Raw genomic sequence first — 112,137 nt, 5'->3', positions numbered from 1 at the left:
AATGTGCTGATGTTGATTATCCCCGGCCAGCGCAAGATGGTGGAGGCCATGTCTGCCGGCCGCCTGCCGGACCCGGTACACGGCCAGAAGGCCAAGCAGCGCAGCGTCCATAATAACTACTTCACGCTGCCGGTGCTGTTCATCATGATCAGCAACCACTACGCGATGACCTACCGGAACGACCATGCGTGGCTGGTGCTGGCCTTCATCATGGCGGCCGGTGTCTTCATCCGCCACTTCTTCAATCTGCGCCACAAGGGCCGCGTGGAATGGCGCTATCCGGCCGTCGGCGTGGCGCTGCTGGTTGGTGTGGCGGTGGCGATCGCGCCGCCGCGTCCTGTGGCGGTGGCGGCGGCGGCCGATCCTGCGGCGCAATTCGCCAAGGTGAAGACTGTCATCGACCAGCGCTGCGTGGCCTGCCATTCGGCGCATCCGTCGCAGCCCGGCTTTGCGACGGCGCCCGCCGGCGTGATGCTCGACAGCGCGGATCAGGTGCACCAGAACGCGGAAAAAATCTACAAGCAGGCGGTCCAGCTGAAAGCCATGCCGCTTGCGAACCTGACCAACATGACCGATGCCGAACGGGCGCAGATCGCGACCTGGTTCGAATACGGCGCCAAGTGAGAGAACAGCGATGACGAACAAAGAACAACTGGCTCAATGGATCGACGCGCACTTCGATGAGGAAGTCGGCGTATTGCAGCAGCTGCTGCGCGTGCCGACCGATACCCCGCCCGGCAACAACGCGCCGCATGCGGACATGGTGGCCGAGCTGGTCAAGGCCTACGGCTGGACCGCCGAGAAGCACGCGGTGCCGGCGCAGGTGGTGCAGGATTACGGCATGGAGACCATCACCAACCTGATCGTGCGCCGCCCCTACCAGGCCGGCGGCCCGACCGTGGCGCTCAACGCCCACGGCGACGTGGTGCCGCCGGGCGATAACTGGACCTATCCGCCGTATGGCGGCGTGGTGGAAAACGGCTACATCTACGGCCGCGCGGCCGCCGTCTCCAAATGCGACTTCGCCACCTACATCTTCGCCACGCGCGCGCTGGAGGCGCTGGGCGTTCCGCTGAAGGGCGGGCTGGAACTGCACTTCACCTACGACGAGGAATTCGGCGGCCTGCTGGGACCCGGCTGGCTGCTGGAGCAGAAGCTGACCAAGCCGGACTTTGTCATCGCGGCGGGCTTCAGCTACAACATCGTCACCGCGCACAACGCCTGCCTGCAACTGGAGATCACGGTGCACGGCAAGTCCGGCCACGGCGCGATGCCGGAGACCGGCCACGACGCGCTGCAAGCGGCGACCCGCATCCTGAACGCGATCTACGACCAGCTGCCGGAACTGAAGAAGGTCAAATCGAAAATCCCCGGCATCGATTCGCCGACCATGCTGGTGGGCCGCGTCGATGGCGGCACCAACACCAACGTGGTGCCGGGCAAGGTCGTGCTGAAGATGGACCGCCGCATGATCCCGGAAGAGGATCCGGCGGTGGTGGAAGCCCAGGTTCGCGCGCTGATCGAGAAAGCGGTGGAAGGCCAGCCCGGCATCCGCATCGAGATCAAGCGCCTGCTGCTGTCGCACGCGCTGCACGAGCAGCCGGGCACCGAGAAGCTGGTGGCCAGCTTGCAGCAGAACGCGCAAACCTTCATCGGCGAGAAGATCCCCGCACAAGGCACGCCGCTGTATGCGGATGCCCGCCTGTACGGCGAGCAGGGTATCCCGGCGGTGCTGTACGGCGCCGGCCCGCGTTCCGTGCCGGAGTCAAATGCCAAGAAGGCCGACGAACGTCTGCTGCTGGAAGACCTGCGCAAGGCCACCAAGGTGGTAGCATGCACGTTATTGGATTTCCTTGGAGAGTAAGATGTTTGAAAAGAAGATGATGGCCGGCTGGGGCGATATGGATTTCAACAGCCATATGCGCAATACGGCTTTCCTGGACAAGGCGGGCGATGTGCGCATGCTGTTCCTGTCGGAGAATGGCTTCCCGATGAGTGAATTCATGCGCCTGAAAATCGGTCCGGTGGTGATGAAGGACGAAATCGCCTACTTCAAGGAGGTCATGCTGCTGGAGGAGATCACCGTTACGCTGGGTGTGGCCGGTCTGTCCGATGACGGCAGCCGCTGGTCGCTCAGCACCGACATCATCCGCGCCGACGGCAAGCTGGCCGCACGCGTGACCAGCACCGGCGGCTGGCTGGATCTGGCCGCGCGCAAGCTGATTGCGCCGCCGGCCAATCTCCTGGCCACCTGGCAGTCGCTGGGCAAGACGGCGGATTTCCAGCAACTCAGCACCAGCATCAAGTAAGGCTATTTGGCCTCGTAGAACTTGTGGTGCAGCTGCGCGGGAAGGCCGCGCGCAGCCATGCGCCTGGCGGCGTCGGACACCGTGCGCCCAGCGTTGCGACGATCAGGGTATTGAACTGGCTGCGAAATATGATGACCTTTTCGGACTACGGAATTTTCATCCATCATGGCCGAAGCATGCGGGCGATTGTCGTATCATATGGTCATTATTGAATAAGCGGCCAGCCAGTGCATCGATACGATTTGATCAGCTGTCACGATTGCGGCGTACTGCATCAGCGGCGCCCGGTGCAGCCGCGCGAGAAGGCGCGCTGCGTACGCTGCCGCTCCATCCTCTATCGCGGCATCCATTCGGACGTCAACCGCATGGCGGCCATCACGCTGGGCGCCATCTTCACCTTCCTGATCGCCCAGTTTTGCCCCATTGTTGAACTGGAGGTTGGCGGCTACGCGTCCAGCGCCACCTTGCTCGGTGCGATACGCGTGCTGTGGACGCAGCAGATGCAGGTGGTGGCGGTGACGGTGTTCCTGTTCACGGCGCTGCTGCCGGCGGTGGAGCTGGGCGCGCTGCTGTATGTAACGCTGGCGTTGCGTGCCGGCGTGCGGCCGCGCGGCTTCGACCACCTGCTGCGCGCCGTTGGTGCCGCGCGGCGCTGGGGCATGACGGAGGTGCTGATGATCGGCATCCTGATCACCATCGTCAAGATGACCAGCCTGGCGCAGGTGGTGGTGCAACCGGGCCTGTTCGCCTTCGGCGCGCTGACGCTGATGCTCGCCATCGTCACCTCCTTCGATCCGCGGATGCTGTGGAATATCGGCGAGCACCTGCCGGGGCCACGGCGTCCGGCGCAGGCGGAGTTCCGCTACTCGCCGCATACCCGGCTGGCCGCCTGCCACAGTTGCGGCCTGGTGGCGCAGGACCAGCCGGATGCGCACCAGCACTGCGCGCGCTGCGGCGCCGTGCTGCACCGGCGCCGTCCCGACAGCGTGGGCCGCACCTGGGCCTTCCTGCTGGCGGCGACCCTGCTTTACATTCCCGCCAACCTGCTGCCGGTGATGTACACCCATTCGCTGTTCGGCAAGGAGGACGACACCATTATCAGCGGCGTGGTCTACTTCTGGACCAGTGGTTCGCCGGCGCTGGCGGCGATCATCTTCATCGCCAGCATCGTGGTGCCGGTGCTGAAGCTGGCGGCATTGTCGCTGCTGGCGCTGACGGCGCAGCGCCGCTCGCGCTGGCGCCCCTTGCAGCGCACGATGCTGTACCGGATCGTGGAGTTTGTCGGCCGCTGGTCGATGCTCGATATTTTTGTGATCACCCTGACGGTGGCGCTGGTGCGCTTCCAGTCGCTGGCCGTGATCACCGCTGGTCCCGGCGCGCTGGCGTTTTGCGCGGTGGTGGTCCTGACAATGATCGCTTCGATGCAGTTCGATCCACGCCTGATCTGGGACCCGATAGATTCAAATGGAGAGAACCATGCCTGAGAACGAAAGCGGCGCGCCTCCGCTGCCCGAGCCGAAAGTGGAGAAGGCCAATCGCTGGCTGCCTTCGCTGGTATGGCTGATCCCCTTGCTGGCCGCGTTGATCGGCCTGGCGTTGGTGGCCAAGTCGGTGATGGACCAAGGTCCGACGGTGACGGTGAGCTTCCGCAGCGCGGATGGACTGGAGCCCGGCAAGACCAAGGTCAAATACAAGGACGTGGATATCGGTCTGGTGCGCTCGATTACGCTGTCGCCGGATTTGTCGAAGGTCCTTGTGCTGATCGACATGAGCAAGGAGGCCAAGCGCTTCACCGCCGCCGACACCCGGTTCTGGGTGGTGCGGCCGCGCGTGGGAGCGAGCGGCGTTTCCGGCCTGAGCACCTTGCTGTCGGGCGCTTACATCGGCGTCGACGCCGGCAAGTCGGAGGAGGTCAAGCAGGAGTTCACCGGCCTTGAAAAGCCGCCGCAGGTGGCCGGCGACGATAAGGGCAGCAAGTTCACGCTGCATGGCGAAAGCCTGGGGTCCATCGACGTCGGCTCGCCGATTTTCTACCATCGCATACAGGTCGGGCAGGTGATCGGCTTCGATTTGGACGAGAAGGGGCGCGGCGTGAAAATGACGGTGTTCGTCAGCGCGCCTTACGACCAGTACGTCGGCAAGAACACTCGCTGGTGGCATGCCAGTGGCGTCGATGTGCGGCTCGATTCGACCGGCTTCAAGGTCAACACGCAGTCGCTGGCGGCCTTGCTGGTGGGCGGCATCGCGTTCGAGAGCATGAGCGGCCAGAAGCCGGATCAGCCGGCGGCGCCCGGCACCGACTTCCCGCTGGCGTCCGACCAGGCCAACGCCTTGCGTGAGCCGGATGGCGTGCCGATCACCACGGTGCTGTACTTCGACCAGTCGCTGCGCGGCCTGTCGCCAGGCGCATCGGTGGACTTCCGCGGCATCGTGCTGGGCGAGGTACGCTCGGTCGGCGTGGAGTTCGATCCGGTGAAGAAGAGCTTCCGCATGCCGGTGACGGTGGACATGTACCCGGCGCGCCTGGGCCGCAGCTTCCAGCAGAGCGTCGCCAGCGACCAGGATCGCAACGCCGGTCCGGTGGTATTGGAGCGCCTGGTGGCGCGCGGCCTGCGCGGCCAGCTGCGTACCGGGAATCTGTTGACGGGCCAGTTGTACGTGGCGCTGGACTTCTTCCCGAACGCGCCGCCGGCCAAGCTGGATGTGGCGCAGTATCCGCTGGAGGTGCCGACGGTGCCCAACAGCCTGGACGAGCTGCAGACGCAGATCGCCAGCATCGCCCGCAAGCTGGATCAGGTACCGTTCGGCGAGATCGGCAACAACCTGCGCGATACGCTGAAGAGCGCCAACGTGCTGCTCAAGCAGCTCGACGCGCAGGTGGTGCCGGAGATGAAGGACACGCTGGGCGCCGCGCGCAAGACCTTCGGCGAAGCCAACCAGCTGCTGCAAAAGGATTCGCCGGTGCAGTCCGATCTGCGCGAGGCCTTGCAGCAGCTGACGCAAACGCTGCAATCGCTGAACGCGTTGTCGGATTATCTGGAGCGACATCCCGAGTCGCTGTTGCGCGGGAAGACGAACAAGCAGGACACCAAGGGAGAACCCAAATGATGCGCTACTCAACCACGTTGGCCGCGTTGGCCGCGGTGCTGCTGGCCGGCTGCGCCGCCGCGCCGCCCGAGCACTTCTACAGCCTGAGTAACGGCATGGGCGTGCCGGCGCCTGCCGTCAAACCGGCGGACTACTACATCGAGCTGCCGGCGGTGGCTGTGCCGCAGCAGGTGGCGCGCTATCAGCTGGTGGTCAGCACGGAGGCGGGACGTGTCGACCTGCTGGAGCATGAACGCTGGTCGGCGATGCCGGCGTCGGAGGTCGGCCAGGCGCTGTCGCTGGCGATCACCGGCGAGTTGGGAACGGTGGACGTGTTCCGCACGCCGACGACGGACGGTGCGCCGGTTTACCGCATCAGCACCAACGTGCAGCGCTTTGAGTCCGCGCCCGGACAGTATGCCTTGATCGATGCGGTGTGGAGCGTGCGCCTGGTCGGCAGCGCCAAGGTGCTGACCTGCCGCAGCGTCGCCAACGAGGCTGTCGGCGTGGGTTACGACGCACTGGTGGCGGGCCACCGCCGCGCCGTCACGCGCATCGCCGCCGATATCTCCAAGGCTATCCGAACGCTGGCCTCCGGCGCTAGCGCCGGCTGCTAGTCCGCAGCCTGCATGGCCAGCCTGACCTGCTCGCGCAGCCAGATGTTGGCTGGGTCGGTGTCGACGTTGGCGTGCCAGTACAGGTAGATGTCCAGCGACGGCATCTGCAAGGGGAAGGACAGGATCTGGTTGCCGAACTGCTGGTTGACCACACGCGCCAGGCGCTCCGGCATCGTCAGCGCCAGGTCGGTCTGGCTGACTGCGCGGCAGGCGGCGAAGTAGTGCTGGCAGCGCAGCCGCACGCGCCGCTGCAATCCCATCCGGCTCAATTCGAAATCCTCCAGCCCAGGCCCGCGCCGGCGTGAGCTGGTCTGGATATGCTCCAGCTTCAGATAGGTGTCCAGATCAAGCGCTCCGCGCACCAGCGGATGATCGCGCCGCACCAGCACCACCGTCTGGTCGGTCGCCAGCAGCGTGCGGTGGATGTCGTTCGACAGCGGCAGCAGGATGTCGATGGCGGCGTCCAGCGTGCCGGCGGCCAGTTCGCTTTCCAGTTCGCGCCGGCCCACCTGCAAAGTATTCAGTCCCACGGTGGGTGCATCGTCGGCCACGCGGGCCATCAGCGGCGGCAGCACGCTCGCTTCCAGCACATCGCGCAGCGCCAGCGAGAAGGTGCGCTCGCTGGTGGCGGCGTCGAAGCGCTCGGTACCATTCAGCGTCACCTCAAAGCCACGCAGCGATTGCCGCACCGGGTCGATGATGGAGCGCGCCAGCGGCGTCGGCACCATCACGTGGCCCTGGCGTTCGAACAGCGGATCGTCGAACAACTGGCGCAGCCGGTTCAGCGCGTGGCTGATGGCGGGCTGGGTCAGGTTCATCTTCAGGCTGGCGCGGGTGATGCTGCCTTCCGCGTAGATCGCCTCGAAGACGATGAACAGGTTGAGGTCGACCTTGGATATATGCATGGAATCTATTCGGTCCAATTAAAACTATTCATTTGATGAATTATAGGCCGGGCGTTAAGCTGGTGCCTGTTTTGATCTGGAGCTGGAAGAATATGGGACAAATTTATCTGGTGCGCCACGGGCAGGCTTCGTTCGGCAGCGCCAATTACGACCAGCTGTCGGAGCTGGGTTACGAGCAGGCGCGCTTGCTGGGGCAGTGGTACGCCAACAGCCGCCAGTCCTTCCAGCGCGTGGTGGTGGGCGGCATGGCGCGCCATCGCCAGACCGCCGACAGCTGCCTGGCAGAGCTGCCCAAGGCGCAGCTGGCCGACACCGACTGGATCACCGATCCCGGTTTCGCCGAATTCGATCACCACGCGGTGCTGCGGCGCCACTGCCCGGAGGTGGACGATGCCGCCGCCTTCCGGCAGCTGCTGGCGCGGCACGAAGAGCCGCAGCGCGCGCTGGAGCATCTGTTCCGCGCCGCGATGCAGCGCTGGATGAGCGGCTGGCACGACGACGACTACAGCGAAACCTGGCCGGAGTTCCGCCGCCGCTGCGTGGCTGCGCTGGAGCGGCTCGACACCGACAGCAGCAAGCAGGCCACCATCGTGTTCACCTCCGGCGGCGTGATCGCCACGCTGATGCAGCACCTGCTTGGCCTGCAGGACTATCAGGTGATGGAGCTCAGCTGGACATTGGCCAATTGCGCCGTCACCAAGCTGCTGCAACGTCCCGGCCAGTTCACGCTCAGTTACCTGAACAACTACTCTCACCTGGAATGGCTGGGACAACCCGGCGCCGTCACCTACCGATAAGGACAGCATCATGGATTTCGACTACAGCCCGAAAGTACAGCAGCTCCAGGCCAAGCTGACGGCCTTCATGGAGGCGCATATATATCCGAACGAGGCGCGCTTCCACGCCGAGATCGACGCCAACCGCGCCGCCGGCGACGCCTGGGTGCCGACCCAGGTGATGGAGGAGCTCAAGCTCAAGGCGCGCGCAGCGGGCCTGTGGAACCTGTTCCTGCCCGATTCGACGCATGGTGCCGGCCTGACCAACCTCGAATACGCGCCGCTGTGCGAGATCATGGGCCGTGCCGTGTGGGCGCCGGAAGTGTTCAACTGCTCGGCGCCGGACACCGGCAACATGGAAGTGCTGACCCGCTACGGCACCGAGGCGCAGCAGCGCGAGTGGCTGGAGCCGCTGCTCGATGGCCGCATCCGCTCCTGCTTCGGCATGACCGAACCGGACGTGGCCTCGTCCGACGCCACCAACATCGCCAGCTCCATCGTGCGCACCGGCGACGAGTATGTGATCAACGGCCGCAAATGGTGGTCCTCCGGCGGCAACGACCCGCGCTGCAAGATCTTCATTTTCATGGGCAAGAGCGATCCCGATAATCCCAACCGCCATATGCAGCAGTCGATGATACTGGTGCCGCGCGATACGCCGGGCGTGAACGTGCTGCGCCACCTGCCGGTGTTCGGCTTCGACGACGCGCCGCACGGCCACGCCGAAATCGTGTTCGACAACGTGCGCGTGCCGGCCTCCAACCTGCTGCTGGGCGAGGGCCGCGGTTTCGAAATCGCCCAGGGCCGCCTCGGGCCCGGGCGCATCCATCACTGCATGCGGCTGATCGGCCTGGCCGAGCGCGCACTGGAGCAGATGTGCAAGCGCAGCTTGAGCCGCGTCGCTTTCGGCAAGCCGGTGGCCGAGCAGGGCGTGACGCTGGAACGCATCGCCGAGTCGCGCATCATGATCGACCAGGCGCGCCTGCTGGTGCTCAACGCCGCCCACATGATGGACACGGTGGGCAACAAGGTCGCCGCCAAGGAGATCGCCATGATCAAGGTGGCGGCGCCGGCGATGGCCTGCAAGGTGATCGACTGGGCGATCCAGGTGCAGGGCGGCGGCGGCATGGCCGATCCTTTCCTGGCTTCGGCCTACGCCGGCGCGCGTTCGCTGCGCCTGGCCGACGGTCCGGACGAGGTGCACCGCAGCCAGATCGGCAAGATGGAACTGGCGCGCTACAAGGCGCCGCGCGCGGCCAAATAGGACAATCCGCGCTCGGCTAGCGGGCTGTATGTGCATACAGTATAATTCTGGCATGACGCATACCGCCCAACCAGGCTTTATCCTGACTCGCCACTGGCGAGACGCGGCCAATGGGACGGAGATCGAATTCTGGCTGGCGACCGACGACGGCCCGAAAAAGATCCGCCTGACCGCGCAGACTTCGGTGGCTTTCGCCAAGGCCAGGCAGCGCTCGGCCATCGAGGCGCTGATCGACGACAAGGCCGGCATCGAGCTGCGCGAGCTGGAGTTGAAAACCTTCCAGCAGGAGCCGGTCGTCGGCATCTACGCCTCGCGCTACAAGCAGCTGACCGCGTTGGAGCGCACCTTGCGCGAGCATGGTATCAAGATGCTTGAGGCCGACATCCGCCCGCCCGAGCGCTATCTCATGGAGCGCTTCATCACCGCCGCCGTGCAGTTCGAGGGCGGCCGCACGGAGGGCGCCTCCGTCATCCACAACTGCAAGCTCAAGCCCGCGCCCGAGTACCGGCCCAAGCTGAAGATGGTCTCGCTCGATATCGAAACCAGCGCCTTCGAGGATCTGTATTCGATCGCGCTGGAAGGCTGCGGCCAGCGCCAGGTCTACATGCTGGGCGCGCCGCAGGAATCGTCGCAGCAGATCGACTTCGACCTGGAATACTGCGCCACGCCGCGCCAGCTGATCGAGAAACTCAACGCCTGGCTGGTGCGCCACGATCCCGATGTGCTGATCGGCTGGAACGTGGTGCAGTTCGACCTGCGCGTGCTGCAAAAGAACGCCGACAAGCACAAGATCCCGCTGGCGCTGGGCCGCGAGGGCAAGACCATCGAGTGGCGCGAGCATCCGGGCAAGCAGGGTTATATGTTCGCGCCGGTGGTCGGCCGCATCGTCCTCGATGGCATTGATGCGTTGAAGGCGGCGTCGTGGAGCTTCCCGTCGTTCAGCCTGGAGAGCGTGTCGCAGGCCATGCTGGGCGAGGGCAAGGACATCGGCGACGTCTACGACAAGATGGCCGAGATCGAACGCCGCTTCCACGAGGACAAGCCGGCGCTGGCCCACTACAACCTGAAGGACTGCGAACTGGTCACGCGCATTTTCGACAAGGCCAACCTGCTTGCCTTCATGATCGAGCGCGCCACGGTGACGGGCCTGCAGGCCGACCACCTGGGCGGCTCGATCGCCGCTTTCAGCCATCACTACCTGCCGCGCATGCATCGCGAAGGTTATGTGGCGCCCAGTGTCGGCGACGTGTCCGGCGGCGCTTCGCCGGGTGGCTTCGTCATGGACTCCAAGCCCGGGCTGTATGACTCGGTCGTGGTGCTCGATTATAAAAGCCTGTACCCATCGATCATCCGCACCTTCCTGGTCGACCCGGTCGGCCTGATCGAAGGCGAAAACGCTGCCGACCAGTCGACCGTGGTGGAGGGCGTCAACGGTACCGTGTTCTCGCGCACGCGGCACTGCCTGCCCGAGATCACCACGCAAATCTGGAAGCAGCGCGATGCCGCCAAGCGCGCCAGGAACGAGCCGCTGTCGCAGGCGCTGAAGCTGCTGATGAATTCCTTCTGCGGCGTGCTGGGCGCGACCGAATGCCGTTTCTTCAATCCCCGCCTGGTCTCCTCGGTCACGCTGCGGGGCCACCAGATGATGAAGCAGACCCGCGAGCTGGTCGAGGCGGAAGGCTATGACGTCATCTACGGTGACACCGATTCCATCTTCATCTGGCTGAAAAAGGAATACGAAAACAGCGAGGCGCTGGCCATCGGCGAGGGCCTGGCCGACAAGATCAACGGCTGGTGGCGCACCATGCTGATGGAAAAACACGGCCTGGAATGCCACCTCGAAATCGAGTTCGACACCCACTATCAAAAGTTTTTCATGCCGACCATCCGTGGTACGGACATGGGCAGCAAGAAGCGCTACGCCGGCTTGACCATCAACGCCAAGGGCGAGGAGGAGGTCATCTATCGTGGCCTGGAAGTGGCGCGCAGCGATTGGACGCCGCTGGCGCAGCAGTTCCAGCAAGGCCTGTTCAAGCGCATCTTCAAGGACGAGCCCTATCAGGAGTTCGTGCGCGACTATGCGCGCAAGACCGTGTCCGGCGACTACGACGAACTGCTGGTGTACCGCAAGCGCCTGCGCCAGCGGCTGGATGAATACAAGGTCAACGTGCCGCCGCAAGTGCGCGCCGCGCGTTTGGCGGATGAGTACAATCAGGCGCAGCATCGCCCGCTGCGTTACCAGAACGGCGGCTGGATCAGTTACGTGATGACCACCAGCGGCCCCGAGCCGACCGAAGCGATGCGCTCGAATATCGACTACGAACATTATTTGACCAAGCAGCTGCAGCCGATCGCCGATTCGATCCTGCTGCCGATGCACGACAGTTTTACCAGCCTGACCACGGCGCAAGCCAGCCTTTTCTAAATTGGAGATAGCATGAGCGATTTCAAGAAACTGCACGACGGTAGCAAACTGCTGCACCTGCCTAACGCCTGGGACGCCGGCAGCGCACGATTATTCGAAAGCCTGGGCGCGCCGGCCATCGCCACCACCAGCGCCGGTGTGGCCTGGGCCGCCGGCTATGCCGATGGCGACAACATGCCGGTCGACGTGGCAGTCGGCGTCGCCGCCAGCATCGCGCGCGTGTTGACGGTGCCGCTGTCGGTGGATATAGAAAACGGTTATTCGGACGACGCCAACGCGGTCGCCCAAACGGTGCTGCGCCTGATCGACGTTGGCGTGGCCGGCATCAACCTGGAAGACGGCCACGACGCGCCGCAATTGCTGGCAGCGAAAATCACCGCGATCAAGAAGCTGGCGGCGCAGTCGGGCAAGGAGATCTTCATCAACACGCGTACCGACGTGTATCTGAAAGGCTTGGTGCCCGAAGGCGAGCGCGTGGCCGAAGTGCTGAAGCGCGCCGCGCTCTACAAGGAGGCAGGTGCCGACAGCCTGTTCGTGCCGGGCATTTGCAAGGTCGACGAGATCAAGGCGGTGGTGGCCGGCGCCGGCTTGCCGGTCAATGTGATGGATTGGCCGGGCCTGCCGTCCGCCGACGAGCTGCACCAGCTGGGCGTGCGTCGCCTGAGCGCCGGCTCCGGCATTTCGCAAGCCTTGTGGGCGGTCGCCGCCGACATGGCCAAGGGCTTCCTGGCCACCGGCAACGCCGGTCCGCTGGTCGGGAAAGCGATGCCGTACGGCGATCTGCAGAAGCTGTTCATCGGCGCGCGCTAGCGAACGGCAGTGTATCGCCGGAACCAGCCGAAGCTGGCCCAGGCGTCAGGCCTGGGTAACTGACTTTCTGCGTGCGGCGACACCAACCAAGACAAGTCCGGCCAACAACATGCCATAGGTTTCTGGTTCCGGTACAGCGTTGAGCACGGCTACTTCGAGATTGGCACGGCTTGCGTTGCCAAGCAGATTGCTCCACAAAAGCTGTCCTTGGCCGAGATAGGCGGTCGATGTACCTTTCCAGTGCAGGCTATCGCCGACAGCGGCTGGGACCCAGCCGGTGTAAGTGCCGTTGCTGTAGTCGAGGAAGGTTGGACCATTGTGTGCGCCGCTGCTGATGGTGTAGTAGGTGAATGGACCGATCGGCAAGGAACCCGGGTCGCCAACAAAGTTGGTCAGGGGCGAGCTCGCTTGGCTATCGCCAAAGATGAACAAGTTGAAGGTCTGGCCTGCGGTCCAGCTGGAATCATGGTTATCCAGCTTCAGGGTGAATTCGTAGGTGTAGCTGGTGTTACCGCTGATCGAGTAATTCAAGGTGATCGGCGACGCTTGAGCAGCCAATGGCAAGGCCAGCGTTGCAGCCAGCGAGAGCAGTATTTTGCGGAAGATCGAGTGCATGGAGGTGTCCTATTAGATGGCCATGAATGTTGTAATTTTTACACCCCTCGAGTGTATTTGAGAAATGATAAAAATGATATCTTTTTTGTGCCCCCGCCCAAGAAGAATCGTCAGCGGAACGTCGTGGCGCTGTTCAGGCCGACTTGCCACGTCGTCCACTGTAGCAAAAAACAAACATTTTTTTCGCCGCCGCTGCTAGCCGCCGGCGACGGTTTTGCTTCCTTTCCAGGCGGTCAAATTTGCTTGACGTTTAAATTATTTCCTCATAGGAGAGCGGCGGCCCTTCACTCTCCCGCCAACTGCCAGTTACAAGTTTCCACTGGGAATCGCGATTGATTATTGAGAAACTTGGTTACATTTTCCTTACAATTTAGTTGGGTGTTGTCTTTGACAGACGGGTTCGCCGATCACAGAATCGGCCTCACACCTGCTTGCAAAAACGCTAATTTTCAGGCGTTTTCAACCTTGGCAACGTGCTATCAAACGTGGTCTGAAGGGCGGTGTGGTGTTAGCGGTATCCCTCTAACCTGTGTGAAAGGAAAACCTATGACTTTGAATAAAGCAATGATGGCGCTGTTGCTGTCCCTGGCCGGTGGCGCGGCGATGGCCGCGCCGCATTCCGCAACGGTCGATTTCTCCAAGGGCGAAGAAGGCTGGTGGGGCATGCAGCCCATCGATGGTAACGGCGGGTCCGGCATCGATACCGGCATGGGGCATGGCGCACCGGCCCTGCGCACCGTGATCGAGAACTTCGGCGTGACCTGGGGCACCAGCAGCAACCAGGCCTTCCTCGGCGACTACACCAAGTCGCCGAGCGTGACGCTCGGCCTGGACATATCGGCGCAGCAGATCTATTTCTTCAACCGTGAAGTGTCGCGCAACGTGATTGTCGAGCTGCGCGACTACGACAACAAGCCTTCCGACTTGCCGTACACCAGCGTGTTCTACAACCTCGGCAGCATCGACTCGACCAAGGGCTGGCAGCATTTGTCGGTAACTATCGGTGATACGAAGTCGACACTGCTGCCTGCTGGTTGGGGCGGCTACGGCGGGCCCGATGCGCAAGGGCCGACGCTGCCGGCTGGCCGCACCTTCGCCAGCGTGTTGGCCGGCGTCGACGAGATCGTGTTCACGACTTTGCAGCCAGGTTTTGTCTACGGCTACACCAACTTCGACGTTGCGATCGACAACGTCTCGATCACCGCGGTGCCCGAGCCATCGACTTGCGGCATGCTGATCGGTGGACTGGGATTGGTGGGCTGGATGGCGCGCCGTAAAGCGCGTCCGGTGGCGTAAGCCTGCCGCGATGATGTCGGAGAGTGGGGCCCCGCCCTCCGATCGACCTGTGGCAGATTTACCTGGATGCCGGCGGCGGCAGTTCCGAATACTCCTTGAGCAAGACGGAATATTCCCTTACGCCGGCGGAGCCCAGCCAGGTCCACATTTTCTCGACCTGGGGGGCATGGGTTGCGTAGAAGCTGGCGCTGGCGGCCAGCCAGACGTGGTCGGAAAAAATTGGCTGCGGCAGTCTGACGATGGCGCCCTTGTATTTTTGAGCGATGTAGGCGTCCATATCGTTCGGCGAGTTGACGGAGACCGCAAAGCCGTCGATTCTGTTGAGCCTGAGTTTCTCGAGGTTGCGCGCGATATCGACCGCGCCGCTGTCGACTTTCAGGCCCAGGCCCTGCATACGCGTCTTGTAGCTCGCCCCCAGGGTGATGCCCAGCAAGCGGTTTTGAAAATACCTGGCCGGGTCGGTGGCCGGCGGTATCCGGTCGGCGCGCCGGACGAAGACGACAATGTTCAGCGCCAGCGCGCGCGCAATGTCCGGCCGATGGTTTTTGTCGAGCGGGAAGACGATACCGGCGGTGTCCGCGGCGCTGGAGTCCATCGGGGCGAATTCTATTTCGCCGGCGATCAGGGCCGGCTTGATGCGCATCACCGGGAGGCGTTTCAGGTCGGCCTGGCATCCTGCGCTGGCGGCAAAGCGCTGCACCAGCTCCGCCGACGCGCCGGGCTTGGCGGGCACTTCTATTCCAGTTCCCAGCCAATACGGCGGTCTTTCCTGGTCAAGATAGCCTATCCGTATCGGTTCGCATGCCATCGCGCCGTTGCCCGGATTGGCGCCAATGGCAAAAATAAGCGCGAAAAGGCCGAATTTCATGAATCGTTCTGATGCCAACAATAATTATTGGCAGCATTATGACAGCAGCTCTCCTGGTCCGCTGGTTCGCTTCAGCAAATGGATGGGAGCGGCTGGAATGTCAGTCCAGCGTCCACACGTAGCTCAAGCTGGCCCAGACCGGTTCGCCCTGGCCGTCGGCCGGTTTGAACTTGCATTGCGAGAGCGCTTTGCGCGCGGCCTTGTCGAGATCGACGTAGCCGCTGGACTTCTGGACTTTCGATTCGAGGACGCGGCCGTCATTTCCCACCAACAGCGCCAGCAGTACCGTGCCGCTTTCGCCGCTCAGGTAGGCGTTGGTCGGGTATTTGGGCGGGACGCAAGCCTGCGCGTCGACAATGACGGCGGTGCGCGGCGCGGTACGGCTGGCGCTGGCCGTATTGACGCTGGCGGCCGGCGGTGCGCTCGCATGGCTGGCGTCGGCCACGGACTTGGCGTCGCTGCGTGCAGGCTCGGCCGCGACCGGCCGCTCTTCTTCACGCGCACGGCCGGCTTCGGGAGCGGCGGCGGGCTTGGCTGCCGACACCGGCGGCGCGGAGCTCGTCTTCGGAGCCTCGGCTACCTTGGCCGGTTCGGCTGCCTTGGCCGGCGAAGGCTTGGCGCTGGAGGCCTGGGTAGGCAAGTCCAGCTTGTGCAGGCCCAAACCCATGCTCTTTAGCATGGCAGTCAGGCGCTCGAATTCGGACGCCTTGGTGGCGGCGGTGGGGGCCGGCTGCGCTTTGGGCGCCGGAGCAGGCTTCGGCGGCTCGGCGTTGTCTGCCACCAGGCCGGACGGGCCCGAGACCTGGATTACTTCAACACCCGACGACTTGGTTTTGGAGCCCTTGTTCGTGACCTGAGCCGATTGTTCAGGGGATGGGTCTGCAGCCGTATTGGGGGCGTAGACGGCAGCCTGTTCCAGGCGCATCATCGATTGGTTGTCTTTCCAGATTAACCATAAGACGAGCAGGATGGCCAGGAAAACGAAGGCGAACAGCAAGGTTGTAATGCGTACACCCCGGCCGCGCATATGCCTGTGGATAAAGTACAGCCAGGAGTCCAGGCTTTTCTTGGGGGCGCGCCCCGGGGTTTCCGGCGCCGGCCGGTTAGCCCGGCCCGGCTCAGCCATATCAAACGGCGTATAGACGGTGGTGGAGTCGCCCAGATCGACGGTGCTTTGAAAGCCGTAGTGCTGTGCGCGGGCACGTTCCTGCAAATCGTAGAGTTCTCTTTGATCCGAATCAGACAATACGCTGTACGCGGCGTTCAGGCGCGCCATCATTTGCTCGGCATCGCGGTTCCCGATATTTTTATCCGGGTGATGTTTTTGCGAAAGGGAACGATACGCCGCGCGGATGACCTCTGGGGGTGCGTCGCGGGTGACGTTGAGACTCTCGTAATGGCTGTAAATTTTTGTCATCGGATAGCTGCCGCGGTGGATTTCTGGCGCCTCGGAGGTCCAGGAACTTGTAATTTTATTCAGCAATGCGAGATACTATATTGAAATCAACACTTGAAACATGGATCTGTGCTGTTGTTTTGAAAAAATGACTTAAATACAACAGTTGTAGAATGGACACGTTGACTCGACCAGCCCATGCGGCGCTTGCGGCCAGGCGCTGGTGGCCGAAAGTCATTTCCCTCTCTGTTGAATCCATTGCCTGTATGTATTGGGGCTCACCCCCATGAAACGGGTGAAGGCGCGACGGAAGCTGCTTTCATCGGCATAACCACTCTGTTGCGCAATCCGTTTTACGCTACTGGCCTTTTTTTCCAACAGCACACGTGCTGTTTCCAGGCGCACGCGAGTAATAAACACCTTGGGGGATTCGCCCACCAGAGTCTTTAGTCGCCGGTGCAGCGTTCGTTCGCTGGTCGCCAGCAAGGTCGCCAGCGCGCTTGCCGTCAAGAGATCGGGAGTCTGGCGGACGATGTTCTCTGCTTCAAAAAGGAAGGGATCGCGGGTTCGAACATAGCCATCGGGCGCATAGATCGCGTGGTTCAAGGGGGCATTGTCGGTCACCGCGAAATCAGCGGCCGCGCGGGCGACCTCGGGCCCGGCCAACTGTCGAATGCAATGCAGGGCAAGATCCACCCATGAGAGCGGGCCTCCGACGCTGACGATGCCCCGGTCCGCCAACAGGGGCGAACCCCAAATGAAATCTGCCTTCGGATAGCGCTGCTTGAGTTCGTCCTGAAACCACCAGGTTGTGGTGCAACGTCTCTGGTCCAGCAGTCCCGCTTCGCCAAGCACGAACACTCCCGCGCAAGAGCCGCCTATTAGTGCGCCGTGAGCGTGCTGAGATCGTAACCACGCGCCGATCCGCCGCATTTCAGGCGATCGTTGCGGCAGCCCATCCAGGCCCGGAACCAGCCCCGGAATCAATATCGCGTCGCAGCTGGGTATCTCGGTCGCCGCCATGTCCACGGCCACTTCACGCCCTCGTCCGTCGCGCAGGGGATTGCCATTCACGCTCGCGGACAGCACTTCCCAGTGTGGCCTCAGGCCGGAACGGTCCGAGACATCTGATCGGCTTGCCGCGAGTTGGGCCAATTCGAACATGTCCAGCAGACCGGCCATTGCGGACGGCATGCATCCGTCAAAACCAAGTATGACCACCTTCATTTAAGTCCTCACAAGCCAAGTTGGCGAATACTGCACGAAATATGGCTGGTTTGCCGCCCCAGGTTCCGTAGACCAGGCTTCAGAATGAAGTCCTGCCTCCATGCGAGCAATGCATCCGCAGGGGCAATCGCCACGGTGGCGAACGTAGCCGACTCTTTAAAAAAGGAAATACCATGTCCCAAACCGCCGCAATTGTTACTTTCAAAGCCCAACCGGGCAAAGGCAATGAGGTTGCCCAACTTGTCGCCGCCGCCTTGCCGCATGCCAAAGCCGAGCAGCCGCTGCTGGTATGGCTGATACTGCAGTCCGAAAAGGATCCGGATATGGTTTATATCGTCGACGTCTTTACTGATGCGACTGGCCGCGATGCGCATTACAAGGATGCCGCCGCTGCGCAAATCATCGCGACGGTCCCGCCACATCTGGCGGTCCCGCTCGATATTTCCCCGATGAAGTTGGTGGTCGCCAAAGGCGTTAAATAATGACTTGTCCTGACCAGCCAGTCGTTGCTGCTGGCTGGTCAGGCCGGATTCGCTTCGTCCAGCAGCCAGCGACGGAAGGTCGCCAGCCTCGGCAAGTTGGCCGATTCGGGCCGGTAGACGATGTAGTAGGCGAGCGGCGAGTCGAAGCTGATATCGCCGCACAGGCGCACCAATCTTCCCGAGACGATGTCGTCATGCGCCATCACGCTGCGCGCGAGGGCTATGCCTTGTCCCTCGGCCGCTGCTTGCAGAACCGCCGCCGAGTTATTGATCTTCATGCCGCGCAAGGCGGCGATATTGTCGACACCTGCTTTGCGCAGCCATGCTTCCCAGGTGGGGAAATCGGCATGGCCGTCCATCGACAGGTCATGGATCAGCATATGCTGCGCAAGGTCTGCTGGTTTGCGCAACCGTGGCTTCGAGCGCAGGAACTCGGGCGAGCACACCGGGTACACCTCTTCATCCAGCAACTTATCGGCCGTCAGTCCCGGCCAGCTTCCGGTGCCATATCGCACGCCGATATCGATGCGCTGGGCGACGAAGTCGACCGCTTTGAGATTGGTATCGAGCCGCACGTCGGTGTCCGCGCAGAGGGACTGGAACCTTTCGATACGCGGCAACAGCCATTTGGCGGCAAAGGCGGGACTGACCGTCACCGTCAGCACGCCAGCGAGCCCGCCCTCCCTGAGGCGTTCGAGACCGGACACCAGTTTGTCAAAACCGGCGCGCAGATCGGGCAGCGCGCGTTCGGCGGTCTCGGTCGTCACCAGCCGCGCCTTGCCGCCGGAGCTCCGGTGAAACAGCGGGGCGCCGAGCCAGTCTTCCAGCGTGCGCACCAGTTGCCCGACAGCCGCCGGCGTGACGTTAAGTTCGGCGGCGGCGGCTGAAAAACTCTGGTGCCGGGCGCTGGCTTCAAATGCGCGCAAGGCGTTCAGGTGTATGGGTGTTTTCATTACTCCATTTTACGCGTTGGTCAGTTTTTGCGATAAACATTTTCTTTCAATGGCTAACAGTTAATCTGGTTTGTTCAGGCTGTCGAAGCGACGCACAATCGTATCTCGTCAATTTTTTTAAGAAGCACGCTTATGCTGATCAATGCTGATTTTTCCCGCCCCGTCGCGATGGCGCCCCAGCAGTACCAGTGGGTGGCGTCGCCCCAGGACGGTGTCGAACGCGTGATGCTCGATCGTGTCGGGGCCGAGCAAGCCCGCGCCACCAGCATCGTGCGCTACGCCCCGCATTCTTCCTTCCCGCGTCATCAACATCCCGGCGGCGAGGAGATCCTGGTACTTGATGGCACCTTCTCCGAAGGCGGGCTGGACTATCCGGCCGGCTGGTACCTGCGCAATCCACCGGGCTCCAGCCATCAGCCGTCCAGCGGCGAAGGCGCCGTCATCTTTGTCAAGCTGCAGCAGATGGCGGCGCCGGACCAGCCGTATATCCGTATCGATACGCGCGATCCGGCCTCCTGGCGGGTCGAGCAGGGACGTGAGATTTGCCCGCTGTTTTCCGATGCGTCCGAACAGGTCAGCCTGCAACGCCTTGCGCCGCACGATGCCCTGCTGGCCGACGCCGAGGACGGACTGGAACTGCTGGTGCTGGAAGGCGATGTCGTCGCGCAGCAGCAGGCCTATGCATCCCGCAGCTGGATGCGCTTGCCGGCTGGGGCCTTGCCCGTCATCGTCGCGGGCGAGCAGGGGGCGACCGTCTACCTGAAGGTCCATCATCTGGCCAACTGCATTTGAAAGGATGAGCATGAAACACGCACGCATCGTCATTGTTGGCGCTGGATTGAGCGGCCTGTACGCCGCGCACTTGCTGGAGCGCCGCGGCATCCGCGACATCGACCTGCTGGAGGCGCGCGAGACGATGGGCGGCCGCATCGCCTCCGTGCCTGCGCCTGCCACGTCCGGCGCGTCCAACGACCGCTTTGACCTCGGCCCGACCTGGTTCTGGCCCGACCATCAACAGGAGCTGCATGAGCTGATCGACGAGCTGGGCCTGCAGCGCTTCGCCCAGCACGACCAAGGCGACATGATGGTTGAGCGCGCACCCGGCGAGGCGCCGGTGCGCATGCGCGGCTACGTCAGCGCGCCGCGGTCGATGCGCCTGGTCGGCGGCATGAGCGCGCTGACCGACGTCTTGCACGCCACGCTCGACGGCGCCCGCATCGTCACCGGCCAGGCCGTGCGCCGCATGCGCAACACCGCCACCCACGTCGAGCTCGACAGCGAAGACGCCGGCGGCCAGGTCACGACCTGGCGCGCCGCGCACGTGCTGCTGGCCTTGCCGCCGCGCCTGGCCGCCGGCGCTATCGCGTTCGAGCCGGCCTTGCCTGCGCCGCTGGTGCGCGAGTGGCGCGCGACGGCGACCTGGATGGCGCCGCACGCGAAGTATCTCGCCATCTACGACACGCCGTTCTGGCGCGAGCAGGGCTTGTCCGGTTCGGCGCGCAGCGGCAGCGGACCGATGGGCGAGATCCATGACGCCTCGATGCCCGACGGCAGCGCGGCCTTGTTCGGTTTTCTGGGCGTGCCGGCGCGTACCCGCCAGCGCCTTTCCGACGATGCGCTGCTGACGCTTTGCCGCGCGCAGCTGACCCGGCTGTTCGGGCCGCAAGCGGCGGCGCCGCGCCTCGAGATCATCAAGGATTGGGCGCAGGACCGCTGGACCGCCACGGCCGCCGATCTCGACGCCGGCGGCGATCACGGCCACGCGCCCGCGGCGGCGGCCAACGCCGGTCCATGGCAGGGACGGCTGACCGGCATCGCCAGCGAATGGTCGCCGCGTTTCCCCGGCTATGTCGCGGGCGCCATCGAGGCGGCCGGGATCGGCGTGCGGGCATTGGCCGCATAAGCCTTTGAACCACTTTACATCCAAGGAGTAACGACCATGAAGCAAACATACCGCGCTATGCAGATCAGCCGCCCCGGCGTGCTGGAACTGGTGGAACGTCCGACCCCGGCGCCTGGCGTCGGCGAAGTCCTGATCGAGGTGGAGGCTTGCGGCATCTGCGGCGCCGACAGCGGCGACATCGAGGGCGCCGATCCCGCGTTGCAACCGCCGCGTGTGCCGGGCCATGAAGTGGTGGGCCGCATCGCCGCGCTGGGCCAGCACACGCCAGGCATCTGGAAAGTCGGCCAGCGCGTGGGCGTGGGGCGGCTGGGTGGGCACTGCAATGAATGCGCGCAATGCCGCCAGGGCCATTTTCAGTTGTGCCAGAACCAGCCGTTCGTCGGCGCCTCGCGCGACGGTGGCTATGCCGAGATGATGCTGGCCCGCGCCACCGGGCTGGTCGCCATCCCCGAACAGCTCGATGCCGAGGAGGCGGCGCCGATACTGTGCGCCGGGCTGGCCACGTTCAGCGCGCTCAAGAAAAGTGGCGCGCAAGCCGGCGATACCGTCGTTATCCTCGGCATCGGCGGACTGGGGCATATGGCCTTGCAATATGCGCGGCGCATGGGCTTCCGCGTCGTCGCCGTGGGACGCGGCAGCGATATCGCCCAGGACGCGCTGGAGCTGGGCGCGCACCTCTACATCGACAGCAATGAAACGGACGCGGCGGCCAGGCTGAATGCCATGGGCGGCGCGCAAGCCATCGTCACGACCGTGGCCCATGCGGCCACCGTGGCGGCATTGATGGGCGGCCTGGCGCCAGGCGGGCGGCTGGTGGTGCTGGGCGCAGGCAAGGACCCGCTGCCGGTCTCGACCGGACATCTGGTGGTCGGCGAACGCAGTGTGCAGGGTTCGATCACCGGCTCGCCGTACGACAATGAAAAAACGCTGGATTTCAGCGTGCTGGCCGGTGTGCGGCCGCGCATCGAGATCATGCCGCTTGAGCAGGCCGCCGAGGCTTACCGCCGGATGAAGTCGGGCGACGTCAAGTTCAGGATGGTGTTGACCATGACGCCGCGGAAGAGTTCGTCACTGTGCGCTGAAGTATGAATATTTTCCATCCCCATTTTCCTCCTGGCGATCACTATGCGCCGATACGTTCCCGACTCGGAAGCGTAGGACAGATTACGGTGCTCCATATCGGCGAGGAGGAGACCACGGTCGCTGCAGGCGATGGCCCGGCGGCGGACACGATGCGTACGCTGGCGATAGGATCGATGCGCACGTCGCGTGCTTATTTCAAGCAGTCGCCGCCTGGCCGGCAGGAATTCGAGATCGCCATCGAACCGGTCGAAGATGAAATCATCCGGGCGCACGGCATGCTGCCGCACGTATCGAAGCTTTATTCGGCGGACGCGAAATTGCGCCGCATCGCCTTGCTTGCCGGTGTGCCCGAGAGCGATGAAATGTTGCTGGACCTGGATGCCATGGAGCGCGTGTTCAGCCGCCTGGCGGCGGTTGTGCAAGGGAAGCCGGCGGCGCATGAAGGCATCCCTGACGATAACGCGTTTTCCGCCACGCTATTGATTTTGCGTGAGTTTATGCATCATCTGGGATTTTCGTGTATCGGTCTGCTGTCGACTAATTGATAAAGTTTTTCTTTCAGTGCCTGACAGATTAAGTGATTTGTCCGGCAAGCTCGCCAAGACCATAATGGGCACCTGTCAACGCAATGCTGTAGCAGCTCTGGCGGTGATGGTTGGGATTTTTTTTGCGTAGAAACCTACCTATTGGTTGGTAGGTAAGCGCCTTATCGAAAGGGTAGTAATCATGAAAGCAACTGGAAACAAACAAAAACGCGTACTGCTGGTGATGAGCTCGCTGGACGAAATGGGCATCAGCGGCAAGCACACCGGCACCTGGTTTACCGAAGTGGCGGCGCCTTACTACATCCTGACCGAAGCCGGTTACGAAGTGGTGCTGGCTTCGCCGCAGGGTGGCGAAGCGCCGATCGATCTGCTGAGCCACAAGGCGCCGTTCACCACCGAATACACCGAGCGCTTCCTGAAGGATCCGGTAGCGCTGTACGCGGCCAAGAACACGCGCAAGCTGCGCAACATCGACTACACCGGCTTCGACGCGCTGTTTGTGCCGGGCGGCTACGGCCTGCTGTGGGATCTGGCGTCGGACTCGTTCCTGCTCAAGCTGATCAAGGAATTCCACGCCGCCCAGCGTCCGATCGCGATGGTGTGCCACGCGCCGGCCATCCTGCGTGACGTCAAGAAGGACAACGGCGAATACCTGGTCAAGGGCGTCAGCCTGACCGGCTTCAAGAACGCCGAAGATGCCGAGATCGAGCTCGACAAGCACCTGCTGTTCTCGCTGGAAGACGAGCTGAAAAACCGTGGCGCCAACTACCTGAGCAAGGCCAACTGGGAGCCGAACGTGGTGGTGGACGGTCCGCTGATGACCGGCCAAAGCCCGGCCTCGGCAGCGCCACTGGCACAAGCACTGGCCGAACGCCTTAAAGCGTAAAGCGAACTCACCCGACCCGTGCCTGCAGCACGGGTCTAACAACCTCAAGGGAGTACACATCATGATGCAGGACTGGAACGCTTATCGCGACGCGCTGGTGGGAAAAGTGGGCGACTACGCCAAGATCACCCCGGACGTCATGCGCGGCCTGGCGACCATCGAAGGCGCCGCCGTCAAGACCGGCAAGCTGGGGCCGAAGATGCACGAATTGATCGCGCCGGCCGTGGCGGTGACCACGCGCTGCGATGGCTGCATCGCTGTCCACACCAAGAAGGCGGTGGAACACGGCGCTACGCTGGAGGAAATCTCCGAAGCGCTTGGCGTCGCGATCGCGCTCAACGCGGGCGCCGCGCTGACCTACACGGCACGCGTGCTGGAGGCCCACGCAGCGCTGTAGCTGCTGCGACCTGACGTTGACGCAAAAAAATCGGGTCTATACAATCCAGCCAACTAGTCAGGTCCTCCAGGAATTTAAGCGCCATGAAGCACTTCAGCGAAATCACACCGGCCGCGGAGCGCATCGTGGACGCAGCGGAAAGCCTGATCCAGAGCGTGGGTTATAACGGCTTTTCCTATGAGGACATATCGAGGATAGTCGGGATACGTAAACCCAGCATTCATCATCACTTCCCAACCAAGGTCGAGTTGGGCGTGGTCGTCGCGCAGCGCTATGTCAATCGCTTCATGGGGCGGCTGGAGGCGATCAGCCGGGAGCAGGCCAGCGCGACCGGCCGCATGCAGGCTTATTGCAGGCTGTTCACAGAGACATTCTCCACCGATCGGCGCTTGTGCATCTGCGGCATGCTTGGCGCTGAATCCAACGGCATTCCCGATGCACTGCACGTCGAGGTGCGGCAGTTTTTTGAACATAATCTGACGTGGCTGACCGGGGTGCTGCAGCAGGGAGAAGATGCCGGGGAATTCAAGCTCAGGAGCCCGCCGAAACTGCTGGCCGATTTTTTGCTGTCGGCACTTGAGGGCAGCATGTTGCTGGGGCGCGGCCGCCAATCCGATCAGGGACCGCAACACATCGCTGACGTTTTTCTGGCTTCGCTGCGCTAGCGCAGCGAGCACCGAAGGCATCAGCGCGTATCCGGTGTTCCCGTGATGCCGATCTCGGCGATGCCGCATGCGCCGCCGGCGCCCACGTCGAGGCCCAGCCGCAGGCGCCGTCCTGTCACGGGCTGGAAGGCAAGCTCCAGCTGCTCGGCCGTCGCCGGCGCGTCCGCCAATGACCGCCAGACGCCGCCGACGTCCTGCGCCTCCGCCTTGACGCCGCAGCGGGCGCCCGGCGCGAAGCGGATGGCCACCCGGCGGTAGTTCAAAATACGCTCCGGGTCGACGACGATCCACGGCCGGCTGTCATCGATGTCGCGCGGATCCGTGTCACCCCACGCTGCCAGCTGCGCAGCGCGGCTGGCTTGCCCGGCTGCGGCCATGCGGGCGGCGCGAGTCGGCGATGGTCGAGCCGTATTCGGCGACGAAGCTGGCGATGCCCGGATTGGGGAACAGGATGGCGCCATCGCCGTTGTAGCCTGCGATGTCGCCGATGCGGTCGATGTCGCCGCGCTGCGAGCCGTTGACGGCGGCCGGCCGGGTCGGGTCCAGGTGGTGCGACAGGGCCACTTCCTCGGCCAGCAACTTGCGCACACGCGGCATCGTGTCCTCGGTCGTGAAGAACACTTCGTTGTCCATGCCCCAGGCGATGATCGACGGGTGGTTGCGGTGTATGCGTATCATTTCCGCCAGCTGCAGCTTGACGCTGTCGTCGAAGCCCGCTGTGCCCCAGAACGGCGCCTCTGACAGATAGATACATCATGCCGATGCGGTCGGTCGCTTCCGTAAAATGAGGATCGTGCGGGTTGTGCGAGCCGCGGATGAAATCGAGGCCCGCATCCTTCATCAGCCGCACGTCGTGGTCGATGGCGGCATTGGTGACGGCGTCGCCCCAGCCTGCCTGATCCTGGTGGACGTTGGCGCCGCGAAAATAGCGGTGCTGGCCGTTGAGGAGACACCAGCCAGATGTCGCGATAAATCCCGCCGCTGAAGATATGCTCGCCCGCCCGTGGGGCCAGCGTCGGGTCCCAGATATTGTCGACGCGGACGGCGACGACGTTGCGGCCGGGGTGCAGCGCCGGCGTCACATCCACGGGGAAGCCGGTATAGCCGCCGCGGTGGCGTGCGATCTTGCGGCCGTTGACATACACCTCGGCCGTCTGGAACGCCCCCTCGAATTCCAGCATCCAGCGACGCCCTGCGGGGGCGGCCGCCAGCACGAGATCCTTGCGATACCAGCCATAGCCGACATACCAGGTATGGCAGAGCTGTTAGGCGTCGCTGTAAATCAGCACCTCAAGCGCTCGACGTTCACAAAATGCCCATCCATAGGCTCATTTAGGCTTTCTTTTAGTTAATAATGATATATTGACGAAGCTATCCACTTGACCAAACCGACAACATGACCCGTCCTTCGTCAACGTTCGCTTCCTGGAAATGGCTCCTGCTTTCCATCGCGCTGCTGGTTGGCGTCCAACATCTTTGGGGACTGGGCTATCAGGACCGCCACGCATCGCCGCATACGGCTGGCACACTAGGCGTGCAGTTCGGCGATCCCGATGCCGCTTACCGACTCCCGATCATGACGCTGTGGCCCACATCGCCGCTCGTACTCGCGGGAGCACATCCCGGCGACAGCGTCGTCTTCGAGCGCTACGGCGACGCGGTGCGTACACTCGGCACTGACGAAGAAGTCCATTTGACGCTCTATTCCGGTGCGCATGCTTTGCCGCTGACGATCCGCCCGATTGCCAACCCCACAGTAGTTGACCATCCGGTCCTGGCGCTGGTAGCAGCATCGATCAAGTGGTTGATCGGTGCCATGACGCTTTGCTTCGGGGTGATGATAGGCTTGCGCCGTGCTGACAACATCGGCATGCGCGTGTTGGCACTGGCGCTCATATCGGTCGCAGTCAACAACTATGTCTGGATATTGCCTTCCGGCGCCTTACAGGACTGGAACCTGCGCTTGCTGTGGCCGTTGGCCTATTACGCCGCCTTCATTGGTTTTCCTTACTTCACGTTGAGTCTGCCGGAGGAACGCCCGCTACTTTCCATCACGTGGGTGCGCTACTGTTTTTACCTGTTTGCCAGCGCGTGGGGTGTGGTACTGCTGTGGTACTGGCTCGACTTCTCTCACCTGTTGCCATGGAGTGTGCGTAACCTGACCTTGGCGCTGCCGTGGGAAGCGCTACTGGGTTTAGGAACATTCGTCATTTCTACGCTGGCGATCTGGCTTGCCTGGCGCCGCAGCGTCGGCGCAGCGCGTCAGCGGATGGCATGGATCGGGATTTGCCTCGGCGCGACCTACCTGGTATTTACCAGCGGCGATGTCGCCGAGCTATTTCATGTCAAGTTTGATGGTCCTATACCATCAGTCGTTCTTTCGTTAGTGCTTTTGCTCGCATATAGCGGCCTGGGCTACGCTATCCTGCGCCATCGCATCTTCAACTTCGGCTTCGCCGTCAACCGCGCCTTGGTCTTTTCCATCATCAGTACATTCTTGTTGCTGGCGTTCGCGATGACCGAATGGGTGGTAGATAAATTGCTGCATTTCCAAGGCAGGGAAACCAACGTCATCTTCGATGCGATGGTAGCGCTTGGCATTATTCTGTCCTTTCATCGCATCCAGCACTGGGTCAGCCACCGCATCGACCATACCTTCTTCCACCATTGGTACGAGGCGGCTGCACAGTTGCGCCAGTTCGTCGAGAGGGCCGCGCACATCATCCAGCCAGACGCACTGCAATTGAAGTTCGTGCAGGCAATCCAGGCGTTTGCGATGGTCGACGGCTGTGCACTCTATCTGAAAGCTAGGGATGGCAACTTTATACTCACCCATGGCACGCTGGCAAAGGCACCCACGACCTTCGACGCCGATGACGATACCCTCATCACACTGCGCCACACGCTGGCGATGGTCGAACTGGCGGCGGCTGCCCCCTTTTCCGTGGCGCTGTTAGCCTTTCCTATGATGGTACGCGGCCAATTGAACGGCATGTTACTGGTCGGTCCAAAACACTCCGGGTCAGGCTTCAGGCCTGATGAAATAGCGCTCATTACCAGCAGCGCGCTGAGCATCGGCCTAGACCTCGAAAGCCTGCGGGTAGAGGGGCTGGAGCGCCAGGCCGCCAGCCTAATTCAGGAGAACGCCACCTTGAAATCAGACCTTGATGTCATGCGAGCGTGCGCCGAGGTAGTCGAACTGAAGCGAGCGCTACAGACCTAGATCGTCGGCGACAGTGTCATGCTGATATCCTGATGAGTCCTCCACGCAGATGAAATGATCGTCCAGGCGGGTAAGTTTGGGCGTGAGTTTTTGCGCCCGCAGGGACAGGCAGTACGCTTCAGCCTTCTTCGGCTGATTGTGAGAGTAATCGAAGTCCCTTCAGATAGGCATAGTTTTTCCAATTGCAGGATCGTCAGATAGGCATCGCCACTGATTTGCCACTGATCGACTGACAAACAAAAACAGCGGATATGTAACCCGCTGTTTTTACTATGGAATTCTGGTCGGGGTGAGAGGATTCGAACCTCCGGCCTCTGCGTCCCGAACAAGGTGTCTTACCTGAAATGGGGTGCTAAACGTCATATTCGATTATACAGCTCTCTTTAAAATCAACAACTTAGATTTTCGTTCGTTGCTTTTCGCGAATTTTCGCGAACTGGAAAGAAAGGTGGTTTGGCACAGATTTGGCACAGATTGGCACAGAGCGTACTAGTGGGTTCTAGCGAAGAATGGTTCTTTGGAGCCGGAACACAGTGAAGGCGCTGCGTCCCCGCGACGCCCTCGTTGAAGGGAGGGGTATAGGACTGCCGGACAAATTTTTGAGAGGAGTGAGGTCTATGGGGATGTAGCCATGGGACTTTGTGGAGTCCACCATGTGTATCCGCCATATTTGCAGCGCGATGCAGAGGGAATTTCATTGCAAGATTTGGCTGCGCTGCAATTGCCACAGCATCATTCATCGAACTTAACCTCTATTCGGACAAGTTTGCATTCTAGGTGCGCATGGCGCACGTCCAGGGAAGTCGTTTGAATGATGCTGTAGCTAGTCGCCCGAGTGGGCATGGCGTGTAATTCTGTACTACGGGATTCTGCTATTTCGTTTGTGTCGCTGCCACACGTGGTATGGCCGCGCGCTTAGGCAAAATTCATACGGATGGCCTGGCGCGCTTGCATACGCTTCACCGGGTCGGAGCCCCGTGCTTTTGACTGTGGCACTTTGGCGGCGGTGACTCTCTGGGACTGTTCGATTTCGGATTCTGGTCCCCCAGCCTGAATCTCGTTGTCGTCGGCATTTCGAAGCACCTTGTCGAGCCATTTGTAAAACTCTTCTGGATGCCAGAGTATTAGTCCGCCCAGGCGTTTAGGCTTTGGCAGTACGCCGGAGTTGACGAGATTCTCAATGTTGCGGACGGAGCAGCCGATAGCCTCGGCGACGTCCTGTTTATGCATAGCTTTGAATGGTGTGGTCATAGCGCTCTTTGGTTCGATATTTGATATTGGTCGGGGTAGTTTTGATGGATTGCTTTTTCATGCTTGGGTCCTTTCGTGAATGGTGAGGTTTTACAACCTGTACTGTGAGCTGTCGTTTTTGGGACGGCGGGAAGCGCGGTTCGCGCGTGCGTCTCCGCGTAGTTCGCCCAGAGCAAACGAAGAAGCTGCAAATTCAGAGCTGAATTTGCAGCTTTACGGTGATTCAATCTGGTTCGATGTAGCCTGGTGGATTTAGCCCTCCATCCAGCGCCGCTCAATTATCTGAACTGCTTCTTCGAGCCAGCGGACGCAGATGGTCTCGTGCTCATCGTCATCAGGTAGCTTGGGTAAGTCTTCGATATCGATGTCCACTGAAGAAGTATGGACGTTGAGCGTTGCTGACACGCCATGTGCTTCTGCAATTGCATCGAACTCTGCGGCCACCAAGTGAGGTATGCGGTAGTCGCTATCGAAGCATTGCGCAATGTAGTCTGCTGAGGCAATGTAACCTAACGGAATGCTTGTAGTAATCATGTATTTCCCATTTTTTTGAGATTGTTGAAATTGAAAATTCTTATATGCAGTGCTGTCTTTCTTCGTGGAGCAATGCGCGCTCACTTTTCGTGTAGCGAGTGCTTTTAAACGGCTAGTTGAGCCTCCTTTCTAGACACGATGGGTAGGCGCTTCGTATCAGTGGAACAGGAGTGGTTAGTGCAAATTGCAGTTCGGGTAGGTGACAAACTGTTTGAAGTACGCATGCGCATCCTCCGAGTACTGCGAAGTCGTATCCCCTTTCGCTTTTGACAGTCTTTTCGGCAAGTGGCTTGCGACAAATCGGTATTCAGGCTCGTTGTTCATGTCCTGCTGAGACTGCATCTGCAAGAATCCCATCAATGTGTCATGCCAGAAAATTTGGTCTTTTATGGCACGACATTCGTGTTGGTCAAAGTTTTGACCGTCGCCATTTCTGCTTTCCGCCAAAATCTCGCTAAGTTCCACGTAGCTATCGATGCCGATTTCAGTAATGGCGCATGCCAACTGATGGCCCCGCTTAGTTGCGAAGACGAGCTCTTCGTTCACATGAACATGGACGACCAATTCGCCAACAGAGTTGCGGGTAGCGTTCAGTTTGATTTGATTCATAATTGTTTATACCGTTTTTGTGTTGTTTGGATGCCAGCGATAGGCGTAAAAAAGGCCGCTGTTTGCGGCCCTGGTTATGTGTGGAGTACTACTCAGACAAAAGGGTAGTAGATGAATTTTTTGAAGTACTGGACAGCGTCTTCTGGGCACTCTGGCGCTTCTGAAGTCGGACCGGCGACGAGCTGGTTAGGGAGAAGGCTGCGGATGAGGTGATACTCGGGGTCGTCCTTTCCTCCTGTGAGGGCCGCTAGCACCAGGCCGCCGACTAAATCGCCAAGGAATACTTGCTCATTCGCTTTCTGAGCGAACCGGTGGCCCAAGAAAGTTCCCAGCGTATCGATAGCCAGTGTGAAGTCAACTGCGGAGGTATCCAGTCCATCAACACCCATAGCATGCAGCGCATACCCCAGTTGGGTGCCCTTGGATGTTGCAAAGACTTCCTCATCGTTTACGAACAGATTCGCCACCAGGGCGCGCTTCGAGTTACGGGACATGCTCAGTTTGATTTGATTGGTGTTCATATTTGTATGCCTTTGTTTTGGTTTTAAGTTTTTAGGTAATAGGGTGCCTTAGGCATCGACCGGAAAGGCGGGCGCAAAGCGGGTGTAACGTTCGCCGATTTGGCGAGAGGGCGACGTTACGAGCGAATTGTTAAAGAGCTAACTTTTTGGTTTTGACTTGTAAACCTGGAGAGCGCGCAAGGGCTCTCGCATTTGGCTTTAATGACGCGAAGACTGGCTTCGGTATATGGAATGTGCTTCAGCGCTGAGGCTGACCCTCAGAAATGTTTCTGAGGAGTAAATAGTGCCACACGGGAATGGTGCTGTCAACTACTTTCTTTGGGGAAATCAAAGGGGTTAAGCGGGGTAGCCTGGGGTGTCGTTAAGACATTAAATTGACAATATCTTGGACGACACTAATACCAGAATGCTGAGCACTAAATCGGAAACGTTTGCTACTTTCTGGGCGGAACTATTTGGTTGAACAGCAATTACTCTCGGTAAATTGTGCCTCAGGCTCTGGCCCGTTCATCAGGCGTTGGGGCAGGAGAGTTCGAGCCAGATGATATTCAGCGGGGTTTCTTCTCGAAGGTATTGTCAGCATAAGCTCGGCCGCCAGGTTCCCGACGAATCGGAAATTCGGAGACAGTTCCCTCACGATACTACATTCACGACTGAAACTTGTGTTTTCAATTCGTGGATTCTCTGGCCTTTTGTACCTTCACGCGGTGGCGGGCGGGGCGTTGGGCACCGCTCTGTGCAAAATTCAAGTATTTGCACGCTCGTAAAGTGATAATTGGTGAGAGTTTTATGATTGCAATCGGTTACAATTGGTTGCAATATGGGAAATTTTTCATTTCCCTCGGTATGAAACTATATTGGGCTTGTTGCCCTTAAGGATATATCAGTGTCCAGTCGTAGATTTTTTTTGGTCAGCGGGCTTCTGCTTAGCCTAGTTCCTCAGTTTGCGCAAGCCAATACAGGCTTCGCATCCATCCTAGATGACCCAATCACGATTATTTTCATCGGCATCAACATCGGCTTAACGTACTACTTCACGAAGGTGAACTTTAACCGTTTTGCAGTTTCGCATGGCCCGGAAATCTTAACTACAGTCGGCATTTTAGGATGCTTCACAGGTATCGCCATCGCGCTGCTGAACTTTGACGCTTCCAAGGTCTCCACGAGCGTGCCGCACCTCTTGGGGGGCGTTAAAACCGCGTTCCTCGCGTCTGTGAGCGGTGTCGCTGGTTCGCTGCTGATTCGCTACAAGCACCACCGCCACGGCGGCCCAATTCCACAGTCGGTTGGGGCGGTGAAGGCTGCCAGCATCGATGACCTGGTCGAAGCCACTCGCGCGCTTCAGGCTAGCCTCGCAGGTAAGGAGGAGGGAAGTCTCCTCTCGCAAATGAAGTTGATGCGCCAGGAGCAGAGCGACCAGTTGCAAGGCCTTCGAGGTTCTTTCGATACATTCGCCGCTCGTATGGCAGAGGATAACTCCAAGGCTTTGATTGAAGCGCTTGAAGGTGTTATACGTGATTTCAATACGAAGCTAAGCGAACAGTTTGGTTCGAATTTTGCGAAGCTCAATTCGGCAGTGGAGCTGCTCGTCACCTGGCAACAGCAATATCGTGATGAACTGGATAAGCTCCAAACCGTGCAGCAAACAAGTGCCGGTGACTTGAGGGTGGCTGCGGCGAGTCTGAGTGCGATAACGAGCCAGGCCGAGGCCTATACGGATACTGCCACCCGGTTGCAGGAACTCCTGAGCGGGCTGGCACAGCAGCACGCCGCAATCCAGGACTCGCAACGGTCGCTGGTCACGGTACTGGTCGAGATGAAGGACGTGGCTCCACAGTTCGCCAAAAAACTGGAGGAGCTGACCGATAGCATGGGCGCAGGTGTCTTGAAAGTGCAGACCGAAGTGGCCGACGTTGTGAGAACGCTGGGCAATCAAGTTCAGGGTTCAACCGCTGAAATGAAGCAGCTACTGACCGAGACGTTGAAGAGGGCTCAGCGAGAGACGAATGAAGAGTTGGCGAAGTCGGTGGAGCTTGTGCACAACGGTGTGACGGTTCTCGACAAGGCTCTCCAAGAAGAACTGACTAAGAGCCTAGATACCCTTGGTCGCCAGCTGGCCGCGTTGTCGGAGAAGTTTGTTGCCGACTACCTGCCGTTGACCGAGCGTCTGCGTGAGGTGGTCCGAATGGCAGGGCAGCACTAGACAATATGGAACTTGAACACAGTAACCAGTCTCACTGGATTCCTCTTGCCGATTTGATGACCGGGTTGATGATGGTCTTCATGTTGCTCACCGCCGCATTTATGCTACGCGTTGAGCAGACAACTACGTTGGTTGTGAAAGAGTACGAGGAAACGAAGAGCGACATGCTTCAGGCTCTCCAGAAGGAGTTTTCGAAAGACTTGAAGCAATGGAATGCTGAGCTGCTTGGCGATATGACGATACGGTTTAACGACCCGACGGTCCTTTTTGCGACGGGGTCTGCCGAAATCAAGCCCAAGTTCAAGGAAATCCTTAAGGAGTTTTTCCCTCGCTATATCGCACTGCTGACATCCGACAAATATCACGATGCCGTAAAAGAGGTTCGCATCGAGGGACACACTAGCGTCGCATGGACGGGGCAGAACGACCCACGCGCAGCATACTTCCTGAATATGGGGCTATCTCAAGCACGCACGCGAAGCGCCTTGGAATATCTTTTGAGTGTGCCTGCGGTGAGCGGCCATCAAGCTTGGCTTATTCAACACGTTACTGCCAATGGCCTCTCGTCCTCAAAACCACTGAAGCCTGACGACAAGTCAGCCTCGGCGCAGCAGGCGAATCAGCGTGTTGAATTTCGGATTGTGACCAATGCAGGCGACAGGTTAGACCAGATTTCGCAGCAGCTAAAGGAAGAGGCGCAATGATTTTGCCAGACTTCCTAGGCTGGGTGCCGCTGAACAATCTAAGGTCGCAAATGGCAGCCCCGCTCGCGGAGAGTTTTAGCGCAATGTCCTTCAAGAGGATTGAGCTTCCGTTGATTGAACAGCTCGAAAGCGATGGCATTGATATCAACATCGAGGAAATATCCTCGCTTGCTGACGGCACGATTCAATATCGTGGTCATCGGGTTCTACTCTACATTCGAGATGTGAAAAATTACGGAGGCCGCAGTTTCACTCCGCGTTTCCACCTTACTTTCTGTAGCACGCTCAGGACCAAGCAGCGAGACCAGCAGATGTCAAAGTATGTTGTGGCCACGCGCAACGACGGGCAGTTCCTCGTGAACACCAATGAAGGTACTGGCGCATCGTCGTTAATGCAGCTAGTTGTGTGTCAAAACTGTTTAGCCGATATCGCGTGGAAGGGTTTCAATAAGTCGCAATCGCCCACTTCCCGCCTTCAACAGGCGGAAGAGTTTTCGCTAAAAGAATACTTTAAGAAGTACCAGCGAGATTTATTTGGACTGAAGCCCGAGCATGATGCTGACACGTCCCCTCGCAACGAATATCCGTCGGATTGGACATCCATTTCGGCTGCTGTAAAAGCGAATCGAGGGCACCGGTGCGAAAGCTGTAGTCGACAGCTCCTGGGTGCCGATAGTCGCTACCTTCACGCCCATCACATCAACGGCCGCAGGGATGAATCCCACGATGGGAATTTGCGTGTGCTGTGCGTAAAGTGCCATGCTGACCAGCCGGACCATGGTCACTTGAAGAGCAGCGTGGATTACGTGAATTTCATTGCGAAATTTGGATAGAGGTTTAACTTTGAATTTCTGGAAGTGCTATGTCTAGAAAAAGCCGATTTCAAGTCAATTCGCGCCTGGCAAGTCTACTCAGCCAAGAATACTCCTCCACAGAGCGGGCGTTGAAGGAACTGGTCGATAACGGATGGGACGCGGATGCGACAAAGATTGACGTGACGCTGCCAGCGCCTATGTCAACAGACCCCATCATTATCGAGGACAACGGCAGTGGCATGTCCGCAGATGAGGTTGAGAGTCACTACCTGGACATTGCCGCCGACCGACGTCAACTTCGAGGCCCGCGTACCGCTAAATTGAAACGTCAAGTAAAGGGGCGCAAAGGCGTTGGGAAATTTGCCGGTTTGATGGCCGCCGCGCATATGAAACTGGAAACCAGGAAGGATGGTTTTGAAACTTCATTCGAGTTCAATCTGACTCAACTGGCGGCTGCCCAAGACATCGAAAAACTCGACATAGAGCTAAAAATTTTGCCTTGTAAGCCCGAGCTGCAAGGCACGACGATTACGCTGACGGAACTGCACACCGGCTACGAATTCCCTAATCCAGTCACTTTCAAGCAGTTGTTGATTCAGGAGTATGGCCGCGAGCACGGTATCACCATCAATGTGGATAGCAAGCCTCTCGGCGTCGATGATGTCCAAGGACTATACAAGACCTTCACCGAAGACGTGGAAGGAGTTGGTCCTGTTGTTTTGCGATTCGCGATTCCAGACAAGAAATCGGCATCAAGAAAGCCAGGAATCCTGGTCCGTGTGCAGAATAAGCCGGTAGGCAGTCCTTACTTCTTCGGTTTGGAAGAACAAGAGGATATTCCGCAGAAGTTGATTCGTCGGCTCTACGGCGAGGTTGATGCTGATGGATTGAGTGAGTTTGTGACCGATGGTTGGAGTAGCTTGGTCGAGAACAGTGTATTGCTCGAACGAGTCAATCAATTCGTCCGACCAAGACTCGCGGAAGCAATCCAAGAAAAGTTTGGCCGCGAAATACAGCTCGCCCGTGCGAGGTTGCAGCGACAGATTAATCTGAGGTTGGCTAAACTGCCTGAGTACCGGCGGAAATACGCTGAGGAAGCTATTCAGAAAATTCTCACGCGTTCCTTTGATGAGCCGCCTGAGAAAATTGAGAACTATGTTTTCGTGCTGCTTGAGGCAATTGAACGCTCGGAATACGGTAGCGTCCTCGGACATCTTGCGGACGCCAAGCGCAGTGATGTCGCTAAAATCGCAGAAAGCCTGGACGAATTTGGCATGGTGGACATGGCGTATCTGGTGAATCAAGCAAAGGCGAGAATGGACTTTCTCGACATGCTCGACGAGCTCGTAGCAAATCCAATGACGCTGGAGGCTGAAATACACAAGGCCTTGGAGAAGAGTTTGTGGGTCTTGGGTACACCATACTCGTTATTCAGCTCAAACAAAACCCTTCAGCGCGTGGTTGAGGATGACCTCGCGAAGTCGTACACGGGAACTCGTGCAACTCTGCGCCCCGACCTGTTGGCTACAGAGGATTTGCATGGTGAATGCTTGCTTATCGAGTTCAAACGGCCTAGCCATGCATTGAACTACGAGGACTACACCCAAGTAATTCGCTATCGGCATGAGCTTCGTCCTTACATTAGTAAGCCAATAAAGGTCTTGGTCATTGGCGGTCAGGTGTCGCCTGATTTCCCCGTGAAAAGCATAGAGGATGGAGTTCGGCCGATGTCTTTTCGCGACGTTATTTCAACCGCGCGTCGAGAGTTAGAATGGAAGCTGCGCACCGAGGCGTAGATGCTGAGCGCAATGACGCATCCAGCATCTTTCGCTACTCGTTGAGTGGCAGCATCTAGACAATACTTGATAAATCGCAGTGTGACTGTATGCAAAGAAAACTTAGACTGCAAAAAGCTGATAGGTATGCCTTCTTAGTTTGCGCTCAGATAATGTCGCAGATGGTTGTTGCTTATCTGGAGGGGCGTCAAGCGGCGAAGTGGCTCGGGTGTGAGCAAGGCGCCGTACCTGACTGGGATGATATTGTGCAGGAGTTGAGTGACGGTACTCTGCGTCATACGCAAGTTAAACGCCAGGCTACTGATTTCAGTAACGATAAAGCCAAGCGCGAGTTCAAAGTTCCGAAAAAGAAGAAGGGGGACCCTGCGACATCGGCTCCCGCGTCGCCTGTACTTCGAGACCGGAGTGCCTTTGACGAGTCCATTGCAGCACTTGCTGACTGGTTTTTGCCGACAACGCTTACTGACGGCAAAGAAAGAATTTTTACAGTCCAGGTCCCCGATAGGCAGGTGAAGATTAAGCAAGAATTCGAAATGAGAAGTTTTGAAGAGTTCTGTACGCTGTGTAGTCTTAGTGCTACCACTCCTGCTGGTCTGAACGCGCACGCGCAAATGAATCCGGTTGCGGCACGCATCTTTGATTGGCTGACAACGTGGTGCGGTTTCAAAGACTGGGAGCACATCCACAAAGCGCTGCGGAATTTGAGAGTCGAAATCAAAGCTCTTGAGCCAGAGATTGAGCAAGCGGCTGAATCGATTTTAGATAGATATTTCTTTCCTGCATCGGAGGCATTCAAGGTGCTGGTGCATGACATCGAGTACGGCTCCACTGATGCAGGTGCCGCGACGCCCCGACAGATGCTGGCTTTGGTTAGTAAATTTCTCCGGCCGGAGGTTCCAATCTGGACGCAGTATGCTTTCGACGATACGTCGTTTTCTTGGGGTGTTTCAGGATGCGCAACCGGATATTTAAATGGCATTGAGGACCCAGGCCAGACTGTTCCGATTTATTGGAACGATGGCACTCAATCTGCGAAGCGACTGAAAATATGCGCTAAGTTTGACCACCAGATTTTTTCACGAAACCCGCTTGCGGTTCGGCTGATGCGATTGGCGTTGCATTTACGCGGCCCTGGCCATGCAAGCGTGGCCGAGCTTTCGCCGTGGAGTGTTGCGATTAAAGGTGCCCTTGCAAATACACTAGGCGTCACATCTGACGACTTTTTCAATCTTCAATGGGTAGAGGCTAAAGACATCTCCTACTGCGTGGACTCACGCCAACTACCTAGTGTCTTAGATACTAACCTCGAATGCGCCAACTTTGACACAGCAATGGGGAAGCTAGTTTGGGCGTTGACCAAGGCAGATGTCGGTGGGCTGATTGGAGGCATGACGGGCGGCGATTTGCAGATGCGTGTAGATGCCCTTTGGCGCAAGATTTTCCCGACTCTCGACGCAGACGCTCAAAAGGTAGATGCATTGCTTGGTGACATGTTGAATCCTTCTAGTGAAGGGCTCAAAGCTCTCGGGATTATGCGCTTGGGACCAAGGACGGTCCCGCTGCTCAGTCAGGGATTGGTGATGATGATGGTCACGGCGGTTGCATTGAGCCGCGACTCCGATATCACCGCGCTCTTGGCGGCCAAAGAAATTCGGGTAATCGCGCTGAGGTACTGGGGCGGCCCAGCATCCATGCATCGGATACCTCGTGAATTGGTGGATGATGACGATGACTCCGCGATTGAAGATTTTATGGGGAAAGAACTCTCCGACATTGTTTTGATGCCGCAAGTGCGGGCGCCACATAGCGTAGTAAATCGGGCGACCATCGCCACTGACCTGTCCTCCCAAGATAGCTTTGGTGCTCCACGCCGAGCGAGGTTAGCAGTTACCAATTCGAGGCAGTTTCGAGATGCTGTTAGAAGTGGAGAGGTCGCGAAGGTCAAGGCTCTCCTGACCTCTGAGCTCCAATTGCGCGACTCTGCGAGAGAAGAAAATATTATGAAAACTGAGCTGACGAAATGATAAAGAATCGAGAGATTGAAGCACAGGTTCGCACTCGCGCTCAACAAAGGTTCGAGGTTTCTGTGGAGGAATCGTTGGCTCTTCTTGCGGAGCCAGCGCTGACCGACGTTTCCGCGCTTAAGTTGCGTCGCGCAGCAAAGCCCGACAGTAGCGGCCGTACGGTGCTTCTGGCCGTAATTGATAAAGTCGAAGACTGGAAAATGGTCTCACGGTGGACTGCACAAGTTCGCGATATGTTGCCAGAGCCCGATACCTCGGACCTTTATCTCATTTTGCTTGCAGAAGAATTTAGTTCTCACAACTGTTCTCGGATTGAGGCAGACGAGCAGTTTTGCCGGAAGTATGTGGCCAGCTCGTTAGAGGAGATTCCATCGCTACTCGACAGAACATTCTTGGCACCACTGTCGGTGAGCGGGACCGGCGAGGGAATCGTTGACCCTGTTACGGTCGCATTCCAATCGACTCAAGCTAAGCATGCCTGGCTTACAAATACAGTACATGACCATTGGTTAAAAAGTTTCCTGAGCGAGAAGCAAGGGAAGGATTTGGTTCCCGACATTCTCGAAACCGTTTACCCAGAGATGGACTTCTAATGGATACTCAAGAACCAATTAAACTTAAGTCGATAGTCCTCAACAACATTCGTCGGTTTGGCTCCGATGTTGAAATAAAATTTGGAGCGGGTGCGACCATCTTGATTGCTCCCAACGGCTCAGGCAAGACAGCTGTGCTGGAAGCTATTGAACTGGCGCTCACATCCGGTGTTAAGCGGGTGGCCGGGCGGTGGGCGCCTCTAATCCGCGAAGGCATGGGTGGCGCGTCGGTCCAGGTCAATTTCGGTGATTGGCAGCGGGAGGTTTCGCTCACTAAGAAAAGCGTTAATGTAGTCAATGAGGGGCGGCTGGACCAAATCTTCAATGACATAAATCCAGAAGAGATTCCTTTCCTACTTCGGCTTACTCACTTACTTGACCAGCGGGACAGTGATTGGTTCTGCCAACAGCGTAGTGAGGCCGCCGGTGGGCAGCTTGCGATGTTGCCGTTGGGACGCCAAGCGTCTCAGGTGAACGCCGCTGTCGCGAAATTGAAGCCAGCGGTCTCCAAGCGACTTACCGAGTTGACAGTCAGCATCGCGGATAAGCAGAAGACGTTGGACGAATGGAATGAGCGAGTGCTTGCGCGTGATAGCGCTCAGACTGATTTGAGCAAGCCGCTGACGCCTCTACCAATGTTAGCGGAGAGTTTAGAGAAAATTACGAGCTTGTCTATTCCGCCGGGATTAAATAATGTTGCGGCGGTTCGCGAACAGTGGGCGATTGTCAGTACGGCTAACAGTCAGACATTGGCGTCAAAGGAGGCCTCGCTAAGCAACCTAGCAGGGTTGGTCCTAGTGCCTGCTACATGCGTTGAAATTGCGGACTCGCTATTGCGGCTTCGGCAGGAACTACAGACGGAAAAATCGAATCAGGCAGCGCACCAGGTTACTAGTGCCGCATTGAACGATAAGATAGTCGCGGCGGAAGCGAGTCATCGTGAGCTCGTAGCTACGGTGGCGCAAACTAGAATAGTGCTGGACCGCAAGCGCGCTCATGCAAAGTCGGCCGCCCTGCTGGCAACGCAACGACAGCGGAGAGAAGACCAGTTCCAATTACGTGAGCGAAAAAAGTTAGCGTTCGACGCGACCCAGCAGGTTCACAATGCTGCACTGAAAGCGAAGGACATCAATGCAGTGCTGGAGTCCTTGGCTGCGAACGTTGCACTTAGGCGTGGCGACCTCGCTGCGGCTAAGCAGTCTTATGCTGACTGGCAAGGCGCCGAAAGTCGGAAAAAAGTGGAAGAGCAGAACCTCACGGTTAAGGATGCTGAAATTGCATCGCTAAACGAGAGCCTTAGTAAAGTGACAGCCGAGCTAAAGCAGACTGAGCTGGAGCATCAGTCCGCTAAGTCAATTTTAACGGCGTATCAAGACGCAGCCGGAGCAATCCGAGCAGCTGTCTCGACGGTCGCCGAGAAATTACCTACTGGAACCGACAACTGCCCTGTATGCTTAGAGCCACACGGAGAGCAGAAGTTGCGTAGCAGGATTTCGGACGCGCTCAGTGCTATGGACCCACGCCTTAGTGAGGCGACTACAACTCTAAGTGTAGCTGCTGAGAAATTAAGGGCAGCACAAAAGTCGAGCGACGAAAAGAGTGCTGAACTCACAGCGGCGCAATCTTTGCGCGTTCGCTTGAGCGAAGTGATTTCTGGCATCGAATTGGAAATTAAAACTACCCGAGCTAACAGCCTTCTTCTTGGGTTTGAGCTAAGGGAAGTGCAAGAGCGGCTGGATTCGACGCAGAGAAAAATCGATAACGATAGTTCGGAGCTCGATGCTAAGCGTGCTGCGCAAGAGCCCCCGGTTAGTGTCGAGGCCATGACTCAGCTGACTGCACGTTTCAACTCCGAAAGAAGAGAAATAGAGGAATTTGACGAAGCTCTCGCTCGACTGGATGAGACGATTAGCGAAACCACGGCGGCGGTTTCTCAACTTGCCTCGTTGGTCACAGAGAATGTCACTATCGAAGAGGTTGAGCAAACATTGGCATCTCTTGAGAAGCAGGTGCTGGGGAGTTCTGCTGGCATTGAAGACGAACAAGCCAAGAAATCCGCTTTGGCTAGAACGTTGCTTGACACCGATGCTGCAATCTCTCGAATTACGCAGCAATTAGAACTGGACCAAGCGCGTTTGGAAACACAGCGCTCCATATGGGAATTGGCTGGGTTGGTGATGCCGCCTTCTGATGAGCAGCTTACGACAGTTAAAGAAAAACTGCTGGAAGAGAAGGCCGAAGCGGAAGCCGCAAAGTCGAAGCTCAGCGACATTGAGACGGAGCTCAGTTGTATCGCGGAAGCTAATGCTCTTGCGAATGCTCAGCAGGCGGTTGACGGCGCAAGGGGAGACAAGACCGAGAGCGAACATACTCAGACGTTGATGGCAGAGTTGAAGGGCGTTCAAGACGAGCACGCGCTCAGCACTGAACGCAAGAGCACGCTGGAAGAGTTTCACACGCATTTGACCAATGGTATTGAGAAAATTCGGGACAGAGTTGGGGACGTTGTTCCCTGTTGGCAGGCGATATTGCGACGCGTAGTTCAGGAGCCCCGATTCTCAGGTACTCACCTAGATTATTACAAGAGCCGCGCCAAGAACTACGCCGAGATTCAGGTTGGCTTAAGCGGAGAGCTGGTGGGGGTAGCGGATGTCGCTAGCCAAGCGCAAATGACAGATTTGCAGCTGTCATTCATGCTTGCAATGGCGACGGTGCATCAATGGTCGCCTTGGAAGGCTCTGCTGTTGGATGACCCGACTCAGCACCACGACCTTGTGCATGCATCTTCGGTGTTCGACGTGTTGCGTGATTTCATTGCAGAGCATGGTTTTCAGGTTGTAATAACCACTCACGACGCTCAGCAAGCGCGTTTCCTGATGCGTAAGCTGAGTAATGACGGAATCGACGCGAGGCTCTGGACACTTGAACCATCACTGAATGGAATGACCACAAAGCAGATAAGTGGGCATCAATAGGGAACGCTTCGTGCCCCTATTGCAATGAAGGTCGCCTATGGCTGGGGGACTCGAACACCTTCTGGTGGAAGGTCCGCAACGGCGCGTGCGTCGCCGTTCAACACTACAGTTTGGCTTTTTCGTCTTGAAATTCAGACCTTCGTCTTTTGTTCCTTGATTATATCTTGGGCATCTACTAGCGATTGCCCATACCACTTCGAATACTGCTGCCTCGATGAATGTCTGTAGTCAATATCTAAGAGGGCATCCCACCAAGGTGAGCTGGAGCGTGGCTGACCCAGGATTGAGCCTGGGAAGCTCTCGCCATTAAGTAACTTGTCGAACTCGGCAGGCTCAAGGGTCTGCCCCATGCATTGAAAACGCAGACCAGGCTTCGACAGCTCCTCGATGAGCCTAAACAGACTTAGCAGTTGTGCTCTGCCTGTGCCGCCGACGTGCGCGCTTACATGACAATATGTATTGAGATGCAGGTACTGACGTTCTCCGTACTGCAATACGATTAGAGACCCAGCCTCAGGTGAATTACTGCGTACGAAAAAGATTCGTTCAGGCTCAGAGTTTCGTATCATATCGAGTGCGTCTAACGCCTCAGGGAAAAATGGATTTGCATGGTAGAAGGGTTCTCCCTTCCCATGCAGCAGCCATTCGAGGTTCACAAAGAACAGACGGGCTATTTCCTTGAGCAATGCCATCGTCGGCTCGTCGTTGCCGCTAAGGTAATTTTCGAGGTGGGTTATTTTTTCCAGATTTAGCTGTTCTGCAATCTCAGAAATCGTGAGTTTTTCTCTCTCATTCCCCGCATTCATCAAAGTCAGAAATTTACGCAATCTTGCTGAGCGCTCGCTGCCACCTTTCGTTGGCTGCACACCTTCAGCCACCAGGGTAGGGGAGTCTTGAACAAAAAACTTTGGGAAGTGATGACGGGCCACATCGACATGCTTTGCCAGGAGAGCGGTAATGTCGTCCCATCCCATCACTGTGACTGAAAATCTACCGCTGCTCACACGGGCTTGTGTCAACGCGAGCACCTTTGCTTGCAGGCCCGCATCGCGACGAGCGGTGGTCGCGATGATTAGGTGATGCAGTGGAGTGGGCATCTGGTCAGCCTTCGCAACCTCAACTTGTATTTCTGAGTAGAGCAGCTTTCCTGGCACACCGACGCGAACTTTACACTGAACAGCATGTACCTCTGCGCCTCCATTGGGCCTACCGATAATATCGATTCCAAATTGGTTCTGGCCCGGAACGCCGTAGAGCTGAGCTGAGCTATCTTCCCAATATCGTCGAAATAGCTCCAAGCAGAGATATTCAAAGTCTACTGATTGGGTAGGGGCTGGAATCGGTAGCTGATGCACGCTCATTGTTTGACAAGGATTCTTTTGTTTGAAACAGTATAAACAGTTTGTTGTAGTAATCTTCGCTGTCATGCGAGAAATTGGAGCTTGGCATAGCTCATGCCCCTTCGAGGGCTAGTTGACCTATTTAGCACATCATTCTAGCAACTGCTTAGTTCTCAGTGTATCGTCATTGGACGCCAATGGACTCGTTATATCTTCCCACATCCTGAAGGCTCCCTGTGTATCGGATGCTCAAACCTACCGCGCATTAGTGTCATAGTTGCTAACGCTGAATTTATGCGCGACGCGGGCGGCTCTGATGGCAAGGAACTGGCTTCCAGAAAATAGTGAAAGCAAAGATGGCCATCGCGCTACACGCGACTGGATAGATTAGATAGCTCAACAGCTTAAGAATTTTATGAACAACCTAACTATAAGCAAGCCTTGGTGGGAGCACTTGGTGCCGAAGACAATGATTTCTCGCCGCCGAGAGGTCGAGGCGCTGCTGAACAGGTTCATCAACTCCTCGCCGAACGGCTTAGAGTGGGCAAAAATTGCGACAAGTCCGTTCGGGGTTTTTAGGCTAATGGTTGGACAAACCCTCCCGCTCGTACACCTGATTTTCATGGATGGCCGCCCGGGATTCGTAGCTCCTCTAAAAAAATTTAGACTAGGGCATCGGACTGTAGGCCCAGAGTCAGAGTATTTGTCCGGAAAAGCGCTTGCGGAGAACGAGCACGCGTTGCAACCAATTATAGCTATTGAGTTGGTTACTGACCCGGTCTATGTGGCAGCAGCGGCAATAGGTAAACTAAAAATTGATGAGACTAAAATTGTAAGACCGAGCCAGATATTTTCGATTCCAGCAAACCTTTTACTTTCACCCCAGCACTCGCCTGAACTTGCCTATGTAATTTATCAGCACATTTTTGGCAATGGCTCTTCTTACCCTAATGACGGATTTTTCTACGTTGGCGTCACCAAGAGGAGTTGGCAAAAGCGTTGGTCTGAGCACAAACGCGCAATTGATACGGGAAGTCCTTTGTTATTTCATCGTAGGTACAGAGAGGAAAAGGATAAGGGAAGGGTCACTTACATTAATCACAAGGTAATGGGCGTGACGGATAATCTTGAGTTGCTCTATGCGGCAGAGGAATTTCTTGTTGAAGGTCACTGGGACGATGAGCGTCGTCTCAATATGATTCCTGGCGGGAAATCAGGACTGAGGTACTTAAGAGAGAATGGACTACTTGAAAAATCTGTTGTTCCGTTACCTGATGAGCGCTACCAAATTGTCGATAAGTGGCTTAGAGAAAATCCACGTAAGGGCTTGCCTGCGCCATGGGTTGCAGAAAAATGGAAAGATAATGACTGGGCCATTGCGCAGATTTGCGGGCGTGATGGTCGGCTGTCGGTGGAACAAGTGCGAGCCATTCGCGAGCTAGCGAAAAGCCACACTGCGGAGGAAATTTACGAGCGCATTGGCGCGAAAGACGTAGCCCAGGTTACTCGTGTACTCGACGGGCGTACATACGCGCGCGTCGACTAGATATTGTGAGAAGGGATTGCTACGCGCTCCATCGCAGATTAAAACTCAGCTACACTTCTAGCTTTCCCCGTGGAGAATCCTCTACCATAATCCGGAGTCAAATGAATCAACAAGACTCTGTACAGCCACAACCGGAAAAATCCGCAGAACGAATGTTCGCAGAAGTTGCTGGCGGCAGCTGGTACGCGATTCCTCCCGCGATGATTGAGTCATTTCGCCAAACCGGTGCTGACGTAGTCCGCGCATCAGAATTGCCACAAAATTGCGAAAGTTCAGATTGCGTCGGCTGATTCCGTCAAGCTTCTTCTTCCGATAAGTTTGCGGTCTATACGCAAGATATTGAACCCCATCTTCTCCCAAAAGCTTGCTGACGTGTGTGGCGAGCATTCGACCATCAACTCGCTTGCTCCATTAGCCCGCGCTTCCTCGACAAGAAACGACACCAAATAAGCCCCAATCCCACGCCTGCGCATGTCGTGGCGTACCTCGAGCACGCTATCTCCGGTGACCAGGCTTCCCCAGAAATACGCCACCGCGTTGTCGCCCTTGTCTGCAACGACGAGCATCCCTTTTTCCTTGAAAACAAGAAGCGTCGTTGGCCAGTTCACCGCAAGTGAGTCGAGTTCACGCGTGGTAGCCAACCATCGCTCGATTATGGTGAGGTCAGCTTTTGTGGCTGGTCTAATGGTCCAGTTGGAGGAGCTCATTTCTACTGTCTAAGATATTGAAGGCGGGGCTGAATTTTATCTGGACACCGATTCCTGAGCAGCCGAGTACTTCAATCTTCTCATCGAATGCGTCATTACGTCAGTCGCTAATTCAGGCGCACCAGACCACGCTTGGCCGCGACGACCGTGGCTTCTCTGGTTGTCCGCGCATCGAGCTTACTCATGATGCTCTTAACATGAAATTTTACCGTGCCGATGCAAATTCCGACGGTGTGGGCGATAAGCTTATTGCTCATGCCCGTAGCGAGATATGCGAGGATTGCTTGGGGGCACGTTCTAACGTGTTTAGGACGGCGAGTAGGGGAAATTTCCGCCTTGTTGTATCGCCGGGCCGCAGAAAGACGGAAGGCGCCTGTATGCTAAAATCCGTCCTTAGGACGGATTTTAGCATACAGGCAGATGAATCGCCTGAATTTTTAAAAATTGTTTTTTTGCAATGTTATTGCGTGCCCTTGCTTTTCATGTATCGCCCTGCTACACTGCGTCCTAAGGACGCAGTGTAGCAGGGCGATAGGTGTATCCAGCTGCCGAGGGTGATGGGATGTGCGCTTCGAATATCGAATGAAGACTAGACTAGACTAACCTTACGTTAAAGTGATTAAACAACCGGACTCGAATTTTGAACCTACCTGAGAACTATGAGCGCATTGCTAGGGTAGCAGCAGCTCTTTCTACGATGCGCGCGCCTGCATTATCCTCGTATGAGCTCGGGAAACTTCTCTACCTTGATGGCTTCTTTGGCAACGAAAAAAGAGCGAAAGAAGAGTTTGAGAAAATTTTAGGCACCATTGTGAGCCTACATTTACTAACGCCGTCCGGTATCGCGAGCTCCTATACACTCTTCGGAAAAGGCACCGCTGAGCCTAGGGAAATCATATGTGCTTTGGACCCATTTTCCTACGTATCTCACTTAAGCGCCATGGAATATCATGGGCTAACTGACCGTTTCCCCAAGATTCTTTATATGACCAGGCCTGCGCTTGGGTTGTGGAAAAAGCAAGCTGAAGAGAAAATGTCTAAGGACCTTGGTGGGCAGCTAGAACACTATCGGTCCATCGGGCTACCTACGCTGGTCAGGCACAAATTTAAGGAAATTGGGAAAACCCTGGTCGATTTTCAAGAAAGGTCGCAGTTAGGGGCATTTCGAGTAGTACCAAATTCCTCATTACGAGTTGCAACTATCGGTAGAGTATTTTTAGACATGCTAAGAGAGCCGAATCGGTGCGGCGGGATTCAGCATGTCTTGGATGTTTATAAAGAGGAGGCTAGCCGGTACCTTAAGCTGATAACAGATGAAATTGAGCAACACGGACAGCCAATCGATAAGGTTCGAGCAGGATTTGTTCTTTCCGAAGTTTGCGGACTAGATAGTCCGGTCTTTAAGACTTGGGAGCAATTTGCTCAGCGAGGAGGCTCGCGAAAGCTTGACCATGAAAATGAGTTTGCAGCTAGGTACTCCGACCGATGGATGCTCTCAATCAACGTTCCATCTGTATCCATTAAAAAAGAGGAGTCTTAATGAGTGGTGCCTTAACAGAAGAGATTGACGTAGCTGCTTGGGTGGCGAAGGCGGAAGGAAAAGAGCGAACTTTCCGGGAGGCCGTGCATATCGTTATCACAGCGATAAGCAAATCGACAGCGTTGCAATCCACCATGGTGATGAAAGGGGGCATGCTAATGGCGATTCGCTATAACAGCTCAAGGTTCACGAAGGATGCGGACTTTTCGACCCGCGATAAATACCTGGAAGGTAACGAAAAAGCTCTCCTCCAAGCGCTAAATGAACAAATTGATGTTGCCAATGATACTTTGCCCTATGACACGATGTGTCGTTGCCAGCGCTATGAACTCAAACCCAAACGAGCAGACGCTACGTACCCCACGCTACAGGTAAATATAGGTTTTGCACGCCGAAGCAAACCGCTAGAACTCGCTAAATTGTTGGATGGGCAGGCGCCAAACATCGTATCAATCGACTACAGCTATAACGAAGCTGTTTTGGATGTGGAAGTGTTAAGCCTCGGAGACGGGGAGACGATTCGAGCATATAGTTATCTGAATCTATTGGCGGAAAAATATCGGTCGCTGCTTCAACAACCTATTCGGAAGCGAAACCGCGAACAAGACATTTACGACATCAATCTCTTGGTAACTGGGGAGAATAAGATTCAACCAGAGGAGGCGAAAAGTTTGCTCACCTTAATCATCAACTCTAGCCGGGAAAGAGGGGTAGATGCAAAACAGAATTCCATGGCCGACCCAGCGGTGCGTTCGATGGCTGAAAGTGGATATGCCGCACTGACTGACCAGGTCGAAGGGGACCTCCCTCCGTTCGAGAAGTCTTATGCTACGGCTCAAGATATTTACGAATCGCTACCTTGGAAGAGCGTTGAAAACTGACTGGCAAAATAACGCTAGTGCCACTATATTGGTCTGCGACAATTATTCTACATTTCGCAAATTCATCCTGTAAAGTCGAGAGCACAGGAAAGGGGCGATTCCCGCCGTCACCCGAAAATTTTCTCCTAGCGTATCTTGGAGCGTCTTAGTTGAAAGTATTCGTTAAAGTCAGCCCATTAGAACAGGCTGTTTTTTTCTGTTGTAGCGGCAGGTCTGAGGAGGCTCCATAATCTGGAGACTCGACTTACCCCTTAGAATTTCACCATTATTTGCATAATGGTGAAAACGCGAATGGCGAGGGGTTGTACGAGGTCGCGCCGAACATACCAAGTGGTCTTTGTTAAGTGAGCGTGTGATGCTTGATATGGTTACTAATAAATTGTACAAGAACGACGATGATTGGTTGGCGTTGAGTGTAGAGAAGATTGTTCATTTCTTCGATGAAGACTCAGATGGACGCCAACATGCGAGCAGTATCAAAGCTATCGTTGGCGAGGAATTGGCGTTCGCCTGCATGATGAAATACTTCGAGGACAAGGGAGAGTGCGCGAGCTTATTGGTCGACGAGCGTAACAATCGGATTTCGTGTACGACAGGGGGGCGAAAAGGGTTTCAACTAGATGGATGGCTGAAGGTCAGTTCGAAAAGGGAGACAGTTTTCTATCAGACGGAAGTCAAGTCTTGGTCTTTCCACGGGTATGGCGGAAAGGACCGCCAGTTGCCGTTGGTTGCTGCGGCCGGTTTCGATGACGTTGAAGTTAAGGTTGCCAATCTCGAGATGTACAGAGCTGCATTGAATGGTGAAGGAGACCGAGACTACGACTTGTTGAGAAAGGTGCTTTTCAAGATGCGCGTGCCAAACGGTTATGCGCATGAGGTTGCCATGTCATCCCCGAAGGCAATGCTGTGCATTTGGGAGGCAGTGTGCGAAAAAGACGACCGCGTTGGAATTCCACTCTTTCCAATGAAGGTCAAGCGCTTCGAGACTGCGAGGCGCTTTAGGGATGAAGTGGAGTTGGCCGGCGGAGATTTCGCCGAAATTTATATTTTCTCAGTTTCGAATTATTTACGTTCGAAGTTGGCAGAGAAAAATGCAGTTAAAACTATACGGCTGTATTTGCCAAAAATTGCGGAACGTCAGCGCATTCTTGCTGGTCTGTTTGGAGGCTGAAACAGTAACTTTGAGATTCGAGTGTGGTAACCCGACTGGCCAGACTGCGGGTGTCAGGCCGCCGACACATGTCGGCGTGCAATGGCCTTTCGCTGTGTCATTCGTCACCCAGCAGATAAACAAGCTATGGCCTCATCTTCTTACCAGGCTTTGCAGGTTGCAGCGGCGGCACCCCATTGGGCGAAGAACTAACCAGCAGATGATTCTGGGCGAACTCTACCATTGAGAGAGTGCTAGTCGAACCGTCTGCTGCAACTGCCATGACTGTGTCGTACATCCAGCTAGAAGTGTCCATTGAACCATCAACGCACTTTGCGGCTAGCAATGTCCGAACGTAGTCCTTGAACTTCGATAGTTGCCAGCCTAACGATTTCAAATCGTCGAGATTAACCGACGCTCCATCAGGGATATCGAGGGCTGTAGACTTATGATTACACCAGTCTCCCCAGTAAGATTGAGCCGCCACTTCGAGGGTGTGTTGGGCCCACGTCGGTTTCCACGCGTTGACCAATGCTGTCGCAGGAACGGAAGCGTTAGTAGACACATCTGGAACCATCTTCCCATAGACGAGAATGTGCGGGGGAAGCATATCCAGGCTCTTGATGAGCCGCCATACTTCGGTTAGCTCCGTAAAAGCTCTATTCGCCGTGTTCACTTTTTCCGGTGACACGTCTTCCCATTTTTTCAGCTTTCCGAAGATTGGATACTTATTTTGTTCAGCTTTAAAGTCAGCTTTAGTGCGCTTGAATTCAATGAGAAGCCATCGGTCTTGACCGCTAAAGCTTACCATCGCATCCCCCGCTGCCTCTGCCGTGGAACTCAAAGGCGCTAGGACCGAGTTCGGCTTGAAGTATTTTTTTGCAAAGACCCACTCTACCGTCTTTTCCCAGTAGTTGACCTCACTTCGCTGAGTGCCACTTGTCGTTGACTGCCTTTCACCTCCGATAATGCTAAGGCGAGCTTGTATGGCCCTTTGGATTTCAAATTTTTCTTGCTCAGTCAATCTTCGTCCTTAATCATTGATGTTCAGGCTTACGGTTTCACCTGAAGTGGTCGGGGGGAGCGATTGGCTTCCTGTCGTAGACTTTAACTCTATTAGGCCGAGGTTGGCGAAAATTTGCTTCAAAATAGGTCTCGTTGGACCGTCGAAGACAATGTGTTGGACGCCGGTTGGGCTGCATTTCCGTCCTTCGGTGTTTTGGGCGCCGGTGCGGCATGAAGAAGTTCGGCAGGGTAGAGTTGGACCAACGCTCGCGCAAACTCCGGATTTGTTGAGCTGAGCCAGTCGTCGTAATCTTCGGGCCGTAAGATGGCCACACCGCGTTTTTCATCATCGGAGTGAAAGCGTTTCAGCAGCGGATGTTCATTTGCGTTTAGGGTGAAATGCGTGAATGAGTTCGTGATTGAGCCGTCCTCCTCTTCCCAAGTACGCCACATTCCAGGTAGGCCGAACGGTTCTTTGCTCGCTAGTTCCAACGCCCAGCGTTCGTGTTTCCCAGTTTCCCAGTTTGGTTCGAACACTGCTAGGGCGGGCACGATGCAAAGCTGCTGTTGGAGCCAGAATCGTTTGTAGTTGACCTTGCTTCCGACCTCTTCGGAGCGAGCGTTCATGGTATCCATCGAAATGCGTTTGCGCTTAACTTGCTTCCCCTCCGCTATCGCCAGCTCTTCGTCCTTGGTCAGCTTCTTGAATGGGCGGTGGCGTTGCGGGACGAAGCCGTAACTTCCGAGCATCCCTCTGCGTTGGCCGTTGTCGTCATGGATGATGAACGGAGCTTTGTAGTCTCTATAGATTTCCTCGCGCCAGTCCTCGTTGATTTCGAGCGGCGTTCTAAACCAATCGAAGGCCATTTGACGGCTGACGGTGATGTAGTTGACGCACATGGGAGCTCCATTTTTGCGGATTCTTAATTAGGCATTTTTTTCGTGCGGATACTCGGTTACATCGAGCGTGGTGTCTACCCACTTGAAGCACCAGTCCGCGATTCCTTCGCAGCCCACAGACAAGTATGTTGCGGGAGTCTCAATCTCAAAGTGCATCAGATATGCTATGCGTTTCAAAATATGCTCCTGCTCGTCTTCTCTGAGGCCGTCCCACCAGGAGACTCTGAAGGCGTGGTTTTCGCAGCTTGAGGTTACGAAGCGTAGAAGTGCATCAGAAAACCGCCCTCCAGCTTGCGCGTAATTCAAGAGCGACTGAATGAACGGCACGCATGTTTTGCTACTTGAATTATGCCAAGCAAAGCAAAATCCCCAACCTAGTTGTGTTGGTGCCGTGAAGAAGGTGATTAGGTCTAGAGCTTCATCCAAATTTCCGATGTCTTGCAATCGCGTCCCTTGGAAATCGAAATCTGGATAGAGCAAACCCGATGCTTGCATAAAACACTCGTCAGGCGAGTCAAAGATAACGTATTCGAACTGTTCAAATTGCTTGGCCCGCAGAGCATAGTCGTACGTGGCCTTGTGTCGTTCAAGTCGAGCAAATCCGAGCGCATGCCCGAAACCGGAAGCTTTAATGACCCCTCGTTGCCAGTCGTCCAATCCAGGAATTTTTTCTGCCTCGTTTGCGACAAGAACTGCATTCTCCTTGACGAAATATTCTCTAGTAAGGCAGCGGTAAGCATACAGTGCAATTTGCTCTAAGTCGCGCTCTAATGGGCGGTTATCTATCGGCTCGAACAGTTCATTGTCGTGAAATTTGCAAAACCCATCAAACGTGGATGCGATGCCTATACCGACCTTTTTGAAGGCTGGAATCCCTCCTGATTTTTTTAGTTGACCGATGTCGGCGTTCAACCGATAGACATGTCCCTCTTCCGCTATTTTCGCCAATTGGCCTTGCTTCTGGATAGAGTGCGCACTTATGATTTGGTCGCAACCTATCCCACTGTCAAAGTGTAGACAGCGGCCACGGCTATCGTGCTGCTTCATTAAGCGCAGGTATTCGTTTAGGAATGTCATGCTCTAGTTTAACCCGACTCCGGTTCAATGGAAATTTCGTGACCGAGTTTCTAGTTCTCCAAGTAGATGAGAGCAGTCAACGAGGCGCTTGGCAATCAGGTTTCGAACCCCCTGTTTCGATTGCCATACCCCATAGACGCCGAGGAGCTGTGAGGTCATCAGTTCACGGCGTTGTTGCTCAACTAAGTTGGGCCATACGATGATATTAATGGTCCCGAACTCATCTTCGAGCGTCAAGAAAATCACGCCATTAGCGGTCTCCGGTCGCTGGCGAACAGTTACGATTCCGCAGCCACGTGCGAGCTGACCGTCCTGGAAGTCGTTCAACACCTCCGACGGTGTGAATCGCATCTTGTACAGGCGGTCTCGAAGTAGGGTGAGCGGGTGGCGCCCAAGTGTAAGTCCGACATGCCGGTAGTCGGATATGATGTCCTCACCTTCGGTGGGTGGTGCCAGCTCTAGCTTGGGCTCTGAAATTGACGCGCTTCGCAGCAGGCCTTTGTCAGGAACGCTCGCTGCGGCATCCCACATTGCTGTACGACGATTACCGGTTAGTGATGCAAGTGCGTTGGCTGAGGCCAACGCTTTCATTTGAGCCGCTGTAAGGTCAGCACGCGTGGCCAAGTCTCTTGTGTCTGCGAATTCTCTCGCGGCCCTCGCTTCTTCGATACGCCAAGCTGCGTCACGTTCCAAACCATTTATATTATTTAGGCCCAATCTGACGGCCGGTGAGGCGGTGCTTGAAGGTTCGAGGGTGGCCTCCCATCCACTCGCGCAAACATCGACAGGACGAACTTCCACCTTATGACGGCGCGCATCCTGGACCAACGAGGAACGGCTGTAGAACCCCATCGGTTGGCTATTCAGAAGCGCGGCCAGAAATTCGGCCGGATGATGGCATTTGAGCCAGCTACTGGCGTATGCGAGAAGCGCGAAGGAGTGTGCATGCGACTCGGGAAATCCATATTCGGCAAATCCCCTTATCTGACCGATGATTGAGGTCGCAAATTCAGACGAGTACCCGCGCGCCGCCATTCCGGTCATTAGTTGGTTTTCAAACTGTTCCAGGCCACCTTTCCTCTTCCATGCAGCCATCGCGCGACGTAGGCGGTCCGCCTCACCAGGCGTGAAGCCTGCGGCCGTCATAGCAATGGACATCACCTGTTCCTGGAAAATCGGAATGCCCAAGGTTCTTTTCAGAACAGCTTCTATTTCGGGGCTTGGGTAGGTTACTGGTTCCTCACCCCGTCGACGACGAAGATAGGGATGAATCATGCCACCTTGGATTGGACCGGGGCGGATAATCGCGACCTCAATGACTAAGTCGTAGAATTCGCGCGGCTGCATGCGGGGGAGCATCGACATTTGGGCGCGAGATTCGATTTGGAAAACCCCAACAGTATCGGCCTTGGAAATCATGGCGTAGGTAGCAGAGTCCTCATGAGGTATGTCTCCTAGCTCGAAAAGCTCACCACGCTGTTGGGAAATTAGCTCAAGTGTGCGTGAAAGGCAGGAGAGCATTCCGAGCGCAAGGATATCTATTTTCAGCAGGCCGATGGCATCGATATCGTCTTTATCCCACTGTATGACCGTGCGCTCCACCATCGCTGCGTTCTCAATTGGGACCAAGCGTGATAAGGGCCCGCGAGAAATCACGAAGCCACCGGGATGTTGCGAGAGGTGGCGTGGAAACCGCATCATCCGGTCTGCGATGTACCCCCACTTTTCTACAACCGGAGAGTTCGGGTCGAATCCACACGTAATTAGACGTTGATGAAGGTCGGATTGCCCACCCCAGCCATGGCTGGCCTTTGCCACTTTGTCGACGATGGATAGGTCTACGCCAAGTACTCGGCCGACATCGCGTATAACGCTGCGCGGTCGATATGAAATGACCACAGCGGTCAATGCGGCCCTGGTCCGCCCGTATTTTCGGTAGATGTACTGAATGACTTCCTCTCGACGCTGGTGCTCGAAATCCACGTCAATGTCAGGCGGCTCGTCGCGCTCGCGTGAGATAAATCTTTCGAATAAAAGTGTTCCGCGTGACGGGTCAACCTCAGTAATGCCAAGGCAGTAGCAGACAGCGCTATTCGCCGCAGAACCTCGCCCCTGGCACAAAATTTTCTGTGAGCGCGCGAATCGGACGATATCAAACACGGTAAGGAAATATGGCTCATATTCCATTTCGGCGATGAGCTCGAGTTCGTACTCAAGTTGTGCTTGAACGTTGGCGGGAATGGCGTGTGGGTAGCGCCAATGGGCTCCAATGTATGCCTGCTCTCTCAAATAGTCGGCCGCTGTTCGTCCCTCCGGCACAATCTCACCAGGGTATTCGTACTTGAGCTCGTCCAATGAGAACGTGCACAGTTGCGCTACCCGAATCGTTTCATCTAGAGCTTGGCGAGGATATAGATTACCTAGGCGAAGCCGTGACCGCAAATGCGCTTCCGCGTTCGACGCGAGCAAGTAGCCGCACTGTGCAATCGGAGTGTTGTGGCGGATAGCCGTCATCGTGTCCTGGATGACTTTCATTGACCGGAGATGCATCATTACGTCTCCCGTTGCGACGATTGGGAGACTAAACTCAGCGGAGATGGCCTCAGTCATAGTGCGATGTCGGTCATCCTCAGCGCGGTAGTGGAGAGTAAGTGCGACACGCGCCCGGCCTGGTGCGCAGCGAACTAGCCACTCGGCCTGACGTTCGACTTCTTCGTACGGGGCCTGATATTTGGGGCACAAAATGAGCTGGCAGTCAGGAAGTCCTTTGAGGTGAGCGAGCGCTGCTTCTGGACTGGCGACATCCTTTGGTCGAACGAGATACTTGCCTTTTTCCGCACGTGTCCTCGCTACTGTAATGAGTTCACTTAAATTTCCATATCCATTCCTATTCATGGCTAGGACCAAGACCATAAATGCGGGTGAGCCATCCTCGGGCGTCACCAGCATTTGGCTCCCGATAATCAGATGCAGCTTGCGCTCCTTCGCTTCCACATGCGCTTTCACTACGCCTGCCAATGAGCATTCGTCAGCAATGGCCAGGGCCTTATAGCCTAACTGAGCTGCGCGCTGAACCAGGTGCTCAGGAGGGGAGGCTCCCCTCAAAAACGAATAGTGAGTGACGCACTGTAGTTCCGCGTAGTCAGGCAATGTGGATGGTGGCTTTAGCGTCTCCATAGTCAACCAAACATTCCGTGCAGATGCCAACGCCCATCGGGGATTCGTTCAAGATAAATCCAGTAGCAGCTTGAGTCGGAGGCTTGCGCAATGTAGTAGTCGCGTGCTGCCAATTGGTCATTCCACCATCCGGCTTCGATTCGCTCTGGTCCCTTTAGCATTTTCAGCTGGGAATTATAAAAAGGCCGGTCGCCTCGAACCAGGAGCGGAATAGGCTTGTCCAGCAGCCAGAATGGTCGCTCGAATGACGCATCCTCTCCCACGGGTTTTGATAGCTTCTCGGTTGCTGGCACCCATATATTTGATGCCTCTGGGCGATGGTCGTGTGTTTCGGCGGGGACGAGAACATTGCTGCTACCGAGGCGTGCGCTCAGTAGTTCCAGAAGCCGCTTGAAATCGGCGGGACTTCCGCCTGGTTCGGGGAACAGGTCCTCAGTCGGTGGAACCATAGCAGCAAGTAGACGAACTTCAAGTCGTACTGCGATTACCGGAGCCAAGAGTTCCACACGGCCTAATCGTTCTTTTAGCAGCCGGGTCATGTGGTCGATTCGCCAGGCCGGCTCTCCCAGCCGAATCTCGACTTCCGTAGCCGGTATTGCGTCTCTCCCGCGTTCGTGTTCGAGCATAAATGCGAATGTACTCACCGCATGCTGACGGGCCACCAACCATCCTACGAATTGCTGTAGAAGGCCCGTGGCGCCATCGAGAAGAGCATCCGCATGCTCGACCCTGTCGAACGTCTCAATGCGCGCTGTGAACGCTTCTGGTACTGTTATCCACTGAAACATCTCGGATGCGAGACCATATGCGCGGTCGAGTTCATCGAGGACACGTTTGCTCATGCGGCGTTGGATACCTTGACGAGGCAGGCGACGTAGTGCTGCCAAGTCCGTGGCTCCGATTCCGGTCAGCCATTCCAGATGCTCGACCGCGCCTGGTAGGTACTCACAAGGTATGCGGTCCAGTTGTCGTTCCAAAGAATACATCTTTACTACGCGACGCAATGTGACCTCGCGTTTCACAAGGCGCAGGCGGGCGAGCAGCCACGCTCCCATCGCAGTTGGAGCGGTACCGAGACGAACCGTTACTCCAATTGCCTGCGCACTCGCGCGAATTTGACGGCCTATGGCCGCGTGACCACGGAAGAGGCGGAGGCTAGCGGTGACATCTAACAATAGACTGAAATCATCAGCGTAGGCCACCTCAGGCGTGAATTGGAGTAGCGCGAACGCCACGGCATTTAGAGTGATTTCCTCACGTTGTGGGTCTCGCTCCAGAATAACGGTAGATGGTGAGACAGCGGATACTCCCCCTGGGCGCATGCCGACCCGCACACCCGAAACGAAGGCTTCGCGCGACACAGAAATTATCTTCCCTTTCTCGACAACCGCATAAGGCGCGGGTTCACACCAGTGCGGCCTGAGGGACTCGAGAGGTAACAGTGGAAGGTGTACGCTGAACCAGTACCGCATTTTGGTCATCCAAGAATCGTTGACGGGCTGGCATGCTAGCTAGCGGAACATATAGAGGTTCGTCGTGATGAGGTCCACGGCGTTTGATAATTTCCACCGAAATTCCACCGGCAGCGGGTCGAAGAGCAAGCCTAAGCGGCGCCGGGGAAGCATCGGCAGAGGCGCTCATCGGACGCAGCAGCCAAAATGTGGTGTCCGTGGTCTGAGCCGCAAGGTTGAGTCGCCGGAGTGCCTCACTGCGAGTATTGGTTTGCCATAACAATACGGCACCGCAACTTCCGTTTCGCAAAATTTGCTCGGTCGACCATAGTGCGTCCGCTGTTGTGGGCGCTCGTACCCATAGAAGGTTCGGGCAGGTCAAGTCAAGGAACTTACAGGCGGATGAGTTTGGTAGATAAGGCGGTTGAATTAATGCGACCCGCCGCCTCTTAGACAGCGCCGCCAATGTTGGGCGCAGTAGGTGCATCTCGCCTATACCTGATTGCTGCAAAAGCAGTTCGACTAACGTTGACTGCGGCCAGCCGCCGTCTGGGAGTTCCGCATCTAACAACGCATGCCCTGTAGAAGCAGACAGAGCCCGACTACGACTCAATTCACTCGCACGCCACACGTGACGCAGCGCGACCTCAGCTGCTTGCTGTGCCTCACAATGAACAGGTTGCGGAAGAGAAATCATGGCCTATATTGCAACAATTTTCTGAGTTTGCTGTATGTATGTACAGTATATGCCTCGGTGTCACATCTGCACAAGTCCGATTTTATTGTTATTTGGAAATTACTCGGCACACGAGGCCCTTGGGCTGGTTAGCGTGCATTGAGTCTGAGAGCCTCTTGGCCTTGCTCGCACTTTCTGCGCAGAAAGTGGCAGCATCGTTGATGGTCGAAACGGCAAACGGACTGGGGCAGTCTAATGCGCGCGTGAGGCCCCTCACATGGCACGAAAAAAGTAGTTCTTGGGCGACCCGCATATCTCCATCACCTCCGAAGGTCAGAAAGGATTTCGGGCAATTTGACTTGGTGAGCGGGTCACTTTCTGCGCTGAAAGTGGCCGACCTGTGTAAAAGAATGAATAGACCCAAACGCCGAAGTAAAACTGACGTTCATTTCTCAGCACCCTGGAAAGGTGGGGATAAAAGCATCTTCGTGATGAGCACGTGGATGGTCAAGGTAGTGCGTCGTGCTAAGCACTGTAGTTCCTTTCTGAGTACTTTCTGCGCTGAAAGTGAGTGGCGACGAAATGTTGGATGCCCGAAGTCTTTTGGCATGGGAAATTACTATCAATGGAGTAGTCGAAATGAGCTTTTTATAGACAGTAATGCCGAAGCCCAGTCCCAGTTTTGGGGAGACTTACAAATATTGTTTGAGATTGAAATAATTATCTAAACTGTTTATGTTGTTTAATTAATGTCATACTATTGTGAACCTATTCCGATATGGAGGGCGTATGAGTTCACTCTCAAAGGTGATTGACCAGATGTTCGCACGCGGTGACGACAAGAACGGCTATGAGAAGTATCGACGTCTCATCGTTGCTGGAACTGCGGTGATATCAGCCATTCTTCTTGCTTGTATGCTGTTTCTTTGGTTGACGAATATGCCGAGGTAGAGGCAGCTCATGTTGGTACCCCAGTTTAAACAACATGCGACTCGATGGTGCTTCGCCTGAAGTCGCGAATGTCGAAGGTCGCAATCAAGAGATTATGGTGGCGGTAAAAAAGAAGCAGGCATGCGCCATGCGATGGTTGTGTCCTAGATAATCCCACTTGGTTGAAGTCAGAACAAAATTAAGGGTTCCAAAAAATCGCGCCGACGGCAATAACAACACCTGCTGCCAGCACAGCCAACGCCACGGCTATCAAAAAATCGGCGCTCGTGTTTCGTCACGTAAAATTCGCTGAATAGCCCGAAGCACGTCAAAATTCCTTCAAGCAGTGGCGCAAAATCTTTTGCGCGGTACGTAGTTTGGGATATGTAAATCCGGTCCATGCATCGCAGAGTACCGCACGCTCTTCAAGATGCGAATCAACCAGTGATTGCCCGCTGACCAGGTCGTCAATCACCAGAAACGCCACCGATGTCAACAGCGCATGAGCATCGAGCCATGCGTCGATTTCAGTCAGTCGATATGAGTCAGCACCACGCGGGGTCTGCCAGTGTTCGTGCAGGTTCTCAGCGACGAACTCAAGCCCTGTACGTCGAAACGTTTCAGCCAACTGTTCGCGGTTCAGATGCAGCACCCAGGACGAACTGATGACGTACTGGGGGCCGAATTCTTCGTTCAGCAGCCTCAGATTTTCACGCGCTGACGCATGAAATACTTGCTGCCAAACGTCGTCGGCGTTGACGGTTTCATTACCAGCTAGCGCAGCCAGGACTTGGCGAGTGTTGAGCGTGCGGTGAACACACAGCACGTCGTCAATGTCCAAAAAGACCACGGGCCTTTGTTGCGGAGCGGGCGGTTTCGGTGGACGAAGCGGAGGCTTTGCCATTGGATGAGGTCCCTATGTCACGAGCGAAATCGCCAGCTGGTTCATGGAGGTCGATTGCTTCAGCATGTCTGTCCCGGCCTGCATCAGCATTTGCTGGGATGTCGCAGCAGCTGTTTCCGCCGCATAGTCGGTATCCATAAGGCGACCTTCTGCGACTTGGGTGTTCGTCGAAACATTTGCCAGGTTGTTGTACACGTGCTCCAAGCGATTTGACACGGCGCCCATCTGGCTGCGTAAAGCTGCCCAGCTGTCTATCGCCGCCTCGGAATTTGCGATTGCAGTGCTCGCGTTCTGCGTCAGAATGACATCGAGGTCAGCGTTCGTGTAATTAAGCGAATCGAGTGTGCCAATAAGCGCAGGTTGTAAGTTGACCTCCATCACATTCGATGAACTGTCCCCGATTTGCATCTGAACAGGGTGCCACAACTTTGCAAAATTATTTGGAGGCGTGCTGATAAAGAGGTCTTCGCTGTTGTACTTTGTCTCGACACCGTGCCACACCTCCGCGAACAAACTAACGAATTCCGTTTGCAGGGCTTCCTTATCTGTAGCAGTTGTCGAACCATCGGCGGCTTGGATAGCGAGGTCTTTCATGCGGCCGAAGAGAGTGATTATCGTATCGACAGCGCCTTCGGCTACTTGCATCAGTGAGATGTCGTTCTGCGTGTTTCGCATCGCCACAGCCATGCCACTGGTCTGCGCTTTTAGTCGAGTCGCAATTTGCAGACCAGCGGCATCGTCCATCGCTGAATTGATGCGATAGCCTGTACTGAGGCGCGACATCGCAACCGAGGCGGCGCGACTAGAGCGGTCGATAGCGCGGGTCGCAGACAGCGAAGAGCTATTGGTGCGCAAACTCAGCATCTGTCATGCCCTCTGGGACGAAGTATTGTTGGCTACGGCGCTTTCAGGGACCACCCACTCCAAGACAGAGGCCGTCTGCCGGATGACCCATTTCATCTCCGCGTCGCTACCCCAGGTCGTGCTAAGCAGTTGGGCTAGCAGGCGTTCAAGTATCTGCGACTCCGTCAGATTGAGATATTTTGTGGCCCGGTTTTTCTGGCATTTTGCGACCAATTGGGTCACAAGGTCACCGCAGATTTCATACCGTTCTGCGACGTCAGAGTCGGATGGCGCTGCGACATAGTGACCGGTGCTCGCATCAAATCGAGCGGCCACCTTGGGCTGCAAACCCGCCAACGAGGCGAGGACAGCTTCGCGCGGAAAATCATCAGGTACAGACATCTTGCCTTCCTCTCGTCCTTTTAAGAGCGCCAGCGCACCAACGCTGAATGAAACGACTTATACTGACTGCCAAAATCACTTCTGCGCGAGCACGTCAGCGTATGCTGCTCCGCCACCAGCGACTGCAATCAGCACACCAGGGTGTGCGTCGCCGTTGGGGAGCACAGCAGTCCCATCAATGTCGATTTCTCCGGGCAGTGAACCGTATGGGCCGATAACACCGGTCATGTTCTGCGTCACTCCGTTTGTCGCCGTGAACGTAACTGAAACGTCGTGGACTTGGCTATCTGGGTGGAACGCCGTGATGGTGCCGCTGAAGCTGCCTTGCGCCAACTTTCCAGAGATGGAGCCCCCGCTGGTGATGGACATTGAAGTCCCTGTGGTTTTGCCGTTGTAAACACCAGCGAGCGTTGCGTACGAACCCGTAACGCTATTTCGGTATGCCACATTCACACCGCCCAATACCGACAGCGTCGTGTCTATACCAACGCTTGCCGCATTCTTCATCGAGAGACCTGACACCGCAGGGCCGTTGCCGAGAATAGCCCCTGTGATTGACCCCGTTTGTCCGGTCACTGAACCGCGCTGGTCATATAGCGTGAAATTGACGCTGCCATTTCCGGCACTGCTGCCGCCGTTTTGTATCATCGAGCCCGCGAATTTCCCCACCCACAGAGCCTGGCCGCAAATTCGGTAGCCGGTGTTGTCGCTACCAAAAATCAATTCGTCGTAGCCCCGATGATGCACTTGGCGGGGGAGTCCCAGTTTTGGGTCGTATTCCATGGTCACAATGTCGCACTGACTCGTGACGATGTTCATCTGAAACGCGCCGCGAAATTGCGCTGCCATCTCTGGTATATCACCCGAAGCGCCACCGCCGCCGCAGCCACTAATGGCCGCAGTAACGCCGCTTACTGCTAACAACTTGAAGATTTTTTTCAATTTTTTCGCAGCCCTAAAAGAGGAAAGAATATTGGATGAAGCCTGGCATTGTTCGCCTAAAAATTGTTCAGCTCACTACGGCATTGTTTTGCAAACTGCACTGCTTGCTGATAAATTCCATCTCGAATTTTTCGTGCTGCCTCTTGAGAGTTTTGGCTGGTTCGCCAGGTATGTAAGCCCATCTGGCACAGTAAAATTGGGCGTTCAAAGTTGCTCGCGCCTTGCCGTGGCGCCTTCAGCGATAGAGTTCCGGACACGATGCGGAGGGACTGGAATTCCGGCTCGAACGATTCAGTAACATCCGCCTCCACCATCGCATCGACATTGCTCGGATTGGGTATGGCGGAAATTCCACCTGCGCGAAGACCCTGTAGTACAGCACCGGAAATCGCGTCTGGGCTGAGCACCTGGTCATGCTGACCCGTGCCTTTAGTGAATTCGAACCAGTAGCCAACTGAAGGTGCCGCCTGTGCAGCTGGGGCCGCGAGTGCAAGGGCAACTACATGCGCGGCCATCGCTGCTGGGCTCAGGAGGTGCAAACTATTCCGCACGTAAGTCCCCATCATTTGAAGCTGAGCTTGTCGACAGCAGGCAATGGACCGAGGTCAGGTTGTCCCTCAACGTGTACAGCGCGTGCACCGGCAGCGCGCTCGACTGAGCGCATCATGTCCACGATGGTCTTGTTGACCCATTCTTCGGGCGTCCCAGTCAGTGCGTTGGCGCCCTCACGGATGACCTGGTAAAAACCGCCAGACTGCTTGGTAAATACGGCGTACATGTCGACGTTATAGCCAGCTTTGTACTTGTAGATGCACGTGTAGAGCGTCAGATTGTTTGAGCCGCTGATATTCCTGGTTGCCTTCGATGTCCATACAGCATCAGCGCAGTTTGCGACCTTGAGGCCCAGGCCACCGCTCTGTGCGGACAGAATCTTCAGCATGGCCGAGTTTTGACCGTTCAAGCCAGCGGCGATGTCATCGATGCTGAAGCGTCCCGGTACGCTCGGCACCGTTTTTCCAATTTGAAGTGGGGTAGCTGTCTGTACATTGTTCGTGTTGGCCGCCAAACCGTCCGATGCCGCCCTTGTAATCGTTGCGGTGTCTGCGCTCGTTTTGATGTCGTAGACGTGGTAAATCTCAACCGCCTCGCTGCGTTCGGCGAGTGTAGTGTTGACGGTCGAGCATGCCGAGAGGGCGATACCAGAAACAGCTATTGCGATAGATTTGTAGTGCTTCATTCAGAATGGTCCTTCTCTAAGTCGAACAGCGGACGGAAGTCGACTATCCCCTGGAAATGTTTGGGAAGTCGCTTCCTGCTTGGCTTGCCATGCAACAGACATGCCGCCAGACAAAATACTTCGACGCAAAAGGTGTCAAAGATTGCGTTATGGAAATATCATTGTAGATTCAAAAGCGGTGGATGTAAATACGGTCGAGAGATTATCTGTAGATAAATAAACTGTAATAAATGAAGCTCGGGCAATGAAGATGCTCGAAAAAGACCCCTCCAAGCTTTCGTTTCGCGTACGGTCCGCTCGCTTCCTACGAGCTGAGCGGGAGCGACAAAAAATCAGTCAGGAAGACCTGGCTGTGCGTGCCGGATTTCATCGGACGTACGTCAGTTACATCGAGCGTGCGGTGCAAAACATGTCGTTGGAGAATGTAGAAAAGCTGCTGATGGCCCTAGGGCTCGAAGTTGGACGCGAGGGGGTGTCTGCTCGTGGACGATTTGCGAAAAATCTACGGGCGGTGCGGACGGAAAAGGGCTTATCGCAGGAAAAGCTAGCGGAGTTGGCGGGGCTGCATCGTACCTACGTAAGTCAGGTAGAACGAGGGGTAGTCAGCATTTCGCTCGACAACATCGAAAAATTAGCGGCTGCCCTGGACGTGTCGGAGGAACAGCTCGTCGGTATGGATATGTCCGTTTAGACCCAGGCAGTGCTAGACTGGATTGTGCCTTCGGTTCAATCTCCATTAGAAAAGAGTGATGCTCATGGCTGTCTGGCAGTTCGACCTCTACTTTATCCAAACGGAGCAGCGTCCACCTGACACGACTGCTGAAGATTGGGATATGCCTCCGTTATCTCGCGAATTGGTACGCGCGGTGCAGGAAAAATTGGTTCATTACTTCGGCCCACCCTGGTTCATGCTTGAGGATTGGCTGGTGTTCGGCCCAGAAAATGGGAATCGCGTTGACGTTAGCTTTGACGAGTGCGCTGGCGCCTGTGTGTTTGTTCGGTGCGACAAGCGCATCGAAGCCCCCCAGTTTTTAGTACTCATTGCAGACCTCGCCCAGTCAAATGGATGTCGATTCTTTTGCCCTGAAACTAAAGAGCTCATCGAGCCGGACTTGCGACAGCTCTCAAATGCGATGCATAAGAGCCGTGCGTTTGTAGACCATGGCCGTCCGGGATTTCACTAGCGGGCTTTAATCGCAGTACTTCTCCTCTCGCCAAGTCAGGCTGGATTTCGTTTTCTTGGAATGATAGATTTCACACTCCACATGACAATTTAGGAAGCTAAGCATGAGCACATACGCAGAAATCAAGGCCCAAATCGCGGAACTGGAAAACAAGGCCAAGGAAGCACGTTCTTCTGAAATCGCTTCAGCTAAAGCACAAATTGCAGAAATCATGAAAACATTCGGACTGTCTCTGAGTGACCTGGGCACGACCTCCAAGTCGAAGGGGGATAACGTCCGCCAGCCTGTGCCAGCGAAATACCGTGACATTGCGACGGGTGAGACGTGGACTGGTCGGGGTCGTGCTCCGCTTTGGTTGTCCGGGAAGAATAAGGATGACTTCCTGATTAAGTAACACAACGGCCATCGACCTTCATTCACAATTATTGAGCGCTTCTCCGAGTATGCCAACCCTCTTTACGCTTATCCCGGATGCAGACGCAATTTTGGCACTTCAACCCGAGGAATTGGCCGGGCTCGGGCTAGAGCTAATCACGTCAGTTGTTCCTGAAGATGGGATTGGTTCGCCTTTGCATCCGACGTCATTTACACATCCGCAAACGCTTGGGACGTTTCCATCGGACAAACGTAAGGAAGTGGAATACGCGATGGCGGAAGGATGGAACTGGCTGCTTCGTGAAGGATTGATTGCTCCAGTCCCGGGGGAAACATCCGGTTGGCACTTCGTGACACGAAGGGGGAAACAGTTGCGTGACCGCGCTGGAGTCGTGGCATACGCTAACTCCGTTCTACTTCCACGAGGCATGCTGCATCCAGCTACCGTTCAGTGCTGTTGGTCTGCATTTATGCGAGGCGAATACGACACAGCGGTTTTTCAAGCTTTTCGGGAACTCGAAGTCGCAATCCGGGCAGCTGCTGCTTTTTCTGCTGATGATTTCGGTGTGCCGTTGGCACAAAAGGCCTTTGGCGAAAAAGGCCCTCTCACGGACAGAAATGCGCCTACAGGTGAACGTGTAGCTCTGCTGAACATGATGACTGGAGCGCTCGGCTCCTACAAGAACCCTCACAGTCACCGCAAGGTGCAGCTCAGCGCCATTGACGCGAGTGAGATGATAGTGATGGCTAGTCACCTGATGAAAATAGTAGACTCACGACGCCCCGCGTAGCTATGTTGGCTCTGGCGCGCAAACCGCCGGTCGTCCAGCATCATTGGCCTTAGTAGGTCTAGGTCTGCGAGCACTATAGTTTGCATGAAAATGGCGAGCAAACTGCTCGCCATTGGAATTACTTAAAGCGCTTATCCTTTTGTCGCGCGAGGTACAGCAAGTAGGCTCTCATACCTGCTTCAAAGTAGTCTGCTCCGAGGGCCTGCGCACCGTTGATGGTGCAGTAAACACTTTCGTGGTTCTCAGTTGTCTCAAATTGAGGGTTGTGGTCTTGTAAAAAATAAATTGCACTAACCATCTGCAAGGGAAAATTCCAAATGCGGATTTCGGGTGCTTCTTGGTCGCCGTCTAGGACAACTACGATTTCCCCGTTTTTTTCGATGGCTACAAGCGGCCCCGAATCCCCGCCAATTGCTCCAGGGTGAATCGCCTTCTGGAAGGTTCGCATTAATGTCTCACCTTCCAGTTTCAAAATCTCTGCTTCGTTCATTTTGACCTCATTAGAATCGTAGGACAGCCCTACGAAACGTATAGATACAATCGCTAATTCGGTGGGAGGTAGGGTGCAGGACAGTCGCTTCCGTTCGCCGTGTAGTTGCCCCATGTTAAAATTTTGCTCTGGCAACGCAGCCGAAATCAGTTAACGGAGGTGTTGCATTGAACCCGTTGGAATTCCAGGAGGATGTGTGAAACGACGTGAGCGGGATTTCATAGCACTGTTCAACGCACTCTGGTATCAGGACTTTCCGGTGATTCCTGGCCATGAGGACCTCGGCAAGCGCGCCGTGTGGACGACCCATATCGCAACCACTGTCAAGAAGTGCAGCGACCTGATGGGCCTCTTCACATGCTTCGAAAGCGGAGGTCGCACAGATGCGGTCGTTCAGAATGCCAATCGCGAAGCGTGGGCGAAGGTTGAATGGGAGTGGTACCAGCCGAAGAACGAGAAGGTTAATGAAATCCACAAGCTTGCGGATGCATACGAGCAGGCCGACGCGTTCATATTCATTGGATACAGTCGCCGCGAACACCATGCGGAAAATTTGGCGAAGATAAAGCAAACGTGGGGTAGTCTCGGTAAGCCATTAATCGTAGTCTTGGTAACCTTCTCCTTTCATGGCCAGCGGCGCCATTTCGACTTGCTTCAAACGCACTACATAAAGAATGGAGTCCACAGACAAGCTAGGAAGCAACCAGCATTGCCTTGGGATGTCGAGGGAACGAAGTGGGCCGCGTTGGCGCGCCCAACTACCGCCACTGACGCGAAATCCGATGAATGCGATATTTGATAAGTCCTATTTTGCATCCGCAATACGTGCGAATATAGCTGTTGCTCTTTCCAAATCTAAGGAAAATAATGACGAATAACGTTGTCCAGTTTTTAAAAAAAGTCGCGGCGGAACAAGGTTTCCAAATATTCGATGCAATGTTCGGAACCATCCGTCTAGGGCAGGAACTGCCAATCGTGCAGTCAAGCGGCGCAGTATACGGAATCTGGGTACAGGATGTTGCTCCACCAAAACCTCATGTAATTGAGATTCCCGGACATCCTGGATGGTACCCGGTGTATTGGGGTAAGGACGTCGCCCCGGTTAGCCGAATGAAAGCTCATGTGCAGGGGCATAAGGCTAACGGAAATGCAAAACTTCCAGCTGTGTCCGAAATCCAAGGGAAGCCTATTATCTTCGGGGCGATATTAGTCGAGAAATATGATGCGTTCGAGCACATGCTTCATAGTCAGTATCATCCGTTGAAAGGGACCTCTGCCAAAGGACGTTCCCATAGCGTCGTGTCAATCGAGCGTTAGAAAAATTTGATGTTAGCCCAGAGGTTTGGCGAAGCGAATGGTTTGAGAAAAAACGGAGAAAAATATGAGTGAAAACTTGACTGCTAATGAGCGTGCAGAGGCATTTATTAGGCAGCGTCCAATTAGTCTGCTAGCTGAAGCTTACGAGCTGCCGAAGAAAGTCGCGTCCATGAACGCGAAGCCTATGCTACGCATTCTTCCGATTCTCGATGTTGTCGGGCGCTTCTCGGAGGCTGCGAAGCCATATGTCGCCTGTGCTAAGGGTTGTAACCATTGCTGCCATAATCAAGTTGCCATCACTGGGCTAGAAGCACAGCTACTGGGAAATAGAATCGGCGTAAAGCCTGCAACGCTTAAGCCACCAAGGTTACGACCTCAAACAGACTTCGACTATAAGACGCCTTGTACTTTCTTAGAAGATGGCGGGTGCTCCATTTATGAGAACCGTCCCTTTGTGTGTCGAAATCATTCGAGCTTTGAAACTAGTCCCGATGCCTGCCGAATCACCGATGAGAATGGGCTTCGTCGCCAGGGCGTGCAATTACTGACCCCGGATTACCCAGGAGTGAAAGAGGCACTAAACGTAGTAGTCAACGCATACGGAAAAACCGAATATGCTGACATTCGCGACTATTTCCCTAGCGGTCGTGGAGGATGAGTAAGGTTAGGTTAAATACCTTTGTTCAATGATAATACGCATGCGTAGCATCTAAGATGCTTTGTCTGGAAACGAGGGAACCACCTCATGCGAGGTGATTCCCAATCATACAGTTGGGCGGATGTCGAATCTTAGGATTCTAAGACGGCCATTTGTTTTACTATCTTAGTCGCTTCAAATGCGATGACTAGCAGAGTTCCGGTCGGCTTTCCTTCCCGGGATAAATAGAAGTCAGCCTTCAACTTCCCTGTCACCTTAACGAAGTCGCCCTTCAGCAAACCGGGGTCCTCATCCTTCATGATGCGGACCGTGTACCAGGTGGGTGCATCGTCTTTTCCGCGTTGGCTTTCACATGCGCGAAACTCATAATACCCTTTACCACTCACCTTACCGACTTTGCGTTCTGGCGCAGTGGCCACGTTGCCAAATGCTTGCATAGTTATGTCCTTTTCTAGAAAAGGAGCGAGCAAAAAACTGCGCTCCTAACTCGTATAGCAACCTTTCAAGATGCCCCTTCGTTTGGTAGTTTGAGTGGAAACTGAGACGCGGGTTCACGCCATCGTTCGGTGGCGGCAATTCGGCGGTAGGGGAGGTAGTTCTCTTCGAACCAACCGGCTGGCCGCGACTTGTCGGCGTCACTGCCCTGATAGTTCGGAAGGCCAGTGGGAAGCATTTGCAGGATGACGTGGCCCACGCATGCATCCTCTTGACCTGTAGGCGAGTCCTGAGCGCGCCAAATCTCAAAGGTATCGTTCCCCACGTAGACAACACGACAGTTGTTATCGCTCTCGGTGAGGACGTAGTTGGCTGTTGCCCGGGCCTCGGCGAAAAGCTTATTTCTCAAAAGCTGAAAGTAGTTGGCATTGCTGGCCTGAAGCGATACGCGCTTGAGATGGGAGAGCTCTTTAGGGAGAGACATCGTTTTCGCCAGCTCTGACAAAGGCTTACCGACCATTCGGACCAGCGCGAGAAGACGGGCCATCCTGGCCGCGCCTCGTTTGCTGGCATCAATTTCGAACCAAGTGACGCCATCGTCTTCCAATGCGATGACGTCAGGTAGTAAGGTCACTCGCGCCTTCTTAGGCTTCTGGGGCGCGTCAGTCTTTGCTGCCTTCTCCGTCGTCACAGACAGTAGCCCTCGCTTGCTTACTTGGGAAATTTTTTCTGCGTGCTGATTCAAGGTTTGCATTAGTTCTGATTCGGTCAGTGCCTCGAGACCACGCGCTTCACAGCACATGGCTATGAAATTCAGCCAGAGGGTGTGATTTGGGTTGACCATGTTTGCTGCGCTTCTAATGGATGCTTTTGCATCGATGCCGTAGGCGCCCAGGAACCTCTTTCCGGCCTCGGTCATTGCGTAAATGGTCTGATGCCGCTCGGTCTTGTAGCTCAGCACACAGCGCCGTTTGATAAGCCCTCGTAGGGTTCGTCGTGCCGCCTGACGCGCTGCGGTATAGGGCCTCTCCGCAAAGCATGCTACGGCAATATCGACAGCGCGAACTATACGAAATCTCGCCAGGCATCTCAGCACCTCGAATGCAATTTGTTCTTGTAAGTCGACGGGGTGAACCTGTTTTGTAATGCCACGGTTTACTAGTCCGCTCCGGGCTTTTGATGCTGGTTTGACTAGCGATGCGTTGCGATTCGTCGCCGTGTGGACTGATGCAGCGTCGGGTGGGGTTGCTGGCGTGATTGATGCGGCACCATGGGGCGGAGCCAGGGAGCCTGCGTAGGCATCGGCATTGGCCTTTTCGCCGCTGTATCTTTTGTTTAGTTCATTACGTGTTAAAAAGTGCTCTTTTTCAGTGCTGCTCAATTTTAATGGTATGTGCTTCATCAGAGTTCCTTCATGAGGTATTGTTTTCGACTGGCGGAGTGCTATCGGTGTTCTTCCGCACGTCAATCTCCGCCTTGTCTCGTATAGCAACTTGTGAATCGCGGAGTGATACCGTGAACCGAAGTCGTGCGGCTTAGCGTTGGCTCGTTCAATGAATCGATGAACGGCTGGATGCGGGCAGGGGGCAAATGTGTTTTCCCCTTATCCTGCCTTGCGCGCTTGGGCGCGCATCATCTGCGTATTCGTCGCGACGTGAGCCAAAGCGGCTGTTCTTCCAGTCCGGCTTCGCCGGGGCGCAACCCCGCCGACGGCCCCTACCGCTCTCTCTATGCCACCCTGTATCGAGGGGCTCGTCGGCACGCAGCTGTGTCATCGCATGCCGTGCATCCTGGCTTCCCCAAATTGCGAATTCAATCGCCTCATCGTCGCAATCTGTGGGCCCCGCGCCAGCTAGTTCGCACGCGTGCTCATGCTCAAGCAATGACGGACATGCGCCATTGCGTCGGCGGGGTTGCGCCCCGCCTCAGCCGTCCCCGGTCGCGAGCAACTGACTCCCCATTGCCGTGATTCCTTGACCGCTGCGACCCATACACGCGATTAACGTACCGACTATGCACACTCCTGTACGTCGTGCCGCGCCGCCTGCTACAGCCATCAAGAGTGAATGTATGGTGCCCTCAGGCAGGGCGTGTAACTGCTGCGCTGGCGTGCTGGGCAATGGTGAGGGTGCCCTCAATTGCGTGAGCAAGCTCAAATGCGTCCGCTGTTTGCGGCGCACGCAGCGGTAGCCGACAAAGAGAAGTTGCTATACGTCTCTTTAACCACTACAGGAGATATAAATGCAGGTACGAGTTCGAGGAAATCAGGTGCACCTACTGGTGTCGAAATATCAGCGCTTCGATAGAAAAACGGGGATTGGAGGAAAGAGCAGCGCGGTACCCATCGCTAAGTTCCCAGCAAGCGCAACAGAAATACCTCAAGACTTACCGCTGGCACTGAGCGAGGCGGATATCGAAAAAATTATGCGCAAAGCTATTTTGCCTGCGCGTGAGCGCGAGAGGCAACGTATTGAAAATGAAGCGGTCGCACATGGTGCTGCGGCCGCGCACGCCATCGACCCAAACTGGCGCATTGAGAGCGCGTTGGCGCCGCTGGAAGATGCATATCGCGTTATCAGCGCGAATGGACTCCCACTGTGCGATGAGAAGCTATGGAGTGTAATGAAACGTTGCGTTGAAATTGGTTTGCTCACTTCTTCGAAGGGCGCAAACAAATCAGGGCAGGTCGCTAACCTACTGACCGCCTTGACTATGTCGATGTCGATGGTTTCGGCGGAAATTTCGACAGAGGCATTTCCCGATGCAGTACCGGGCAACTCAGGAGAGGCCGCTTTGAAAAAGTCTTGGAGCGAGATGGGGAGGGCGAAACTGGCTCTGCAAGGAGCTTTGCAGAAAAAGAGTTACGTGCAAAAACGAAATTCGGAAAACAATAAGGAGGAAGGTGTGTAGTTGGGGCGTTACGCTGCTGTGTTCGCCTCTCCAGCTTGACGGTGGTTGTGACGCCATTCATTCCAACGAGGGACAGGCCTGAATGCCCTTCTTACGAAGGGCATTTCGTTGTCTCGGCGAGGCGTTAGATTTGCCCGGTTTCTTCCGCCTGTTCCCGTACCCGTTCAGCAATCTCCCCGGCGCTAATGAAGCCTTCTTCATCGTAGTGTTCTGCCAAGTGCATCAAGGCAGCATACCAGCGGTCACGGGTACGGTAGCAATCCTCATACATATTTGCGTAGTCGTCCAGGAATTGTTCGAACAAATCGGCGTCGGCGAAAACTTGGGAAACCCACTTCTCAGAGTTGATTATTCCGCCCTCTACCGCAGCAGTCAGCGCGTCGAGCACTATGTGCACATCCACGCCAGCCGATTTTTTGAATGGGATGAAGGTTTTTGAAGTTGCATCATATCCACCGAGGTCGCTCATCGGGGTGATTTCTTGGAGTTTCGGTTCGTATGCAGTGATAAGTGCCATTGTTTAATCCGTGGAGAGGAGCTGCGTATTAGGTAAGGCGCAGTTCGTTGAAATTGCGCGGTGGCAATAATATCAAGAACTCAGGAAGATGGTGCGAGTTTTTCGGACGATGCCGCTGACGGAGGGCTTGACGAGACGTAAGCATGACGACGTTGACCGAGTGAGGGGCGGAACGGCAAAGGGGCAGCCAGCCTCAACTAGCTGCCCCACAACTGGATAAACTATCTCAGACTTCGTTGTCGTGGTCGTCTCGGAAAGTAGGATTGAACTTTCGGAATCCATCTTCCGCCTGGTGGGCAAGCGCAGCTGTAGTACCGAAATTTGCCCCGTAGTCTTCGAAGTCCATGTTCTCGATATCTAGTGCTTGGTTCTGCTTTTGGCGCTTAGCTAGGCTTCGTTTGGCCACGGCTTTGCGGCGTTCAGCGATGTCATTTTTCGACGTCAGTTTTTTGGACTTAGCGAGTGCGATTACAGCGTCATACAGTTTGTCTTTGAATTGGTCACTGAATGGAACAGAAAATTCAAACTTCTGCCCAACGCTATTCCAGGTTCCTAAACGCGCCAATCTCTTGAAGTGCGTTACAGGCATCAAGTGTAACGGGGCGAGGTGAAGTGAGTCATCAGGAACTCTAATATGGCGTAGTTTATTGCCCGAAGAGGACTCGAGTAGTGCTCCAAATTTGTCGAGAGATAGCGACAGAAATTTAGCGCGTTCTGATTGCTGCTGACGTCGTGCCACGGTCCGAGTCATCAGCTGTTCTATGCCTATACCCGCCAGGATGCCGAGAACTTTAATTGTTGTTTCATCGTCAATCCATTCGAACCGAAGCCCAGTTTCTGTTTGGGCGAATTTCTTTATTACTCCCCAGCTTTCAATCATGTCTGCCAGCGCCGGAGCTAATCCGGCGAGGTTCTGAGCCAGGTCGATTCTTAGCTCAAGGGCGGTTCTTTTTATTGTGTAGTGTTCGTCAATATCCATCGTGCTTCTCATTTGGTTTTAGTCAGCGACATTGCTGATATGACGTCTAGATACGCCAGTTGTCACTTTTTATCCAATCTCCCCCTTTTCATTGAATTTTTTCGATTGGCTGGGTTTGGCGGGGGCGCTCTCTCCGGTCGGACAGATGGCTCGATTGCCGGAAGAGTAAATCTAAAACACCTAGCTACACCGCTTGTCACCTTGTGACGTCGAGCGGTGCCTACTGTCGCCGCATACAGAAATTTTTATGGAAGAATGCAATGGATAAGCTTTTAGACGTATTTGAACTGGCAGAGGTCCTGGGCAGAAGCCCAGAGACCATCAAACGAGACATTCAACGAAATCCAATCGCGGTGCCTCCGCGAGTCAATCTCCCTGGGACGCGATTATTGCGGTGGCGACCCAAGGACGTTGAGACGTGGCTTGCAGAGAACGTGGTTGGTGGTCGGTTATGAGCCAAGGTTTTCAACCGCACCAATATGCGAAGTATCTGGAGAGCTCAGGTAGTTTCGCCACGGAGGGTGGGGTTCTTTATGAATGGAACGGTATCTACTGGGAAGCGTTAGTTGATGAATTGGCGTACAAGAGAGCCTACAGTTGGCTCGTTGAGCATCAACAAGAATATGCTAGTGCGACAAACGCAACCGCTGCTGTGAAAGCCGCTTTGCTGCATTGTAGGGAGGTGCCGAAGCCCGCTAGCGGTGTGCTAATTCCCTGTCAAAACGGTTATGTCGAAGCAGTGGATGGAGTACTGCGCCTGTTGCCGCCGGCAGAGGATAAGGGACTGCGGCACGCGTTGAAGTGCTCTTGGAGTGCTGAGTGTGCTACTCCTACTCGTTTCCTGGCATTTCTCAATACAGTCTTGCCGGACAAGGGCGTACAAAATAGAGTGCAGGAGTATTTGGGGTATACGCTAACTGGGGATGCCAGATACCAACGGGCGCAGCTGTGGATAGGGACGGGGGCCAACGGAAAGGGCGTGCTTGGGAATCTGATACAAGCACTACATGGGAATGCCCAGTCGTTTAATCTTAACTCGATTACACCTGGAGGGTTTGCGATGTCACAGCTGGTAGGCGCCAGCTTGATTTATTCAGATGAGGCGCCGAAAGGGCGAATCAGCGAAGACCTTCTCAAGTCGCTCATCGCCGGTGAAAGCGTTTCAGCCAACAGAAAGTATAAGGACCCAATCACAGTGCGTGTTCTTGGAAAGTTCCTTGTACTCGGCAATCAGGTTCCGAGCATAACAGACCACTCGGAGGGATTTTGGCGACGTTGGGACATTGTGCCTTTTGATGTAACTATCCCTGAGCACGAAAGGGACCCAGAATTGGCGGAATATATCATCGACAATGAGTTGCCCGGAGTCCTCGCCTGGGCGCTGGAAGGGCTGTTGAGGCTGCGCGCGAGAGGTAGGTTTGACCCGCAGATTCCGATTGCCATGGCCCGACGTTTAAACAGTGCGAAAGTGGAGACGAATCCGCTTCGTGCCTGGATTGATGACGTGTCAGTCGAGGTCGTTGCCCCTCCGGTAGTCAGCGAAAAACAACTGGTGTATGACCACTTCGCGGAATGGTGTAGACGCAATGGTATTTACCCACCGGCTTCTACGACTTTCTGGACGGAGCTTAGAACAATCTTCGACATTCAACAAAGTAGACCGCGAACGAAGGATGGAAAGCAGCCCTGGGTATGCAATTTGCGAATCCCCAATGTTGCGACGCGAATGGCATAAGGGGTCTGCTGGCCTTGTAATGCACGCTTCGGCGTGCATTCTTCGTTCTGCGTTGCCTATCGGCTCAGTGCTTCAACCGGCGGTCGACTTCCTTATTCTCATACGAATTTCCGCTGAGTTGGGTGAGTCGATGGGAATAGGAAAACCTTTTTGGGGGAGGACGGTCCGTAAAAAAAGTCTTTCAAAATGGTGAACTCACCCAACTCAGCGAAGAAAAAACATAGAAAAAATTGGCAAAACTGCGAGGCCATCACTCTGGCGAATTCAACTCGCCCGACTCAGTCTGGACGGACGATATCTGGCAAGTGTACGGCGCCGAGAAGGTCCGGCTCGTAGTGGCGATAGGTGATACGCAACCTATCGCTTCCTTTGGAGCATACTGGTTTTGGGCTGCCCGATTACGCTGCGTCTTTGCCAAAGAGGCGAACAACGTTCGAAGGTAAGTCGTTTGCCTCCTGCTTTGTTATACGTGACACGGTCGCGTGCTTCAGACGCATACGCCCTCGGTGTTGTTTCGCAGCGGCCTCGCCGCTGAAAGCCTCATCAAGTTTATGTGCCATGTGTGTCGTGCACAAGTGTGCATAGCGCAGCAGCATTCGGATATCCCGGTGGCCGCTGAATTTTTGCAAGTCTATGAGCGAGAATTTAGATGTCTCGGCGACCAAGCTGACACCTTCATGGCGAAGGTCATGGATGTGCAAATCCTCGATACCTGCGCGCTCCACAATACGAGCCCAGGCCTTTCTGAGGTTATCCGCAGAAATCGGGAACACGTTTGGCTCGTCTTGCGGAAGTGACTTGAGCATGTCTACGAGGTCGGCGCGAAGCGGGAGGGAGCGAGGCTGGCCATTCTTGGTCTCGGCCAAGTAGGCTGAACGCTTTTCGAAATCGATGTCATCCCACTCAAGCCTCAACGACTCACCTCGTCGCGCAGCTGTCATAATTTGAAAATTGATGTAGGTTTCAAACAGCGGAATATGTACGTAATCCTGCTCGGCTTGCAGGCGCGCGTTCTTCAGCGCCTCCTTTACGAGCTTTTTCTTTGAGTAGATAGTACTCAGGTCAGCAGCTGCTTCACGGTCCTGCTTTATCAGCTCTTCAACCCGCAGCGTAATACATCTTTCCTTGTCTTCTTCAACCGCAGAGTCGAGCAAGCGCTGATGTTCGTCGCCCTTGAGTCTGCGGTCGCGCTCGTTAAAGTACTTGGGGCGACGAACAGTATCCATGGGATTGTCAGTCAGGCGATATTTCCAAATTTTCGTCGCGATAGTAAATACAGAACGAAGCGAGTCGATTTCCCGGTCCACTGTTGACGGTTCGACTTCTTGCACACGTTCCGCGATGTAGCTTTCGATGTCTTCGGTCGTAACCGCACTGAACGTTTTGCGCATCCATTGAACTGCCGCAGTGGGAGCGCGTGCAGTAAGGCGAGGGGCGGATTTACCTGCCTTTGCGGCCTCGGATGCTGCGATTTCTCTACGTTTCGTGAGTCCACCGTCAAGGTCTTCGAGCCAAGCCTTGAATTTGTACTTTTCGCTCTTCTCCCAGCCTTTTTTCTTCGGCCCTTCTTCTTTAACGTACCGATGAAGCAAGTCCTCAAAGGTAATTTTGTGGGCCTTCGTATAGTCGATGAAGATGCCGTCGACGCGTTCGGCTTCGATGCGTGCTATCGCTGTTTCAGCCTCTCGCAGAGTGGCAAACGTCATCTGCACGGTTTTGTACCCTGTCTTGCGGATTCTGACAAAAAAAGAGTCCTCTTTTTGAGTCAGCGCGGGCTTGAGTTTTTGAGCTTCGATTGACTTAGCGTATAGCTTTGCGTCCGCCAAGCTTGTGAACGGAAACTCGCGATAGAGGTCTTCGCGATTCTTGACACTGACGGCGTAGCGTGAACGGTTTTCTATGGTTGCCATGGACTTGTCTTTTCTGAAGTTGAAAAAGACGTTTAGCAACCTCCGTGTCGATATTTTATCTTGCGGATTGCTGTATGGCAATCCGCAAGATTTGGCACAGATTTGGCACAGATTTGAATTTGGCACAGATTGCCGAAACTCTTGTCCTGTGTATACCCTTATAAAATAAGGCTTTCTTGGTCGGGGTGAGAGGATTCGAACCTCCGGCCTCTGCGTCCCGAACGCAGCGCTCTACCAGGCTGAGCCACACCCCGACTACGTCTTAATTACATCAGAATTTTGCGCTTTTTTCAACTGCCGCTCCCCAGCGGGAACTCCCCGATGTGTGACTAAATGCCAACGTCTGCCGCACGAATGGCAGGTTTCTTGCTTTGCAAAAAGATCAAGATGATTAATATGGTTAAATATATCAATACGCATTATTTTGGGGCGGCGCCCTCACTGACATGGGAAGGTTAGGCATGAAAACACGGCAAAAATTGATGTGCGGCGCGGTGGCGGCGGCGATGGCGGCGATGGCGGGCCCGGCTTGGGCGCAGACCAAGCCGTCCGACGAGATCGAAGTGGTCCGGGTGACCGCGCAGAAGCGCAAGGAAGATCCGGCCAAGGTGGCGATGAGCATTACCGCCGTCACCGGCGCCCAGCTCCAGGCCGAGCACGTCAACGACTTCACCGACCTGACCCGTGTCGTGCCCAACATCTCCTTCACGGCCGCCAGCGGCAACGGCGGCGCCGGTCCCGGCACCGAGAACATCGAGATCCGCGGCATCAGCTCGACGGCCGGCGCGGCCACCGTCGGCATCTATCTGGGCGATGTCTCCATCACCGTCGGCAACGTCTACACCATGGGCACGGTGGAGCCGAAGTTCTTCGACATCGACCGCGTCGAAGTGCTGCGCGGGCCGCAGGCCACGCTGTACGGCGCCAGCTCGATGGGCGGCACCATCAAGTTCGTGCCGAACGAGCCGGACCTGAAGGAGCGCGAGTTCACCACCTACGGCGAGCTGTCCAACACCAAGGGCGGCAGCGGCAACTACGCGGCCAATATGGTGGCCAACTTCCCGCTGATACAGGACGAGCTGGCGCTGCGCATCGGCGTGCAGGCCCAGCACACGGGCGGCTACATCAACCAGGTCGACGGCGACGGCAACGTCCTGGCCAACAACATCAACAAGCTCAGCGACCAGGAAATGCGCGTGGCGCTGAAGTGGAAGCCGATCCGCTCGGTGACGATCACGCCGTCGGTCTACTATCAGAAGGTCGATGCCAAAGACATCGCCGCCTTCAACCTGGACCGGCCCTACTATCAGGCGCAAAAGCAGATCCGCGAACCGTCCAAGGATACGCTGCTGACACCCAGCGTCACCGTCAACTGGGATATGGGCGCGATGGACCTGACCTCGGCCACCAGCTACTTCGAGCGCAAGTTCGACCGCACGCAGAACGGCTCGGCCTACAACAGCTATTCGCTATCGACCTTCCTGACCTCGACCGAGGACGGCGGCAAGGCGCCGCCGGAACTGATCGCGGCGATCGCCGGCCTGCCGTCGGCGGTCTACCTGAACAACCAGGTGCGCCAGGTGTCGCAGGAATTCCGTCTGGCTTCGCGGCCGTATGACGCCAGCGTGTCGCCGTGGACCTGGCTGGCGGGCACCTACTTCTCCAACCAGCACACCAACATCATCGAGAACGATCCGATCTTCGGCGTGACCGACACCTTCAAAAGCTTCGGCTTCGACATCGCCGATCCGGACCTGCTGCCGGACGCGCGGCCCGGCCAGTTCCCGGGCGATAACTCGTTTGCCGGCGCCTTCCACTTCCGCGAGAAGCAAAGCTCGATCTTCGGCGAGGTCAATTACTACTTCACGCCGACCGTGCACGCCACCGTCGGCGCGCGCTACCTGAAGGCCGATTCCACGCTGGACCAGCGCAATGGCAACTACCTGGCCGGCGCCGGCAACAACAGCAGCGCCGCCTCGTCGTCCAAGGCCTTCACGCCGAAGTACGCGCTGACGTGGGAAGTCAATCCGACCAACACCGTCTACACCAGCGTGGCCAAGGGCTTCCGCCTGGGTGGCAACAACATCTACGTGCCGCCGACCACCTGCTCGCAGGACCTGGAGGCGAACGGCCTGACCAAGGGCCCGGATTCGTATTCGTCCGACAGCCTGTGGAGCTACGAGGTGGGCAGCAAGTCGCGCTTCCTCAACAACCGCGTGTCGGTCAACGCCGACGTGTTCTACGTGAAGTGGAAGAACATCCAGCAGGGCGTCTACCTGCCGACCTGCGCCTACACCTACAACGCCAACGCCGGCGACGCCACCACCAAGGGCTTCGAGTTCGACATCAAGGCCAAGCCGCTGTCCGGCCTGACGCTGACCGCGTCGGCCGGCTACGTCAAGGCCGAGCTGTCCAACGACGAGGGGTCGCGCAATGGCGTGGTCGGCGCGGTGGCCGGCGCGCAGGTGCAGGGCGTGCCGAAATATAACGCCGCCATCAACGCCACCTACAACTTCGCGGCGTTCGGCGACAAGAGCGCCTACGTCATGGGCGGCATGCAGTGGGTGGGCGCCAGCAAGGGTTCGCTCAATCCCGAGCAGACCGACTACCAGCGGCCGGCCTACCACAGCACCGACTTCAGCGCCGGCATGTCCATCGACCGCTACAACGTGAGCGTGTTCATCAAGAACGCCTTCGATACCGACACGGTGATCCAGCATCCGCAGGTGGCGTCCATCGTGCAGGGCTACCGGCTGGCGCCGCGCAGCATAGGCGTGAGCGTGGCGGCGAAGTTTTAAGCGATAATGCTGCCTTTGAATTCCACGCAAAGGCAGCATCATGAGCATCACGATTTATCACAACAACGCCTGCGGCACCTCGCGCAAGACGCTGGAGGCGATACGCGCTTCCGGCGTCGAGCCGGAGATCGTCGACTACGTGAAGAACCCGCCGTCGCGCGAGGCGCTGAAGGCGATGATCGCCAAGGCCGGCCTGACCGTGCGCGCCGCGATGCGCGACAAGGGCGACCTGTATGAAGAACTGGGCCTGGCCGACACCACGCTGTCGGACGACGCGCTGCTGGACGCGATGATGGCCCATCCCATCCTGATCAACCGCCCGTTCGTGGTGACCGACAAAGGCGTGCGCCTGTGCCGCCCGTCCGAGCTGGTGCTGGAACTGCTGTAACGATGCGGCCGCTGCGATCGCTATGCCGGCTGATGCTGGCCGCCACGATCGCCGCGGCGCAGGTCGCGCATGCGGCGCCGGTGCCCGCAGGCTGGGACCTGACGTTCCAGGCGCAACGGGCGGAAGCGCCGCCGATTCGCAGCGGCTGGAACGACACCTACAACCTCTATCAGGAAATCGACAAGCGCGGCTGGCAGATGCGCTATCTGCTGCAGCAGGTGCCGCTGGAGCGCCCGGACGCGGCCGTGTTCGTGCAGGGCACCATGCGTCGCCACGGCCTGTTCGTGCAGGGCGAGCGCGCCTATCTGATGCTGGAGCGCGGTTATGCGTCGTTCGATGTGCGGCCGGTCAACGCCGACGACGCGCGCCGCCTGGTCCGCCGCTACGCCGAGCACGACGGTCCGACGACGACGGCCAACCTGGCCTCCATGGACGCCATCCATTGCACGACCAAGGTTGCCAGGTCCGTGGTCAGCCTGCTGGTCGATGGCAAGCCCCGGCAGTATTGGCTGTCGGGCGCGGACTACTGTGAAATACCGGTCGATCTGCTGGCGCCGGTCAAAGAGATGATGTGCGGCGGCCACTGCTACGCCAACAAGATGGCCGACCGTTGGGCGGCGACGCTGGAACGCGAGGCCCAGAACCTGCCCGCCACCGGCCCGGTGACCGGCGCGTCGCCGGGCGATGTCCGCACCGGCCTGACGTCGCGGGCGCCGGTGCTGCAGGACGCGGCCGCCGTGCTGCGCGACGGCGGCACGCCCGAAGCCATGTGCTATCAGCTCAATCAGTTGCTGGACCTGCCGTCGCCCACGCATAAGGGGCAGGGACGCGATTACAGGGATGGCGACGATGCCGAGATCACCGCTGCCATGCTGGCGCTGCTGGGGCGGCTCGACCCTGGCTGCACGTACAAGACCGGCCATCCGTTGCTGCACATATTGGTCCGGCGCAGCGCGCCGGCCGTGATCGAGCTGGCGCTGAAGCGCGGTTTCCCGGTGAACCAGGAGCAGGAGATCGATTTCCGCACGCCGCTCGACGAGGCGATTTCCGAGAAACGCGAAGACGTCCAGCAAATCCTCAGACAGGCCGGCGGCGTGCGGCACGCCACGGCCGGCAAGTAAGCGCGGCGACAAATAAAAACGGCGCCTGAGGCGCCGTTGTCGTTTAGTGCGTGCGGTGGACCGAGAAGTGGGCCAGCTGCAGCAGTGATTCCTTGTAGACGCTGTCGGGCAGGTCGGCGATCGCGGCGGCGGCGCGTTCGGCCGCCGTCACGGCCTGCTGGCGCGTGTAGTCCAGCGCGCCGCTGGTGGTGATCGCGGCCAGGATGGTGTCGAAGTGCTGCTCGTCGCCCTGCTCGATGCAGCTGCGCACCAGCTCGCGCTGTTCCGGCGTGCCGTTTTCCATCAGGTAGATCAGCGGCAAGGTCGGCTTGCCTTCGCGCAGGTCGTCGCCGACGTTCTTGCCGATTTCATTGGCGTCGCCGGCGTAGTCCAGCACGTCGTCGATCAGCTGGAAGGCCGTGCCCAGCGAGCGGCCGTATTCGCCGGCCGCGTCGATCTGCGCGTCGTTGCAGCCGGAGATCAGCGCGCCCAGCTCGGCCGCCGCCTCGAACAGCTTGGCGGTCTTGGAGCGGATCACCTGCAGATAGCGCTCCTGGCTGACGTCCGGGTCGTGCATGTTCAGCAGTTGCAGCACTTCGCCCTCGGCGATGACGTTGGTGGCGTCGGACAGGATCTGCATCACGCGCATATTGTTCAGGCCGACCATCATCTGGAAGGCGCGCGAGTACAGGAAGTCGCCCACCAGCACCGAGGCGGCGTTGCCGAACAGGGCGTTGGCGGTGGCGCGGCCGCGGCGCAGCGACGATTCGTCGACCACGTCGTCGTGCAGCAGCGTGGCGGTGTGGATGAACTCCACCACCGCCGCCAGCTCGTGGTGCGCCGTGCCTTGATATGCGTAAGCGTTGGCCACCAGCAGGACCAGCACCGGCCGGATGCGTTTGCCGCCGGCGCTGATGATGTATTCAGCAATCTGATTGACGAGACTGACCTCGGAATGCAGTTTCTGGCGGATCACCGTGTTGACCGCGTCCATGTCGGCGGCGATCGTTTGGGCGATATTGTTTTGAGTGGCGTTTTGGGTAGCGGCAGACAAGGCGAACCTGTGCGGTAGACTATTGGTGCCGAGATTATACGTCATGCCCCCGCAGAGAGGGGGCATGGCCCCCTGTTCCTGACAACATGTTTGCTAAATATGTAAGGCACCGGCGGCGGCAAAATTGTCGACATACCACGCCCGCCCGCATTTGTGAATAGTTTTTGACGCGAAATCCCATCCCATGTATAATCAGCGGTTCCCCGGTTTCCATGCATGCAGTTGTGCTGGCGCCGGACGGAATTTTCTTAACATTTGATGAGGTTTCAAATCATGTACGCGGTCATAAAAACCGGTGGCAAACAATACAAAGTTGTCGCTGGCGAAAAACTTAAAGTAGAACAGATACCGGCAGACATTGGTTCCGAACTCACCATCGATCAGGTCCTCGCCGTTGGCGAAGGCGAAAGCATCAAATTTGGTGCTCCTCTGGTTGAGGGTGCAAAGGTACTGGTTACTGTTGTGGCACACGGTCGTCACGATAAAGTGAAGATTTTCAAGATGCGTCGTCGTAAGCACTACCAGAAGCATCAAGGCCATCGCCAAAATTACACCGAAATCCAAATCGTATCGATCAACGGCTAATCGCCGTTTGCCCGAGAATTAGTATCCAAGGAGTCTTAAATGGCACACAAAAAAGGCGGCGGCACAACGCGAAATGGTCGTGACTCAGAATCAAAACGCCTGGGCGTTAAGGTTTATGGCGGTCAATCGATCAATGCTGGTGGCATCATCATTCGTCAACGCGGCACGCCAGTGCGCGCCGGCGAAGGTGTTGGCATGGGCAAAGACCACACCCTGTTCGCTCTGGTGGACGGCAAGGTCAAGTTCGTAGTCAAGGGCGAAGGTTCGAAGCAATTCGTTACCGTCGTTCCAGCGTAAATAACGCTACCGGCCCTGTGCGCTAGCCGCACGGGCTGTTTTGTAAGGCGCAAGCCTTCAATCGAAAGGCTCTGCCCACGGTAGAGCCTTTTTAGTTTTATGGCGGTACATCATGAAGTTTATCGACGAAGCAAAAATTGAAGTGATCGGTGGTGACGGCGGCAATGGTTGCGCCTCGTTTTGCCGTGAAAAATTCCGCCCGTTCGGCGGCCCTGACGGCGGCGACGGCGGCAAGGGTGGCTCGATCTGGGCCGTAGCGGACCGTAACATCAACACCTTGGTCGATTTCCGCTTCTCCAAGATGCACCGCGGTAAAGACGGCGAGCCTGGCCGCGGCGCCGATTGCTACGGCAAGGGCGCGGACGACATCCACCTGCGCATGCCGGTCGGCACGCTGATCATCGACGACCTCTCCGGCGAAATCCTGGCCGATCTGACCGAGCACGGCCAGATGGAACTGCTGGCCAAGGGCGGCGAGGGCGGCTGGGGCAACATCCACTTCAAGACCTCGACCAACCGCGCCCCGCGTCAAAAGACCGAAGGCAAGGAAGGCGAACGCCGCGAAATCCGTCTGGAACTGAAGGTGCTGGCCGATGTCGGCCTGCTGGGCATGCCGAACGCCGGCAAGTCGACCTTTATTTCGGCCGTGTCGAACGCGCGTCCGAAGATTGCCGATTACCCGTTCACCACCCTGCACCCGAACCTGGGCGTGGTCCGCGTGTCGCACGAGAAGAGCTTTGTGATCGCCGACATTCCCGGCTTGATCGAAGGCGCTTCCGAAGGCGCCGGCCTGGGCCACCAGTTCCTGCGCCACCTGCAGCGCACCGGCCTGCTGCTGCACATCGTCGACCTGGCGCCGTTTGAAACCAACGTCGATCCGGTCAAGGAAGCCAAGGCCCTGGTCAACGAGCTGAAAAAGTACGACGAGGCGCTGGTCGACAAGCCGCGCTGGCTGGTGTTGAACAAGCTGGACATGGTGCCGGAAGAAGAGCGCGCCAAGCGCGTCAAGGACTTCATCAAGAAGTTCGGCTTCAAGGGCCCGGTGTTCGAGATCTCCGCGCTGAGCCACGACGGCACGCAGGAGCTGGTCAACGCCATCCAGAAGCACCTGGAAGCCAAGCGCCACAGCGAGCAGCGCGCGGAAGAAACCCAGATGACGGAAGAGGCGCGCGGCATCTCGTCCATCGATCCGGACGATCCACGCTTCAAGATCCTCGACTAATCCTCGACGTACCCTCTGCATTACCGGCATAATCTGTTATCAGCTGATTATGCCTTTCCATCTCGGCGCCGTCCTGCCACCGCAGGGCCGGCGACCGCGAGCGGCAAAGCAGGGCAACCCGCCCGCCAAATCACAGCACTGATCCCATACGCTTGTTTTGAGAACGCTTTTGAAAAGCCCGTGCCCATGAATTCTGTCATCCAAAAAGCTACCCGCATCATCATCAAGGTCGGCTCCTCGCTGGTCACCAACGACGGCCGCGGGCTGGACCACGCCGCCATCGCGCGCTGGGCCGCGCAGATCGCCGGCCTGCGGGCCTTGGGCAAGGAAGTGGTGCTGGTCTCGTCCGGCGCCATCGCCGAGGGCATGTTGCGCCTGGGCTTCGAGCGGCGCCCCACCGACATCCACGAACTGCAGGCCTGCGCCGCCGTCGGCCAGATGGGCCTGGCGCAGATCTATGAAACCAGCTTCCGCGCGCACCAGCTGGGCACGGCGCAAGTGCTGCTGACGCACGCCGACCTGGCTGACCGCGAACGCTACCTGAACGCGCGCTCGACGCTGACCACCCTGCTGCGCCTGGGCGTGGTGCCGATCATCAACGAGAACGACACCGTCGTCACCGACGAGATCAAGTTCGGCGACAACGACACGCTGGGCGCGCTGGTGGCCAACCTGATCGAGGCCGACGCGCTGATCATCCTGACCGACCAGCATGGCCTGTTCAGCGCCGATCCGCGCAAGGACCCGGCGGCGGTGCTGATCCAGCATGGCCGCGCCGGCGATGTGGCGCTGGAGGCGATGGCGGGCGGCGCCGGCAGCAGCCTGGGACGCGGCGGCATGCTGACCAAGATCCTGGCGGCCAAGCGCGCCGCCAAGTCGGGCGCGCATACGGTGATTGCCTACGGCCGTGAGGACAATGTGCTGGAGCGTCTGGCCGGCGGTGAAGTCATCGGCACTGAGCTGGCGGCGCAGACCGGCCACCTGACGGCGCGCAAGCAGTGGATGGCCGATCACCTGCACACGGCGGGGCAGGTGGTGCTGGATCCGGGCGCGGTGCAGAAGCTGAGCAAGGAAGGCAAGTCGCTGCTGCCGATCGGCGTGGTGGAGGTGAAGGGCGAGTTCGGGCGCGGCGCGGTGATCACCTGCGTCGGCGCGGACGGCGTGCCGGTGGCGCGCGGCCTGACGAACTACACCAGCGCCGAAACGCGCCGCATCATGCGCAAGCCATCGAGCGAGATCGAATCCATCCTGGGCTTCGTCGAAGGCCAGGAGCTGATCCACCGCGATAATCTGGTACTCGTATAAGCGTCGTTCCCGCGCAGGCGGGAACCCATACTCAGCATGGACTCCCGCCTGCGCGGGAGTGACGTGGTCAGCGTGGGAGTGACGTGGTCAGCGTGGGAGTGACGTGGTCAGCGCGGGAGTGACGTGGTCAGACGCCGTCGGGAGCCGGGGTCTTGCTGCGGTAGTCGCACAGATCCTGCTGCATGCAGTTCCAGCACTCCGGCTTGCGCGCCTTGCAGGTGTAGCGGCCGTGCAGGATCAGCCAGTGGTGCGCGTCCTGCAAAAACTCCTTCGGCACGAACTTCAGCAGCTTCTGTTCGACGATGTCGACGTTCTTCCCCGGCGCCAGGCCGGTTCGGTTGGAGACGCGGAAGATGTGCGTGTCCACCGCCATCGTCGGTTCGCCGAAGGCGGTGTTCATCACCACGTTGGCGGTCTTGCGGCCCACGCCCGGCAAGGCCTCCAGCGACTCGCGGTCGCGCGGCACTTCGCCGCCGTGCAGCTCCACCAGCATCCGGCAGGTCGCCATGACGTTTTTGGCCTTGGTCTTGTACAGGCCGATAGTCTGGATGTAGGTCTTCAACTCCTCTTCACCCAGGTCCAGTATGGCCTGCGGCGTGTTCGCCACCGGGTACAGCTTGCGCGTGGCCTTGTTGACGCCGACGTCGGTCGCCTGCGCCGACAGCAGCACGGCGATCAGCAGTTCGAACGGGGTCGTATATTCAAGTTCGGTTTCAGGCTTGGGATTGGCGGCGCGGAAGCGCACGAACATTTCGTAGCGTTTGGCTGGATTCATTGAGTCTCAATCGGGCTTGGCGGCGGAGGCAGCGCGCGCAGCCTCCTCTTTTTTCAGGCGCGCGCGTTCCATCGCGGCGGCGATGATGGCGCGCTTGCGTTCCTTCTCGGCTTCACCGGCGGCATCGGCCGGATCGAGCGCGTGCACCGCGGCCATCTTGGCCTCGGCCTTGGCGGCCAGGCGGGCGTCGTTTTCATCCTTGTCGCGCTGCAGGCGCATGGTGCGGAAGTCGTGCCGTTCGCGCGCGGCGTCGGCGTCGGCCTGGCGCCAGGCGGCCCAGCCGGTGGTCTCGGTGACCGGGTACATGACGATGCAGTCGACCGGGCAGGGGTTGACGCACAGGTCGCAGCCGGTGCAGAGGTCGGGCACCACGGTGTGCATCAGCTTGGCCGCGCCGACGATGGCGTCCACCGGGCAGGCCTGGATGCACAGCGTGCAGCCTATGCACAGCGACTCGTCGATGTAGGCCACCGCGCGCGGCCGCTCCAGGCCGTTGACGGGATTGAGCGGGATGACCTTGCGGCCGGTCACCGACGACAGCCGGGCGATGCCTTCGGCGCCGCCGGGCGGACACTGGTTGATCTCGGCCGCGCCGGCGGCGATCGCCTCGGCGTACGGACGGCAGCCGTGGTAGCCGCACTTGGTGCACTGCGTTTGCGGCAGGACGTCTTCGATGCGGTCGGCTAGGGTGGTGGGGGCGGTGGGCTGCACGGCGGACTCATTGCGATAAAACGCCATTATCCGATATCTGCACCGCCCGGCGCCAAAAACCTTATTCGGGACGCGGTTTCGACGGCCACACGCGGCGCACGGTCTGCCGCTCCAGTTCCTCGGCGTGCAGGCTCAGCGCCGGCTTGATCAGGTCGCTGCGGCTGACGATGCCGATCAGCTGGCGCGTCTGCGCGTCGCTGACCACCGGCAGCCGTTCCAGCTGGTGCACCGCCAGCCGCGTCGCCAGCGCGCGGCAGGTCTCATCGGCCAGCGCGAAGATCGGCACGTTCACGCCGAACAGATCGCCCGCGCAGACGGCGCCGGCGGCGCGCTCGCTGGCCAAGCCGGCGCGGTCCAGCATGCCCAGCAGCGCACCGTCGCGCGTGACCGGGAAGGCGCGGTGGCGCTGCTCCGCGCCGAAGTGCGTCTGCAGCACCTCGGCCAGCGGCAGCCGCGCGTCGATGCTGGCCGGCGTGGTCGTCATGACCTCGGCCACGCTGTGGCGCTCCATCGGATCGATGCCGTATTCGCGGTAGATGTGGTGGCCGCGGCGGGCGATCTTTTCGGTGAGGATGGAGCGGTGCATGGTGATCACCGTGAACGCGTAGGCCACGATCGAGGTGGCCAGCACCGGCAGCAGGGCGTTGACGTCGTGCGTGAGCTCGAACGCGAACACCACCGCCATCACCGGCGCGCGCATCATGCCGCCCAGCGTGGCGGCCATGAACACCAGCGGCCACACGGCCGGCGAGCCGCCGGGCAGATAAGGGCCGAGCAGTGCGCCCAGGCCGGCGCCCAGCATCAGCAATGGCGCCAGCACGCCGCCGGACGTGCCCGAGCCCAGCGCCAGCAGCCAGATCACGGCCTTGACGATCAGCAGGCCGGCGATGGCGCTGGCGGCCAGGTGGTTGTTGAGCAGGTCGGCGATGACGTCGTAGCCCACGCCCAGCGCGCGCGGCTGGAAGAAGCCGCCGATGCCGACCGCCAGCCCGCCCAGCGCCGGCCACCACATCCAGTGCAGCGGCAGCTTGTGGAAGCCGTCCTCGACCCGGTACAGCGCGGTCGACAGCAGCCAGGCCAGCGCGCCGCACAACACGCCGCCGATCAGGCAGGACAGCAGCGCCGACGGCGGCAGCGCCTCGGTATGCAGCGGGAACAGCGGTCCGGGATCGAGCAGCAGCGGGCGCAGGAAGCCCGCCACCGCGCACGCCACGGCCACCGGCGCCAGGCTGCGCGGGCGCAGTTCGAACAGCAGCAGCTCCACCGCCAGCAGCAGCGCGGCGATCGGCGTGCCAAAGATGGCCGTCATGCCGGCCACGGCGCCGGCCACCAGCAGCGTCTTGCGCTCGGCGCCGCTGAGGTGGAAGTGCTGGGCGATCAGCGAGCCGACCGCGCCGCCGGTCATGATGATGGGCCCTTCGGCGCCGAACGGGCCGCCGCTGCCGATGGCGATGCCCGAGGCCAGCGGCTTGAGCACGGCTACCCTGGGCGACATGGTGCTGCTCTTGAACAGGATGGCCTCGATGGCTTCCGGGATGCCGTGGCCGCGGATCGCCTCGGTGCCGAAGCGCGCGATCAGGCCGATGACCAGGCCGCCGACCACCGGCACCGCGATGACCCAGGCGCCCAGCGTGTGCGTGGCCGGCGACCTGAACACGGTCGAGAATTGCTGGAAGAAAAACAGGTTGGTGAAGAAGTTGATCGCGTGTAGCAGCAGGTCGGCGGTCGCGGTGCTGAGCGCGCCCACCACGGCGGCAATGGCGGCGATCAGCAGCAGGCGGGAACTGCCGTCGAAGTCGCGGCGGGCGTCGTAGTTATTCATGGTCGTCCTGGCTGAGTTTAGGGATGGTGAAGACGCCGTCCAGCGACAGCAGTTCGGTGCGGTGCAGCTCGGCCAGCTGGCTGAGCATGGCCTCGCCGTCCGGCAGCAGGTGGACTTCGACCCGGCGGCGGTCGGTGCTGCTGAGGCGGCGCTCGACCAGGCCGCCGGCCTCGCAGCGCGACACCAGCGCCACCACGCCGTGCGGCTTGGCTTGCAGCCGCTCGGCCAGTTCGCCGACGGTGGCCCAGTCGCGGCCGGGATAGCCCTTGATATGCAGCAGCAGCAGGTATTGCAGCGGCGTGATGCCCTGGGCCTGCACCAGGTCCTCGGAAAAGCGCTCGAAGCGGCGCATCTGGTAGCGGAATTCGGATAGCGCGGCAAAGTCGGACTTGGCTAGCGGCGGCGGGGAACGTGAGGGCATGGCGCTGGTGTCGAGTGTGAAAGCGCGTAATATATCACGACATGATATATTTTGCCGAGGCAAAAAAAATCCCCGCCGAAGCAGGGATCTGGTGGCGCGTTGGCGCTTAGCCGTGTTTCTTGATGAACTCGGTGATCTTCGGGCACACCATTTCGCGCCAGCGGCGGCCGGAGAAGATGCCGTAGTGGCCGGCGCCCGGCGCCACGAAGTCCTGCTGCATGGCGGCCGGGATACCGGAGCACAGGTCGTGCGCGGCCTGGGTCTGGCCGGCGCCGGAGATGTCGTCCAGCTCGCCTTCGACGGTGAACAGCGCCACCGTGGTGATGTCTTGCGGACGCACCAGGTTGCCGCCGACCTTCCACGTGCCCTTGGGCAGCGCGAAGTCCTGGAACACGGTCTTGATGGTGTCCAGATAGTATTCGGCCGGCATGTCCAGCACGGCGTTGTACTCGTCGTAGAACTTGCGGTGGCTGTCGGCCGGCTCGTCGTCGCCCTCGACCAGGTGCATGTAGAACTCGCGGTGGCTCTGCGCGTGGCGGCCCGGGTTCATGGCGATGAAGCCGGCGTGCTGCAGGAAGCCCGGATAGACCTTGCGGCCGAAGCCCGGGTAGTTGGGCGGCACCGCGTAGATCACGGTGTTTTCAAACCACGAGAATTTCTTTTCGGTGGCCAGGTTGTTGACCTGCGTCGGCGAGCGGCGCGGGTCGATCGGGCCGCCCATCATGGTCATGGTCTTCGGCAGCTTGGGATCCTTGGCGGTGGCCATCAGCGAGATCGCCGCCAGCACCGGCACGGTAGGCTGGCAGACGGAAATCACGTGCACGTCCGGGCCCAGCATGCGGATGAAGTCCTGCACGTAGTAAATATAGTCGTCCAGGTGGAACGGACCTTCCGACAACGACACCATGCGGGCGTCGGTCCAGTCGGTGATGAAGACGTCGTGATCATGCAACAGGCCGCGCACGGTGTCGCGCAGCAGCGTCGAATGGTGGCCGGACAGCGGCGCGACCAGCAGCACGGTCGGCTGTTTCAGGGCCTTGGTCTGCTTGTCGTCCAGGTCTTTCTTGAAGTGGATCAGGCGGCAGAAGGGCTTGTTCGACACGACCTGTTCGATGATGGCGACGGTTTCGCCGTTGACTTCGGTGCTGTCGATTTCAAAGGCTGGCTTCTCGTAATCCTTGCCCAGCCGGTACATCAGTTCGTAGCCCGCGGCGATGCGCTGCGAAAACGGCGTGTGCGCCAATGGCGACACCGGATTGGTGAACATCTTGGACGACGCGTCGGCCCATTGCATCAGGGGCGTCAGGAACGAGCGGTGCATTTCGTGCAGGTGGTAGAGCATATGTATTCCTGGGGTCAAGAGCTTGGTGCGATGCACCAATACCTAACATCATAAGCCAAATTATAGATTAATTGTTTGTGACGTAAAGCATTCCAAAATACCACTAGGCAAGCCTACGTATTATCCACAATGCCGCCGTGGTCAAATAATAATACCGCCGAACCAAGAAAAAAAGCAGCGTTTCCGCTGCTTTTGTGTAGGACGCTGGCTGATGCTCAGTCGAAGACCGGGGTTTCGACGCCGAGCACCTTGTGCAGTTTCGGCGAGGTGGTGGTGTACTGCATGTGGATCTTCTTGTCCGGGAAGATGTAGGGCGCGGCGCCGAAGGCGGCCAGCGCGGCTTCGTGGAAGCCCGACAGGATCAGCTTTTTCTTGCCCGGATAGGTGTTGATGTCGCCCACCGCGAAGATGCCTGGCACGTTGGTCTCGAATTTCTCGGTGTTTTGCACCTTCAGCTGGCGGCGCTCGATGTCCAGGCCCCATTCTGCGATCGGGCCCAGCTTCGGCGACAGGCCGAAGAACACCAGCAGCATGTCCAGCGGCACGCGGCGGGTCACGCCGTCGGCGCCGGTCACCTTCAGCTGCGACAGCTTGCCGTCGGCATCGACCTCGTGGCCGGTGGCCTGGCCGATGATCAGCTGCATCTCGTAGTCATCGCACAAGGCTTTCATCTTGGCGACCGAGGCGGGCGCGGCGCGGAAATCTTCGCGGCGGTGCAGCAGAACCACCGACTCGGCCTTGCCGACGAAGTTCAGCGCCCAGTCCAGCGCGGAGTCGCCACCGCCGCAGATGACCAGGTTCTTGCCTTCGAACTGGGCAGGATCCTTGACCTTGTAGTGCAGCTGCGAGCCCTCGAACACTTCGATGCCGTCCACTTTCAGCGTGCGGGCCTGGAACGAGCCGACGCCGGCGGCGATGAAGATGGTCTTGGTGATGAAGGCGGTGCCGGTGCTGGTCTCGACGTCGAAGCGGCCGTCGTCGCGGCGCGCGACCTTGGTCACTTCCTGGCCCAGGTGGAAGGTCGGCTCGAACGGCTCGATCTGCTTGAGCAGGTTGTCGGTCAGTTCCTGGCCGGTGCACGAGGGCACGGCCGGGATGTCGTAGATCGGCTTGTCCGGGTACAGCTCCACGCACTGCCCGCCCACCGCGCCCAGCGAATCGATCACGTGGGCTTTGATTTCCAGCAGGCCGAGTTCGAAGACCTGGAACAGGCCGACCGGGCCGGCGCCGATGATGACGGCATCGGCTTCGATGACGCCAGGAGGAGTGACTGTGCTATTCATACGTGGTTTCCTGTTATTTCAATAATGGTTAGGCAACACTGGGCTGCGCGGCGGCTGTTGCCAGCGGACGCGGAAGGCGCTGCCCCGGGCTGCCTCGCCAGACGGGCGTCTTAGCGTACCAGCAGGTGCAGTTTTTCTTTGACGTCCTTGAACTGGTCCGCTTCCGGCAGCGGCGGGATGGTCTTGGTGATCGAAGGCCAGTTGCGGGCGAGGTCGACGTTGATCTTGATGAATTGCTGCTGGTCGCCCGGCACATCTTCCTCGGCGAAAATCGCGTTGACCGGGCATTCGGCCACGCACACGGCGCAGTCGATGCACTCGTCGGGATCGATGGCGAGGAAGTTCGGGCCTTGGCGGAAACAATCTACCGGGCAAACATCGACGCAGTCCGTATAGCGGCAGCTGATGCAAGATTCGGTGACAACGTGAGTCATAACAGTCCTATCAATGTTGGTGTGCAGCGGCGTCGGCGGCGGTGGGATGGCCCGGCTAACCTCAGCAAAGCACTGTATTTTAAGGTAATTCGCTATTTCTCACAAATTGCGCTTATATACAATACCTATAAGCAAATGCGTTCCGTGCGTGCGGGGACGCCGCCGTGGCCGGCGCGGCCGGGCTGGCGCGGCGGCGGCGCAACTGGCATCATGGCGCCTTTTCAATCGTAGAGGATGCCGGATGGCTGATATCAACATCGTCCAGGCGCACCACCTGGCGCTGGAACCGGCCCGCGCGGCGGCCCAGGAAGTGGCCGACAAGCTGGCCGAGCAATTTGATCTGGAATGCGTGTGGGATGGCGACGTGCTGCGTTTCGAGCGCAGCGGCGTCAGCGGCTCGCTGAGTCTGTTCCCGGAAGAGGCGCGCCTGCATATCGCGCTGGGTTTCCTGTTCAGCGCGTTCTCGTCGCAGATCGAGGCCAAGGTGGCCGACAAGATGCGGCGCGTGTTCGCCGCCGCCTGAAACCCGCACGGCCCGGCGGGGTCAGACCCCGTGCGGGGTCCGGGGAGGGCTGCGCCCGCATCTCGCAGTGCGAGATGCCCCCTAAGTGGTCTGCTGGCGTATCGCTAACCGCATGCGGGGTGGGCTTACTTCAGACCTTCGATCAGGTCGATGTACTGCTGTTTCGCTTCGTCCTGCGAGGTGCCTTGCAGCGCGGCCCAGGCGTCGTACTTGGCGCGGCCGACGAAGTCGGTCATGCCGGGACGGTCGCCGCTGGCGTCGCCCGCCGAGCCCTGCTTGAACAGCGCGTAGATCTTCAGCAGCGTCATGTTGTCCGGGCGCTCAGGCAGGTTCTTCGAATCCAGCTGGGCTTGCGCGAATTGCTCTTCTAAACTCATCACTTCTCCTCGGTAGGTAGGGGGCAGCCGTCATCATACCCGCAGCCGCCGCCAAAACCGCTAGAGGGACTCCTCAAAAACAGAACGGCGGACAGGCCGGTCCGGGGACCTGGCTTGTGCCGCCGTTTCCGGTGCCCTGGCGGGCACGGGCACCGCGGCGCGAACGCCGCGTGCCGGAACCTGCTTACTTCTTTTTCGTCGGGTTGACGGCCGACTTCAAGGTCGCGCCAGCCGAGAATTTTGGAGTCTTCGACGCGGCGATCTTGATCGCTTCGCCGGTTGCAGGATTGCGGCCTTTGCGGGCAGCGCGCTTCGCTACGGAGAAGGTGCCGAAGCCGGTGATGCCTACCGTGTCGCCTTTTTTCAGACGCTCGGTGATGATGGCGATCAGAGTATTCACTGCACCGTTGGCGGCAGCAGCGGACACTTCAGTGCGTTTCGCAAATTCTGCAATCAATTCGCCTTTTTTCATTACTACCTCCTTGGTTATTAGAGCGCGCAGATTAGCATAAATATTGTCAAATGTAATGGTTTCTCTACGAAGTAGCCCTTACAGTAGCTGCCGCGCCACGCTGCACTGCAATAAAACCCCCGTGTTTACTGGCGCTACGCGGCGCGCGCGGAGCCGCATCGCGCTGCAAAAAGGTTTATGATGGGGCGATCCGGGACAGGAATCATGACCTTTTCAGACGAGACACTGATTGCATATGCCGACGGCGAGTTGGACGACGCCACGCGTCTCGCCGTCGAGTCCGCCATGCGGCGCGACAGCAGCATCGCCCGCCGCGTGGCGCGCTTGCGCGCCGCGCGCGACGAGGTGTACGCCGACCAGGCGCCCTCCGGCGTCGAGCTGGGCGCCTATCCGCGCCACGCCAAGGTGGTGCAGCTGGCCGCCGTGCGCGCGCAGCGCGCCGCGCAGCAGCAGGCCGCGCGCAAGGCGGCCCGGCATCAATGGGGCTGGCTGGAGTGGAGCGCGCTGGCGCTGGTCATGGTGCTGGGCCTGGCGGCCGGCAAATTCGGCCTGGCACGCTGGCAGCCGGGCTGGTTCAGCGAACCGGCCGCCGTGCCGACCACCGTCGCCAGCCGCAACGGCATGCTGGTCGCGCAGGGCCGCCTGGCCAACGCGCTGAGCCAGCAGATGGGCGGCGCCGCGCCGTCGGAAGGCGAGGTGCGGGTGGGGCTGAGTTTTCTGTCGAACGAGGGCGGGTACTGCCGCAGCTTCACGCTGGTGGGCCTGAGCCAGGATCTGGTGGGGATCGCCTGCCGCCTCAGCGATGAGTGGCGGATTCCGGTGCTGGTGCAGAACGCGCGGCCGCTGCCGGTGGCGGGCGCCTACGGCCTGGCCGGCACCGAGATGCCGACGGCGCTGCTGGAAGCGATCGACCAGCGCATCGTCGGCGGCATGCTCGACACGCGAGCGGAGTTGGAAGCGCTACGCAGGAACTGGCAGCGCTGACTACGTCATTTCCCCCACTGGGGAAAATGACTTCCCGCGCAGGCGGGAATCCATACTCAGCATAGATTCCCGCTTGCGCGGGAATGACGCGTTTAAACGCCCAACAGTTCTACATCAAAAATCAGCGTGGCGTTCGGCGGGATCACGCCGCCGGCGCCGCGCGAACCGTAGCCCAGTTCGGCAGGGATGATCAGCTGGCGCACGCCGCCGATCTTCATGCCTTGCACGCCTTCATCCCAGCCGCGGATGACCATGCCGGCGCCCAGGGCGAACTCGAATGGATCGTTGCGGTCCTTGCTGGAGTCGAATTTGGCGCCCTTGGTGCCGTCGTCGTTGCGCAGCCAGCCGGTGTAGTGCACGGTGACGTTCTGGCCGGCTTTGGCGACGGCGCCTTCGCCCTCGGTCAGTTCGATGTATTGCAGGCCGGAGTCGGTGGTGATGGTGGTCATGGTTTTCTTTCTATGGAGACGTTGAAGATAGCCCCGAATTGTAGCAGGGCGTCCAAGGCAAGGAATAATTGCGGCATTTGTCTCGTCCCGGCGCAGTTTGCACGTAAAATAAACGTTTTGCTCTTTCAAGCGATTTTTACATGCTCCGTAGTTTCCGCCGTATCGTGCTTTCCGGTGTCTGCGCCGTCACTGCCATCAGCAGCGCGCAGGCCAACGTAGTGGTTGTGCTTAACTCGCGCGACGCCACTGTGCAACTGCTGGACCAGGACACTTACAAAGACCTGTCCACCTTCCCGGTCGGCAAGGAGCCGCACCACCTGATGTCGACTCCGGACAACAAGTCGCTGATCGTCGCCAGCTCGGTGGGCAACGAGCTGATCTTCCTCGATCCGAAGAGCGGCCAGGTTCAGCGCACCATCAAGGACATCCTCGACCCCTACCAGATCGGCTTCTCGCCGGACCAGAAGTGGTTCGTGTCGAACTCGCTGCGGCTGGACCGCGTCGACCTGTACAAGTACGACGGCGCCAACCTGACGCTGGCCAAGCGCATCCCGCTGGCCAAGCTGCCCAGCCACATGGCCTTCAACGCCGCCAGCAACATGGTGTTCATCACCCAGCAGGGCAGCGACCAGGTCAGCGCCATCGACCTCTCGACGCAGACGCTGAAGTGGACCATGTCGGTCGGCAAGCTGCCGGCCGGTATCGCCATGACGCCTGACGACAAGTACCTGCTGGTCGGCATCATGGGCAGCGACTACGTCGAAGTGATCGACTGGAAAACCCAGAAAACCGTCAAGCGCATCAAGACCGGCCAGGGCGCGCACAACTTCCGCTCGGCCGGCGACGGTCGCAACACCTATGTGTCGAACCGGGTGTCGAACTCGATTAACATCATCGACCAGAAGACGCTGGAAAACGTCGGCCAGATCAATGTTCCCGGCGGCCCGGACTGCATGGAGATCACCGCCGACGGCAAGACCATGTGGGTGACGCTGCGCTGGATTAAGAAAGTGGCCGTGATCGACCTGGCCACCCGCAAGGTGACCAAGCTGATCCCGGTGGGACGTTCGCCGCACGGCGTGTTCTTCTTCAACTCCGCCCAGCGCATGTAATGAAAGCCGCCGCCGCCCTGACTCTGCTGGCGCTGGCGGTGACGCCGGCGGCGCAGGCCGCCGACAGCGCCAAGGCGGCCAACGCGAATAGCGACGCGCGCGAGCTCAACGACGCCGCCCGCGCCGCCAATGTCCATGCCCGCAGCCTCAACGGCCCGGCGCGGCGCGCGGCCGAAGCCAAGGCGGCCGGCATCGCCGCCGCAGCGGCGGCCGCAGCGCCCGTAACGGCGGCCGCCACAACCAACGTTGCCATCACGGCCACCACGGCCGGCGCCAAGCCGCAAGCGGCCTTGCTGCGCCACAGCGCCTGCAAGGGCACCATCTATCTGACCTTCGACACCGGCAGCCAGTCCCAGGCCGCGCTGATTGCGGACACGCTCCGTCGCCACCAGATCAAGGCCACCTTCTTCCTGGCCAACGAGAAAACCGTCAACGGCGATTATTCGCTGGACCCTTCCTGGTCAGCCTACTGGAAGGCGCGCGTGGCCGAAGGGCATGCGGTCGGTTCGCACACCTTCGACCACGACGTGCTGGTCAAGGACGGCGCCGACGGCACCATCCAGGTCAAGGCCGGCTTCGGCGCGCACGCCGGCAAGGTGCAATCGCTGACGCCGGCGCAATATTGCGAGGAGATCAAGCGGGTCGACCAGCGTTTCGTCGAGCTGACCGGCAAGCACCTCGACCCGATCTGGCGCGCGCCGGCCGGCCGCACCTCGCCGCGCACCCTGGCGGCGGCGCAGGCCTGCGGCTACGCGCATGTGGGCTGGGCGCTGGCCGGCTTCTCCGGCGACGAGCTCTCCAGCAAGGCCTACCCGAATGCGGTATTGTTGCAGAAGTCCCTGCGCGACTTGCGGGACGGCGACATCTTCGTCGCCCACATGGGCATCTGGTCGCGCCAGGACGCGTGGGCGCCGGCCAACCTGGAGCCGCTGATCAGCGGCCTGGAGCAGAAGGGCTTTTGCTTCGCCACGCTGCGCGAACACCCTGATTATCTTTCACAGTTCAAGCCGAGTTTGAAACACCCATGATGCAATTATTTTCCGACTGGCTGGGCGTGGCCCAAGGCTGGTTGTTCGAGACGGTGATCCAGCCGCTGGTGTTTCAGCTCGGCTTCGGCGAGTTCGTCGAGGAAGCGTTCGAGGGCACCGAATGGCTGCTGATCGGCGTGCTGGAGCTGATCCTGCTGTTCCTGGTGCTGCGGCCGCTGGAGGCGATGATCCCGGTCCACAAGATTACCGACCCGCGCGCGCGCTGGAACGACTTCATCTACACCGTGCTGCACCGCGTCGGTCTGTTCTCGGTGCTGATCTTCTTCACGCTCGATCCGCTGATGGACAGCCTGGCCGCCATGCTGCGCTTCGAAAGCTTCCATCCGTTTAACTTGGAATCGCTGTGGCCGGGTATCAGCCCGCTGGGCGCCTTCCTGGTCTACTTCGTGGTGCTGGACTTCTTCGATTACTGGTACCACCGCGCCTCGCACCAGTTCAACTGGTGGTGGGGCTTGCACGGCCTGCACCACAGCCAGCAGAACATGAACCTGTGGAGCGACAACCGCAACCACCTGCTGGACGACCTGCTGCGCGACGTCTACATGGGCGTGATCGCGCTGTGCATCGGCGTCGAGCCGTCGCAGTACGTGATGCTGGTGTCGGTGTCGCGCATCCTGCAAAGCCTGCAGCACGCCAACGTGCGCATCCACTTCGGCCGCGTCGGCGAATGGCTGCTGGTGTCGCCGCGCTACCACCGCATGCACCACGCGATCGGCGTTGGCCACGAATCGCATGGCAAGGGCACGCTGGGCGGCTGCAATTTCGCCGTGCTGCTGCCGATCTGGGACATCATTTTCCGCACCGCCAATTTCACGCCGGCCTTTGTCGCCACCGGCGTCCGCGACCAGCTGCCGCAGACCGACGAACACGGCGTCGTCACGCCGGGCCGCGAGTACGGCAAGGGTTTCTGGGCGCAGCAATGGCTGGGCCTCACGCGCATGGTTGAATACGCACGCAAGGATGTAGTCTGATGACCAACGTACTCCGCTCCTGGGGCCGCGCCTTCCTGTCGCAATGGCACGGCAAGATGTTGGCGATGAGCCTGGCGCCTTTCCTGCTGGCGGTCGGCGTCTGGGCCGTGGCCTTGTATTTCTGCCTGCAGCCGCTGATCGACTATGTGCACGCGCAGTTCGCCGAGCACAATCTGTTCACGCCGGCCGGCAACCTGCTGGCCTCGCTGGGCCTGGCCTTCCTGAAAACCGTGATGCCGCCGCTGATCGCCATGCTGCTGTTGCTGCCGCTGATGATACTGACCGCGCTGATCTTCATCGGCGTGATCGCCATGCCGCTGATCGGCCGCCACGTCGGCCTGCGCCACTATCCGCAGCTGGAGCAGCGCAAGGGCGGCAGCCTGGTGGGCAGCGCCGTCACCGCGCTGGGCGGCATGGCGATCTTCATCGGCCTGTGGATCGTGACGCTGCCGCTGTACTTCTTCCCGCCGCTGGCGGTGGTGGTGCAGGCGCTGCTGTGGGGCTGGCTGACCTGCCGCGTGATGGTGTACGACGCGCTGGCCGACTACGCCTCGGCCGAGGAGCGCCGCCAGATCCTGGCCGAGCACCGCTGGCGCCTGTTGGCGATCGGCGTGGTCTCCGGCGCGGCCGGCGCCTTGCCTGGCGCGATCTGGCTGGGCGGCACGGTGCTGGCGGTGGTGTTCTTTCCCTTCCTGGCGGCGGCGTCGATCTGGCTGTACGTGCTGATTTTTATCTTCACCGGCCTGTGGTTTGCGTATTATTGTCTCGACGCGCTGGCGCGCCTGCGCGCCGAGGCGGCAACCGTCGTCCCCGCGCAAGCGGGGAACCATGCTGAGTCTCTTATGCCCGCTCAGCATGGATTCCCGCGTGCGCGGGAATGACGCGGAAGTGGTTGTTCATTGAATTGAAGGGTAATCATGGCCATCGGTCTCATCATCATCGGCGACGAAATCCTGTCCGGCAGGCGCGTCGACCAGCATTTCCCCAAAGTCGTGCAGATGCTGGCGGCGCGCGGCCTGCAGCTGAACTGGGCCGAGATCCTGGCCGACGACCCGGAGCGCATCACCGCCACGCTCAAGCGCACCTTCGCCAGCGACGATATCGTGTTCTGCTGCGGCGGCATCGGCGCCACGCCGGACGACCACACCCGCCTGGCCGCCGCCAACGCGCTGGGCCTGCCGCTGGTGATGCACGAGCAGGGCAAGATCAACATCCAGCAGCGCATCCTGCAAATGGGCCAGGAGGCCGGCCAGGAAGTGGACCTGAACTCCGCCGAGAACCTGCACCGCCTGAAGATGGCCGAGTTCGCACAAGGCGCGGCGCTGATTCCTAACCCGTACAACAACATTGCCGGTTTCGCTTTGCACAAGCATTACTTCGTGCCCGGTTTCCCGGTGATGGCCTGGCCGATGATCGAGTGGGTGCTGGACCACCATTACGCCGACCTGTTCAACCGCGAGCCGCGCCTGGAGCAGTCGGTGCTGGTGTACGAGACGGCCGAATCGGCGCTGACGCCGCTGATGGTCGAGCTTGAAGCGCGGTACCCGCGCGTGAAGGTATTCAGCCTGCCGAGCGTGGGCGACGCGCACACGCGCCGCCATATCGAGCTGGGTGTCAAAGGCGAAGCGGTCCAGACAGCGACTGCCTTCCTTGATTTGTGCGCCGAGCTCAAGAAGCTCAATGTAGAGTTCAACAACACTTAGTGTCACACTGCTATCAGACGGGCCTGGACGGCGTTCTTTCCTCGGGAAGAGCGCCGTTGTTTTTTTGCGAAAAATAAACGGCGCAGTCAAATTATTCTGCTTCCGCGCCGGTTGGCACCCCTCTGATGTGGTGCAATGGAAGCTCGCAAGTCCAAGTAAGTTCTACTGAAACAGCTGACCGGTTTGAATCATATGTTAAGCAATCGTCGTTTCCGCCGGCCCCGTCTTGTTGTCCGCGCAGTGCGCAAATTGCGCGCAGGCGCAGCAGCATTTGGCTATCGCCGTCCCCGGCACCTGCGCGTGGTGCCGCCGCCCACTCCCGAGCAAACCGAAGCGCATCTGGCCCAGGCCCAGATGGACCCGCCGCCGCCCGCCACACCGCCGAAAAGCAAGCGTTCGCGCAATGCCTTCCTGATGGTGCTGCTGGTCGGGCTGTCGCTCGCGGTCTACTGGGGCATCCAGGAAACCCGCACCTCCAGCTTGCAGGCGCGCATCTTCACCGACCTGGTCGGCAAGATGACGTACAAGATGGAGCCGGGTGCCAGCAAGGCGATCCGTTTCCCGAAAGACAGCCCGTACGACGAGCGGCTCGGCTACGCCGGCTTGCCGGACTACCTGGGCAAGCTGAGCGCGCGCGACTACCAGGTCAGCGCGCAGGTGCGCATCTCGCCCAAGATGGCCGAGCTGGCCGACATGGGCGTGTTTGCCACCTACCGCGAAAAGACCAAGACCGGCCTGACGATCTACGACTGCCGCGCGCAGCAGCTGTTTGCCGCCAGCTACCCGGAACGCGTGTACAACAAGTTCGAGCAGGCGCCGATGGCCCTGATTAACAGCCTGTTGTTCATCGAAAACCGTGAGCTGCTCGACACCAAATATCCGACCCGCAATCCGGCCGTCGAATGGGACCGGCTGGGCAAGGCGGTGATCGAGAAAAGCGTGACCACGGTTGCCGGCGGCCACCGTCCGGCGGGCGGCAGCACGCTGGCCACGCAGATCGAAAAATACCGCCACTCGCCGGAAGGGCGCACCGGTTCCATGAAGGACAAGCTGCAGCAGATGGTCTCGGCCAGCCTGCGCTCCTACCAGGACGGACCGGACACCACCAAGGCGCGCCGCCGCATCGTCATCGATTACCTGAACACGGTGCCGCTGTCGGCCAAGCCCGGCTACGGCGAAGTGAACGGCATCGGCGACGGCATGTGGGTGTGGTACGGCCGCAGCTTCCCGGACTTCAACCGCCTGATGGCAGGCAACCTCGATCATCCGGACGCGGAAACCGCGCTGACCTACAAGGAAGCGCTGAGCCTGATGATCGCGCAGCGCCGCCCGAGCTACTACCTGGGCAACGGCGCGGCCGACCTGGAAGTGCTGGCCAACAGCCATCTGCGCATCCTGGCGCAGGACGGCGTGATCACGCCGGCCATGCGCGACATGGCTTTGCAGCAGCGGCTGCATCCGGCCACCGGCAACGGCGTGGAGTCGGCGCCGGCGATGACCTTTGTCTCGCGCAAGGCGTCCAACGCGATCCGCAACCACCTGGCCAACCTGCTGGGCGACAACCGCATGTACAACCTGGACCGCCTCGACCTGAGCGTGGTCAGCACGCTGGACGCGCAGGCGCAGACCGCCGTCACGCAAGTGCTGCGCGACCTGCGCGATCCGGAGAAGGCCAAGGCCGCCGGCCTGACCGGCAAGGGCATGCTGGGCAATGGCGACCCTGCCAACGTGGTGTACAGCTTCACCCTGCTGGAGAAGGGCGAGCAGAACAACCTGCTGCGCCTGCAGACAGACAACTTCGACCAGCCGCTGGACATCAACGAGGGCGCCAAGCTGGACCTGGGCTCCACGGCCAAGCTGCGCACACTGGTGACCTATCTGGACATCGTCGACATGCTGCACAAGAAGTACGGCGGTATGGACGCGGCCGCGCTGGGCAAGGTGACGGTCGATCCGCAGGACAAGCTGTCGCAATGGGCGCTGGACTACTTCAAGGCGCTGCCGCTGGAGAAGGGCGGGCGCGAGCTGACGCCGATGCTCAACGCGGCGATGGAACGCAAGTATTCGGGCAATCCGGGCGAGGGCTTCTTCACCGGCGGCGGCCTGCACCACTTCGGCAATTTCTCGAAGGAAGACAACGGCAAGATCCTGACCGTGACCGAGGCGCTGCGCCACTCGACCAACCTGGTGTTCGTGCGCCTGATGCGCGACGTCGCCAAGTACTACATGTTCCAGACACCGGGCTCGTCGGCGTCGCTGCTGGCCGATTCGGACGATCCGCGCCGCGCGCAGTACCTGGCGCGCTTCGCGGACAAGGAAGGCAAGGAATTCCTGGGGCGCTTCTACCTGAAGTACAAGGGCAAGCCGGAGTCCGAGCTGGACAAGATCCTGCTGGCGAACATCCGCAGCACGCCGGTGCGGCTGGCGGTGATCCACCGCACCGTGTATCCGACGGCCAGCGAGCAGCAGTTCGCCGCCTTCCTGAAGGACAACCTGCCGTCGCAGAACGAAGTGCCGGAAGAGCGCGTGGCCAAGCTGTACGACCAGTACGCGATCGACAAGTGGTCGCTGGCCGACCGCGGCTACCTGGCCAGCGTGCACCCGCTGGAGCTGTGGATGGCGGCCTATATGCGCCAGCATCCGGGCGCCACGCTGTCGCAGATGACGGCGGCCAGCGAGAAGGAGCGGCAGGAGGTCTACCAGTGGCTGTTCAAGACCCACCACAAGCACGCGCAGGACAAGCGCATCGTCGGCCTGATCGAGGTGGAAGGCTTCATGGAAATCCACAAGCAGTGGAAGAAGATGGGGTATCCGTTCGAATCGCTGGTGCCGTCGTATGCGACCACGCTGGGCGCGTCGGCCGACCGTCCGGCGGCGCTGGCGGAGTTGATGGGGATTATCGTCAACGGCGGCGTGCGCAAGAGCAGCCAGCGTATCAGCTCGCTGCACTTCGCCGAGGGCACGCCGTATGAGACCTTGGTCACCAAGGGCAAGCCGACCGCCAACGAGCAGGTGCTGTCGCCGGAGGTGGCGCGGGTGGTGGCCGATGCGATCCGCGGCGTGGTGTCGGACGGCACCGCCAAGCGGGCGCGCATGGCCTTTGTCGGCTCGGACGGCAAGGTGATCCCGGTCGGCGGCAAGACCGGCACCGGCGACCAGCGCTTCGACGTCTTTGGCGGCGGCGGACGGCTGATCGAATCGCGCTATGTGAACCGTTCGGCGACGTTTGTGTTCAACATCGGCGAGCGCTTCTTCGGTTCGATGACGGCCTATGTGCACGGGCCGGAATCGAAGAACTACGACTTCACCAGCGCGCTGCCGGTGCAGCTGCTGGTGGTGCTGGCGCCCAACCTGATGCCGCTGATCGAACCGCATCCGATCGCCAAGCCGGCGCCGACGCCGCCGGTGATCGTCAAGACCGGCGGCAACGCCACTGCCTCGGTCACGCCGCCGCTGCAGGCCTGCGGCGGTTAAATGTCGTCCCCGCGAAAGCGGGGACCCATAGAACGCCAGCTCAGCATGGACTCCCGCGTTCGCGGGAGCGACGTAGCGGGCGGGAGCGACGGCGGCGTGTTTCCCTTGCATAGTTGCTCATTTGTTGGCAATGTATCAGCCCATGAAACCGATACGCCACCACATGTCCAAAATCCTCAAGTTCACGCAGTTCTCCGTGCGGGACTTGTTTGTCGCCGCCGCTCCCACCATCGCGCTGATCGCCGGTGTCTGTCTGCTGGCCTACTGGCTGGTGGACCCGGCGCCGCCGCGCACGGTGCGCGTGGCCACCGGCCAGGAAAACAGCGCCTACGCTGAATTCGGTAAGAAGTACGCGGCCGCGCTGGCCAAGCACGGCGTCAAGGTGACCTTGGTGCCGTCCGCCGGCTCCGGCGAAAACCTCAAGCGCCTCAAGGCCGGCGAAGTCGATATCGCCTTCGTGCAGAGCGGCTCCACCAACGAGGAGGCGGCCGAGCGCGAAGGCCTGACCTCGCTGGGCAGCCTGTTTGTCGAGCCGCTGTGGCTGTTCCTGCGCGAGACCAAGGGCAAGCCGCCCATCACCCAGCTGACCCAGCTGAGGGGCCTGAAGATCAACTACGGTCCCAAGGGCGCCGGCGCCCCGCGCCTGTTCCGCCAGGTGCTGGAGCTGAACGGCGTGGAGAAGGGCGAGGTGGAGCGCTTCTCGCTGGCCAACACGCCGGCCACGGTGGAGCTGCTGGAGGGCCGTATCGACGGCCTGGTGTTCACCTCCGCCCCGGAAGCGCCGCTGATCCAGATGTTGCTGCAGACGCCGGGCATCAAGCTGTTCAACTTCAACCAGGCCGAGGCCTACGCCCGCAAGCTGCCGTTCCTGACGCATGTGGTGCTGCCGCAGGGGATCGTCGACCTCGGCCGCGATATCCCGGCCGAGGACTACAACCTGATCGCTCCGACCGCCACGCTGGTGGCGCGCGACGACCTGCATCCGGCGCTGGTGGATTTGTTCGTGCAGGCGGCCAGCAGCATCCACAGCGGCGCCGGCTGGTTCTCGCAGCAGGGGCAGTTCCCATCGGCCAAGTACACCGAGATCCCGGTCGACGCCGAGGCGGCCAAGTTCTACAAGAGCGGCCCGCCGCTGCTGCAACGCTATATGACCTTCTGGCTGGCGAATTTCTTCGACCGCATGTGGGTTGTGGTGGTGGCGCTGGGCGCGCTGATACTGCCGCTGTCCAAGGTGGTGCCGCCGCTGTACGTGTGGCGCATCCGCTCGCGCGTGTACCGCTGGTACGGCCAGCTGCGCGCGGTGGAGCAGGCGGTGGAGGAGGCGCCGGACGAGTCGCGCATGCAGGTCTATGAGAGGCAGCTGCTGCGCCTGAACGAGATCGAGGACCTGGTCAACCAGGTGTCGATCCCGCTCTCGTTCGCGGACGGCTTGTACGGCTTGCGCAGCCACATCCAGTTCGTGCGCAAGCGTATCCAGTTCCTGATGGACGAGTCGGCGCCAGCGCCGGATGAGGCGGTGGCGGTATAGCCGTCATTCCCGCGAAAGCGGGAATCCATACGTCGCCGACACCGGTTGCCGGGCATGGATTCCCGCGTGCGCGGGAATGACGTGCCTCAGGCGCCGGTCCAGGGCAGCTCGGCCTTGCACCAGCCATTGATGTTCTTGCGGTGGCCTTTTTCATCCTTGTCGCCCTCGAAGCCTTCGAGGATGTCGTAGCAGTGCTGGTAGCCGTGCTCGGTCGCCAGCTTGGCCGCACCACGCGAGCGCACGCCGGAGCGGCACAGGAACAAAATCACCTGGTCCTTGCGCGCCACCGAGTTCAGCTGCTCGATGAATTCATGGTTGGCGATCCCGCCCGGATACAAATTCCATTGCACTGCACCATGTTGGGCTTCCGGTATCGCCACCCGGCCTACCCAGTCGCGCTCGGCATGGGTGCGCACGTCGACCAGCTTGACCGCGTTGTCGGCGCTGATCAGTTCATAGGCTTCCTGAGGCGTCACGGCGCCGGCATAGGGCCAGTCTTTGCTGCGGCTACGGGCCAGCGCAAGAATCTCGTCTATTTTGCTCATGTCATGTTCCAGAAATAAGTTTGAGTTTATTATAGGCTTCCTGCGCGTGCACCACACGCAGACGCACCGAAGCAGTGCATTTTTCGGAATAATCCCCAAAATGCACAAATACGGTGCAATATCTCGAATACGCACTCAGTTGGTGCGGTGTTGAGCTGCCTCAAATAGTGGCACTTTGACGCGCTGGTGAATTTTGGATTCATTTTCCCAGCAAGTTCAAAGACGCTATCGACATAAGCTGTTGAGTTTGAAGCTGGCACGAATACTGCTCACCATGAGCGCACGAGTCCCACATTCCTTTAGGAGATACGCATGGCAATGACAGCCGCAGAAGTTCTGAAAATGGTCCAGGAAAACGAAGTCAAATTCGTTGATTTCCGTTTCGCCGACACCCGTGGTAAAGAACAGCACGTCACCGTGCCTGTGTCGCACTTCGACATCGACAAGTTCGAATCGGGCCACGCCTTTGACGGTTCCTCGATCGCCGGCTGGAAAGGCATCGAAGCTTCGGACATGATTCTGCTGCCAGATCCAAACACCGCGAACATCGACCCGTTCATGGAAGAGACCACGCTGTTCATGCAGTGCGACGTCATCGAACCGGCCGACGGCAAGGGCTACGACCGCGATCCACGCTCCATCGCCAAGCGCGCTGAAGCCTACCTGAAATCGTCCGGCATGGGCGACACCGCCTACTTCGGCCCTGAGCCAGAGTTCTTCATCTTCGACAGCGTGCGCTGGAAGATCGACATGTCGGGTTGCTTCGTCAAGATCGATTCCGAAGAAGCCTCGTGGACCACCGGCGAGAAGCTGGAAGGCGGCAACACCGGCCACCGTCCTACCGTCAAGGGCGGCTACTTCCCAGTGCCACCAGTCGACAGCTTCCAGGACATGCGTTCGGAAATGTGCCTGATCCTGGAATCGCTGGGCATCCCGGTCGAAGTGCACCACCACGAAGTGGCCGGCGCCGGCCAGAACGAAATCGGCACCAAGTTCTCGACCCTGGTCGAGCGCGCCGACTGGACCCAGAACCTGAAATACGTGGTCTGGAACGTGGCCCACAGCTATGGCAAGACCGCCACCTTCATGCCTAAGCCTATCGTTGGCGACAACGGTTCCGGCATGCACGTGCACCAGTCGATCTGGAAAGACGGCGTCAACCTGTTCGCCGGCGACGGCTATGCCGGCCTGTCCGACACCGCGCTGTACTACATCGGCGGCATCATCAAGCACGCCAAGGCACTGAACGCGATCACCAACCCAGGCACCAACTCGTACAAGCGTCTGGTTCCAGGCTTTGAAGCTCCAGTGAAACTGGCGTACTCGGCCAAGAACCGTTCGGCTTCGATCCGTATTCCGCACGTGGCCAATCCTAAGGGCCGCCGTATCGAAACCCGCTTCCCGGATCCACTGGCCAACGTCTACCTGTGCTTCGCAGCGCTGCTGATGGCTGGTCTGGACGGTATCGCCAACAAGATCCATCCGGGCGAGGCAGCATCGAAAGATCTGTACCACCTGCCGCCGGAAGAAGACGCACTGATCCCAACCGTGTGCTCGTCGCTGGAAGAGGCACTGGACAACCTGAACAAAGACCGCGAGTTCCTGACCCGTGGCGGCGTGTTCAGCGATTCCATGATCGACGCTTACATCGAACTGAAAATGCAGGACGTCCAGCGCATGCGCATGACGACTCACCCTGCCGAGTTCGACATGTACTACTCGCTGTAATTGCAACGCATCGGCAGCGCCGGTGCTTGTAGTGAAGGCAAAAAACGCGGGGCGAGCAGAGCTTTCCCCGCGTTTTTCTTTGGATGTTGTATATTCGGGATGGATAGTTTCACCCACGGATTTCGAATGACAACTAGCTTTAAACGATGCATGTTGATGGCGTTGCTGGGCTGCGGCGCGGCGCAGGCGCAGATCTACAAGTGCGTGGCGCCCAACGGCAGCATCGAGTACACCGACATCAACCGCAGCAGCTACTGCAAGTCGATGGATTTGCCGGGCACCGTGATTCCGGCGCCGCCGCGCCGCCAGGGCACGCCTGCGCGCAGCGGCAGTGTGCCGGCGCCGGTCAGCACGCCGGGCGACTTTCCGCGCGTCGACAACGCCGAACAGCGCGCTCGCGACGCCGACCGCCGCGGCATCCTGGAAGACGAGCTGAAAAACGAGATGCAGAAACTGGCGGAGCAGCGCAAGGAGTTCAACAACGGCGAGCCGGAACGGCGCGGCGACGAGCGCAACTACGCCAAGTACCTGGAGCGGGTGGCCACCATGCGCGACAACATCAGCCGCTCGGAGAAGAATATCGAAGCCTTGAAACGTGAGATCGCAAACATCCGATGATGAGTTTATTATGAGCCAGGCATTGCATACCGCCGGCAAGCACCGCCCGCCGGCACTGGCGGGGCTGGAACTGCTGGCTTCGGCCGTGGTGCTGCTGGACCCCGAGGGCCGCTTCGTCTACGCCAACGCGGCCGCCGAGAATCTGCTGGAGAGTTCGCTCAAAGCCTTATCGCGCCAGACGCTGAGCGCGCAATTCCTCAATCCAAGCGAGCTCGACAATATCTGCACGCAGGCGCGCGAGCACAAGTTCTCCGACCTGCGCCAGGACCTGACGCTGGAGCGGGCCGGACGCGATCCGCTGCACGTGCACAGCATCGTCTCCGCACTGGACGAGCCGGCCGGCCACATCCTGATCGAGCTGCGCGAGCACCTGCAGCACCTCAAGCTGGACCGCGAGGAGCGCATCCTCGACCAGAGCCAGGTCAACAAGGAGCTGATCCGCAACCTGGCGCACGAGATCAAGAACCCGCTGGGCGGCATCCGCGGCGCCGCGCAGTTGCTGGAGATGGAGCTGCCGGCGCTGCACGCCGGCCAGCTGCGCGAGTACACCCAGGTCATCATCAAGGAGGCGGACCGGCTGCAGACGCTGGTCGACCGTTTGCTGGCGCCGCACCGCCGGCCGCACATTGTCGGCGACGTCAACATCCACGAGGTGCTGGAGCGCGTGCGCAGCCTGATGCTGGCCGAGTTCCCGTCCGGCCTGACGATCTTGCGCGATTACGACGCCTCCATCCCCGAGTTCCGCGGCGACAAGGAGCAGCTGATCCAGACCGTGCTCAACATCGCGCACAACGCCGCCCAGGCGCTGGCCGGCCGCATCGACGGCGGCGACGCGGAGATCGTTTTCAAGACCCGCGTGGCTCGCCAGGTCACGCTGGCCAAGGTCCGTTACGGGCTGGCATTAGACTTGCATATCATCGACAATGGACCGGGCATCGCACCCCAGATCCGCGACCGGATTTTCTACCCCTTGGTATCGGGCAGGGAAGGCGGCAGCGGCTTGGGGCTGACCCTAGCGCAGACCTTTGTGCAGCAGCACATGGGCGTGATCGAGTGCGAGAGCCGGCCTGGATATACGGACTTCCGCATCCTGCTGCCGCTGCCATAAGCCCTGGCCAGCAGGGGGCGGATGCCGGGTCCCTTGATTGACGATCCATATTGCGGGATACATACAACACATGAAGCCAATCTGGATAGTAGACGACGACGAATCGATCCGCTGGGTACTGGAAAAAGCGCTGGCCCGGGAGAACCTGGCCACCAAGAGTTTTGCCAACGCGCGCGACGCCATCGCCGCGCTGGAGTTCGAGACGCCGCAGGTGCTGGTGTCCGACATCCGCATGCCGGGCGACTCCGGCCTCGACCTGCTGCAGCTGGTGAAGTCGCGCTTCCCCGGCCTGCCGGTCATCATCATCACCGCCTTCTCCGACCTGGACTCCGCCGTCGCGGCCTTCCAGGGCGGCGCCTTTGAATACCTGGCCAAGCCGTTCGACATCGACAAGGCCGTCGAGCTGATCCGCCGCGCGCTGGACGAGAGCCTGCGCGAGACCAGCGTCGAGTCCGGTCCGTCGGAGACGCCGGAAATCCTCGGCCAGGCGCCGGCGATGCAGGAAGTGTTCCGCGCCATCGGCCGCCTGTCGCAATCGAACGTGACGGTGCTGATCACCGGCGAATCGGGGTCGGGCAAGGAGCTGGTGGCGCGCGCGCTGCACAAGCACAGCCCGCGCGCGGCGCAGCCCTTCATCGCGCTCAACACCGCCGCCATTCCGAAAGACTTGCTGGAGTCCGAACTGTTCGGCCACGAGCGCGGCGCCTTCACCGGCGCGCAGACCACGCGCCGCGGCCGCTTCGAGCAGGCCGAGAACGGCACGCTGTTCCTCGATGAAATCGGCGACATGCCGTTCGACCTGCAGACGCGCTTGCTGCGCGTGCTGTCGGACGGCCACTTCTACCGCGTCGGCGGCCACCAGCCGCTCAAGGCCAATGTGCGCGTGATCACCGCGACCCACCAGAACCTCGAGCAGCGCGTGCGCGAGGGCTTGTTCCGCGAGGACTTGTATCACCGCCTCAACGTGATCCGCCTGCGCCTGCCCAGTTTGAGGGAGCGGCGCGAGGACATCCCTATTTTGGTGCGCCACTTCCTGGTGCAGAGCGCCAAGCAGCTGGGCGTGGAAGCCAAGCGCATGAGCGACGCCACCTTGAACTTCCTCAGCGGGCTGGACTTGCCGGGCAATGTGCGCCAGCTGGAAAACCTGTGCAACTGGATCACGGTGATGGCGCCGGGCCAGACGGTGGAAGTGAAGGACTTGCCGCTGGAGCTGACCCAGGAGCAGGGCCACGCGCCGGCGCCGGTGGAGAGCTATGCGCCGATCCAGCACCACGGCACGGTGATGGCGATGCCGCTGGCGGACAGCGGCGGCAGCGCGCACGGATCGGCCTCGGCCCCGGCCTCGGGCGGTTCGCCGGATGCATGGCTGGGATTGCTGGAGGCGCAGGCCGCCAGCATGCTCAGCGGCGGGCAGCAGGAGGTGATGGCGGTGCTGGGCCGGCAGTTCGAGTCGGCGCTGATACGCACCGCGCTCAAGCACACGCATGGCCGCAAGAACGACGCGGCGGTGCGCCTGGGCATAGGCCGCAACACCATCACCCGCAAGATCGCCGAACTCGGCATCGACGGCGCCAAGGACGATTGATCCCGGCTCCGGCGCGCCGGTTTGAGGTAAGCTCTTGGCTGATGAAGCCAGGAGCTTTTTTTTTATGGAAACAGTATGCTGATTAATTGTGTGGCCTATCAGGATGGCCAGAAGCTGTCCGACATTCCGGTCGAGGAGATCAGCGAGTATATCGAGAAGCCGGAAACGTTTGTCTGGGTCGCGCTGCGCGACGCCCAGCCGGACGAGCTGGCGATCATGCAGCAGGAGTTCGGCCTGCACGAGCTGGCGGTGGAGGATGCGCGGCGCGGCCACCAGCGGCCCAAGATCGAGGAGTATGGCGATTCGCTGTTCGTGGTGGTCAAGACCATCGAGTGCCGCGACGGCGATGTGGCGGTCGGCGAGGTGGATATTTTCGTCGGCGACAACTACGTGCTGTCCTCGCGCGATGGCCATAGCCAGCAGGGCTTCCTCGGCGTGCGCGCGCGCGCGGAGAAGGAGCCGCATATGCTGCGCCTGGGCCCGGCCTTCGTGCTGTACGCGCTGATGGACGCGGTGGTGGACCGCTACTTCCCGGTGCTCGATATGCTGGAGACGGAGCTGGAAAAAATCGAGGAGCTGATCTTCAGCCAGGGCAAGCAGCGCGACAATATCCAGCGGCTGTACGAGCTCAAGCGCAAGGTGACCATCGTGCGCCACGTGGTGTCGCCGCTGATGGAGGCGGTGGGCCGGCTGCATGGCGGCCGCGTGCCGGCCATGTGCCAGGACACGCAGGAATACTTCCGCGATGTGCATGACCATCTGCACCGCATCAGCGCCTCGCTCGATACCATCCGCGACACCATCGGCACGGCGATCCAGGTCAACCTGTCGATGGTGGCGATCGAGGAGAGCGAAGTGAACAAGCGGCTGGCGGCGTGGGCGGCGATCTTCGCGATCTGCACTGCGTTTGCCGGCGTGTGGGGGATGAATTTCAAGGTCATGCCGGAGCTGGAATGGAAGTATGGTTATCCGTTCGCGCTGTCGGTGATGGTGGGGGTGTGCCTGTATCTGCACCGGCGCTTCAAGAAGGCCGGATGGCTTTAACCCGCACCGCAGCCGCAGGGGTCGGACCCCGTACGGGGTCAGACCCCGCCTCGGTTCGGGGTTCGCCTCTCAGACGTAAAAAAAAGCCCGCGCGGCCTGAGCTGCGCGGGCTTCTGTTTTACGTCTTGCCGATTACTTGAACTTGTAGCCAGCGGTCACGTAGACGAAGCGGCCACGTGGATCGTACTGGTTGATGTCGTAGCCGGACTGGAACTGATTGGTGACTGCGGTACCAATCGGGTCAGGCTGCTTGTCGAACAGGTTCTTCACGCCCAGCGCCAGGGTCAGGTTCTTGATGCCGCGGAAGGTGACGTTGGCATCGTAGGTGGCTTCCGACGAGATGAACACTTTGTTGTCGTTCAGGTCGTGGCCAACCTGGTAGCCGCTGCGGTAGTTCTGTACCAGGGTGGTCGACCATGGACCCTTGGTCCAGGTGCCGGCCAGCTGGTGCTTCCAGCGCAGGATCACGCCGCCGTTTTGCGCGCCGATCACCGGGTTACCGTCGCCATCGACGATGGTGCCGACTTTGTGCGAGACGTCGCCGCCTGGGCTGGTCTGGTCGAAGGTATCCATGTAGGTACCGTTCAGGTTGGCTTCCAGCTTACCGAAGCTGAAGTTGTCCTTCCAGTTGGCCGTCAGGTCCAGGCCCTGCACGTTGGCGTTGCCGGTGTTGGCCAGGGTCTGGCGAATGCTGACGATGTCCTTGCCGTTCAGGGTCACCAGGCCTGCGTAGGCCGGGTCGCCGGCGCGGAAGCGCGACACGACTTCTTGTGCCGACGGCGTCGCCAGGATGTCGCGGATGTTGATGTTGAAGAAGTCAACACCGATGCTCGCGCTCGATACCGGCTGCCATACGGCGCCGAACGAGTACTGCTTCGACTTCTCTGGCTTCAGGTTGGGATTGCCGCCCGACAGAGCATTGACCTGCAGACCGGTTTGCTTGGTCGTTGGATCGTTGAACTGCTCGGAGGTGCCCAGGGTCTGTGGCGTCCACAGGTCAACCAGCGACGGTGCGCGGAAGCCCGTGCCGTACGAAGCGCGCAGCACCAGGGTCTTGATCGGCTGCCAACGGACATTGCCTTTCCAGTTGGCCGAGTTGCCGACGTCGTCGTAATGGTCGTCGCGCACAGCCACGTTCGCTTCCAGCGTCTTCATCAGTGGAATGCTCAGTTCGCCGAAGGCCGAGTTCACGGTACGGTCGCGGTCGATAGGTACGACCGAGCCGCCCAGGCCGGAGATGTCGCCCGACTGGTAAGCCGCGCTAGGGCTGGTGGTGTAGTTCTCTTTGCGCGACTGCGCGCCCACAGCGTATTGCGGGGTGATGCCGGCGATGGTCCAGAAGTCGCCGGTGATCTTGGCGTCGAAGGCGTCGCTGGTCGATTTGGCTGCCAGGAAGTCGCCGCTGAAGGCTGCGCCTTTCAGCTGGTCGGCCAGGGCGCCGGTTTGCACGCCGCCTGCCGCCCATGGATTCCAGTTGCTGGCGTTGATGATCTTGGCGTAAGCCACTTGCGAGAAGTAGCCGGTGGTGACAGCGCTGTTCAGCTTGGACTCGTTGTGGCTCAGC

Annotated in this window: 109 protein-coding genes, 1 tRNA gene and 2 pseudogenes (2 of these 112 only partly in view); 63 read left to right on the top strand and 49 right to left on the bottom strand. The window is 58.5% G+C overall.

Annotated features, from left to right (window positions below):
* The 6 genes from ACEN9O_RS02980 to ACEN9O_RS02955 all read left to right on the top strand — a co-directional run.
* A protein-coding gene (locus tag ACEN9O_RS02980; RefSeq protein ID WP_495616169.1) for a urate hydroxylase PuuD crosses the window boundary here: on the top strand, positions 1–624 show its 3' portion. 594 nt of this gene lie to the left of the window's left edge; only the last 624 of its 1,218 coding nucleotides appear in the window; the start codon falls outside the window, past its left edge; it ends in the stop codon at positions 622–624.
* A 10-nt stretch (positions 625–634) separates the two neighbouring features.
* Entirely contained in the window at positions 635–1,864 is a 1,230-nt protein-coding gene (locus ACEN9O_RS02975) for a M20/M25/M40 family metallo-hydrolase (protein WP_495616168.1), read from the top strand.
* 1 nt (position 1,865) lies between these two features.
* The gene (locus tag ACEN9O_RS02970; protein WP_495616167.1) at positions 1,866–2,309 is read left to right on the top strand and encodes a thioesterase family protein; all 444 of its coding nucleotides are present in this window, start codon (positions 1,866–1,868) and stop codon (positions 2,307–2,309) included.
* A 227-nt stretch (positions 2,310–2,536) separates the two neighbouring features.
* The gene (locus ACEN9O_RS02965) at positions 2,537–3,793 is read left to right on the top strand and encodes a paraquat-inducible protein A (RefSeq protein ID WP_495616166.1); all 1,257 of its coding nucleotides are present in this window, start codon (positions 2,537–2,539) and stop codon (positions 3,791–3,793) included.
* Entirely contained in the window at positions 3,786–5,417 is a 1,632-nt protein-coding gene (locus ACEN9O_RS02960; RefSeq protein WP_495616165.1) for a PqiB family protein, read from the top strand. The genes ACEN9O_RS02965 and ACEN9O_RS02960 overlap by 8 nt, the downstream gene beginning before the upstream one ends.
* The gene (locus ACEN9O_RS02955) at positions 5,414–6,013 is read left to right on the top strand and encodes a PqiC family protein (RefSeq protein ID WP_495616164.1); all 600 of its coding nucleotides are present in this window, start codon (positions 5,414–5,416) and stop codon (positions 6,011–6,013) included. Before ACEN9O_RS02960 ends, ACEN9O_RS02955 begins: the two co-directional genes overlap by 4 nt.
* On the opposite strand, the gene ACEN9O_RS02950 is transcribed toward ACEN9O_RS02955, so the two are convergent.
* Positions 6,010–6,918, bottom strand: a complete 909-nt coding sequence (locus tag ACEN9O_RS02950) for a LysR family transcriptional regulator (protein WP_495616163.1) — start codon at positions 6,916–6,918, stop codon at positions 6,010–6,012. The genes ACEN9O_RS02955 and ACEN9O_RS02950 overlap by 4 nt on opposite strands.
* 92 nt (positions 6,919–7,010) lie before the next feature.
* Here ACEN9O_RS02950 and ACEN9O_RS02945 point away from each other — a divergent pair, with 92 nt between their 5' ends.
* The 4 genes from ACEN9O_RS02945 to ACEN9O_RS02930 are packed head-to-tail and all read left to right on the top strand — an operon-like array spanning position 7,011 to position 12,193.
* A complete protein-coding gene (locus ACEN9O_RS02945) occupies positions 7,011–7,715 on the top strand; it encodes a histidine phosphatase family protein (protein WP_495616162.1) in 705 nt (234 codons plus the stop codon).
* Positions 7,716–7,725: 10 nt separating this feature from the next.
* Positions 7,726–8,958 carry an acyl-CoA dehydrogenase family protein gene (locus ACEN9O_RS02940; RefSeq protein ID WP_495616161.1) on the top strand — a complete coding sequence of 411 codons (1,233 nt, stop codon included), beginning with the start codon at positions 7,726–7,728 and terminating at the stop codon, positions 8,956–8,958.
* A gap of 52 nt (positions 8,959–9,010) precedes the next feature.
* Positions 9,011–11,383 carry a DNA polymerase II gene (locus tag ACEN9O_RS02935; protein WP_495616160.1) on the top strand — a complete coding sequence of 791 codons (2,373 nt, stop codon included), beginning with the start codon at positions 9,011–9,013 and terminating at the stop codon, positions 11,381–11,383.
* 12 nt (positions 11,384–11,395) lie between these two features.
* On the top strand, positions 11,396–12,193 hold the full coding sequence (locus ACEN9O_RS02930; RefSeq protein ID WP_495616159.1) for an isocitrate lyase/PEP mutase family protein: 798 nt from the start codon (positions 11,396–11,398) through the stop codon (positions 12,191–12,193).
* Positions 12,194–12,238: 45 nt separating this feature from the next.
* Here the strand turns inward: ACEN9O_RS02930 and ACEN9O_RS02925 are convergent, their stop codons facing one another.
* Complete coding sequence (locus ACEN9O_RS02925; RefSeq protein ID WP_495616158.1) at positions 12,239–12,808, bottom strand: PEP-CTERM sorting domain-containing protein; 570 nt, start codon at positions 12,806–12,808, stop codon at positions 12,239–12,241.
* Positions 12,809–13,354: 546 nt separating this feature from the next.
* On the opposite strand from ACEN9O_RS02925, the gene ACEN9O_RS02920 reads away from it, so the two are divergent.
* The gene (locus tag ACEN9O_RS02920) at positions 13,355–14,104 is read left to right on the top strand and encodes a PEP-CTERM sorting domain-containing protein (RefSeq protein ID WP_495616157.1); all 750 of its coding nucleotides are present in this window, start codon (positions 13,355–13,357) and stop codon (positions 14,102–14,104) included.
* Positions 14,105–14,162: 58 nt separating this feature from the next.
* Here ACEN9O_RS02920 and ACEN9O_RS02915 read toward each other — a convergent pair whose 3' ends face one another.
* The 3 genes from ACEN9O_RS02915 to ACEN9O_RS02905 all read right to left on the bottom strand — a co-directional run bounded on the left by ACEN9O_RS02915 (position 14,163) and on the right by ACEN9O_RS02905 (position 17,595).
* The gene (locus tag ACEN9O_RS02915) at positions 14,163–14,972 is read right to left on the bottom strand and encodes a hypothetical protein (RefSeq protein WP_495616156.1); all 810 of its coding nucleotides are present in this window, start codon (positions 14,970–14,972) and stop codon (positions 14,163–14,165) included.
* 100 nt (positions 14,973–15,072) lie between these two features.
* Positions 15,073–16,455 carry a TonB family protein gene (locus ACEN9O_RS02910; RefSeq protein ID WP_495616155.1) on the bottom strand — a complete coding sequence of 461 codons (1,383 nt, stop codon included), beginning with the start codon at positions 16,453–16,455 and terminating at the stop codon, positions 15,073–15,075.
* 147 nt (positions 16,456–16,602) lie between these two features.
* A complete protein-coding gene (locus ACEN9O_RS02905; protein WP_495616154.1) occupies positions 16,603–17,595 on the bottom strand; it encodes a GlxA family transcriptional regulator in 993 nt (330 codons plus the stop codon).
* A 173-nt stretch (positions 17,596–17,768) separates the two neighbouring features.
* On the opposite strand from ACEN9O_RS02905, the gene ACEN9O_RS02900 reads away from it, so the two are divergent.
* Complete coding sequence (locus tag ACEN9O_RS02900; RefSeq protein ID WP_495616153.1) at positions 17,769–18,077, top strand: putative quinol monooxygenase; 309 nt, start codon at positions 17,769–17,771, stop codon at positions 18,075–18,077.
* A 38-nt stretch (positions 18,078–18,115) separates the two neighbouring features.
* Here the strand turns inward: ACEN9O_RS02900 and gcvA are convergent, their stop codons facing one another.
* A complete protein-coding gene (gene gcvA / locus ACEN9O_RS02895; protein ID WP_495616152.1) occupies positions 18,116–19,030 on the bottom strand; it encodes a transcriptional regulator GcvA in 915 nt (304 codons plus the stop codon).
* Between the two features lie 132 nt (positions 19,031–19,162).
* Between gcvA and ACEN9O_RS02890 the strand changes: the two genes are divergently transcribed.
* From ACEN9O_RS02890 to ACEN9O_RS02860, 7 genes are all read left to right on the top strand, one after another.
* Positions 19,163–19,822: a cupin domain-containing protein gene (locus tag ACEN9O_RS02890; protein WP_495616151.1), complete on the top strand. Its 660-nt coding sequence runs from the start codon at positions 19,163–19,165 to the stop codon at positions 19,820–19,822.
* Positions 19,823–19,832: 10 nt separating this feature from the next.
* Positions 19,833–20,933, top strand: a complete 1,101-nt coding sequence (locus ACEN9O_RS02885; RefSeq protein WP_495616150.1) for a flavin monoamine oxidase family protein — start codon at positions 19,833–19,835, stop codon at positions 20,931–20,933.
* A gap of 36 nt (positions 20,934–20,969) precedes the next feature.
* Positions 20,970–22,022, top strand: coding sequence for an alcohol dehydrogenase (locus tag ACEN9O_RS02880; RefSeq protein ID WP_495616149.1), 1,053 nt, complete (start codon positions 20,970–20,972; stop codon positions 22,020–22,022).
* Positions 22,019–22,561 carry a hypothetical protein gene (locus ACEN9O_RS02875; protein ID WP_495616148.1) on the top strand — a complete coding sequence of 181 codons (543 nt, stop codon included), beginning with the start codon at positions 22,019–22,021 and terminating at the stop codon, positions 22,559–22,561. Before ACEN9O_RS02880 ends, ACEN9O_RS02875 begins: the two co-directional genes overlap by 4 nt.
* Positions 22,562–22,742: 181 nt before the next feature.
* Positions 22,743–23,447, top strand: coding sequence for a type 1 glutamine amidotransferase domain-containing protein (locus tag ACEN9O_RS02870; RefSeq protein ID WP_495616147.1), 705 nt, complete (start codon positions 22,743–22,745; stop codon positions 23,445–23,447).
* Between the two features lie 61 nt (positions 23,448–23,508).
* Positions 23,509–23,844, top strand: coding sequence for a carboxymuconolactone decarboxylase family protein (locus ACEN9O_RS02865; protein WP_495616146.1), 336 nt, complete (start codon positions 23,509–23,511; stop codon positions 23,842–23,844).
* Positions 23,845–23,927: 83 nt separating this feature from the next.
* Complete coding sequence (locus ACEN9O_RS02860) at positions 23,928–24,509, top strand: TetR/AcrR family transcriptional regulator (RefSeq protein WP_495616145.1); 582 nt, start codon at positions 23,928–23,930, stop codon at positions 24,507–24,509.
* Positions 24,510–24,529: 20 nt separating this feature from the next.
* Here ACEN9O_RS02860 and ACEN9O_RS02855 read toward each other — a convergent pair whose 3' ends face one another.
* The 4 genes and pseudogenes from ACEN9O_RS02855 to ACEN9O_RS02840 all read right to left on the bottom strand — a co-directional run.
* Positions 24,530–24,886 carry a hypothetical protein gene (locus ACEN9O_RS02855; protein WP_495616144.1) on the bottom strand — a complete coding sequence of 119 codons (357 nt, stop codon included), beginning with the start codon at positions 24,884–24,886 and terminating at the stop codon, positions 24,530–24,532.
* Positions 24,834–25,187 (bottom strand): glycoside hydrolase family 2 TIM barrel-domain containing protein, encoded by a 354-nt coding sequence (locus tag ACEN9O_RS02850; RefSeq protein WP_495616143.1) that lies wholly within the window; start codon positions 25,185–25,187, stop codon positions 24,834–24,836. Before ACEN9O_RS02850 ends, ACEN9O_RS02855 begins: the two co-directional genes overlap by 53 nt.
* 82 nt (positions 25,188–25,269) lie before the next feature.
* Positions 25,270–25,479 (bottom strand): annotated as a pseudogene (locus ACEN9O_RS02845) (glycoside hydrolase family 2 TIM barrel-domain containing protein); the annotation flags it as partial.
* A pseudogene (locus ACEN9O_RS02840) lies at positions 25,472–25,741 on the bottom strand (sugar-binding domain-containing protein); the annotation flags it as partial. The pseudogenes ACEN9O_RS02845 and ACEN9O_RS02840, both read right to left, overlap by 8 nt.
* Before the next feature lie 164 nt (positions 25,742–25,905).
* Here ACEN9O_RS02840 and ACEN9O_RS02835 point away from each other — a divergent pair.
* A complete protein-coding gene (locus tag ACEN9O_RS02835; RefSeq protein WP_495616142.1) occupies positions 25,906–27,732 on the top strand; it encodes a GAF domain-containing protein in 1,827 nt (608 codons plus the stop codon).
* 915 nt (positions 27,733–28,647) lie between these two features.
* Here ACEN9O_RS02835 and ACEN9O_RS02830 read toward each other — a convergent pair.
* From ACEN9O_RS02830 to ACEN9O_RS02815, 4 genes are all read right to left on the bottom strand, one after another.
* A complete protein-coding gene (locus ACEN9O_RS02830; RefSeq protein WP_495616141.1) occupies positions 28,648–28,983 on the bottom strand; it encodes a helix-turn-helix transcriptional regulator in 336 nt (111 codons plus the stop codon).
* A 252-nt stretch (positions 28,984–29,235) separates the two neighbouring features.
* Positions 29,236–29,517: a hypothetical protein gene (locus ACEN9O_RS02825; RefSeq protein ID WP_495616140.1), complete on the bottom strand. Its 282-nt coding sequence runs from the start codon at positions 29,515–29,517 to the stop codon at positions 29,236–29,238.
* A gap of 174 nt (positions 29,518–29,691) precedes the next feature.
* Positions 29,692–30,126 carry a hypothetical protein gene (locus tag ACEN9O_RS02820; RefSeq protein ID WP_495616139.1) on the bottom strand — a complete coding sequence of 145 codons (435 nt, stop codon included), beginning with the start codon at positions 30,124–30,126 and terminating at the stop codon, positions 29,692–29,694.
* Between the two features lie 92 nt (positions 30,127–30,218).
* Positions 30,219–30,647: a hypothetical protein gene (locus ACEN9O_RS02815; protein ID WP_495616138.1), complete on the bottom strand. Its 429-nt coding sequence runs from the start codon at positions 30,645–30,647 to the stop codon at positions 30,219–30,221.
* Between the two features lie 886 nt (positions 30,648–31,533).
* Between ACEN9O_RS02815 and ACEN9O_RS02810 the strand changes: the two genes are divergently transcribed.
* From ACEN9O_RS02810 to ACEN9O_RS02780, 7 genes are all read left to right on the top strand, one after another.
* Positions 31,534–32,850 (top strand): hypothetical protein, encoded by a 1,317-nt coding sequence (locus ACEN9O_RS02810; RefSeq protein WP_495616137.1) that lies wholly within the window; start codon positions 31,534–31,536, stop codon positions 32,848–32,850.
* 5 nt (positions 32,851–32,855) lie between these two features.
* Positions 32,856–33,554, top strand: a complete 699-nt coding sequence (locus ACEN9O_RS02805) for an OmpA/MotB family protein (protein WP_495616136.1) — start codon at positions 32,856–32,858, stop codon at positions 33,552–33,554.
* Positions 33,551–34,387 carry an HNH endonuclease signature motif containing protein gene (locus ACEN9O_RS02800; RefSeq protein ID WP_495616135.1) on the top strand — a complete coding sequence of 279 codons (837 nt, stop codon included), beginning with the start codon at positions 33,551–33,553 and terminating at the stop codon, positions 34,385–34,387. Before ACEN9O_RS02805 ends, ACEN9O_RS02800 begins: the two co-directional genes overlap by 4 nt.
* Before the next feature lie 29 nt (positions 34,388–34,416).
* Entirely contained in the window at positions 34,417–36,165 is a 1,749-nt protein-coding gene (locus tag ACEN9O_RS02795) for an ATP-binding protein (protein ID WP_495616134.1), read from the top strand.
* A 152-nt stretch (positions 36,166–36,317) separates the two neighbouring features.
* Positions 36,318–38,189, top strand: a complete 1,872-nt coding sequence (locus tag ACEN9O_RS02790) for an ABC-three component system protein (RefSeq protein WP_495616133.1) — start codon at positions 36,318–36,320, stop codon at positions 38,187–38,189.
* Positions 38,186–38,782 carry an ABC-three component system middle component 1 gene (locus tag ACEN9O_RS02785; protein ID WP_495616132.1) on the top strand — a complete coding sequence of 199 codons (597 nt, stop codon included), beginning with the start codon at positions 38,186–38,188 and terminating at the stop codon, positions 38,780–38,782. Before ACEN9O_RS02790 ends, ACEN9O_RS02785 begins: the two co-directional genes overlap by 4 nt.
* Positions 38,782–41,757, top strand: coding sequence for an AAA family ATPase (locus tag ACEN9O_RS02780; protein WP_495616131.1), 2,976 nt, complete (start codon positions 38,782–38,784; stop codon positions 41,755–41,757). The genes ACEN9O_RS02785 and ACEN9O_RS02780 overlap by 1 nt, the downstream gene beginning before the upstream one ends.
* Before the next feature lie 131 nt (positions 41,758–41,888).
* Here the strand turns inward: ACEN9O_RS02780 and ACEN9O_RS02775 are convergent, their stop codons facing one another.
* Positions 41,889–43,184 carry a hypothetical protein gene (locus ACEN9O_RS02775; protein ID WP_495616130.1) on the bottom strand — a complete coding sequence of 432 codons (1,296 nt, stop codon included), beginning with the start codon at positions 43,182–43,184 and terminating at the stop codon, positions 41,889–41,891.
* Positions 43,185–43,512: 328 nt separating this feature from the next.
* On the opposite strand from ACEN9O_RS02775, the gene ACEN9O_RS02770 reads away from it, so the two are divergent.
* Together ACEN9O_RS02770 and ACEN9O_RS02765 are read left to right on the top strand one after the other, a co-directional pair.
* Entirely contained in the window at positions 43,513–44,643 is a 1,131-nt protein-coding gene (locus ACEN9O_RS02770; RefSeq protein ID WP_495616129.1) for a GIY-YIG nuclease family protein, read from the top strand.
* 101 nt (positions 44,644–44,744) lie between these two features.
* Positions 44,745–44,933 (top strand): hypothetical protein, encoded by a 189-nt coding sequence (locus ACEN9O_RS02765; protein ID WP_495616128.1) that lies wholly within the window; start codon positions 44,745–44,747, stop codon positions 44,931–44,933.
* Here ACEN9O_RS02765 and ACEN9O_RS02760 read toward each other — a convergent pair.
* Complete coding sequence (locus ACEN9O_RS02760; protein WP_495616127.1) at positions 44,916–45,350, bottom strand: GNAT family N-acetyltransferase; 435 nt, start codon at positions 45,348–45,350, stop codon at positions 44,916–44,918. The two genes, ACEN9O_RS02765 and ACEN9O_RS02760, sit on opposite strands and share 18 nt — an antisense overlap.
* A gap of 107 nt (positions 45,351–45,457) precedes the next feature.
* Positions 45,458–45,631, bottom strand: coding sequence for a response regulator transcription factor (locus tag ACEN9O_RS02755; protein WP_495618419.1), 174 nt, complete (start codon positions 45,629–45,631; stop codon positions 45,458–45,460).
* Positions 45,632–45,990: 359 nt separating this feature from the next.
* Between ACEN9O_RS02755 and ACEN9O_RS02750 the strand changes: the two genes are divergently transcribed.
* The 3 genes from ACEN9O_RS02750 (at position 45,991) to ACEN9O_RS02740 (ending at position 48,942) form a co-directional block, all read left to right on the top strand.
* Positions 45,991–46,890 (top strand): type IV toxin-antitoxin system AbiEi family antitoxin domain-containing protein, encoded by a 900-nt coding sequence (locus ACEN9O_RS02750; protein WP_495616126.1) that lies wholly within the window; start codon positions 45,991–45,993, stop codon positions 46,888–46,890.
* Positions 46,890–47,771, top strand: coding sequence for a nucleotidyl transferase AbiEii/AbiGii toxin family protein (locus ACEN9O_RS02745; RefSeq protein ID WP_495616125.1), 882 nt, complete (start codon positions 46,890–46,892; stop codon positions 47,769–47,771). The genes ACEN9O_RS02750 and ACEN9O_RS02745 overlap by 1 nt, the downstream gene beginning before the upstream one ends.
* 355 nt (positions 47,772–48,126) lie before the next feature.
* The gene (locus tag ACEN9O_RS02740) at positions 48,127–48,942 is read left to right on the top strand and encodes a hypothetical protein (protein ID WP_495616124.1); all 816 of its coding nucleotides are present in this window, start codon (positions 48,127–48,129) and stop codon (positions 48,940–48,942) included.
* A gap of 124 nt (positions 48,943–49,066) precedes the next feature.
* Here the strand turns inward: ACEN9O_RS02740 and ACEN9O_RS02735 are convergent, their stop codons facing one another.
* The 6 genes from ACEN9O_RS02735 to imuA form a co-directional block, all read right to left on the bottom strand.
* On the bottom strand, positions 49,067–49,945 hold the full coding sequence (locus ACEN9O_RS02735) for a hypothetical protein (protein WP_495616123.1): 879 nt from the start codon (positions 49,943–49,945) through the stop codon (positions 49,067–49,069).
* 119 nt (positions 49,946–50,064) lie between these two features.
* The gene (locus ACEN9O_RS02730; RefSeq protein ID WP_495616122.1) at positions 50,065–50,826 is read right to left on the bottom strand and encodes an SOS response-associated peptidase family protein; all 762 of its coding nucleotides are present in this window, start codon (positions 50,824–50,826) and stop codon (positions 50,065–50,067) included.
* A gap of 27 nt (positions 50,827–50,853) precedes the next feature.
* Positions 50,854–51,903 carry a hypothetical protein gene (locus tag ACEN9O_RS02725; protein WP_495616121.1) on the bottom strand — a complete coding sequence of 350 codons (1,050 nt, stop codon included), beginning with the start codon at positions 51,901–51,903 and terminating at the stop codon, positions 50,854–50,856.
* Between the two features lie 24 nt (positions 51,904–51,927).
* Complete coding sequence (locus ACEN9O_RS02720; RefSeq protein ID WP_495616120.1) at positions 51,928–55,080, bottom strand: error-prone DNA polymerase; 3,153 nt, start codon at positions 55,078–55,080, stop codon at positions 51,928–51,930.
* A gap of 2 nt (positions 55,081–55,082) precedes the next feature.
* A complete protein-coding gene (locus tag ACEN9O_RS02715; protein ID WP_495616119.1) occupies positions 55,083–56,561 on the bottom strand; it encodes a Y-family DNA polymerase in 1,479 nt (492 codons plus the stop codon).
* The gene (gene imuA, locus ACEN9O_RS02710; protein WP_495616118.1) at positions 56,485–57,228 is read right to left on the bottom strand and encodes a translesion DNA synthesis-associated protein ImuA; all 744 of its coding nucleotides are present in this window, start codon (positions 57,226–57,228) and stop codon (positions 56,485–56,487) included. The genes ACEN9O_RS02715 and imuA overlap by 77 nt, the downstream gene beginning before the upstream one ends.
* A gap of 155 nt (positions 57,229–57,383) precedes the next feature.
* Here imuA and ACEN9O_RS02705 point away from each other — a divergent pair, with 155 nt between their 5' ends.
* On the top strand, positions 57,384–57,935 hold the full coding sequence (locus ACEN9O_RS02705) for a hypothetical protein (protein WP_495616117.1): 552 nt from the start codon (positions 57,384–57,386) through the stop codon (positions 57,933–57,935).
* 530 nt (positions 57,936–58,465) lie between these two features.
* Here the strand turns inward: ACEN9O_RS02705 and ACEN9O_RS02700 are convergent.
* From ACEN9O_RS02700 to ACEN9O_RS02675, 6 genes are all read right to left on the bottom strand, one after another.
* Entirely contained in the window at positions 58,466–59,041 is a 576-nt protein-coding gene (locus ACEN9O_RS02700; RefSeq protein ID WP_495616116.1) for an HAD domain-containing protein, read from the bottom strand.
* A 12-nt stretch (positions 59,042–59,053) separates the two neighbouring features.
* Positions 59,054–59,905 carry a flagellin N-terminal helical domain-containing protein gene (locus ACEN9O_RS02695; protein WP_495616115.1) on the bottom strand — a complete coding sequence of 284 codons (852 nt, stop codon included), beginning with the start codon at positions 59,903–59,905 and terminating at the stop codon, positions 59,054–59,056.
* A gap of 3 nt (positions 59,906–59,908) precedes the next feature.
* Complete coding sequence (locus ACEN9O_RS02690) at positions 59,909–60,286, bottom strand: hypothetical protein (RefSeq protein ID WP_495616114.1); 378 nt, start codon at positions 60,284–60,286, stop codon at positions 59,909–59,911.
* Between the two features lie 75 nt (positions 60,287–60,361).
* Complete coding sequence (locus ACEN9O_RS02685; RefSeq protein ID WP_495616113.1) at positions 60,362–61,228, bottom strand: hypothetical protein; 867 nt, start codon at positions 61,226–61,228, stop codon at positions 60,362–60,364.
* A gap of 56 nt (positions 61,229–61,284) precedes the next feature.
* The gene (locus ACEN9O_RS02680) at positions 61,285–61,767 is read right to left on the bottom strand and encodes a hypothetical protein (protein ID WP_495616112.1); all 483 of its coding nucleotides are present in this window, start codon (positions 61,765–61,767) and stop codon (positions 61,285–61,287) included.
* Positions 61,768–61,790: 23 nt separating this feature from the next.
* Positions 61,791–62,465, bottom strand: coding sequence for a hypothetical protein (locus tag ACEN9O_RS02675; protein WP_495616111.1), 675 nt, complete (start codon positions 62,463–62,465; stop codon positions 61,791–61,793).
* A gap of 244 nt (positions 62,466–62,709) precedes the next feature.
* Between ACEN9O_RS02675 and ACEN9O_RS02670 the strand changes: the two genes are divergently transcribed.
* The 4 genes from ACEN9O_RS02670 to ACEN9O_RS02655 all read left to right on the top strand — a co-directional run bounded on the left by ACEN9O_RS02670 (position 62,710) and on the right by ACEN9O_RS02655 (position 64,815).
* Positions 62,710–63,156, top strand: a complete 447-nt coding sequence (locus tag ACEN9O_RS02670; protein WP_495616110.1) for a helix-turn-helix domain-containing protein — start codon at positions 62,710–62,712, stop codon at positions 63,154–63,156.
* A gap of 64 nt (positions 63,157–63,220) precedes the next feature.
* Entirely contained in the window at positions 63,221–63,649 is a 429-nt protein-coding gene (locus ACEN9O_RS02665) for a hypothetical protein (protein ID WP_495616109.1), read from the top strand.
* Between the two features lie 103 nt (positions 63,650–63,752).
* Positions 63,753–64,043, top strand: coding sequence for an H-NS histone family protein (locus tag ACEN9O_RS02660; protein ID WP_495616108.1), 291 nt, complete (start codon positions 63,753–63,755; stop codon positions 64,041–64,043).
* Between the two features lie 49 nt (positions 64,044–64,092).
* Positions 64,093–64,815, top strand: a complete 723-nt coding sequence (locus ACEN9O_RS02655) for a TIGR02391 family protein (RefSeq protein ID WP_495616107.1) — start codon at positions 64,093–64,095, stop codon at positions 64,813–64,815.
* A 118-nt stretch (positions 64,816–64,933) separates the two neighbouring features.
* Here the strand turns inward: ACEN9O_RS02655 and ACEN9O_RS02650 are convergent, their stop codons facing one another.
* On the bottom strand, positions 64,934–65,305 hold the full coding sequence (locus ACEN9O_RS02650; protein WP_495616106.1) for a hypothetical protein: 372 nt from the start codon (positions 65,303–65,305) through the stop codon (positions 64,934–64,936).
* A gap of 196 nt (positions 65,306–65,501) precedes the next feature.
* Here ACEN9O_RS02650 and ACEN9O_RS02645 point away from each other — a divergent pair, with 196 nt between their 5' ends.
* The 3 genes from ACEN9O_RS02645 to ACEN9O_RS02635 all read left to right on the top strand — a co-directional run bounded on the left by ACEN9O_RS02645 (position 65,502) and on the right by ACEN9O_RS02635 (position 67,280).
* Positions 65,502–66,104 carry a hypothetical protein gene (locus ACEN9O_RS02645; RefSeq protein WP_495616105.1) on the top strand — a complete coding sequence of 201 codons (603 nt, stop codon included), beginning with the start codon at positions 65,502–65,504 and terminating at the stop codon, positions 66,102–66,104.
* 68 nt (positions 66,105–66,172) lie between these two features.
* A complete protein-coding gene (locus ACEN9O_RS02640; RefSeq protein ID WP_495616104.1) occupies positions 66,173–66,622 on the top strand; it encodes a hypothetical protein in 450 nt (149 codons plus the stop codon).
* A gap of 64 nt (positions 66,623–66,686) precedes the next feature.
* Complete coding sequence (locus ACEN9O_RS02635; RefSeq protein WP_495616103.1) at positions 66,687–67,280, top strand: YkgJ family cysteine cluster protein; 594 nt, start codon at positions 66,687–66,689, stop codon at positions 67,278–67,280.
* A gap of 131 nt (positions 67,281–67,411) precedes the next feature.
* On the opposite strand, the gene ACEN9O_RS02630 is transcribed toward ACEN9O_RS02635, so the two are convergent.
* Together ACEN9O_RS02630 and ACEN9O_RS02625 are read right to left on the bottom strand one after the other, a co-directional pair.
* A complete protein-coding gene (locus tag ACEN9O_RS02630) occupies positions 67,412–67,717 on the bottom strand; it encodes a single stranded DNA-binding domain-containing protein (protein ID WP_495616102.1) in 306 nt (101 codons plus the stop codon).
* Between the two features lie 65 nt (positions 67,718–67,782).
* The gene (locus ACEN9O_RS02625) at positions 67,783–69,117 is read right to left on the bottom strand and encodes a hypothetical protein (protein ID WP_495616101.1); all 1,335 of its coding nucleotides are present in this window, start codon (positions 69,115–69,117) and stop codon (positions 67,783–67,785) included.
* Between the two features lie 839 nt (positions 69,118–69,956).
* Between ACEN9O_RS02625 and ACEN9O_RS02620 the strand changes: the two genes are divergently transcribed.
* Positions 69,957–70,625, top strand: a complete 669-nt coding sequence (locus ACEN9O_RS02620) for a hypothetical protein (RefSeq protein ID WP_495616100.1) — start codon at positions 69,957–69,959, stop codon at positions 70,623–70,625.
* A 124-nt stretch (positions 70,626–70,749) separates the two neighbouring features.
* Here the strand turns inward: ACEN9O_RS02620 and ACEN9O_RS02615 are convergent, their stop codons facing one another.
* Both ACEN9O_RS02615 and ACEN9O_RS02610 read right to left on the bottom strand, forming a co-directional pair.
* Positions 70,750–71,142 (bottom strand): hypothetical protein, encoded by a 393-nt coding sequence (locus tag ACEN9O_RS02615; protein WP_495616099.1) that lies wholly within the window; start codon positions 71,140–71,142, stop codon positions 70,750–70,752.
* 226 nt (positions 71,143–71,368) lie between these two features.
* Positions 71,369–72,121 carry a hypothetical protein gene (locus ACEN9O_RS02610; RefSeq protein WP_495616098.1) on the bottom strand — a complete coding sequence of 251 codons (753 nt, stop codon included), beginning with the start codon at positions 72,119–72,121 and terminating at the stop codon, positions 71,369–71,371.
* Positions 72,122–72,572: 451 nt separating this feature from the next.
* Here ACEN9O_RS02610 and ACEN9O_RS02605 point away from each other — a divergent pair, with 451 nt between their 5' ends.
* Positions 72,573–73,856, top strand: a complete 1,284-nt coding sequence (locus ACEN9O_RS02605; RefSeq protein WP_495616097.1) for a DNA primase family protein — start codon at positions 72,573–72,575, stop codon at positions 73,854–73,856.
* A gap of 398 nt (positions 73,857–74,254) precedes the next feature.
* Here ACEN9O_RS02605 and ACEN9O_RS02600 read toward each other — a convergent pair whose 3' ends face one another.
* Complete coding sequence (locus ACEN9O_RS02600; protein WP_495616096.1) at positions 74,255–75,766, bottom strand: site-specific integrase; 1,512 nt, start codon at positions 75,764–75,766, stop codon at positions 74,255–74,257.
* 177 nt (positions 75,767–75,943) lie between these two features.
* Positions 75,944–76,020: transfer RNA gene (locus tag ACEN9O_RS02595), tRNA-Pro, on the bottom strand.
* Positions 76,021–76,227: 207 nt separating this feature from the next.
* Between ACEN9O_RS02595 and ACEN9O_RS02590 the strand changes: the two genes are divergently transcribed.
* The 3 genes from ACEN9O_RS02590 to ACEN9O_RS02580 are packed head-to-tail and all read left to right on the top strand — an operon-like array spanning position 76,228 to position 80,073.
* A complete protein-coding gene (locus ACEN9O_RS02590) occupies positions 76,228–78,564 on the top strand; it encodes a TonB-dependent receptor (protein WP_495616095.1) in 2,337 nt (778 codons plus the stop codon).
* Between the two features lie 40 nt (positions 78,565–78,604).
* Positions 78,605–78,952, top strand: coding sequence for an arsenate reductase (glutaredoxin) (gene arsC / locus ACEN9O_RS02585; RefSeq protein WP_495616094.1), 348 nt, complete (start codon positions 78,605–78,607; stop codon positions 78,950–78,952).
* Positions 78,953–78,954: 2 nt separating this feature from the next.
* Positions 78,955–80,073, top strand: a complete 1,119-nt coding sequence (locus ACEN9O_RS02580) for a hypothetical protein (RefSeq protein WP_495616093.1) — start codon at positions 78,955–78,957, stop codon at positions 80,071–80,073.
* Positions 80,074–80,116: 43 nt separating this feature from the next.
* On the opposite strand, the gene ispB is transcribed toward ACEN9O_RS02580, so the two are convergent.
* The gene (gene ispB, locus ACEN9O_RS02575) at positions 80,117–81,106 is read right to left on the bottom strand and encodes an octaprenyl diphosphate synthase (RefSeq protein WP_495616092.1); all 990 of its coding nucleotides are present in this window, start codon (positions 81,104–81,106) and stop codon (positions 80,117–80,119) included.
* Between the two features lie 273 nt (positions 81,107–81,379).
* Between ispB and rplU the strand changes: the two genes are divergently transcribed.
* The 4 genes from rplU (at position 81,380) to proB (ending at position 84,515) form a co-directional block, all read left to right on the top strand.
* Positions 81,380–81,691: a 50S ribosomal protein L21 gene (gene rplU / locus ACEN9O_RS02570; RefSeq protein ID WP_008445658.1), complete on the top strand. Its 312-nt coding sequence runs from the start codon at positions 81,380–81,382 to the stop codon at positions 81,689–81,691.
* 39 nt (positions 81,692–81,730) lie between these two features.
* Positions 81,731–81,988 carry a 50S ribosomal protein L27 gene (gene rpmA / locus ACEN9O_RS02565; protein WP_008445659.1) on the top strand — a complete coding sequence of 86 codons (258 nt, stop codon included), beginning with the start codon at positions 81,731–81,733 and terminating at the stop codon, positions 81,986–81,988.
* 112 nt (positions 81,989–82,100) lie between these two features.
* Positions 82,101–83,210: a GTPase ObgE gene (gene obgE / locus ACEN9O_RS02560; RefSeq protein ID WP_495616091.1), complete on the top strand. Its 1,110-nt coding sequence runs from the start codon at positions 82,101–82,103 to the stop codon at positions 83,208–83,210.
* A gap of 186 nt (positions 83,211–83,396) precedes the next feature.
* Positions 83,397–84,515: a glutamate 5-kinase gene (gene proB, locus ACEN9O_RS02555; RefSeq protein ID WP_495616090.1), complete on the top strand. Its 1,119-nt coding sequence runs from the start codon at positions 83,397–83,399 to the stop codon at positions 84,513–84,515.
* A 127-nt stretch (positions 84,516–84,642) separates the two neighbouring features.
* On the opposite strand, the gene nth is transcribed toward proB, so the two are convergent.
* The 7 genes from nth to fdxA form a co-directional block, all read right to left on the bottom strand.
* Positions 84,643–85,290: an endonuclease III gene (gene nth / locus ACEN9O_RS02550; RefSeq protein ID WP_495616089.1), complete on the bottom strand. Its 648-nt coding sequence runs from the start codon at positions 85,288–85,290 to the stop codon at positions 84,643–84,645.
* Between the two features lie 6 nt (positions 85,291–85,296).
* The gene (rsxB, locus tag ACEN9O_RS02545) at positions 85,297–86,028 is read right to left on the bottom strand and encodes an electron transport complex subunit RsxB (RefSeq protein WP_495616088.1); all 732 of its coding nucleotides are present in this window, start codon (positions 86,026–86,028) and stop codon (positions 85,297–85,299) included.
* Between the two features lie 34 nt (positions 86,029–86,062).
* Positions 86,063–87,823: a chloride channel protein gene (locus tag ACEN9O_RS02540; RefSeq protein ID WP_495616087.1), complete on the bottom strand. Its 1,761-nt coding sequence runs from the start codon at positions 87,821–87,823 to the stop codon at positions 86,063–86,065.
* Positions 87,816–88,244 (bottom strand): MarR family winged helix-turn-helix transcriptional regulator, encoded by a 429-nt coding sequence (locus ACEN9O_RS02535; protein ID WP_495616086.1) that lies wholly within the window; start codon positions 88,242–88,244, stop codon positions 87,816–87,818. The genes ACEN9O_RS02540 and ACEN9O_RS02535 overlap by 8 nt, the downstream gene beginning before the upstream one ends.
* 106 nt (positions 88,245–88,350) lie before the next feature.
* The gene (locus ACEN9O_RS02530; protein ID WP_495616085.1) at positions 88,351–89,586 is read right to left on the bottom strand and encodes a polyhydroxyalkanoate depolymerase; all 1,236 of its coding nucleotides are present in this window, start codon (positions 89,584–89,586) and stop codon (positions 88,351–88,353) included.
* 215 nt (positions 89,587–89,801) lie between these two features.
* Positions 89,802–90,869, bottom strand: a complete 1,068-nt coding sequence (locus ACEN9O_RS02525; protein ID WP_495616084.1) for an NAD(P)/FAD-dependent oxidoreductase — start codon at positions 90,867–90,869, stop codon at positions 89,802–89,804.
* Positions 90,870–90,979: 110 nt separating this feature from the next.
* Positions 90,980–91,303 carry a ferredoxin FdxA gene (gene fdxA / locus ACEN9O_RS02520; RefSeq protein ID WP_008445669.1) on the bottom strand — a complete coding sequence of 108 codons (324 nt, stop codon included), beginning with the start codon at positions 91,301–91,303 and terminating at the stop codon, positions 90,980–90,982.
* A gap of 241 nt (positions 91,304–91,544) precedes the next feature.
* Between fdxA and ACEN9O_RS02515 the strand changes: the two genes are divergently transcribed.
* Positions 91,545–91,826 carry a polyhydroxyalkanoic acid system family protein gene (locus ACEN9O_RS02515; RefSeq protein WP_495616083.1) on the top strand — a complete coding sequence of 94 codons (282 nt, stop codon included), beginning with the start codon at positions 91,545–91,547 and terminating at the stop codon, positions 91,824–91,826.
* Positions 91,827–91,951: 125 nt separating this feature from the next.
* On the opposite strand, the gene ACEN9O_RS02510 is transcribed toward ACEN9O_RS02515, so the two are convergent.
* Together ACEN9O_RS02510 and ACEN9O_RS02505 are read right to left on the bottom strand one after the other, a co-directional pair.
* The gene (locus tag ACEN9O_RS02510) at positions 91,952–92,203 is read right to left on the bottom strand and encodes an acyl-CoA-binding protein (RefSeq protein WP_495616082.1); all 252 of its coding nucleotides are present in this window, start codon (positions 92,201–92,203) and stop codon (positions 91,952–91,954) included.
* A 184-nt stretch (positions 92,204–92,387) separates the two neighbouring features.
* Positions 92,388–92,693: an HU family DNA-binding protein gene (locus ACEN9O_RS02505; protein WP_328595527.1), complete on the bottom strand. Its 306-nt coding sequence runs from the start codon at positions 92,691–92,693 to the stop codon at positions 92,388–92,390.
* A 186-nt stretch (positions 92,694–92,879) separates the two neighbouring features.
* On the opposite strand from ACEN9O_RS02505, the gene ACEN9O_RS02500 reads away from it, so the two are divergent.
* Positions 92,880–93,659, top strand: a complete 780-nt coding sequence (locus tag ACEN9O_RS02500; protein WP_495616081.1) for a hypothetical protein — start codon at positions 92,880–92,882, stop codon at positions 93,657–93,659.
* A gap of 92 nt (positions 93,660–93,751) precedes the next feature.
* Here the strand turns inward: ACEN9O_RS02500 and ACEN9O_RS02495 are convergent, their stop codons facing one another.
* Positions 93,752–94,108, bottom strand: coding sequence for an FKBP-type peptidyl-prolyl cis-trans isomerase (locus tag ACEN9O_RS02495; protein WP_495616080.1), 357 nt, complete (start codon positions 94,106–94,108; stop codon positions 93,752–93,754).
* A 140-nt stretch (positions 94,109–94,248) separates the two neighbouring features.
* Here ACEN9O_RS02495 and ACEN9O_RS02490 point away from each other — a divergent pair, with 140 nt between their 5' ends.
* The 7 genes from ACEN9O_RS02490 to ACEN9O_RS02460 all read left to right on the top strand — a co-directional run bounded on the left by ACEN9O_RS02490 (position 94,249) and on the right by ACEN9O_RS02460 (position 103,945).
* Complete coding sequence (locus ACEN9O_RS02490; protein WP_495616079.1) at positions 94,249–95,220, top strand: YVTN family beta-propeller repeat protein; 972 nt, start codon at positions 94,249–94,251, stop codon at positions 95,218–95,220.
* Complete coding sequence (locus tag ACEN9O_RS02485; RefSeq protein ID WP_495616078.1) at positions 95,220–96,248, top strand: polysaccharide deacetylase family protein; 1,029 nt, start codon at positions 95,220–95,222, stop codon at positions 96,246–96,248. The genes ACEN9O_RS02490 and ACEN9O_RS02485 overlap by 1 nt, the downstream gene beginning before the upstream one ends.
* Positions 96,245–97,240 carry a sterol desaturase family protein gene (locus ACEN9O_RS02480; RefSeq protein ID WP_495616077.1) on the top strand — a complete coding sequence of 332 codons (996 nt, stop codon included), beginning with the start codon at positions 96,245–96,247 and terminating at the stop codon, positions 97,238–97,240. The genes ACEN9O_RS02485 and ACEN9O_RS02480 overlap by 4 nt, the downstream gene beginning before the upstream one ends.
* Positions 97,240–98,121: an EI24 domain-containing protein gene (locus ACEN9O_RS02475; RefSeq protein WP_495616076.1), complete on the top strand. Its 882-nt coding sequence runs from the start codon at positions 97,240–97,242 to the stop codon at positions 98,119–98,121. Before ACEN9O_RS02480 ends, ACEN9O_RS02475 begins: the two co-directional genes overlap by 1 nt.
* Positions 98,122–98,157: 36 nt before the next feature.
* Positions 98,158–98,943 (top strand): competence/damage-inducible protein A, encoded by a 786-nt coding sequence (locus tag ACEN9O_RS02470; RefSeq protein ID WP_495616075.1) that lies wholly within the window; start codon positions 98,158–98,160, stop codon positions 98,941–98,943.
* Between the two features lie 354 nt (positions 98,944–99,297).
* Complete coding sequence (locus ACEN9O_RS02465) at positions 99,298–102,417, top strand: transglycosylase domain-containing protein (RefSeq protein WP_495618418.1); 3,120 nt, start codon at positions 99,298–99,300, stop codon at positions 102,415–102,417.
* Positions 102,418–102,580: 163 nt separating this feature from the next.
* On the top strand, positions 102,581–103,945 hold the full coding sequence (locus ACEN9O_RS02460; protein ID WP_495616074.1) for a TAXI family TRAP transporter solute-binding subunit: 1,365 nt from the start codon (positions 102,581–102,583) through the stop codon (positions 103,943–103,945).
* Positions 103,946–104,031: 86 nt separating this feature from the next.
* Here the strand turns inward: ACEN9O_RS02460 and ACEN9O_RS02455 are convergent, their stop codons facing one another.
* A complete protein-coding gene (locus ACEN9O_RS02455) occupies positions 104,032–104,490 on the bottom strand; it encodes a rhodanese-like domain-containing protein (protein WP_495616073.1) in 459 nt (152 codons plus the stop codon).
* 312 nt (positions 104,491–104,802) lie between these two features.
* Here ACEN9O_RS02455 and glnA point away from each other — a divergent pair, with 312 nt between their 5' ends.
* The 5 genes from glnA (at position 104,803) to corA (ending at position 110,573) form a co-directional block, all read left to right on the top strand.
* Positions 104,803–106,218, top strand: a complete 1,416-nt coding sequence (gene glnA, locus ACEN9O_RS02450) for a type I glutamate--ammonia ligase (RefSeq protein WP_008445691.1) — start codon at positions 104,803–104,805, stop codon at positions 106,216–106,218.
* A gap of 126 nt (positions 106,219–106,344) precedes the next feature.
* A complete protein-coding gene (locus ACEN9O_RS02445; RefSeq protein WP_495616072.1) occupies positions 106,345–106,836 on the top strand; it encodes a DUF4124 domain-containing protein in 492 nt (163 codons plus the stop codon).
* A 10-nt stretch (positions 106,837–106,846) separates the two neighbouring features.
* On the top strand, positions 106,847–107,944 hold the full coding sequence (glnL, locus tag ACEN9O_RS02440; protein ID WP_495616071.1) for a nitrogen regulation protein NR(II): 1,098 nt from the start codon (positions 106,847–106,849) through the stop codon (positions 107,942–107,944).
* A 70-nt stretch (positions 107,945–108,014) separates the two neighbouring features.
* Complete coding sequence (gene ntrC, locus ACEN9O_RS02435; protein WP_495616070.1) at positions 108,015–109,529, top strand: nitrogen regulation protein NR(I); 1,515 nt, start codon at positions 108,015–108,017, stop codon at positions 109,527–109,529.
* Between the two features lie 75 nt (positions 109,530–109,604).
* On the top strand, positions 109,605–110,573 hold the full coding sequence (gene corA, locus ACEN9O_RS02430; RefSeq protein WP_495616069.1) for a magnesium/cobalt transporter CorA: 969 nt from the start codon (positions 109,605–109,607) through the stop codon (positions 110,571–110,573).
* A 132-nt stretch (positions 110,574–110,705) separates the two neighbouring features.
* Here corA and ACEN9O_RS02425 read toward each other — a convergent pair whose 3' ends face one another.
* Positions 110,706–112,137: the 3' portion of a TonB-dependent receptor gene (locus ACEN9O_RS02425; RefSeq protein ID WP_495616068.1), read on the bottom strand. 1,334 nt of this gene lie beyond the right edge of the window; 1,432 of the gene's 2,766 nt are visible here — the last part of the coding sequence; its start codon lies beyond the right edge, outside the window — the gene reads right to left on this strand; it ends in the stop codon at positions 110,706–110,708.

The sequence above is a fragment of the Duganella sp. Dugasp78 genome (genome assembly GCF_059491455.1).
Note: the sequence above shows the minus strand (reverse complement) of the source record. Positions and strands in the feature narration are given on the sequence as shown.

Excerpts from the sequence above, each read along its gene's own strand:
- ACEN9O_RS02640 (WP_495616104.1), top strand. The coding sequence starts at position 66,173 with ATGACGAATAACGTTGTCCAGTTTTTAAAAAAAGTCGCGGCGGAACAA.
- ACEN9O_RS02770 (WP_495616129.1), top strand. The coding sequence starts at position 43,513 with ATGAACAACCTAACTATAAGCAAGCCTTGGTGGGAGCACTTGGTGCCG.
- ACEN9O_RS02525 (WP_495616084.1), bottom strand. The coding sequence starts at position 90,869 with ATGAATAGCACAGTCACTCCTCCTGGCGTCATCGAAGCCGATGCCGTC.
- ACEN9O_RS02745 (WP_495616125.1), top strand. The coding sequence starts at position 46,890 with ATGAGTGGTGCCTTAACAGAAGAGATTGACGTAGCTGCTTGGGTGGCG.
- ACEN9O_RS02740 (WP_495616124.1), top strand. The coding sequence starts at position 48,127 with ATGCTTGATATGGTTACTAATAAATTGTACAAGAACGACGATGATTGG.
- proB (WP_495616090.1), top strand. The coding sequence starts at position 83,397 with ATGAATTCTGTCATCCAAAAAGCTACCCGCATCATCATCAAGGTCGGC.
- imuA (WP_495616118.1), bottom strand. The coding sequence starts at position 57,228 with ATGATTTCTCTTCCGCAACCTGTTCATTGTGAGGCACAGCAAGCAGCT.
- ACEN9O_RS02465 (WP_495618418.1), top strand. The coding sequence starts at position 99,298 with ATGGACCCGCCGCCGCCCGCCACACCGCCGAAAAGCAAGCGTTCGCGC.
- ACEN9O_RS02775 (WP_495616130.1), bottom strand. The coding sequence starts at position 43,184 with ATGACAGCGAAGATTACTACAACAAACTGTTTATACTGTTTCAAACAA.
- ACEN9O_RS02620 (WP_495616100.1), top strand. The coding sequence starts at position 69,957 with ATGCAGGTACGAGTTCGAGGAAATCAGGTGCACCTACTGGTGTCGAAA.
- ACEN9O_RS02955 (WP_495616164.1), top strand. The coding sequence starts at position 5,414 with ATGATGCGCTACTCAACCACGTTGGCCGCGTTGGCCGCGGTGCTGCTG.
- ACEN9O_RS02500 (WP_495616081.1), top strand. The coding sequence starts at position 92,880 with ATGACCTTTTCAGACGAGACACTGATTGCATATGCCGACGGCGAGTTG.
- ACEN9O_RS02760 (WP_495616127.1), bottom strand. The coding sequence starts at position 45,350 with ATGAGCTCCTCCAACTGGACCATTAGACCAGCCACAAAAGCTGACCTC.
- ACEN9O_RS02865 (WP_495616146.1), top strand. The coding sequence starts at position 23,509 with ATGATGCAGGACTGGAACGCTTATCGCGACGCGCTGGTGGGAAAAGTG.
- ACEN9O_RS02495 (WP_495616080.1), bottom strand. The coding sequence starts at position 94,108 with ATGACCACCATCACCACCGACTCCGGCCTGCAATACATCGAACTGACC.
- ACEN9O_RS02860 (WP_495616145.1), top strand. The coding sequence starts at position 23,928 with ATGAAGCACTTCAGCGAAATCACACCGGCCGCGGAGCGCATCGTGGAC.
- ACEN9O_RS02700 (WP_495616116.1), bottom strand. The coding sequence starts at position 59,041 with ATGGCAAAGCCTCCGCTTCGTCCACCGAAACCGCCCGCTCCGCAACAA.
- rpmA (WP_008445659.1), top strand. The coding sequence starts at position 81,731 with ATGGCACACAAAAAAGGCGGCGGCACAACGCGAAATGGTCGTGACTCA.
- ACEN9O_RS02885 (WP_495616150.1), top strand. The coding sequence starts at position 19,833 with ATGAAACACGCACGCATCGTCATTGTTGGCGCTGGATTGAGCGGCCTG.
- ACEN9O_RS02850 (WP_495616143.1), bottom strand. The coding sequence starts at position 25,187 with ATGATACGCATACACCGCAACCACCCGTCGATCATCGCCTGGGGCATG.
- ACEN9O_RS02535 (WP_495616086.1), bottom strand. The coding sequence starts at position 88,244 with ATGCCCTCACGTTCCCCGCCGCCGCTAGCCAAGTCCGACTTTGCCGCG.
- ACEN9O_RS02945 (WP_495616162.1), top strand. The coding sequence starts at position 7,011 with ATGGGACAAATTTATCTGGTGCGCCACGGGCAGGCTTCGTTCGGCAGC.
- ntrC (WP_495616070.1), top strand. The coding sequence starts at position 108,015 with ATGAAGCCAATCTGGATAGTAGACGACGACGAATCGATCCGCTGGGTA.
- nth (WP_495616089.1), bottom strand. The coding sequence starts at position 85,290 with ATGAATCCAGCCAAACGCTACGAAATGTTCGTGCGCTTCCGCGCCGCC.
- ACEN9O_RS02460 (WP_495616074.1), top strand. The coding sequence starts at position 102,581 with ATGTCCAAAATCCTCAAGTTCACGCAGTTCTCCGTGCGGGACTTGTTT.
- ACEN9O_RS02600 (WP_495616096.1), bottom strand. The coding sequence starts at position 75,766 with ATGGCAACCATAGAAAACCGTTCACGCTACGCCGTCAGTGTCAAGAAT.
- ACEN9O_RS02815 (WP_495616138.1), bottom strand. The coding sequence starts at position 30,647 with ATGAACACCAATCAAATCAAACTGAGCATGTCCCGTAACTCGAAGCGC.
- ACEN9O_RS02730 (WP_495616122.1), bottom strand. The coding sequence starts at position 50,826 with ATGTGCGTCAACTACATCACCGTCAGCCGTCAAATGGCCTTCGATTGG.
- corA (WP_495616069.1), top strand. The coding sequence starts at position 109,605 with ATGCTGATTAATTGTGTGGCCTATCAGGATGGCCAGAAGCTGTCCGAC.
- ACEN9O_RS02915 (WP_495616156.1), bottom strand. The coding sequence starts at position 14,972 with ATGAAATTCGGCCTTTTCGCGCTTATTTTTGCCATTGGCGCCAATCCG.
- ACEN9O_RS02455 (WP_495616073.1), bottom strand. The coding sequence starts at position 104,490 with ATGAGCAAAATAGACGAGATTCTTGCGCTGGCCCGTAGCCGCAGCAAA.
- ACEN9O_RS02650 (WP_495616106.1), bottom strand. The coding sequence starts at position 65,305 with ATGAACGAAGCAGAGATTTTGAAACTGGAAGGTGAGACATTAATGCGA.
- ACEN9O_RS02800 (WP_495616135.1), top strand. The coding sequence starts at position 33,551 with ATGATTTTGCCAGACTTCCTAGGCTGGGTGCCGCTGAACAATCTAAGG.
- ACEN9O_RS02875 (WP_495616148.1), top strand. The coding sequence starts at position 22,019 with ATGAATATTTTCCATCCCCATTTTCCTCCTGGCGATCACTATGCGCCG.
- ACEN9O_RS02825 (WP_495616140.1), bottom strand. The coding sequence starts at position 29,517 with ATGATTACTACAAGCATTCCGTTAGGTTACATTGCCTCAGCAGACTAC.
- ACEN9O_RS02795 (WP_495616134.1), top strand. The coding sequence starts at position 34,417 with ATGTCTAGAAAAAGCCGATTTCAAGTCAATTCGCGCCTGGCAAGTCTA.
- ACEN9O_RS02655 (WP_495616107.1), top strand. The coding sequence starts at position 64,093 with ATGCCAACCCTCTTTACGCTTATCCCGGATGCAGACGCAATTTTGGCA.
- ACEN9O_RS02675 (WP_495616111.1), bottom strand. The coding sequence starts at position 62,465 with ATGAAGCACTACAAATCTATCGCAATAGCTGTTTCTGGTATCGCCCTC.
- fdxA (WP_008445669.1), bottom strand. The coding sequence starts at position 91,303 with ATGACTCACGTTGTCACCGAATCTTGCATCAGCTGCCGCTATACGGAC.
- ACEN9O_RS02665 (WP_495616109.1), top strand. The coding sequence starts at position 63,221 with ATGGCTGTCTGGCAGTTCGACCTCTACTTTATCCAAACGGAGCAGCGT.
- ACEN9O_RS02970 (WP_495616167.1), top strand. The coding sequence starts at position 1,866 with ATGTTTGAAAAGAAGATGATGGCCGGCTGGGGCGATATGGATTTCAAC.
- ACEN9O_RS02900 (WP_495616153.1), top strand. The coding sequence starts at position 17,769 with ATGTCCCAAACCGCCGCAATTGTTACTTTCAAAGCCCAACCGGGCAAA.
- ACEN9O_RS02695 (WP_495616115.1), bottom strand. The coding sequence starts at position 59,905 with ATGCTGAGTTTGCGCACCAATAGCTCTTCGCTGTCTGCGACCCGCGCT.
- ACEN9O_RS02790 (WP_495616133.1), top strand. The coding sequence starts at position 36,318 with ATGTCGCAGATGGTTGTTGCTTATCTGGAGGGGCGTCAAGCGGCGAAG.
- ACEN9O_RS02820 (WP_495616139.1), bottom strand. The coding sequence starts at position 30,126 with ATGAATCAAATCAAACTGAACGCTACCCGCAACTCTGTTGGCGAATTG.
- ACEN9O_RS02725 (WP_495616121.1), bottom strand. The coding sequence starts at position 51,903 with ATGACATTCCTAAACGAATACCTGCGCTTAATGAAGCAGCACGATAGC.
- ACEN9O_RS02855 (WP_495616144.1), bottom strand. The coding sequence starts at position 24,886 with ATGGCCGCAGCCGGGCAAGCCAGCCGCGCTGCGCAGCTGGCAGCGTGG.
- obgE (WP_495616091.1), top strand. The coding sequence starts at position 82,101 with ATGAAGTTTATCGACGAAGCAAAAATTGAAGTGATCGGTGGTGACGGC.
- ACEN9O_RS02785 (WP_495616132.1), top strand. The coding sequence starts at position 38,186 with ATGATAAAGAATCGAGAGATTGAAGCACAGGTTCGCACTCGCGCTCAA.
- ACEN9O_RS02480 (WP_495616077.1), top strand. The coding sequence starts at position 96,245 with ATGATGCAATTATTTTCCGACTGGCTGGGCGTGGCCCAAGGCTGGTTG.
- ACEN9O_RS02715 (WP_495616119.1), bottom strand. The coding sequence starts at position 56,561 with ATGACCAAAATGCGGTACTGGTTCAGCGTACACCTTCCACTGTTACCT.
- ACEN9O_RS02975 (WP_495616168.1), top strand. The coding sequence starts at position 635 with ATGACGAACAAAGAACAACTGGCTCAATGGATCGACGCGCACTTCGAT.
- arsC (WP_495616094.1), top strand. The coding sequence starts at position 78,605 with ATGAGCATCACGATTTATCACAACAACGCCTGCGGCACCTCGCGCAAG.
- ACEN9O_RS02580 (WP_495616093.1), top strand. The coding sequence starts at position 78,955 with ATGCGGCCGCTGCGATCGCTATGCCGGCTGATGCTGGCCGCCACGATC.
- ACEN9O_RS02625 (WP_495616101.1), bottom strand. The coding sequence starts at position 69,117 with ATGAAGCACATACCATTAAAATTGAGCAGCACTGAAAAAGAGCACTTT.
- ACEN9O_RS02490 (WP_495616079.1), top strand. The coding sequence starts at position 94,249 with ATGCTCCGTAGTTTCCGCCGTATCGTGCTTTCCGGTGTCTGCGCCGTC.
- rplU (WP_008445658.1), top strand. The coding sequence starts at position 81,380 with ATGTACGCGGTCATAAAAACCGGTGGCAAACAATACAAAGTTGTCGCT.
- ACEN9O_RS02940 (WP_495616161.1), top strand. The coding sequence starts at position 7,726 with ATGGATTTCGACTACAGCCCGAAAGTACAGCAGCTCCAGGCCAAGCTG.
- ACEN9O_RS02720 (WP_495616120.1), bottom strand. The coding sequence starts at position 55,080 with ATGGAGACGCTAAAGCCACCATCCACATTGCCTGACTACGCGGAACTA.
- ACEN9O_RS02530 (WP_495616085.1), bottom strand. The coding sequence starts at position 89,586 with ATGCTCTACCACCTGCACGAAATGCACCGCTCGTTCCTGACGCCCCTG.
- ACEN9O_RS02540 (WP_495616087.1), bottom strand. The coding sequence starts at position 87,823 with ATGAATAACTACGACGCCCGCCGCGACTTCGACGGCAGTTCCCGCCTG.
- ACEN9O_RS02660 (WP_495616108.1), top strand. The coding sequence starts at position 63,753 with ATGAGCACATACGCAGAAATCAAGGCCCAAATCGCGGAACTGGAAAAC.
- ACEN9O_RS02920 (WP_495616157.1), top strand. The coding sequence starts at position 13,355 with ATGACTTTGAATAAAGCAATGATGGCGCTGTTGCTGTCCCTGGCCGGT.
- ACEN9O_RS02930 (WP_495616159.1), top strand. The coding sequence starts at position 11,396 with ATGAGCGATTTCAAGAAACTGCACGACGGTAGCAAACTGCTGCACCTG.
- ACEN9O_RS02635 (WP_495616103.1), top strand. The coding sequence starts at position 66,687 with ATGAGTGAAAACTTGACTGCTAATGAGCGTGCAGAGGCATTTATTAGG.
- rsxB (WP_495616088.1), bottom strand. The coding sequence starts at position 86,028 with ATGGCGTTTTATCGCAATGAGTCCGCCGTGCAGCCCACCGCCCCCACC.
- ACEN9O_RS02690 (WP_495616114.1), bottom strand. The coding sequence starts at position 60,286 with ATGTCTGTACCTGATGATTTTCCGCGCGAAGCTGTCCTCGCCTCGTTG.
- glnA (WP_008445691.1), top strand. The coding sequence starts at position 104,803 with ATGGCAATGACAGCCGCAGAAGTTCTGAAAATGGTCCAGGAAAACGAA.
- ACEN9O_RS02765 (WP_495616128.1), top strand. The coding sequence starts at position 44,745 with ATGAATCAACAAGACTCTGTACAGCCACAACCGGAAAAATCCGCAGAA.
- ACEN9O_RS02630 (WP_495616102.1), bottom strand. The coding sequence starts at position 67,717 with ATGCAAGCATTTGGCAACGTGGCCACTGCGCCAGAACGCAAAGTCGGT.
- ACEN9O_RS02870 (WP_495616147.1), top strand. The coding sequence starts at position 22,743 with ATGAAAGCAACTGGAAACAAACAAAAACGCGTACTGCTGGTGATGAGC.
- ACEN9O_RS02880 (WP_495616149.1), top strand. The coding sequence starts at position 20,970 with ATGAAGCAAACATACCGCGCTATGCAGATCAGCCGCCCCGGCGTGCTG.
- ACEN9O_RS02780 (WP_495616131.1), top strand. The coding sequence starts at position 38,782 with ATGGATACTCAAGAACCAATTAAACTTAAGTCGATAGTCCTCAACAAC.
- ACEN9O_RS02925 (WP_495616158.1), bottom strand. The coding sequence starts at position 12,808 with ATGCACTCGATCTTCCGCAAAATACTGCTCTCGCTGGCTGCAACGCTG.
- ACEN9O_RS02905 (WP_495616154.1), bottom strand. The coding sequence starts at position 17,595 with ATGAAGGTGGTCATACTTGGTTTTGACGGATGCATGCCGTCCGCAATG.
- ACEN9O_RS02475 (WP_495616076.1), top strand. The coding sequence starts at position 97,240 with ATGACCAACGTACTCCGCTCCTGGGGCCGCGCCTTCCTGTCGCAATGG.
- ACEN9O_RS02960 (WP_495616165.1), top strand. The coding sequence starts at position 3,786 with ATGCCTGAGAACGAAAGCGGCGCGCCTCCGCTGCCCGAGCCGAAAGTG.
- ACEN9O_RS02805 (WP_495616136.1), top strand. The coding sequence starts at position 32,856 with ATGGAACTTGAACACAGTAACCAGTCTCACTGGATTCCTCTTGCCGAT.
- ACEN9O_RS02935 (WP_495616160.1), top strand. The coding sequence starts at position 9,011 with ATGACGCATACCGCCCAACCAGGCTTTATCCTGACTCGCCACTGGCGA.
- ACEN9O_RS02830 (WP_495616141.1), bottom strand. The coding sequence starts at position 28,983 with ATGACCACACCATTCAAAGCTATGCATAAACAGGACGTCGCCGAGGCT.
- ACEN9O_RS02670 (WP_495616110.1), top strand. The coding sequence starts at position 62,710 with ATGAAGATGCTCGAAAAAGACCCCTCCAAGCTTTCGTTTCGCGTACGG.
- ACEN9O_RS02605 (WP_495616097.1), top strand. The coding sequence starts at position 72,573 with ATGAGCCAAGGTTTTCAACCGCACCAATATGCGAAGTATCTGGAGAGC.
- ACEN9O_RS02470 (WP_495616075.1), top strand. The coding sequence starts at position 98,158 with ATGGCCATCGGTCTCATCATCATCGGCGACGAAATCCTGTCCGGCAGG.
- gcvA (WP_495616152.1), bottom strand. The coding sequence starts at position 19,030 with ATGAAAACACCCATACACCTGAACGCCTTGCGCGCATTTGAAGCCAGC.
- ACEN9O_RS02590 (WP_495616095.1), top strand. The coding sequence starts at position 76,228 with ATGAAAACACGGCAAAAATTGATGTGCGGCGCGGTGGCGGCGGCGATG.
- ACEN9O_RS02950 (WP_495616163.1), bottom strand. The coding sequence starts at position 6,918 with ATGCATATATCCAAGGTCGACCTCAACCTGTTCATCGTCTTCGAGGCG.
- ACEN9O_RS02610 (WP_495616098.1), bottom strand. The coding sequence starts at position 72,121 with ATGGATATTGACGAACACTACACAATAAAAAGAACCGCCCTTGAGCTA.
- ACEN9O_RS02835 (WP_495616142.1), top strand. The coding sequence starts at position 25,906 with ATGACCCGTCCTTCGTCAACGTTCGCTTCCTGGAAATGGCTCCTGCTT.
- ACEN9O_RS02485 (WP_495616078.1), top strand. The coding sequence starts at position 95,220 with ATGAAAGCCGCCGCCGCCCTGACTCTGCTGGCGCTGGCGGTGACGCCG.
- ACEN9O_RS02890 (WP_495616151.1), top strand. The coding sequence starts at position 19,163 with ATGCTGATCAATGCTGATTTTTCCCGCCCCGTCGCGATGGCGCCCCAG.
- ACEN9O_RS02510 (WP_495616082.1), bottom strand. The coding sequence starts at position 92,203 with ATGAGTTTAGAAGAGCAATTCGCGCAAGCCCAGCTGGATTCGAAGAAC.
- ACEN9O_RS02615 (WP_495616099.1), bottom strand. The coding sequence starts at position 71,142 with ATGGCACTTATCACTGCATACGAACCGAAACTCCAAGAAATCACCCCG.
- ACEN9O_RS02515 (WP_495616083.1), top strand. The coding sequence starts at position 91,545 with ATGGCTGATATCAACATCGTCCAGGCGCACCACCTGGCGCTGGAACCG.
- ACEN9O_RS02445 (WP_495616072.1), top strand. The coding sequence starts at position 106,345 with ATGACAACTAGCTTTAAACGATGCATGTTGATGGCGTTGCTGGGCTGC.
- glnL (WP_495616071.1), top strand. The coding sequence starts at position 106,847 with ATGAGCCAGGCATTGCATACCGCCGGCAAGCACCGCCCGCCGGCACTG.